Source organism: Streptomyces sp. NPDC051913, from assembly GCF_044593635.1.
Classification (GTDB): Bacteria; Actinomycetota; Actinomycetes; order Streptomycetales; family Streptomycetaceae; genus Streptomyces.
On the sequence record NZ_JBIUCI010000004.1, the window covers coordinates 482,205 to 593,969 of the forward strand.

The 111,765-nt window shown below is 71.6% G+C and carries 105 protein-coding genes and 1 pseudogene (2 of these 106 running past the window's edge); 52 read left to right on the plus strand and 54 right to left on the minus strand.

Features of this window, described 5'->3' with window-relative positions:
• On the plus strand, positions 1 to 663 hold the 3' portion of the coding sequence (locus tag ACIHIX_RS14735; RefSeq protein WP_399954869.1) for a phosphotransferase. The gene continues 75 nt to the left of window position 1, outside the view; 663 of the gene's 738 nt are visible here — the last part of the coding sequence; the start codon falls outside the window, past its left edge; its stop codon occupies positions 661 to 663.
• A 186-nt stretch (positions 664 to 849) separates the two neighbouring features.
• Here ACIHIX_RS14735 and ACIHIX_RS14740 read toward each other — a convergent pair whose 3' ends face one another.
• Together ACIHIX_RS14740 and ACIHIX_RS14745 are read right to left on the minus strand one after the other, a co-directional pair.
• Positions 850 to 1,290, minus strand: a complete 441-nt coding sequence (locus ACIHIX_RS14740; RefSeq protein ID WP_399954872.1) for an SPW repeat protein — start codon at positions 1,288 to 1,290, stop codon at positions 850 to 852.
• A 190-nt stretch (positions 1,291 to 1,480) separates the two neighbouring features.
• Positions 1,481 to 1,585 (minus strand): annotated as a pseudogene (locus ACIHIX_RS14745) (RNA polymerase subunit sigma-24); the annotation flags it as partial.
• A gap of 115 nt (positions 1,586 to 1,700) precedes the next feature.
• On the opposite strand from ACIHIX_RS14745, the gene ACIHIX_RS14750 reads away from it, so the two are divergent.
• The gene (locus ACIHIX_RS14750; RefSeq protein WP_399954874.1) at positions 1,701 to 2,726 is read left to right on the plus strand and encodes a MerR family transcriptional regulator; all 1,026 of its coding nucleotides are present in this window, start codon (positions 1,701 to 1,703) and stop codon (positions 2,724 to 2,726) included.
• 25 nt (positions 2,727 to 2,751) lie between these two features.
• Here ACIHIX_RS14750 and ACIHIX_RS14755 read toward each other — a convergent pair whose 3' ends face one another.
• A complete protein-coding gene (locus tag ACIHIX_RS14755) occupies positions 2,752 to 4,125 on the minus strand; it encodes a cryptochrome/photolyase family protein (RefSeq protein ID WP_399954877.1) in 1,374 nt (457 codons plus the stop codon).
• A gap of 75 nt (positions 4,126 to 4,200) precedes the next feature.
• The gene (locus ACIHIX_RS14760) at positions 4,201 to 5,730 is read right to left on the minus strand and encodes an SDR family oxidoreductase (protein WP_399954879.1); all 1,530 of its coding nucleotides are present in this window, start codon (positions 5,728 to 5,730) and stop codon (positions 4,201 to 4,203) included.
• 106 nt (positions 5,731 to 5,836) lie between these two features.
• Here ACIHIX_RS14760 and ACIHIX_RS14765 point away from each other — a divergent pair, with 106 nt between their 5' ends.
• From ACIHIX_RS14765 to ACIHIX_RS14775, 3 genes are all read left to right on the plus strand, one after another.
• Positions 5,837 to 6,346 carry a MarR family winged helix-turn-helix transcriptional regulator gene (locus ACIHIX_RS14765; protein ID WP_399954882.1) on the plus strand — a complete coding sequence of 170 codons (510 nt, stop codon included), beginning with the start codon at positions 5,837 to 5,839 and terminating at the stop codon, positions 6,344 to 6,346.
• Positions 6,347 to 6,512: 166 nt separating this feature from the next.
• Positions 6,513 to 8,606 (plus strand): MMPL family transporter, encoded by a 2,094-nt coding sequence (locus ACIHIX_RS14770; RefSeq protein ID WP_399954885.1) that lies wholly within the window; start codon positions 6,513 to 6,515, stop codon positions 8,604 to 8,606.
• Between the two features lie 96 nt (positions 8,607 to 8,702).
• Positions 8,703 to 8,903 carry a hypothetical protein gene (locus tag ACIHIX_RS14775; RefSeq protein ID WP_399954888.1) on the plus strand — a complete coding sequence of 67 codons (201 nt, stop codon included), beginning with the start codon at positions 8,703 to 8,705 and terminating at the stop codon, positions 8,901 to 8,903.
• 6 nt (positions 8,904 to 8,909) lie between these two features.
• On the opposite strand, the gene ACIHIX_RS14780 is transcribed toward ACIHIX_RS14775, so the two are convergent.
• Positions 8,910 to 9,830 (minus strand): LysR family transcriptional regulator, encoded by a 921-nt coding sequence (locus tag ACIHIX_RS14780; protein WP_399954891.1) that lies wholly within the window; start codon positions 9,828 to 9,830, stop codon positions 8,910 to 8,912.
• Positions 9,831 to 9,974: 144 nt separating this feature from the next.
• On the opposite strand from ACIHIX_RS14780, the gene ACIHIX_RS14785 reads away from it, so the two are divergent.
• The 7 genes from ACIHIX_RS14785 to ACIHIX_RS14815 all read left to right on the plus strand — a co-directional run bounded on the left by ACIHIX_RS14785 (position 9,975) and on the right by ACIHIX_RS14815 (position 16,345).
• Positions 9,975 to 10,052 (plus strand): putative leader peptide, encoded by a 78-nt coding sequence (locus tag ACIHIX_RS14785; protein WP_353962852.1) that lies wholly within the window; start codon positions 9,975 to 9,977, stop codon positions 10,050 to 10,052.
• Between the two features lie 109 nt (positions 10,053 to 10,161).
• On the plus strand, positions 10,162 to 11,271 hold the full coding sequence (sfnG, locus tag ACIHIX_RS14790) for a dimethylsulfone monooxygenase SfnG (protein ID WP_399954894.1): 1,110 nt from the start codon (positions 10,162 to 10,164) through the stop codon (positions 11,269 to 11,271).
• A 13-nt stretch (positions 11,272 to 11,284) separates the two neighbouring features.
• Positions 11,285 to 12,502 carry an acyl-CoA dehydrogenase family protein gene (locus ACIHIX_RS14795; RefSeq protein WP_399954896.1) on the plus strand — a complete coding sequence of 406 codons (1,218 nt, stop codon included), beginning with the start codon at positions 11,285 to 11,287 and terminating at the stop codon, positions 12,500 to 12,502.
• Between the two features lie 62 nt (positions 12,503 to 12,564).
• A complete protein-coding gene (gene ssuE, locus ACIHIX_RS14800; RefSeq protein WP_399954899.1) occupies positions 12,565 to 13,119 on the plus strand; it encodes an NADPH-dependent FMN reductase in 555 nt (184 codons plus the stop codon).
• A gap of 6 nt (positions 13,120 to 13,125) precedes the next feature.
• Positions 13,126 to 14,310, plus strand: a complete 1,185-nt coding sequence (locus tag ACIHIX_RS14805) for an SfnB family sulfur acquisition oxidoreductase (protein ID WP_399954902.1) — start codon at positions 13,126 to 13,128, stop codon at positions 14,308 to 14,310.
• Positions 14,311 to 14,332: 22 nt separating this feature from the next.
• Positions 14,333 to 15,478 (plus strand): LLM class flavin-dependent oxidoreductase, encoded by a 1,146-nt coding sequence (locus ACIHIX_RS14810; RefSeq protein WP_399954905.1) that lies wholly within the window; start codon positions 14,333 to 14,335, stop codon positions 15,476 to 15,478.
• Between the two features lie 42 nt (positions 15,479 to 15,520).
• Entirely contained in the window at positions 15,521 to 16,345 is an 825-nt protein-coding gene (locus ACIHIX_RS14815; protein WP_399954907.1) for an alpha/beta fold hydrolase, read from the plus strand.
• On the opposite strand, the gene ACIHIX_RS14820 is transcribed toward ACIHIX_RS14815, so the two are convergent.
• Complete coding sequence (locus tag ACIHIX_RS14820) at positions 16,342 to 17,388, minus strand: acyl-CoA dehydrogenase family protein (protein ID WP_399954909.1); 1,047 nt, start codon at positions 17,386 to 17,388, stop codon at positions 16,342 to 16,344. The genes ACIHIX_RS14815 and ACIHIX_RS14820 overlap by 4 nt on opposite strands.
• A 98-nt stretch (positions 17,389 to 17,486) precedes the next feature.
• Here ACIHIX_RS14820 and ACIHIX_RS14825 point away from each other — a divergent pair, with 98 nt between their 5' ends.
• Positions 17,487 to 17,843, plus strand: a complete 357-nt coding sequence (locus ACIHIX_RS14825) for a YciI family protein (protein WP_399955614.1) — start codon at positions 17,487 to 17,489, stop codon at positions 17,841 to 17,843.
• Entirely contained in the window at positions 17,840 to 19,009 is a 1,170-nt protein-coding gene (locus ACIHIX_RS14830) for an RNA polymerase sigma factor (RefSeq protein ID WP_399954912.1), read from the plus strand. The genes ACIHIX_RS14825 and ACIHIX_RS14830 overlap by 4 nt, the downstream gene beginning before the upstream one ends.
• Positions 19,010 to 19,025: 16 nt before the next feature.
• Here ACIHIX_RS14830 and urtE read toward each other — a convergent pair whose 3' ends face one another.
• The 6 genes from urtE to ACIHIX_RS14860 all read right to left on the minus strand — a co-directional run bounded on the left by urtE (position 19,026) and on the right by ACIHIX_RS14860 (position 25,101).
• Positions 19,026 to 19,718 (minus strand): urea ABC transporter ATP-binding subunit UrtE, encoded by a 693-nt coding sequence (gene urtE, locus ACIHIX_RS14835; protein WP_399955617.1) that lies wholly within the window; start codon positions 19,716 to 19,718, stop codon positions 19,026 to 19,028.
• Positions 19,718 to 20,473, minus strand: coding sequence for an urea ABC transporter ATP-binding protein UrtD (gene urtD / locus ACIHIX_RS14840; RefSeq protein ID WP_399954915.1), 756 nt, complete (start codon positions 20,471 to 20,473; stop codon positions 19,718 to 19,720). The genes urtE and urtD overlap by 1 nt, the downstream gene beginning before the upstream one ends.
• On the minus strand, positions 20,470 to 21,558 hold the full coding sequence (gene urtC / locus ACIHIX_RS14845; protein WP_399954917.1) for an urea ABC transporter permease subunit UrtC: 1,089 nt from the start codon (positions 21,556 to 21,558) through the stop codon (positions 20,470 to 20,472). The genes urtD and urtC overlap by 4 nt, the downstream gene beginning before the upstream one ends.
• Complete coding sequence (gene urtB / locus ACIHIX_RS14850; protein WP_399954920.1) at positions 21,555 to 22,451, minus strand: urea ABC transporter permease subunit UrtB; 897 nt, start codon at positions 22,449 to 22,451, stop codon at positions 21,555 to 21,557. Before urtB ends, urtC begins: the two co-directional genes overlap by 4 nt.
• Before the next feature lie 62 nt (positions 22,452 to 22,513).
• Complete coding sequence (urtA, locus tag ACIHIX_RS14855) at positions 22,514 to 23,782, minus strand: urea ABC transporter substrate-binding protein (RefSeq protein WP_399954923.1); 1,269 nt, start codon at positions 23,780 to 23,782, stop codon at positions 22,514 to 22,516.
• A gap of 206 nt (positions 23,783 to 23,988) precedes the next feature.
• The gene (locus tag ACIHIX_RS14860; RefSeq protein ID WP_399954925.1) at positions 23,989 to 25,101 is read right to left on the minus strand and encodes a substrate-binding domain-containing protein; all 1,113 of its coding nucleotides are present in this window, start codon (positions 25,099 to 25,101) and stop codon (positions 23,989 to 23,991) included.
• 78 nt (positions 25,102 to 25,179) lie between these two features.
• On the opposite strand from ACIHIX_RS14860, the gene ACIHIX_RS14865 reads away from it, so the two are divergent.
• The 5 genes from ACIHIX_RS14865 to ACIHIX_RS14885 all read left to right on the plus strand — a co-directional run bounded on the left by ACIHIX_RS14865 (position 25,180) and on the right by ACIHIX_RS14885 (position 31,079).
• A complete protein-coding gene (locus ACIHIX_RS14865; protein ID WP_399954927.1) occupies positions 25,180 to 25,617 on the plus strand; it encodes a MarR family winged helix-turn-helix transcriptional regulator in 438 nt (145 codons plus the stop codon).
• 55 nt (positions 25,618 to 25,672) lie between these two features.
• Positions 25,673 to 27,082 carry an aldehyde dehydrogenase family protein gene (locus ACIHIX_RS14870; RefSeq protein WP_399954929.1) on the plus strand — a complete coding sequence of 470 codons (1,410 nt, stop codon included), beginning with the start codon at positions 25,673 to 25,675 and terminating at the stop codon, positions 27,080 to 27,082.
• A gap of 165 nt (positions 27,083 to 27,247) precedes the next feature.
• On the plus strand, positions 27,248 to 27,502 hold the full coding sequence (locus ACIHIX_RS14875) for a hypothetical protein (protein WP_399954931.1): 255 nt from the start codon (positions 27,248 to 27,250) through the stop codon (positions 27,500 to 27,502).
• Between the two features lie 243 nt (positions 27,503 to 27,745).
• On the plus strand, positions 27,746 to 30,130 hold the full coding sequence (locus ACIHIX_RS14880; protein ID WP_399954933.1) for a phosphoketolase: 2,385 nt from the start codon (positions 27,746 to 27,748) through the stop codon (positions 30,128 to 30,130).
• A 55-nt stretch (positions 30,131 to 30,185) separates the two neighbouring features.
• Complete coding sequence (locus tag ACIHIX_RS14885; protein ID WP_399954935.1) at positions 30,186 to 31,079, plus strand: aldo/keto reductase; 894 nt, start codon at positions 30,186 to 30,188, stop codon at positions 31,077 to 31,079.
• A gap of 20 nt (positions 31,080 to 31,099) precedes the next feature.
• On the opposite strand, the gene ACIHIX_RS14890 is transcribed toward ACIHIX_RS14885, so the two are convergent.
• Positions 31,100 to 31,558, minus strand: a complete 459-nt coding sequence (locus ACIHIX_RS14890; protein ID WP_399954938.1) for a pyridoxamine 5'-phosphate oxidase family protein — start codon at positions 31,556 to 31,558, stop codon at positions 31,100 to 31,102.
• Between the two features lie 330 nt (positions 31,559 to 31,888).
• Between ACIHIX_RS14890 and ACIHIX_RS14895 the strand changes: the two genes are divergently transcribed.
• The gene (locus ACIHIX_RS14895; protein WP_329332088.1) at positions 31,889 to 32,281 is read left to right on the plus strand and encodes a VOC family protein; all 393 of its coding nucleotides are present in this window, start codon (positions 31,889 to 31,891) and stop codon (positions 32,279 to 32,281) included.
• A 46-nt stretch (positions 32,282 to 32,327) separates the two neighbouring features.
• A complete protein-coding gene (locus ACIHIX_RS14900) occupies positions 32,328 to 33,392 on the plus strand; it encodes an adenosine deaminase (RefSeq protein WP_399954941.1) in 1,065 nt (354 codons plus the stop codon).
• Here the strand turns inward: ACIHIX_RS14900 and ACIHIX_RS14905 are convergent.
• From ACIHIX_RS14905 to ACIHIX_RS14915, 3 genes are all read right to left on the minus strand, one after another.
• Complete coding sequence (locus tag ACIHIX_RS14905) at positions 33,380 to 33,889, minus strand: DUF664 domain-containing protein (protein ID WP_399954944.1); 510 nt, start codon at positions 33,887 to 33,889, stop codon at positions 33,380 to 33,382. The two genes, ACIHIX_RS14900 and ACIHIX_RS14905, sit on opposite strands and share 13 nt — an antisense overlap.
• 26 nt (positions 33,890 to 33,915) lie before the next feature.
• The gene (locus ACIHIX_RS14910) at positions 33,916 to 35,403 is read right to left on the minus strand and encodes a carotenoid oxygenase family protein (RefSeq protein ID WP_399954947.1); all 1,488 of its coding nucleotides are present in this window, start codon (positions 35,401 to 35,403) and stop codon (positions 33,916 to 33,918) included.
• A gap of 68 nt (positions 35,404 to 35,471) precedes the next feature.
• Complete coding sequence (locus ACIHIX_RS14915) at positions 35,472 to 36,389, minus strand: LysR family transcriptional regulator (protein ID WP_399954950.1); 918 nt, start codon at positions 36,387 to 36,389, stop codon at positions 35,472 to 35,474.
• A 151-nt stretch (positions 36,390 to 36,540) separates the two neighbouring features.
• On the opposite strand from ACIHIX_RS14915, the gene mgrA reads away from it, so the two are divergent.
• Entirely contained in the window at positions 36,541 to 37,536 is a 996-nt protein-coding gene (gene mgrA / locus ACIHIX_RS14920) for an L-glyceraldehyde 3-phosphate reductase (protein WP_399954954.1), read from the plus strand.
• A gap of 10 nt (positions 37,537 to 37,546) precedes the next feature.
• Here the strand turns inward: mgrA and ACIHIX_RS14925 are convergent, their stop codons facing one another.
• Both ACIHIX_RS14925 and ACIHIX_RS14930 read right to left on the minus strand, forming a co-directional pair.
• Positions 37,547 to 37,822 carry a DUF1905 domain-containing protein gene (locus ACIHIX_RS14925; RefSeq protein WP_399954956.1) on the minus strand — a complete coding sequence of 92 codons (276 nt, stop codon included), beginning with the start codon at positions 37,820 to 37,822 and terminating at the stop codon, positions 37,547 to 37,549.
• A 78-nt stretch (positions 37,823 to 37,900) separates the two neighbouring features.
• On the minus strand, positions 37,901 to 38,284 hold the full coding sequence (locus tag ACIHIX_RS14930) for a nuclear transport factor 2 family protein (RefSeq protein WP_399954959.1): 384 nt from the start codon (positions 38,282 to 38,284) through the stop codon (positions 37,901 to 37,903).
• Positions 38,285 to 38,628: 344 nt separating this feature from the next.
• Between ACIHIX_RS14930 and ACIHIX_RS14935 the strand changes: the two genes are divergently transcribed.
• From ACIHIX_RS14935 to ACIHIX_RS14950, 4 genes are all read left to right on the plus strand, one after another.
• A complete protein-coding gene (locus ACIHIX_RS14935) occupies positions 38,629 to 39,039 on the plus strand; it encodes a hypothetical protein (RefSeq protein ID WP_399954961.1) in 411 nt (136 codons plus the stop codon).
• 71 nt (positions 39,040 to 39,110) lie between these two features.
• Positions 39,111 to 41,447 (plus strand): FHA domain-containing protein, encoded by a 2,337-nt coding sequence (locus tag ACIHIX_RS14940; RefSeq protein ID WP_399954964.1) that lies wholly within the window; start codon positions 39,111 to 39,113, stop codon positions 41,445 to 41,447.
• Positions 41,447 to 42,028, plus strand: a complete 582-nt coding sequence (locus ACIHIX_RS14945) for a hypothetical protein (protein WP_399954967.1) — start codon at positions 41,447 to 41,449, stop codon at positions 42,026 to 42,028. Before ACIHIX_RS14940 ends, ACIHIX_RS14945 begins: the two co-directional genes overlap by 1 nt.
• On the plus strand, positions 42,018 to 43,004 hold the full coding sequence (locus ACIHIX_RS14950; RefSeq protein WP_399954970.1) for a serine/threonine-protein kinase: 987 nt from the start codon (positions 42,018 to 42,020) through the stop codon (positions 43,002 to 43,004). The genes ACIHIX_RS14945 and ACIHIX_RS14950 overlap by 11 nt, the downstream gene beginning before the upstream one ends.
• A 13-nt stretch (positions 43,005 to 43,017) precedes the next feature.
• Here ACIHIX_RS14950 and ACIHIX_RS14955 read toward each other — a convergent pair whose 3' ends face one another.
• Complete coding sequence (locus tag ACIHIX_RS14955) at positions 43,018 to 44,289, minus strand: streptophobe family protein (RefSeq protein ID WP_399954973.1); 1,272 nt, start codon at positions 44,287 to 44,289, stop codon at positions 43,018 to 43,020.
• Between the two features lie 162 nt (positions 44,290 to 44,451).
• On the opposite strand from ACIHIX_RS14955, the gene ACIHIX_RS14960 reads away from it, so the two are divergent.
• Positions 44,452 to 45,675: a DUF6777 domain-containing protein gene (locus tag ACIHIX_RS14960; protein WP_399954976.1), complete on the plus strand. Its 1,224-nt coding sequence runs from the start codon at positions 44,452 to 44,454 to the stop codon at positions 45,673 to 45,675.
• Between the two features lie 96 nt (positions 45,676 to 45,771).
• Positions 45,772 to 46,239, plus strand: coding sequence for an ATP-binding protein (locus tag ACIHIX_RS14965; RefSeq protein WP_399954980.1), 468 nt, complete (start codon positions 45,772 to 45,774; stop codon positions 46,237 to 46,239).
• A 54-nt stretch (positions 46,240 to 46,293) separates the two neighbouring features.
• Here the strand turns inward: ACIHIX_RS14965 and ACIHIX_RS14970 are convergent, their stop codons facing one another.
• Together ACIHIX_RS14970 and ACIHIX_RS14975 are read right to left on the minus strand one after the other, a co-directional pair.
• A complete protein-coding gene (locus ACIHIX_RS14970; protein WP_399954982.1) occupies positions 46,294 to 47,181 on the minus strand; it encodes an RNA polymerase sigma factor SigF in 888 nt (295 codons plus the stop codon).
• A gap of 185 nt (positions 47,182 to 47,366) precedes the next feature.
• Positions 47,367 to 48,164, minus strand: coding sequence for a class I SAM-dependent methyltransferase (locus ACIHIX_RS14975; protein WP_399954984.1), 798 nt, complete (start codon positions 48,162 to 48,164; stop codon positions 47,367 to 47,369).
• 83 nt (positions 48,165 to 48,247) lie between these two features.
• Between ACIHIX_RS14975 and ACIHIX_RS14980 the strand changes: the two genes are divergently transcribed.
• Positions 48,248 to 48,619, plus strand: a complete 372-nt coding sequence (locus ACIHIX_RS14980) for a helix-turn-helix domain-containing protein (protein WP_399954987.1) — start codon at positions 48,248 to 48,250, stop codon at positions 48,617 to 48,619.
• 15 nt (positions 48,620 to 48,634) lie between these two features.
• On the opposite strand, the gene ACIHIX_RS14985 is transcribed toward ACIHIX_RS14980, so the two are convergent.
• Genes ACIHIX_RS14985 through ACIHIX_RS14995 form a run of 3 tightly spaced genes read right to left on the minus strand, consistent with a single transcriptional unit; the run spans position 48,635 to position 51,127 of the window.
• Entirely contained in the window at positions 48,635 to 49,237 is a 603-nt protein-coding gene (locus tag ACIHIX_RS14985) for a ClpP family protease (RefSeq protein ID WP_399954990.1), read from the minus strand.
• Position 49,238: 1 nt separating this feature from the next.
• Entirely contained in the window at positions 49,239 to 49,877 is a 639-nt protein-coding gene (locus ACIHIX_RS14990; RefSeq protein ID WP_399954993.1) for a ClpP family protease, read from the minus strand.
• Positions 49,878 to 49,918: 41 nt separating this feature from the next.
• Positions 49,919 to 51,127, minus strand: coding sequence for an epoxide hydrolase family protein (locus ACIHIX_RS14995; protein WP_399954996.1), 1,209 nt, complete (start codon positions 51,125 to 51,127; stop codon positions 49,919 to 49,921).
• Positions 51,128 to 51,233: 106 nt separating this feature from the next.
• On the opposite strand from ACIHIX_RS14995, the gene ACIHIX_RS15000 reads away from it, so the two are divergent.
• Entirely contained in the window at positions 51,234 to 51,716 is a 483-nt protein-coding gene (locus ACIHIX_RS15000) for a VOC family protein (protein WP_399954999.1), read from the plus strand.
• A 3-nt stretch (positions 51,717 to 51,719) separates the two neighbouring features.
• On the opposite strand, the gene ACIHIX_RS15005 is transcribed toward ACIHIX_RS15000, so the two are convergent.
• The 3 genes from ACIHIX_RS15005 to ACIHIX_RS15015 all read right to left on the minus strand — a co-directional run bounded on the left by ACIHIX_RS15005 (position 51,720) and on the right by ACIHIX_RS15015 (position 55,065).
• Positions 51,720 to 52,613, minus strand: a complete 894-nt coding sequence (locus ACIHIX_RS15005; RefSeq protein WP_399955001.1) for an SGNH/GDSL hydrolase family protein — start codon at positions 52,611 to 52,613, stop codon at positions 51,720 to 51,722.
• A gap of 107 nt (positions 52,614 to 52,720) precedes the next feature.
• Positions 52,721 to 54,370 (minus strand): ATP-binding protein, encoded by a 1,650-nt coding sequence (locus ACIHIX_RS15010; RefSeq protein WP_399955003.1) that lies wholly within the window; start codon positions 54,368 to 54,370, stop codon positions 52,721 to 52,723.
• A gap of 20 nt (positions 54,371 to 54,390) precedes the next feature.
• Positions 54,391 to 55,065, minus strand: a complete 675-nt coding sequence (locus ACIHIX_RS15015; protein ID WP_399955007.1) for a response regulator transcription factor — start codon at positions 55,063 to 55,065, stop codon at positions 54,391 to 54,393.
• 234 nt (positions 55,066 to 55,299) lie between these two features.
• Here ACIHIX_RS15015 and ACIHIX_RS15020 point away from each other — a divergent pair, with 234 nt between their 5' ends.
• On the plus strand, positions 55,300 to 55,743 hold the full coding sequence (locus tag ACIHIX_RS15020; protein WP_399955009.1) for an STAS domain-containing protein: 444 nt from the start codon (positions 55,300 to 55,302) through the stop codon (positions 55,741 to 55,743).
• Here the strand turns inward: ACIHIX_RS15020 and ACIHIX_RS15025 are convergent.
• Together ACIHIX_RS15025 and ACIHIX_RS15030 are read right to left on the minus strand one after the other, a co-directional pair.
• Positions 55,695 to 56,711: a LacI family DNA-binding transcriptional regulator gene (locus ACIHIX_RS15025; RefSeq protein ID WP_399955012.1), complete on the minus strand. Its 1,017-nt coding sequence runs from the start codon at positions 56,709 to 56,711 to the stop codon at positions 55,695 to 55,697. The genes ACIHIX_RS15020 and ACIHIX_RS15025 overlap by 49 nt on opposite strands.
• Before the next feature lie 64 nt (positions 56,712 to 56,775).
• Positions 56,776 to 58,266, minus strand: coding sequence for an alpha-N-arabinofuranosidase (locus ACIHIX_RS15030; protein ID WP_399955014.1), 1,491 nt, complete (start codon positions 58,264 to 58,266; stop codon positions 56,776 to 56,778).
• Between the two features lie 216 nt (positions 58,267 to 58,482).
• Here ACIHIX_RS15030 and ACIHIX_RS15035 point away from each other — a divergent pair, with 216 nt between their 5' ends.
• Together ACIHIX_RS15035 and ACIHIX_RS15040 are read left to right on the plus strand one after the other, a co-directional pair.
• Positions 58,483 to 59,277 (plus strand): VOC family protein, encoded by a 795-nt coding sequence (locus ACIHIX_RS15035; RefSeq protein ID WP_399955017.1) that lies wholly within the window; start codon positions 58,483 to 58,485, stop codon positions 59,275 to 59,277.
• 79 nt (positions 59,278 to 59,356) lie between these two features.
• Entirely contained in the window at positions 59,357 to 60,058 is a 702-nt protein-coding gene (locus ACIHIX_RS15040; RefSeq protein ID WP_399955020.1) for a ribonuclease H, read from the plus strand.
• On the opposite strand, the gene ACIHIX_RS15045 is transcribed toward ACIHIX_RS15040, so the two are convergent.
• Positions 60,059 to 60,883, minus strand: coding sequence for a tyrosinase family protein (locus ACIHIX_RS15045; protein WP_399955023.1), 825 nt, complete (start codon positions 60,881 to 60,883; stop codon positions 60,059 to 60,061).
• A gap of 31 nt (positions 60,884 to 60,914) precedes the next feature.
• Positions 60,915 to 61,274 (minus strand): tyrosinase cofactor, encoded by a 360-nt coding sequence (locus ACIHIX_RS15050; RefSeq protein WP_399955026.1) that lies wholly within the window; start codon positions 61,272 to 61,274, stop codon positions 60,915 to 60,917.
• A gap of 307 nt (positions 61,275 to 61,581) precedes the next feature.
• Here ACIHIX_RS15050 and ACIHIX_RS15055 point away from each other — a divergent pair, with 307 nt between their 5' ends.
• The 3 genes from ACIHIX_RS15055 to ACIHIX_RS15065 all read left to right on the plus strand — a co-directional run bounded on the left by ACIHIX_RS15055 (position 61,582) and on the right by ACIHIX_RS15065 (position 64,933).
• On the plus strand, positions 61,582 to 62,802 hold the full coding sequence (locus tag ACIHIX_RS15055; protein ID WP_399955029.1) for an FAD-dependent monooxygenase: 1,221 nt from the start codon (positions 61,582 to 61,584) through the stop codon (positions 62,800 to 62,802).
• Positions 62,803 to 62,888: 86 nt separating this feature from the next.
• Entirely contained in the window at positions 62,889 to 64,343 is a 1,455-nt protein-coding gene (locus ACIHIX_RS15060) for an MFS transporter (protein WP_399955032.1), read from the plus strand.
• A complete protein-coding gene (locus ACIHIX_RS15065) occupies positions 64,340 to 64,933 on the plus strand; it encodes a TetR family transcriptional regulator (protein ID WP_399955034.1) in 594 nt (197 codons plus the stop codon). Before ACIHIX_RS15060 ends, ACIHIX_RS15065 begins: the two co-directional genes overlap by 4 nt.
• Here ACIHIX_RS15065 and ACIHIX_RS15070 read toward each other — a convergent pair.
• Complete coding sequence (locus ACIHIX_RS15070; protein WP_399955037.1) at positions 64,930 to 66,609, minus strand: cholesterol oxidase substrate-binding domain-containing protein; 1,680 nt, start codon at positions 66,607 to 66,609, stop codon at positions 64,930 to 64,932. The two genes, ACIHIX_RS15065 and ACIHIX_RS15070, sit on opposite strands and share 4 nt — an antisense overlap.
• Before the next feature lie 137 nt (positions 66,610 to 66,746).
• Here ACIHIX_RS15070 and ACIHIX_RS15075 point away from each other — a divergent pair, with 137 nt between their 5' ends.
• Together ACIHIX_RS15075 and ACIHIX_RS15080 are read left to right on the plus strand one after the other, a co-directional pair.
• Positions 66,747 to 67,730, plus strand: a complete 984-nt coding sequence (locus ACIHIX_RS15075; RefSeq protein WP_399955039.1) for an aldo/keto reductase — start codon at positions 66,747 to 66,749, stop codon at positions 67,728 to 67,730.
• A 59-nt stretch (positions 67,731 to 67,789) separates the two neighbouring features.
• The gene (locus tag ACIHIX_RS15080) at positions 67,790 to 68,278 is read left to right on the plus strand and encodes a DUF6328 family protein (protein ID WP_399955041.1); all 489 of its coding nucleotides are present in this window, start codon (positions 67,790 to 67,792) and stop codon (positions 68,276 to 68,278) included.
• Between the two features lie 29 nt (positions 68,279 to 68,307).
• Here ACIHIX_RS15080 and ACIHIX_RS15085 read toward each other — a convergent pair whose 3' ends face one another.
• The 3 genes from ACIHIX_RS15085 to ACIHIX_RS15095 all read right to left on the minus strand — a co-directional run bounded on the left by ACIHIX_RS15085 (position 68,308) and on the right by ACIHIX_RS15095 (position 70,931).
• The gene (locus ACIHIX_RS15085) at positions 68,308 to 68,742 is read right to left on the minus strand and encodes an SsgA family sporulation/cell division regulator (protein ID WP_399955044.1); all 435 of its coding nucleotides are present in this window, start codon (positions 68,740 to 68,742) and stop codon (positions 68,308 to 68,310) included.
• Between the two features lie 62 nt (positions 68,743 to 68,804).
• Positions 68,805 to 69,860 carry a hypothetical protein gene (locus ACIHIX_RS15090; protein ID WP_399955046.1) on the minus strand — a complete coding sequence of 352 codons (1,056 nt, stop codon included), beginning with the start codon at positions 69,858 to 69,860 and terminating at the stop codon, positions 68,805 to 68,807.
• Between the two features lie 96 nt (positions 69,861 to 69,956).
• Entirely contained in the window at positions 69,957 to 70,931 is a 975-nt protein-coding gene (locus tag ACIHIX_RS15095; RefSeq protein WP_399955048.1) for an LLM class F420-dependent oxidoreductase, read from the minus strand.
• An 84-nt stretch (positions 70,932 to 71,015) separates the two neighbouring features.
• On the opposite strand from ACIHIX_RS15095, the gene ACIHIX_RS15100 reads away from it, so the two are divergent.
• On the plus strand, positions 71,016 to 72,419 hold the full coding sequence (locus ACIHIX_RS15100) for a serine hydrolase domain-containing protein (RefSeq protein WP_399955051.1): 1,404 nt from the start codon (positions 71,016 to 71,018) through the stop codon (positions 72,417 to 72,419).
• Here ACIHIX_RS15100 and ACIHIX_RS15105 read toward each other — a convergent pair.
• From ACIHIX_RS15105 to ACIHIX_RS15135, 7 genes are all read right to left on the minus strand, one after another.
• Complete coding sequence (locus ACIHIX_RS15105; protein ID WP_399955054.1) at positions 72,411 to 74,012, minus strand: protein kinase; 1,602 nt, start codon at positions 74,010 to 74,012, stop codon at positions 72,411 to 72,413. The two genes, ACIHIX_RS15100 and ACIHIX_RS15105, sit on opposite strands and share 9 nt — an antisense overlap.
• Before the next feature lie 120 nt (positions 74,013 to 74,132).
• Positions 74,133 to 75,092, minus strand: coding sequence for a threonine/serine dehydratase (locus tag ACIHIX_RS15110; RefSeq protein WP_399955056.1), 960 nt, complete (start codon positions 75,090 to 75,092; stop codon positions 74,133 to 74,135).
• A 69-nt stretch (positions 75,093 to 75,161) separates the two neighbouring features.
• Positions 75,162 to 76,175 (minus strand): polyprenyl synthetase family protein, encoded by a 1,014-nt coding sequence (locus ACIHIX_RS15115; protein WP_399955059.1) that lies wholly within the window; start codon positions 76,173 to 76,175, stop codon positions 75,162 to 75,164.
• A complete protein-coding gene (locus tag ACIHIX_RS15120; RefSeq protein ID WP_399955062.1) occupies positions 76,172 to 77,212 on the minus strand; it encodes a tetratricopeptide repeat protein in 1,041 nt (346 codons plus the stop codon). The genes ACIHIX_RS15115 and ACIHIX_RS15120 overlap by 4 nt, the downstream gene beginning before the upstream one ends.
• Positions 77,213 to 77,404: 192 nt before the next feature.
• Positions 77,405 to 78,082, minus strand: a complete 678-nt coding sequence (locus tag ACIHIX_RS15125; protein ID WP_399955065.1) for an AIM24 family protein — start codon at positions 78,080 to 78,082, stop codon at positions 77,405 to 77,407.
• 40 nt (positions 78,083 to 78,122) lie between these two features.
• Positions 78,123 to 79,451, minus strand: a complete 1,329-nt coding sequence (locus ACIHIX_RS15130; RefSeq protein ID WP_399955068.1) for a CAP domain-containing protein — start codon at positions 79,449 to 79,451, stop codon at positions 78,123 to 78,125.
• 87 nt (positions 79,452 to 79,538) lie between these two features.
• Positions 79,539 to 80,765 (minus strand): serine hydrolase domain-containing protein, encoded by a 1,227-nt coding sequence (locus ACIHIX_RS15135; RefSeq protein WP_399955071.1) that lies wholly within the window; start codon positions 80,763 to 80,765, stop codon positions 79,539 to 79,541.
• Positions 80,766 to 81,079: 314 nt separating this feature from the next.
• Here ACIHIX_RS15135 and ACIHIX_RS15140 point away from each other — a divergent pair, with 314 nt between their 5' ends.
• From ACIHIX_RS15140 to ACIHIX_RS15160, 5 genes are all read left to right on the plus strand, one after another.
• Positions 81,080 to 82,837, plus strand: coding sequence for a M4 family metallopeptidase (locus tag ACIHIX_RS15140; protein ID WP_399955074.1), 1,758 nt, complete (start codon positions 81,080 to 81,082; stop codon positions 82,835 to 82,837).
• Positions 82,838 to 82,969: 132 nt separating this feature from the next.
• Positions 82,970 to 84,142: an ROK family protein gene (locus ACIHIX_RS15145; protein ID WP_399955076.1), complete on the plus strand. Its 1,173-nt coding sequence runs from the start codon at positions 82,970 to 82,972 to the stop codon at positions 84,140 to 84,142.
• A 28-nt stretch (positions 84,143 to 84,170) separates the two neighbouring features.
• Positions 84,171 to 85,976 (plus strand): alpha-galactosidase D, encoded by a 1,806-nt coding sequence (locus ACIHIX_RS15150; RefSeq protein ID WP_399955079.1) that lies wholly within the window; start codon positions 84,171 to 84,173, stop codon positions 85,974 to 85,976.
• Positions 85,977 to 85,995: 19 nt separating this feature from the next.
• On the plus strand, positions 85,996 to 88,347 hold the full coding sequence (locus tag ACIHIX_RS15155) for a glycosyl hydrolase family 95 catalytic domain-containing protein (RefSeq protein WP_399955082.1): 2,352 nt from the start codon (positions 85,996 to 85,998) through the stop codon (positions 88,345 to 88,347).
• Positions 88,344 to 89,534, plus strand: coding sequence for an SGNH/GDSL hydrolase family protein (locus tag ACIHIX_RS15160; RefSeq protein ID WP_399955085.1), 1,191 nt, complete (start codon positions 88,344 to 88,346; stop codon positions 89,532 to 89,534). Before ACIHIX_RS15155 ends, ACIHIX_RS15160 begins: the two co-directional genes overlap by 4 nt.
• Before the next feature lie 7 nt (positions 89,535 to 89,541).
• Here ACIHIX_RS15160 and ACIHIX_RS15165 read toward each other — a convergent pair whose 3' ends face one another.
• From ACIHIX_RS15165 to ACIHIX_RS15185, 5 genes are all read right to left on the minus strand, one after another.
• Positions 89,542 to 92,460 (minus strand): ATP-binding protein, encoded by a 2,919-nt coding sequence (locus tag ACIHIX_RS15165; RefSeq protein WP_399955088.1) that lies wholly within the window; start codon positions 92,458 to 92,460, stop codon positions 89,542 to 89,544.
• A 55-nt stretch (positions 92,461 to 92,515) separates the two neighbouring features.
• Entirely contained in the window at positions 92,516 to 92,869 is a 354-nt protein-coding gene (locus ACIHIX_RS15170) for a UBP-type zinc finger domain-containing protein (RefSeq protein ID WP_399955090.1), read from the minus strand.
• Positions 92,866 to 94,323, minus strand: a complete 1,458-nt coding sequence (locus ACIHIX_RS15175) for an ATP-binding protein (protein WP_399955093.1) — start codon at positions 94,321 to 94,323, stop codon at positions 92,866 to 92,868. The genes ACIHIX_RS15170 and ACIHIX_RS15175 overlap by 4 nt, the downstream gene beginning before the upstream one ends.
• Positions 94,320 to 95,996: an FAD-dependent oxidoreductase gene (locus tag ACIHIX_RS15180; protein ID WP_399955096.1), complete on the minus strand. Its 1,677-nt coding sequence runs from the start codon at positions 95,994 to 95,996 to the stop codon at positions 94,320 to 94,322. Before ACIHIX_RS15180 ends, ACIHIX_RS15175 begins: the two co-directional genes overlap by 4 nt.
• 66 nt (positions 95,997 to 96,062) lie before the next feature.
• Positions 96,063 to 96,422, minus strand: coding sequence for a VOC family protein (locus tag ACIHIX_RS15185; protein WP_399955099.1), 360 nt, complete (start codon positions 96,420 to 96,422; stop codon positions 96,063 to 96,065).
• A gap of 65 nt (positions 96,423 to 96,487) precedes the next feature.
• On the opposite strand from ACIHIX_RS15185, the gene ACIHIX_RS15190 reads away from it, so the two are divergent.
• Positions 96,488 to 97,366: a universal stress protein gene (locus ACIHIX_RS15190; RefSeq protein ID WP_399955102.1), complete on the plus strand. Its 879-nt coding sequence runs from the start codon at positions 96,488 to 96,490 to the stop codon at positions 97,364 to 97,366.
• A gap of 1 nt (position 97,367) precedes the next feature.
• On the opposite strand, the gene ACIHIX_RS15195 is transcribed toward ACIHIX_RS15190, so the two are convergent.
• The 3 genes from ACIHIX_RS15195 to ACIHIX_RS15205 all read right to left on the minus strand — a co-directional run bounded on the left by ACIHIX_RS15195 (position 97,368) and on the right by ACIHIX_RS15205 (position 100,394).
• Entirely contained in the window at positions 97,368 to 98,612 is a 1,245-nt protein-coding gene (locus tag ACIHIX_RS15195; protein WP_399955105.1) for a DUF4032 domain-containing protein, read from the minus strand.
• A gap of 41 nt (positions 98,613 to 98,653) precedes the next feature.
• Positions 98,654 to 99,400 carry an MBL fold metallo-hydrolase gene (locus tag ACIHIX_RS15200; RefSeq protein ID WP_399955107.1) on the minus strand — a complete coding sequence of 249 codons (747 nt, stop codon included), beginning with the start codon at positions 99,398 to 99,400 and terminating at the stop codon, positions 98,654 to 98,656.
• 361 nt (positions 99,401 to 99,761) lie between these two features.
• On the minus strand, positions 99,762 to 100,394 hold the full coding sequence (locus tag ACIHIX_RS15205; protein ID WP_399955110.1) for an alpha-ketoglutarate-dependent dioxygenase AlkB: 633 nt from the start codon (positions 100,392 to 100,394) through the stop codon (positions 99,762 to 99,764).
• 116 nt (positions 100,395 to 100,510) lie between these two features.
• Between ACIHIX_RS15205 and ACIHIX_RS15210 the strand changes: the two genes are divergently transcribed.
• Both ACIHIX_RS15210 and ACIHIX_RS15215 read left to right on the plus strand, forming a co-directional pair.
• Positions 100,511 to 101,128: a TetR/AcrR family transcriptional regulator gene (locus ACIHIX_RS15210; protein WP_399955113.1), complete on the plus strand. Its 618-nt coding sequence runs from the start codon at positions 100,511 to 100,513 to the stop codon at positions 101,126 to 101,128.
• 16 nt (positions 101,129 to 101,144) lie between these two features.
• The gene (locus ACIHIX_RS15215) at positions 101,145 to 102,818 is read left to right on the plus strand and encodes an FAD-binding dehydrogenase (RefSeq protein ID WP_399955114.1); all 1,674 of its coding nucleotides are present in this window, start codon (positions 101,145 to 101,147) and stop codon (positions 102,816 to 102,818) included.
• Between the two features lie 1,207 nt (positions 102,819 to 104,025).
• Here the strand turns inward: ACIHIX_RS15215 and ACIHIX_RS15220 are convergent.
• Positions 104,026 to 104,373: a DUF488 domain-containing protein gene (locus ACIHIX_RS15220; protein ID WP_399955117.1), complete on the minus strand. Its 348-nt coding sequence runs from the start codon at positions 104,371 to 104,373 to the stop codon at positions 104,026 to 104,028.
• Positions 104,374 to 104,527: 154 nt separating this feature from the next.
• On the opposite strand from ACIHIX_RS15220, the gene ACIHIX_RS15225 reads away from it, so the two are divergent.
• From ACIHIX_RS15225 to ACIHIX_RS15240, 4 genes are all read left to right on the plus strand, one after another.
• Positions 104,528 to 105,913, plus strand: coding sequence for a M1 family metallopeptidase (locus ACIHIX_RS15225; protein WP_399955120.1), 1,386 nt, complete (start codon positions 104,528 to 104,530; stop codon positions 105,911 to 105,913).
• A 61-nt stretch (positions 105,914 to 105,974) separates the two neighbouring features.
• Positions 105,975 to 106,727, plus strand: a complete 753-nt coding sequence (locus ACIHIX_RS15230; RefSeq protein ID WP_399955123.1) for a hypothetical protein — start codon at positions 105,975 to 105,977, stop codon at positions 106,725 to 106,727.
• 19 nt (positions 106,728 to 106,746) lie between these two features.
• On the plus strand, positions 106,747 to 107,427 hold the full coding sequence (locus tag ACIHIX_RS15235; RefSeq protein ID WP_399955126.1) for a response regulator: 681 nt from the start codon (positions 106,747 to 106,749) through the stop codon (positions 107,425 to 107,427).
• Positions 107,424 to 109,256, plus strand: coding sequence for a sensor histidine kinase (locus ACIHIX_RS15240; RefSeq protein ID WP_399955129.1), 1,833 nt, complete (start codon positions 107,424 to 107,426; stop codon positions 109,254 to 109,256). The genes ACIHIX_RS15235 and ACIHIX_RS15240 overlap by 4 nt, the downstream gene beginning before the upstream one ends.
• Here the strand turns inward: ACIHIX_RS15240 and ACIHIX_RS15245 are convergent.
• Both ACIHIX_RS15245 and ACIHIX_RS15250 read right to left on the minus strand, forming a co-directional pair.
• Positions 109,212 to 109,466, minus strand: coding sequence for a WhiB family transcriptional regulator (locus ACIHIX_RS15245; RefSeq protein ID WP_399955132.1), 255 nt, complete (start codon positions 109,464 to 109,466; stop codon positions 109,212 to 109,214). The genes ACIHIX_RS15240 and ACIHIX_RS15245 overlap by 45 nt on opposite strands.
• 108 nt (positions 109,467 to 109,574) lie before the next feature.
• Entirely contained in the window at positions 109,575 to 110,783 is a 1,209-nt protein-coding gene (locus ACIHIX_RS15250; protein WP_399955135.1) for a saccharopine dehydrogenase family protein, read from the minus strand.
• A gap of 113 nt (positions 110,784 to 110,896) precedes the next feature.
• Between ACIHIX_RS15250 and ACIHIX_RS15255 the strand changes: the two genes are divergently transcribed.
• Positions 110,897 to 111,622: a TetR/AcrR family transcriptional regulator gene (locus ACIHIX_RS15255; protein ID WP_399955138.1), complete on the plus strand. Its 726-nt coding sequence runs from the start codon at positions 110,897 to 110,899 to the stop codon at positions 111,620 to 111,622.
• On the opposite strand, the gene ACIHIX_RS15260 is transcribed toward ACIHIX_RS15255, so the two are convergent.
• On the minus strand, positions 111,611 to 111,765 hold the 3' end of the coding sequence (locus ACIHIX_RS15260; RefSeq protein ID WP_399955140.1) for a LysR family transcriptional regulator ArgP. Its footprint extends 745 nt past the window's final position; the window shows 155 of its 900 coding nt (coding positions 746–900); its start codon lies off the right edge, out of view; it ends in the stop codon at positions 111,611 to 111,613. The genes ACIHIX_RS15255 and ACIHIX_RS15260 overlap by 12 nt on opposite strands.

A 111,765-nucleotide genomic window follows, 5' to 3' on the forward strand; every position in this document is an offset into this window, starting at 1 on the left:
TCGGCCCGGTCGGCGTACGTGCGCGAGCTGCTGACGCTCTTCGAGGAGCGGGGCTGGCGGGGTGCGCCGCGGTTCCTCGGCCTGGACGAGCAGGGCCGGGAGACGCTCGGCCATGTGGCGGGGCGGGCGGCCGTGACCCCGGACCAGCGGGCCGCCGCTCGCGACGACGAGGCGCTCGTCCGGGTCGCCCGGCTGGTCCGGGAGTTCCACGACCTCACCCACGGCACGCCGTTGGCCGGCGACCAGGACGTCGTCTGCCACAACGACCTCGCGCCCAAGAACACCGTCTACGCCGTCGAGGGCGCCCGATGGCGACCGCTCGCCTTCGTCGACTGGGACCTCGCGGCGCCCGGCGAACGCGTGCACGACGTGGCACATGTCTGCTGGCAGTACCTGGACCTCGGACCGAACGAGACGGACGTGGCCGAGACCGGACGCCGGATACGACTCGTCCGCGACGCCTACGGGCTGACCGACAGGGCCGGGCTTCTGGACACGGTCCTGTGGTGGCAGGACCGCTGCTGGAAGGGCATCGAGGCCGCGGCGGAACGCGGGGAGCCGGCCATGGTGGCACTGCGGGAGAGCGGGGCGGTGGACGAGGTACGGGCCGCGCACGAGTGGGTCACCCTGCACCGGCGGGAACTGGACGCACTGCTGAGCTGAGGGCGGTGCGCTGCGGCTGTCGTGCCTACGCGCGCTCACCGACGTGGACCTCACCGCGGCCTTCCGACGTCATCGGTACCGTCGTGGAGAGCGACCGCCCCCACCGCCTCGTCACCAGCGCGGCGCACGAAGCGGCCGGCCCGCTGGAGGCGGGCCGGCCGTCATGTCGTCCTTCCGTCCGTGCTGTCACGTCCTCGGGGTGCTCTTCGCCGCCGCGCTGGTGCACAACAGCCCCAGGATCACGGCGAGGCCGCCGATGATGATGTTGTTGAGTGCGACACCGGTGTCCGGGCTGTCACCGACCACCCACGGGGCGATGATCATCCAGACGCCGACCGCGCAGAACGCCCAGCTCAGGCCGTACATGCGCTCGGGGGTCTGAGTGAAGCCCAGGGCGAGCAGGCCGATCGCGATGCCGACGATGAGGTTGTGCGTCACGAGGGCGGGCTGGCTCGTCGTGTAGTGGAGGATCCAGGGGGACACGGCGCAGTACAGACCGAGCAGGAACACCGGTCCGTCCACGAGCGCCACATCGCGACCGCCGAGCATACGGGCGTACCGCGCCCGCATTTCCGGAACATCAGGGTGGCTGGTCATGTCACCTCTGGTGGGCGAGACGTTGGCCATGACTCGTCTCCTTCTGACTCGCAGGCTGACCGCGTCTGGTGCGGTGTGCGGTGAGCGCCGCCTGCGTACATTCTGCTCTTATTTTTCCTTTATGTGTAGAGGTGTGCCGGCAGGTGACGGCCCCCGGGAAGCGCCGACTCTCCCCGGAGGCCGCCACGGACCATGGCGTACCGCCACGGTGGACGGGGTCTCATACGCAGACTTCCGCCTCCAGGCGGCCCCGCAGCTGACGCAGTCCGTGCCGGGCATGGCTCTTCACCGTGCCCAGCGGCCAGCCGGTGTGCTCGGCGATCCTGCGTCCGGCCATGCCGACGATCCAGCCGCCCGGGAACCGGGCCCGGTGGATCCATCGTGGAAGTCGGCGACCAAGGTCATCAACTTGCGTCGATTCTGCGTCGTATAGTCGCGTCATGAGTGAGTCGTCCGCGCGCCGAGCCCCCGCGGAACAGCCCGAGCAGACCTCCCGGACCGTCGAAGCACCGCTCACGACCGGTGCGGTCGCCCGGCGGCTGGGCGTGTCGCCCACCACGCTGCGTTCCTGGGACCGCCGCTACGGCATCGGGCCCGCCGTGCGGGACGAGGGACGGCATCGGCGCTGGAGCGCTCAGGACATCCGGCTCCTGGAGACGATGTGCCGGCTGACCTCGTCCGGGGTACCGCCCGCCGAAGCCGCCCGCGCCGCCCGCTCCGATACGGGCACATCGCGGCTGGCGCCCCAGGTCTCCGTGCCCCAGGTCTCCGCGCCCCAGCCGCCGCGTTCACGAGCGGCCGGCACGCTGCCGCTCGGGGACGTGCGCCAGGAGTGCCGGGGGCTGGCCCGCGCCGCCGTCCGGCTCGACGCCCCCGCGATCGACCACCTGCTCGACGCCGCCGTGGAGCAGTACGGCGTCGTCACCGCCTGGCACGAGGTGATGATGCCCACCCTGCACGCGGTGGGGCGCAAGTGGGCGTCCTCCGACGACCGTTACGTCGAGGTCGAGCACCTGCTGTCCTGGCATGTCTCCACCGCGCTGCGCCGCAGCACCCCCGCCGCCGCGCCACGGGCGGAGGCGCCCGTGGCTGGGCCCGTCGTCCTGGCCTGCGTGCCCGGGGAACAGCACACCCTGCCGCTCGAAGCCCTCAACGCCGCGCTGGGTGAACTGGGCCTGCCCACGCGGATGTTGGGCGCGGCGGTGCCGGGGGAGGCGCTCACCGCCGCGGTGCAGCGCCTCGGCCCCGCGGCCGTGTTCCTGTGGGCGCAGGCGCGCTCCACCGCGAACCTGCCGCTCGCCCGCCATGTCGCCGCCACCCGCTGGGGTGTGAAGGGTGCCCGTCGGCAGCCCTTGGTGATGCTAGGCGGACCCGGATGGTCGGGCTCGGCGGCCCGCGAGATGCCGCGGCCGAGGGCTCTGAAGGACGCGGTCGAGCTGCTGGCCGCCGCCGGAAGCGGATCTTGAGGGGGCGTCTGCGGGGCCTCGCCGGTCAGTCGAGCCCGCGGGCCCGCTTGAAGCGGGCGAGGCCGTCGGAGAGGTCGACGATCGGGTCCGGGTAGGTGTCGATGGCCGCCCGGTCCAGGCCGCGCAGCTTCCACGGCTCGTGCACCGACGAGGCGTCCAGATCAGCCAGTTCAGGCACCCAGCGCCGTACGTAGGCGCCGTCCGGGTCGTACCGCTTGGCCTGGGTGACCGGGTTGAGCACCCGGTTGGGGCGGGAGTCGGTGCCGGTGCCCGCCATCCACTGCCAGTTGAGCTGGTTGTTGGCGATGTCGCCGTCGACCAGCAGCTCCAGGAAGTGCCGGGCGCCCTCACGCCAGTCCACGTACAGCGTCTTGGTGAGGAAACTCGCGGTCAGGAGGCGGCCGCGGTTGTGCATCCAGCCCTCGTGGCGCAGTTGGCGCATCGCCGCGTCGACCACCGGGTAGCCGGTGCGGCCCTCCTTCCATGCCTCGACGTCCTCGCGGACGGCCCGCCCGGACCGCCAACGGTCGTGCTTCGTGCGGTAGTCGGCGCTCGCGGCGGCCGGACGCGCCGCGAGGACCTGGCGGTGGAAGTCCCGCCAGGCGAGCTGTCGTACGAAGGCCGCGGCGCCCGGGCCGTCGGTCTTGCGCGCCCGGTGGACCAGTTCGACCGGGGAGAGGGTGCCGAAGTGCAGATGCGGGGAGAGGCGGGAGGTGGCGTCGCCGGCCAGATCGTCGTGGCGGACCTCGTACGCGCCGACACCGCGCAGCCAGGACGTCATCCGGCTCCGACCCGCGGCCTCCCCACCGGCGGCCAGCCCCTCCGACACCCCCGACAGCCCGTCGCGCGTGGGCAGTTGCTCCGAGCCGACCCCGTCCGGGACGCGGATCGCGCGCGGCGCGGCCATCGGCTCCCGCAGCCGTACGCCGCTCCAGTGCCGGAAGTACGGGGTGAAGACGGCGAAGTGGTCGGAGGAGCCCGGCGTCAGCGCGCCGGGTGCGACGGCCGAGGTCACGGTGTCGTGGACGTGCAGGCGGCGGCCCTCCGTCTCCAGGGCGCGCCGGAGCCGCTGCTCGCGCCGGTGGGCGTAGGCGCTGAAGTCGGCCGCCATGTGCACCTCGTCGGCGTCCGTCTCGGTGGCGACCTTGCAGACCTCCTCGACGACGTCGCCGTCGCGGACCACCAGGCGACCGCCTCGCTCGCGCAGGCCCGCGTCGAGGTCCCGCAGACAGTCGGCGAGGAACGCCAGCCGGTTCGGCGCGGCGAACCCGGCGTCCGTCACACCCCGGTCGCGCACGAACAGGGGCACCAGCTGACGGGCCTCGTTCGCGGCCCGCAGCGGCGGGTGGTCGTGCAGGCGGAGGTCGGAGGTGAACAGGACGATCGAGACGTCGGGCATGACGTGAGCTCCGGGAGAGATGGGGGCCGGTTCGGCCTCGGTGGACGCCGAACGAGGTGGATCGGGACGGGGACGTCAGCGTGTGGGGACGGGCTCGCTCGGCGGCTCGGCCGGTGTCCGGGCCGCCGCCCGTGCGATGTTGCGGGCCATGCCGCCGAACACGAGTGCGTGGAAGGGGGAGACGCTCCACCAGTACGCGTGCCCGAGCAGACCGCGGGGGTGGAACAGGGCGCGCTGGTGGTACCGGGTGCGGCCGGCGGCGTCGGTCCGCACGCGCATCTCCAGCCAGGCCAGACCCGGCAGCCGCATCTCGGCGCGCAGCCGCAGCAGCCGTCCCGGCTCGATCTCCTCCACCCGCCAGAAGTCCAGCGAGTCCCCGACCCGCAGCCGGGCCGCGTCCCGGCGGCCCCGGCGCAGACCGACCCCGCCGACCATCCGGTCCAGCCAACCGCGCAGCGCCCAGGCCAGGGGGAAGGAGTACCAGCCGTTCTCGCCGCCGATCCCCTCGATGACCCGCCACAGCGCGGCCCGTGGGGCGTCGACGTCGATCTCCCGGACATCGGTGTAGAGGCTGCCGCCGGCCCAGTCCGGGTCGGTGGGCAGGGGATCGCTGGGGGCACCAGGGACGGCCGCCGAGGACCAGCGGGTCGCCACCTGCGCGTCGCGGACCCGGCGCAGGGCCAGCCGGACGGCTTCGTCGAAGGCGATCGGGTGGCCCGGCGGATCCGGCACGTACCGTGCGATGTCGTGCTCGCGGCAGACGACCTCGTGCCGCAGGGACTCGGTCAGCGGACGGGCGAGGGACGCCGGTACGGGGGTCACCAGTCCGACCCAGTGGCTGGACAGACCGGGGCTGAGCATGGGCACGGTCAGGATGAGCCGGTGCGGCAGTTCGGCGACGGCCGCGTACCTGAGCATCATCTCCCGGTACGTCAGCACGTCCGGGCCGCCGATGTCGAAGGCGCGGCTGACCTCGGCCGGCATCCGGGCGCTGCCCACCAGGGCGCGCAGCACGTCGCGCACCGCCACCGGCTGGATGCGGGTGCGCACCCAGCTCGGGGTCACCATCACCGGGAGGCGTTCGGTGAGGTAGCGCAGCATCTCGAAGGAGGCCGAGCCCGAGCCGATGACGACCGCCGCCCGCAGGACGGTGGTGGGGACGCCGGAGTCCAGCAGGATGCGGCCCACCTCGGCGCGGGACCGCAGATGCGGTGACAGCTCCCGTTCGGGCACGTCCGCGGGGGTGAGCCCGCCCAGATAGACGATGCGGCGCACGCCCGCGGCACGGGCCCCCTCGCCGAAGATCCGGGCGGCCCGCCGGTCGGTCTCCTCGAAGGCGTCGCCGGTGCCCAGCGCGTGCACCAGGTAGTAGGCGACCTCGGTGCCGCGCAGGGCCTCGGCGACCGCGTCGGCGTCCAGGACGTCACCTCGTACCACCTCCACCTCGGCCGACCACGGCTGGTCGCGGAGTTTGCCGGGGGACCGGGCCAGACAGCGCACCCGGTACCCGGCGGCCAGCAGCTCGGGCACGAGCCGGCCGCCGAGGTAACCCGTCGCACCGGTCACCAGACAGCGCGGCGCCGGCCCGGTGTCCACGTCGTTCATATCTGCGGCAGACCTTTCGTGTCGTGTCCCCTGTGATCACTTCCACGGGCGGGGCGGTGCCGGATGCAGTCCTCTCCTGGTGCGCCCGCTTCTATAGGCTTCTCGCGTGGGCACCGCAGACGAACCGAATCCGCAGGCGACAGCACCGGGACGGCCCCGTCCTTCCGCGGGGACGGATCTCCAGTCGCTGGCGGTCCAGCTGCGCCGGATGAACGGTGAGATCAACCGCCTGGTCCACGGGTTCGCGGGTGATCAGGGGCTGCACGCGACCGACGTCCAGGCGCTGGCGGCGATCCTGGACGCCGACGAGCCGATGACGCCGGGGCGGCTGCGTGAGCACCTCGGGCTGACCTCGGGGGCGGTCACGGCCTGCGTCGACCGGCTGGAGCGGGCGGGCCACATCCGGCGGGTCCGGGAGAGCAGCGACCGCCGGGTGGTGCACCTGTACTACGCCGCCGACGCCAGGGTGGCGGCCCGCACCTATTTCCGCCCGCTGGCCCGGGCGGCCGAGGGGGCTCGGGAGCGCTTCAGCGAGGACGAGCTGACGGTCGTCACCCGCTTCCTCACGGCGATGAACGAGGAGCTGTCCCTGCTCCGCCCGCCGCACGGCACCTAGAGCGGGCTCCGCCGCCGGAAACAGGGGGATCCGCCGCCGTAGAAACATGGCGTCCGCCGCATCCGGGGACCCGGTGTGAGCAGAAGGTTCAATGATTGAGATTCTTTGCCATTGAGATACCTGTCCCTTGAGGTACCTGAGGCATCTGCTCACAGCTTGGAGAACCATGTCCCTCACCCCGCGCCGAGGCCGCTTCCTCGTGCCGCTCCTGCTGCTCGCCGTCTGGCTCGGCATCGGCGGGATCCTCGGCCCCTTCGCCGGCCGGCTCGGCGAGGTCGCGACCAACGACCAGGCGGCCTTCCTGCCCCGCAGCGCCGAGTCCACCGAGGTCGTCGCCGCCCAGCGCGCCTTCCGCCAGGACGAGACCCTGCCCGTGATCGTCCTGTGGACCGACGAGGACGAGGGCCAGGTCGCCGACCGGCGGTCCACGGCCGGACGCGCGCTCGCCTCCCTCGCCGGCACCGCGGGCGTGGTCGGGGACGTGTCGCCCGCGCTGCTCTCGAAGGACGGCCAGGCCCTCGAAGGCGTCGTCCAGCTCCGCCCCGACCTCGGGGAGCGGCTGCCCGAGACCCTCGACCGGATCCGCGCGGCCGCCGAGCGGGTACCCGGCAGCACGGTCCGGCTGGCCGGCCCCGCCGCCACCCAGGCCGACCTGTCCGACGCCTTCGCCGGCATCGACGGACTGCTCCTCGCCGTGGCGCTGGTCACCGTCCTGGTGATCCTGCTGCTCGTCTATCGCAGCCTGCTCCTGCCGTTCGTCATCATCGTCGGCGCCGTCCTCGCCCTCGGCCTGGCCTGCGCGATCGTCTACGCGCTCGCCGACCACGGAGTGGTCCGCGTCGACGGACAGGTCCAGGGCATCCTGTCGATCCTCGTCATCGGCGCCGCCACCGACTACGCCCTGCTGCTCACCGCCCGCTTCCGGGAGGAACTCGCCGTCCACCCGGACCGGTTCACGGCCGTACGGGCCGCGCTGCGGCAGTCGTGGGGCGCGATCGTGGCCAGCGGCGCGACGGTCGCCCTGGGGCTGCTCGCGCTGCTGATCAGCGACCTGACCAACAACCGGGCGCTCGGACCGGTCGGTGCGATCGGTGTCTGCTGCGCCGTACTCAGCACGCTCACCTTCCTACCCGCCGTGCTCGTCCTGCTGGGCCGCGCCGCCTACTGGCCCGCCGCCCCCCGCCCCGACACCGGCCACGGCGTCTGGCGTCGTGTCGCCGCCCTGGTGGACCGGGCACCCCGCAAGGTCTGGGCGGGCTCCCTCCTCGCGCTGCTGGTCTGCGCCGCGTTCGCGCCCACCCTCGCCTCCCGGGGCGTCCCCCTCGACGAGACCTTCGTCGACGACGCCCCTTCGGTGACCGCCCAGCAGACCCTCGTACGCCACTTCCCGGGCGGCTCCGGCAACCCCACCGTCGTCATCGCCGACGCCGACCGCCTGGACCGCGTCATCGACACCGCCCTCGCCACGAAGGGTGTCGCCGCCGCGGCCGGCGTCACCAGGAGCGGGCAGCCGGGCGGCACCCCGCTGGTCGTCGACGGACGGGTCCGCGTCGACGTCACCCTGGCCTCCGCCGCCGACAGCGACGACGCCAAGGACACCGTCGCCCGGCTGCGCACCGCCCTGCACGCCGTGCCGGGCGCAGGCGCCCTGGTCGGCGGCTACACGGCCCAGCAGTACGACACCCTGCGCACCGCCGAACACGACCGCACCCTGATCGTCCCCGTGGTCCTCGCGATCATCCTGGTCATCCTCACCGTGCTGCTGCGCTCCCTGCTGCTGCCGGTCCTGCTGGTGGCGACCGTCGCGCTCAACTTCCTCGCCACGCTGGGCGTTTCGGCCCTGGTCTTCGAGCACGTCCTCGGCTTCGGCGGCACGGACCCGTCCGTACCGCTGTACGGCTTCGTGTTCCTCGTGGCCCTCGGCGTGGACTACAACATCTTCCTCATGTCACGGGTACGGGAGGAGGCCCTGCGGCACGGGACGCGCCAGGGTGTGCTGCGCGGACTGGTCGGCACCGGCGGTGTCATCACCTCGGCGGGTGTGGTGCTCGCCGCGACCTTCGCCGCCCTCGGGGTCATCCCGCTGGCCTTCCTGGTGCAGATCGCCTTCATCGTCGCCTTCGGCGTACTCCTCGACACACTGGTGGTCCGCTCGCTGCTGGTGCCCGCCCTGGCCCGGGACCTCGGGCCCGTCGCCTGGTGGCCCGGGGCGAAGGCGTTCCCGACGGACGAGAGGCGAGAGGGAGTTGAGGCCGGCTGACATCGGGCGGACTGTCCGCGCGGTTCCCGGGCAACCGGAGAGTACGACGGTGGTGAGGACCGCCGTCGTACCGAACCGAAGACGAACCGAAGATCGATGCCGGAGGTGATCGCCGCTATGGGCGCGAAGGTGTTGGAGCGATTCCCGGCAGGTGCTCCGCGCGGATCGTGGCCGGCGGAGGAGTACGCGGCACGGCGGCGCGCGGAGGGCGAGCCGGCGACGGTCGTGATGGACCTGAAGTCGGACGCGTTCCTCGTGGTGGTGCCGGGCCTGGACGACGACCGGGCAGGCAGCTGAGAGGGCTCAGGCGCGGGCCGACAGGGTGCCGCCCAGCGCCCGGGCCCGCGCCACGAACACCTCGTGCAGATCCAGCACCGCACGCGGCACCGGGTCCGCCCGGCGCCGTTGCAGCATCAGCAGCACCCGCGTCGCGTCCCCGGCGATCGGACGGTGGGTGAGGACACCACCGCGGACGAGGGGATCGTCGATCACGCTGAAGTCCGGCAGGACCGTCACCCCCAGCCCTTCCGCGACCATCAGCTTGCCCATCTCGGCGCCGTCGGTGGAGTAGGAGAACGACGGCGACCGCCCGTCCAGCAGCCGGTGCACATAGCGGTGCATCACATAGCCGGAGCGCATCGCGATGAGCGGCACCTCCAGCAGATCGGCCACCGACAGCGCGGCGCGTGCCGCGAGGGGACTGTCCGGACGCAGGCACACCACCGGGCGGCCCCGCAGCAACTCCGTGCCCTCCAGACCGGCCGGGACGTCGTCGCCCTCCAGATGGTTGACGAGCCCGAGATCGAACCCGCCCTCGTCCAGCGCCCGGTGGATGTCGGTCTGTTGGGCGCCGACCACCTCGACCTGGGTGACCGGATGCGTGGCGCGGAACTCCCGCACCGCCGGAATGAGCAGCGGCACGGTCGCCGCGTTCACCGTGCCGACCCGCACCATCCGGCTGATGCGGTGCTGTTCGCCCGCCGCCGCCCTGAGCCGGTCCACCGCGTCCAGCACATTGATGATGTGCGGCAGCAGTTCCCGGCCCTCCGAGCTCATCGTCGCGCCCGAGCGTTTGCGCTCCAGGAGGTCCACCCCCAGCTCGCGTTCCAGATTGCGCACGGTCTCGCTCAACGCGGGCTGCGAAAGGCGCAGTTCCTCGGCCGCCCGGCGCAGCGAACCGAGCCGTGTCACGGCCGCGATGTATTCCAGTTGTTCGGTACGCACGCCCTGCAGAATGCGGGTGGTTTCCCGGCGCGTTCAAGGGTTTCCCTGTCACACGTTCGTGAAATTCAATGGTCCGGGATACGAGACCGGTCGGGTTCTCCTTGACGCTTCTCGCCGAGGACTGCGACGATCGACGGCATGAAGATGCGACTGGACCTCACGCGGCGACGCCATGTCGACCTCGCCCGGGTTTCCAGCGCCTCCTGTTGCCCCGCGGCCTGATCACTCCACGGATTCGCCGCGCACCCTCCGTTTTCCCGCCTGAATTCACCGCGCCCGCGCATTTCCTGAATTCGGCGTGCCCGAAAACATTCCGCAACAGGAGTTCCGCATGCCCGCAGAGCCCGTCAAATTCGCCTACTGGGTCCCCAACGTCAGCGGGGGACTCGTCACCAGCAGGATCGAGCAGCGCACCGACTGGGGCTACGACTACAACCGTGAACTCGCCGTCCTCGCCGAGAACAACGGCTTCGACTACGCGCTCAGCCAGGTCCGCTACATGGCCAGCTACGGCGCCGAGTTCCAGCACGAGTCGACCAGCTTCAGCCTCGCCCTGCTCCTCGCCACCGAGCGCCTGAAGGTCATCGCCGCCGTCCACCCCGGCCTGTGGCACCCCGGCGTCCTCGCCAAACTCGGCGCCACCGCCGACCACTTGTCGAACGGCCGCTTCGCCGTCAACGTCGTCTCCGGCTGGTTCAAGGGCGAGTTCACCGCCCTCGGCGAACCCTGGCTGGAGCACGACGAGCGTTACCGCCGCTCCGAGGAGTTCATCCGCGCCCTGCGCCAGATCTGGACCGAGGACCACACCGAACTCGCCGGAGACTTCTACCGGTTGCGTGACTTCTCCCTCAAGCCCAAGCCGCTCAACACCCCCGAACGCCCGCACCCGGAGATCTTCCAGGGCGGCAACTCCACCGCCGCCCGCGCCATGGCCGGCCGGGTCTCCGACTGGTACTTCTCCAACGGCAAGGACTTCGACGGGGTCGTCGAGCAGATCGACGACGTCCGCAAGTCCGCCGCCGAAGTCGGCCGCACCGCACCGAAGTTCGGCCTCAACGGCTTCCTCATCGCCCGTGACACCGAGGCCGAGGCCCGTGACACCCTGCGCGAGATCGTCGCCCAGGCCGACACCGAGGCCGTCGAGGGCTTCGGCGCGGCCGTGAAGCAGGCGGGCCAGTCCACCGCCGACAAGAAGGGCATGTGGCAGGACTCGTCGTTCGAGGACCTCGTGCAGTACAACGACGGCTTCCGAACCGGTCTCATCGGCACCCCGGAGCAGATCGCCGAGCGGATCGTCGCCTACAAGAAGCTCGGCGTCGACCTCTTCCTCCTCGGCTTCCTGCACTACCACGAGGAGGTCGAGTACTTCGGCAGGCGCGTGCTGCCCCTGGTCCGCGAGCTGGAGGCCCAGCTCCCCGAGTCCGTCCCCGCCCAGGTCTGAGGAGGCAACCGACATGAGCATCGCCACGAACACCGACTGGCAGCACCGCCCCGCCCCCGAGACCGCTCAGGACTGGATCGCCCGCGCCGCCGAGGTCGCCGCCGTCCTCGCCACCGACGCCGCCGCCCGCGACCGGGCCGGCGCCACCCCGTACGCCGAGGTCCAACTGCTCAAGGACTCCGGCCTCGTCACCCTGCTCGGCCCCACGGAGCACGGCGGCGGGGGCCAGGACTGGCCCACCGCCTACCGGGTCGTCCGCGAGGTCGCCAAGGCCGACGGCTCCATCGGCCAGCTCCTCGGCTACCACTACCTCTGGAACTGGGCCGCCCGTCTGGTCGGCACCCGCGAACAGTGGGAGCACGTGGAGGCCGAGGCCGCGCGGGGCCGCTGGTTCTTCGGCGGGGCCGTCAACCCGCGCGACAAGGACGTGACCGTCACCGAGGACGGCGACGACCTCGTCTTCACCGGCCGCAAGACCTTCTCCACCGGCAGCAAGGTCTCCGACGTCACCGTCCTCGAAGGCGTCCTCGAAGGCACCGACGACCACGTCTTCGCGATCGTGCCCTCCGACAGCGAGGGCCTCACCTTCCACGACGACTGGGACAACATCGGCCAGCGGCTCACCGAGAGCGGCGGCGTCACCCTCGACGGAGTCCGCACACCGTGGTCGTCGGCGGCCGGCTACGTCGACAAGCAGTTCCGGCCGCGCACCTACAACACCCTCAACGTCCCCACCATCCAACTGGTCTTCGTCAACTTCTACCTCGGGATCGCGGGCGGCGCCCTGGAGACGGCCGCCGCCTACACCCGCACCAAGTCCCGCTCCTGGCTGCACGGCGGACACGAGCGCGCGGTCGACGAGCCGTACGTCATCGACGTCTACGGAGACCTCACCGCCAAGCTCTGGGCCGCGGAAGCGCTCGCCGACGCCGTCGCCGCCGAGGGGCAGAAGCTGCACGACGACCCCGACGCGGTCACCGAGCGGACGCGCGGCGACTTCGAGGTACGGGTGGCGGCCGTGAAGGCCCGCGCCACCGATGTCGCCCTGGAGATATCCAACAGGATCTTCGAGGTCACGGGCGCCCGGGCCACGGCCACCGCCGAGGGCCTGGACCGGTTCTGGCGCAACGTCCGCACGCACACCCTGCACGACCCGGTCGCCTACAAGCGACGCGAGGTCGGCCGCTGGGTCCTGGAAGGCGAACTGCCCGAACCCACCTGGTACTCCTGACCGCTTCCCCAGGGGCGCCCCCGCCCGAACCGGGGGCGCCCCGCCTCCCCGAAAGAGGACCCATGGCCACCGTCCTGTCCGTCTCCGGCAGCCCCTCCGCCTCCTCCCGCACCAACCGTCTGCTGCGCCACCTCGACCAGCGGCTCGCCGCCCAGGGCCACCAGGTGATCCCCCTCGACGTCCGCACCATCCCGGCCGAGGCCCTGCTCGGCGCCGACTTCACGCACCCGGCGATCGTCGAGGCCACGGAGCTGTTCGCCCGCGCCGACGGCGTCGTCGTCGGCACCCCGGTCTACAAGGCGTCCTACTCCGGCGTCCTGAAGGCCCTCCTCGATCTGCTGCCGCAGTACGCCCTGACCGGAAAGACCGTGCTGCCGCTGGCCACCGGCGGCAGCACCGCTCATGTCCTGGCCATCGACTACGCCCTGCGGCCGGTCCTCAACTCCATGGGCGCCGCCCACATCGTCCAGGGCTGGTTCACCCTCGACAAGGACATCACCGTGCACGAGGACGGGACCGTCAGCGTCGCCACGACCACCCGCGACGCCCTCGCCCAGATCGTCGACCAGTTCTCGTCCGCCCTCGGCCGCACCCCGGTCCTGGCCGCGGCGGGCTGAGCCCCCATGACCGCCCATGTGATCGCCGACGACGCGGAGGCGCTCGCCGTCGCGGCTGCCCTGGCCGACGAGTTCCGCGCGGGAGCCTGCGCACGCGACGTCGAACGCAGGCTGCCGCGCGCCGAGTTGGACCGGCTCTCCGCGTCCGGCCTGCTCGCCGTCACCGTCCCCGCCGACCACGGCGGGGCGGACGTCGGCGCGACCACACTCGCCGAGATCTTCCGGCTGCTCGGCACCGCCGACGGCAGCCTCGCCCAGATCCCGCAGAGCCACTTCGCCTACGTCAATGTGATACGCCGTCAGGGCACCGAGGAGCAACGGAAGTTCTTCTTCGCCGAGCTGCTCGCGGGCCGTCGCCTCGGCAACGCCCAGTCGGAGGCGGGCACCCGGCACGTCCAGGACATCCGCACCCGCCTGACACCGCGGCCGGACGGCTCGTACGTCCTCGACGGCGTCAAGCACTACTCCACGGGTGCCCTGTTCGCCGACTGGATCCCCGTGCTCGCCCGCGCCGAGGACGACGCACTCCATGTCGCGTACGTGCCGCGGGACGCCACGGGAGTGACGGTGGTCGACGACTGGGACGGTCTCGGCCAGCGCACGACCGCCAGCGGCAGCGTCCGTCTCGACGGCGTGGCGGTCCCGGCCGACCGGATCCTTCCTCATCACCTCACCTTCGAGGGCCCGCAACTGCACGGCGCCGTGGCCCAGTTGCTGCACGCCGCCATCGACGCGGGGATCGCCCGGGGAGCGCTGGCCGAGGCGGCGCGGTTCGTGCGGACCAAGAGCCGGCCGTGGTTCGAGAGCGGCCAGGAGACGGCGGCCGAGGATCCGCTGCTGATCCAGCGGTTCGGCGAGTTGGCCGTGCAAGTGCGGGCGGCGGAAGCGCTGCTGCGCGAGGCCGCCCGAACGGTGGAGGCCGCCCAGGTCGAACTCACCGACGACTCCGCCGCCGAGGCGTCCATCGCGGTGGCCGCCGCCAAGGTGCAGGCCGCGAACACCGCCGTGGAGGTCGCGAGCGCGCTCTTCGAGGTGTCGGGCACCCGCTCCGCCCTCAACTCCCTCAACCTGCACCGGCATTGGCGCGACGCCCGCACCCACACCCTGCACGACCCGACCCGCTGGAAGATCCAGCACATCGGCCGGTACGTACTCAACGGCACCCGGCCGCCCCGCCACGGTCTGCTGTAGCCCATCGATCGGAGACCCCCACGTGTCCCTCACCTTCCACTGGTTCCTGCCCACCAACGGCGACAGCCGGCACGTCGTCGGCGGCGGCCACGGCACCCCGGCCACCGTCTCCGGACGCGACCGGCCGCCGACGGTGGCCTATCTGAGCCAGATCGCCCGCGCCGCCGAGGACCTCGGTTTCGTCGGCGCGCTCACGCCCACCGGCGCCTGGTGCGAGGACGCGTGGCTGACGACCGCCATGGTCAGCCAACACACCGAGCGGCTGAAGTTCCTGGTCGCCTTCCGCCCCGGCTTCGTCTCGCCCACGCTCGCCGCGCAGATGGCGTCCACCTTCCAGCGGCAGTCCGGCGGACGGCTCCTGCTGAACGTGGTCACCGGTGGTGAGAGCCACGAGCAGCGGGCCTACGGCGACTTCCTCGACAAGGACGGCCGTTACCGCCGTACCGACGAGTTCCTGGAGGTCGTACGGGGGCTGTGGGACGGCAAGACCGTCGACCTGAAGGGCGAGCACCTCCGGGTCGAGGACGCACGGCTGGCCCGGGTGCCCGACCCGGTGCCCGAGGTGTACTTCGGGGGCTCCTCGCCCATCGCCGGGGAGGTCGCGGCCAAGCACGTGGACGTCTACCTCACCTGGGGCGAGCCACCCGCGCAGGTGGCGGAGAAGATCGCGTGGGTCCGAGGGCTGGCGGCGCGGCACGGCCGCACCCTCCGCTTCGGCATCCGGCTGCACGTCATCACCCGCGACACCGCCGAGGAGGCGTGGGCCGAGGCGAACCGGCTCCTCGACGGCTTCGACCCCGAGACCGTGAAGTCCGTCCAGGCCGGGCTCGCCCGCAGCGAGTCCGAGGGCCAGCAGCGGATGCTCGCCCTGCACGGCGGCGGCAACCGCGACGGCCTGGAGATCCACCCCAACCTCTGGGCCGGCATCGGCCTGGTCCGCGGCGGCGCGGGCACCGCGCTGGTGGGCAGCCACGACGAGGTCGCCGAGCGGATCAAGGAGTACCACGCCCTCGGGATCGACGAGTTCGTCCTCTCCGGCTACCCGCACCTTGAGGAGGCGTACTGGTTCGGCGAGGGGGTGCTGCCGCGCCTGGCCGCGCAGGGTTTGTGGCGCCACCCGGCCGGGAAGGAGGCCACACCTTCGGCACAGGTGCCGTTCGCGAGCTGAGGTCGGCATCTGCCGGGCGCGCGCGTGGAGAGGAGCGAATCCGTGGCTGAGTGGCAGCTGACCAGGACCTACCGCAGCACGTCCGGGGAGGTCCGCTGGGACAGCCTCGGGGAGCCCGGTCGCGCGGCCGTCGTCCTCAACCACGGCACGCCCTTCTCCTCCTACGTGTGGCGTGCCGTGGCCCGCTCGCTCGCCCGCCGGTACCAGGTGTTCGTGTGGGACATGCCCGGGTACGGGAGCTCGGGGATGTCCGCCGGGCAGGATGCCTCCCTGGCGGCCCAGGGGAAGGTCTTCACCGAGCTTCTGGAGCACTGGGGCCTGGCCGAACCCCGGGTCGTGGCACACGACTTCGGCGGTGCGGTGTCCCTGCGCGCACATCTGCTGCACGGCGCCCGCTACCGCTCGCTCACGCTGATCGACCCGGTCGCCCTCGCCCCCTGGGGTTCGCCGTTCTTCCGGCTCGTCGGCAAGTCCTCGGACGTCTTCGAGCAACTCCCGCCCGCGCTGCACCGGGCCCTCGTGCGCGACTACGTGACCTCCGCCAGCAGTCCTGGGCTGCACCCCGCCGTCCTCGACCGGCTCGTCCAGCCCTGGCTCGGCGACCCCGGACAGGCCGCCTTCTACCGGCAGATCGCCCAGGCGGACCAGCGCTACACCGACGAAGTCGAGGACCGGTACGACGAGATCGCCGTACCGACCCTCATCTGCTGGGGCGAGGACGACACCTGGATCCCCGTCGCCAAGGGCCACGAACTCGCCGCCCGCATCCCGCACGCGCGGCTCGAACTCATCCCGGGCGCCGGTCACCTCGTACAGGAGGACACGCCGGCGGAACTGACGGCCGCTCTGCTCGACTTCCTGGACTAGCCTTGCGCCAGCGCGTCCAGATGTGCCTTCCGCACGACCGACGTCTGCCCCTGAATCAGCAGGAACATCCCCTCGCGGGCCAGGCGCTGGGCAGGGCTGCGCAGGTCCATGGTGCGGCCGCCGCCGGCCACGACCGCTGCCGTCGTGGCCGCCCGCATCAGGTCGTACGCGCGTGTCCTGAGAGCGAGCCGCTCCTCGACGTGCTCGTGCGCGACGGGGTGGTCGGCCAGCTCGTACGCCGCCCGGCGCACCTCCTCGACCCGGGCGCGCAACGCACCGGCCGTCTCCGCCTCGCCGCTGGTCTCCAGCACGCGCAGCGCCGCGTACGTCACCCCGAAGACGGCCGGGGAGGTGTTGGTGCTGCGGGGGATGTCGAGGAGGGCGAACTTCTCCTGCGGGGTGCGCAGCACCACCGACGTCTCGGGCAGCCACAGGCCGTCCAGCTCCAGGGAGACCGTACGGGCGGCCGTGAACGCGGCGAGCCGCATCGGCTCCGACGCGCGCACGCCGGGCTGCTCGCGCGCGTCGGCGAACGCGAACACGATCTCCGAGGAGTCCGTCACGCCCGCGAGCAGCATCACGTCGTTGAGACCCCAGCCCGTGTACCAGGGCACGGTCCCGTCGAACCGCCAGCCGTCGCTGTCCGCGGTCGCCCGCACGGGGATGCGGGGGAAGGCGCGGACATGGGCGTACGCGATCCCGGCGAGCAACTCGCCCGACGCCAAGGGGCGCAACAGCTCCTCCCGCACCGGGAGCCGGGACTTCGCCAGCATGCGCACCGGTGTGTGGTGCTGGGTCTGCACGAACCAGGTCGAGCCGCATGCCCCGGCGAGGATCTCCTGGATCTCCCGCGCCACCGCGTCGGGGGCGTCCGCCCCGCCGTACGCCTCGGGCGCGCTCACCCCGAGCACGCCCGCCCGCCGGATCGCGTCGAGGTGACGCGCGGGCACCTCTCCCTGGTCGACCCGCGCCGCGTCGGGCGCGAGGAGGGTGTCGGCGAGTTCCTGAGTGCGGGCGAGCAGAGCGTCAGGCAAGATGGTCATGGAAAAGATTCTCCTGATCCGGTCGTGCGCGGTGTCGATCCGGGGGTGTGCCGTTCGTGTAGGAGGTGAGAGCACCCCACGACGCCAAGGAGGACGTCATGCAGTACTACCTGCTCAGCGTGATCACACCGGCCGACGGCACGCCGCCCGGACCCGAGGCCATGGCGGACATCGTCCGCAACCTCGACACCTTCCACGACGAACTGCGCGAGGCGGGCGCCTGGGTCTTCGCCGGCGGACTGCACGGCCCCGAGACGGCCACCGTGCTGCGCCCGCACGACGGCGACGTCCTGATCACCGACGGGCCGTACGCCGAGGGCAAGGAGTACCTGGGCGGCATCTGTCTGATCAAGGCCCCCGACCTGGACGCGGCCCTGGAGTGGGGCAGGAAGGCGACCTGGGCCACCACCCTGCCCATCGAGGTGCGCCCGTTCCTGCACCAGGCGCAGGAGTGACACGGGAAACCGTCGACGTCGAGGCCGTCTTCCGCGCGGAGTACGGCCGCGCCGTCGCCGTCCTGGTCCGCGTCCTCGGTGACATCGACCTCGCGGAGGAGGCCGTCCAGGACGCCTTCACCACGGCCGTCCAGCGCTGGCCCGAGACCGGTGTGCCGCCGAGCCCGGCGGGCTGGATCATCACGACCGCCCGCAACCGGGCGATCGACCGGCTGCGTCGTGAGGCCGGCCGGGACGACAGACATGCCGAGGCCGTCCTGCTGCACACTCCCGACGCACCGCCCGAGGAGGGCCCCGTGCGCGATGAACGGCTCCGCCTGATCTTCACCTGCTGCCACCCGGCCCTGGCGCGCCAGGCGCAGGTCGCCCTGACCCTGCGCCTCCTCGGCGGACTCACCACACCCCGGATCGCCCGTGCCTTCCTGGTGCCCGAGCCGACCATGGCCCAGCGTCTGGTCCGGGCCAAGGCGAAGATCCGCGACGCCCGCATCCCGTACCGCGTGCCCCGCGACGCCGACCTGCCGGACCGGCTCAAGGGCGTGCTCGCCGTCATCTACCTGATCTTCAACGAGGGCCCGGCCGACCTGTGCGCGGAGGCGATCCGCCTCGGCCGGCTGCTGACCGAGCTGATGCCGGACGAGCCCGAGGCGACCGGCCTGCTCGCCCTGATGCTGCTCGTCGAGTCCCGCAGGGAGGCGCGGGAGGACGTCGACGGTGTCCTCGTGCCGCTGCCCGAGCAGGACCGGGACCGCTGGGACCGCGCGCTCGTGGCCGAGGGGCACGATCTCGTACGACGGTGTCTGCGCCGCAACCAGCCGGGGCCGTACCAGATCCAGGCCGCCATCCAGGCCGTGCACAGCGACGCACCGCCGACCGACTGGGGGCAGATCCTCCAGCTGTACGACCAGCTGACGGCGCTGGCCCCCGGCCCGGTCGTGGCGTTGAACCGGGCGGTCGCCGTGGCCGAGATCGAGGGCCCCCAGCCCGCCCTCGACCTCGTGGACGGTCTCGCCCTCGACGGCTACCACGTCCTCCACGCGGTCCGCGCCGACCTGCTGCGCCGGCTGGGCCGGGACGCGGAGGCCCGACAGGAGTACGAGGCCGCGCTGTCGCTGGCCGAGAACCCCGCGGAGCGGGCCTGGCTCGAACAACGCCTCACACGCTGAGCGCTTCCCGAGCCGCCTACACGCTGAGCGCCTCCCGGACAGCGAGCTCGGACTCCTTGCCGCCCTCGCCGGACGAGGTCACCCGGCCCGCCTCCAGGACGTAGTACTTCTGCGCGGCCCGCATCGCGAAGCCGACATGCTGTTCGACCAGCAGCACCGAGAGCCCGCCACGAGCCGCGAGGGCGAGGATCGTCTCCTCGATCTCGGCGACCACCGACGGCTGGATGCCCTCGGTCGGCTCGTCGAGCAGCAGGATCCGAGGCTCCGTCACCAGAGCGCGCGCAAGGGCGAGTTGCTGCCGCTGACCACCGGAGAGCAGCCCGGCGCGACGGTTCGACAGCGCCCTGAGCGCGGGGAAGAGATCCAGCGCCGCCGCCACCGCCTCCTTGCCGCGTCTGCGGCCGTCGGCGACGAGTTGGAGGTTCTCGGCGGTGGTGAGGTGCGGGAAGGACTGCTGGCCCTGGGGGACGTACGCCATCCCGCGCGCGACCCGCTCGTGCGGCCTGCGGCGGGTGATGTCCTCGCCGTCCAGGCGGATCGTCCCGCCGACCGGGGTGAGCAGACCCACGGCGGCGCGCAGGAGCGTGCTCTTGCCCGCGCCGTTGTGCCCGAGCACGGCGACGACACCGTCCTGGGGGAGGTCCACCGACACCCCGTGCAGGACCGTGCTGCGGTGGTAGCCGACGCGGACGTCCTCGATCTGGAGCATCATGCTTCCTGCACCTCCAGGGTGTCGTCCTCGACGTGCCCGAGGTACACCTTCTGCACCTCGGGATCCGCCTGCACCTGCGCCACCGTGCCCTCGCTGAGCACCTTGCCGGCGTGCAGCACGCTGACGCTGCGCGCGAAGGAGCGCATGAAGTCCATGTCGTGCTCGATGACGACGACGGTGCGCTCCTCGCTGATCCGCCGCAACAGCTCGCCGGTCGCCTGCCGTTCGTCATGGCTCATGCCGGCCACCGGCTCGTCGAGCAGCAGCAGCCTCACGTCCTGCACGAGCAGCATCCCGATCTCCAGCCACTGCTTCTGGCCATGGGCGAGGGTGCCGGCGGGGGAGTCGGCGAGATCGGTGAGGCCGACCGTCTCCATGGCCCGCGCGACGGACTGCGGTACGTCCTTGCGCCGCCGCAGCATGGTCCACATGCCCCGGCCCGCGCCGGCCGCGATGTCCAGGTTCTGCAGCACCGTCAACTCCTCGAAGACGGTGGCGGTCTGGAAGGTCCGCCCGATCCCGGACCGCGCGATCCGGTGCACGGCCCGCCCGAGCAGCTCCTCGCCGCCGAACCTCGCCGAGCCCTCCGCCCTCACCAGCCCGGTGACCGCGTCGACCAGGGTCGTCTTGCCCGCGCCGTTGGGCCCGATCAGGAACCTCAGATCGCCCGGGGCGACGTCCAGGTCGACCCCGTCCACGGCGGTGAACCCGTCGAAGGTCACCCGCAGTCCGCGTATCGCCAGCTCGCTCATGCTGCTTCTCCCACCGGGATCACGGCCGACTTCTTCTCGGGGGCCGCCCTGCGCCTCCGTACGAACACCGCGAGCGAGGCCAGCCCGCCCGGCAGGAAGGCCAGCGCCACGATGAACAACAGCCCCTGGAAGTAGGTCCAGGCGGCCGGGAACTCCTCGGACAGCGCCGTCTTGGCCCAGGCGACCGCGACGGCACCCAGCACCGCGCCGGCCAGGCTGGCCCGGCCGCCCACCGCCGCGCCGATCACGAACTCGATGGACGGGACGATGCCGATCAGCGCGGGCGAGATGATCCCGACCGCCGGTACGAACAGCGCGCCCGCGAGGCCCGCCATGCCGGCGGCGACGACATACGCGACGAGCTTGACGTTTGCCGGGTCATAGCCGAGGAAGCGCACCCGCTCCTCCGAGTCCCGTACCGCGACGAGGAGTTCGCCGTACCGGCTGTTGATCAGCTGCCGGGCGAGCGCGATGAGCAGCAGCAGCGCGGCGGCGATGACGAAGTACACCATCCGCTGGTTGACCGGGTCGTCGAGGTCGTAGCCGAAGAACCCCTGGATGTCCGTGAGCCCGTTGGTGCCGCCGGTGGTGGCCTGCTGCCCGATCAGCCAGATGGCCAGCGCGGCGGCGAGCGCCTGGCTGAGGATCGCGAAGTAGGCGCCCTTGACCCGGCGCCGGAAGATGAACAGGCCGAGCAGCGCGGCGACGGCCATCGGCAGCAGCACGGTCGCCGCCAGCGCGAACAGCGGGTTCTCGAACGGCTTCCACCACCAGGGGAGTTCGGTGGCGGTGCCGTACAGCTGCATGAAGTCGGGCAGGTTGCCGGGACCGGCGTCGGCGATCTTCAGATGCATCGCCATGGCGTAGCCGCCGAGCCCGAAGAACACGCCCTGCCCGAGCGTCAGCAGCCCGCCCCGGCCCCAGGCCAGACAGATGCCGACGGCGACCATCGCGGTGCACAGGTACTTCGCGAGCAGCCCGAGCCGGAAGTCGGACAGCGCGAGCGGCGCGACGGCGAACAGTACGACGGCGGCCCCGGCGAACCCCGCCCAGGCACGCGCCGAACGGCCTTTCAGCAGACTCATACGAGACTCCTCGTGCGCAGCGTGTACAGCCCCTGGGGCCGCCACTGGAGGAACGCGACGATCGCGACGAGCACGAGCACCTTGGCGACGCTGACGGTCGTGGAGTACTCCAGGACCGACTGGAGCACGCCCAGCACGAAGGCCACGATGACCGTGCCCTTGAGCTGTCCGATGCCGCCGACCACGATCACCAGGAAGGCGTCGATGATCACGTTGGTGCCCATCGTCGGACCGATCGGCCCGACCAGCGTCAGCGCGACCCCGGCGACGCCCGCGAGCCCGGACCCGATGAAGAACGCCGTGCGGTCCACGGTCGAGGTCGAGATGCCGGACACCTCGGCGAGATCCCGGTTCTGCACCACGGCCCGGATACTCCGGCCCAGCGGCGTCAGGCGCAGCGTCAGCGACAACGCGACGACCGCGGCGATCGCCAACCCGAGGATGAACAGGCGGCTGTTGGCGAAGGTGAGCGGGTCGTCCCCGCCGATGACCGTGATGTTCCCGGTCAGCCAGTCCGGCGCCCGCGTCTGGACATTGGGCGCGCCGAAAATGTCCCGGGCGAGTTGCTGGAGCATCAGCGAGACGCCCCAGGTGACGAGGAGCGTGTCGAGTGGCCGTAGATACAGGCGGCGTATCAAGAGCCATTCCAGCAAGGCGCCCAGCGCGCCCGAGACGAGAAAAGCGACGGGAAGCGCGACGAGAAGTGAAATTCCCGCGCTCGAAATGGACTTCTGCAGGACGTACGTCGTGTAGGCGCCCGCCATGATGAACTCGCCGTGGGCCATGTTGATGACGTTCATCTGGCCGAAGGTGAGCGAGAGGCCGAGCGCGATGAGCAGCAGGACGGCACCGATGCTGATGCCGGTGAAGGTCTGACCGAGGATCACGGTCACGAGGCGGCTCCGATGGACGGCCGCCGCGGGGCCCTGAGGACCCCGCGGGGGATGACGGTCGGTCAGGAGAGGCCGGAGGCCCAGGAGTAGCCCTTGAGGAACGGGTCCGGCTTGATCGGCTTGCCGGAGTTCCAGACCTCCTTGATCTGGCCGTCGGTCCCGATCTCGCCGATGCGGGCGGTCTTGTAGACGTGCTGCGAGGCGCCGTCGACGGTGACCTTGCCCTCGGGGGCGTCGAAGGTGATGCCGTCGGAGGCGGCCTTCACCTTCTCCGGGTCGAAGGACTTCGCCTTCTCGACCATGGCCTTCCAGAGGTAGACCGAGGTGTACGCGGCCTCCATCGGGTCACTGGTCGGCTTGTCCTGGCCGTACTTGGCCTTGTACGCCTTCACGAACTCGGCGTTCGCCGCGCCCGCGGTGGTCTGGTAGTAGTTCCAGGCCGTCAACTGGCCCGCCAGATACTGCGTTCCGATCGACTTGACCTCCTCCTCGGCGATCGACACCGAGACGACCGGCATGGTCTTGGCGGTCAGGCCGGCCGACTTGTACTCCTTGAAGAAGGCCACGTTGGAGTCGCCGTTGAGGGTGTTGAAGACGGCGTCCGCCTTCGACGCCTTCACCTTGTTGGCGATCGTGGAGAACTCCGTGGAGCCCAGCGGCGCGTAGTCCTCACCGAGGATCGTCATGCCGTTGGCCTTCGCGTACGCCTTGATCTCCTTGTTGGCGGTACGCGGGAAGACGTAGTCGCTGCCGACCAGGTAGATCTTCTTCAGGCCCTTGGACTTGAGGTAGTCGAGGCCCGGGACGATCTGCTGGTTGGTGGTCGCGCCGGTGTAGAAGATGTACGGGGACTCCTCCAGGCCCTCGTACTGCACCGGGTAGAACAGCAGCGACTTGTTCTTCTCGAAGACCGGCTTGACGGCCTTGCGGCTGGCCGAGGTCCAGCAGCCGAAGGTGGCCGCGACCCCGTCCTCCTTGATGAGCTTCTGCGCCTTCTCGGCGAACGTCGGCCAGTCGGAGGCGCCGTCCTCGCTGATCGGCTTGATCTTCTTGCCGAGGACGCCACCGGAGGCGTTGATCTCGTCGATCGCGAGCTTCAGCGAGTCGCGGACGGTCACCTCGCTGATCGCCATCGTGCCGGAGAGCGAGTTGAGCAGGCCGACCTTGACCGTGTCGCCGCTGACGTCGATCTTCGCCGCCTTGTCGGACGACGAGCCGGCCGCGTCGGTCTTCGCGCCGCACGCGGAGAGCGTCACGACCGCGGTGAGAGCGGCGCCTGCGACGAGGAAGCCACGGCGAGGAACACGGGAACTGCGGGAACCGCTGGACAAACCAACCCCCTAGGGTGAACGGCCTGCTGAAGTGCGGTCCACAGACTCAAGTCCCGCTGTTTCCGGGGTGTTTCGCGGGACTTTCCCGGAGGCAACAAAAAACGCCTCGCACGGCATGTGAGATGCATTCAGAAACTGAATTCACAATTCGCCCGAGGCATTCTAATTACTTTCTGTGGGAAGTATCTTGGCGTGCTGGGGGCATGTCAAGAGCGGGAACCGTGGAGATCGAGCTCGGTGAGGACGTCGAAGTCCAGCCCGTCGGCGCGCGCCAGGTAGATCCGCTGGCGCACATGCCGGCCCCGCAGGTGGAGCAGTCCGCGCGGTCCCTCGTACGACACGCCTGCGGCCGCCGCCCCGATCGCGGTCACGTCCAGGGTCCCGGCCCGCCTCAGCAGCGCGGCGAGCAACAGGACGCCCTCGTAACAGGATTCGCCGAGACTGCCCAGTGCGGGCGCCTCGATGCCGTACCGGCCGGCGTACCGGCCGTGGAGATCGAGGGTGTCCTGGTTGGCGAGCGAGGCGAAGAACCCGGCCGTGCTGTACAGGTCCTCGGTGGCCGAAGGGCCGCTCGCCATCAGCATGTTCTCGTCCATGAGCGTGCTCAGTCTGAGGCAGCGGTCGTGCAGACCGTAGGCCGCGAACGCCCGGTTGAAGCGCACCGCGTCGCTGCCGACCAGCAGCATCAGCACGCCGTCGGCGTCGGAGCGTTCGATGCGGCGCAGGACGGGCTCGAAGTCGTGGGTGCCGAGCGGGAGGTAGACCTCGCCGCCCACGACGCCGCCGGACTCATGGGCGTATCCGTGCGCCGCCCGTGCCGTACGGCGTGGCCACACGTAGTCGTTGCCGACGACGAACCAACGGCGCACCCCGCGCTCGTGCGCCAACAGACCCATCGCGGGGCGCAGTTGGTCACGCGGCGTCTCGCTCGTCAGGAACACCCCGGCCGTGTGCTCGCCGCCCTCGTACAGGGCGGTGTAGACGTACGGCACCCGATGGGCGATCCTCGGCGCCAGTGCCTGCCGCACCGAGGAGATGTGCCAGCCCGTGACGCCCTGCACCGCCCCGAGGTCCACCAGCGCCTCGACATGGTCGGCGATCTCACGCGGCGACCCGCCCCCGTCGACGGGCAGCAGCCTCAGCTCCCGCCCGAGGACCCCGCCCGCCCGGTTGACCTCCTCGGCGGCCAGTTGCGCACACAACTCGCAGGTGGGCCCGAAGATCCCGGCCGGCCCCTGCATCGGGAACACGAGGGCCACACCGAGGACGGAGTCGTCGGCCGTGAACCACTCGGGCGCGGGGGGATCGTGCCGGAACATGGCGTCATGATTTCCGGTCCGCCCGGTGAACTCCAGCCTGTCTCATACGATGTACACACCCCGTGACCTAGGAGCGCGATGCCCACCTCATCCCCGCGTCAGCCCCGCGACCTGGTGCGGCTTCTGACCCGGGCCGAGCGGCTGGTGGCCCGCCGCCTCCAGGCGGCCCTCGACGAGGAGGGCTGCTCGCTCGACGCCTGGCGGGTGCTCGGGCTGCTCTCCGACGGGCAGGGTCACCACATGACGGCGATAGCCGAGGCCGCGTTCCTGCCGCCGCCGACCCTGACCAAGCTCGTCGACCACCTGGTCGACCAGAACCTCGTCCACCGCCGGGTGGACCCGCAGGACCGGCGGCGCATCCTCGCCCACCTCACCCCCCGCGGCCAGGAGTACTGGCGCCGGATCGACCGCGCGGTCCGCGCCGACTGGCCCGCGCTGAGCGAGGGGGACGAGGAACTGCTGCGGGGACTGCTGGAACGGTTGTCGGGGACGCTGGACGCGTCCAGCCGAGTGTGAACGCCGGATAGCGGAAAGTTACCTACGTGGTCAGGGAATGCGTTCCGGTGCAGTAATGGTTGGCGTTTACATCCAACCGTCGAACGCATCCACCCGTCGAGGCCGCGCCCAGCGGCCCGCGCAGCACCAGCGAGGCACCGTGAACCAGCAGCCCACCTCCGAGCAGCCCGCCGACGTCGTGGCCCGTCTGCGCGCCACGTTCCGCACCGGCCGCACCAAGCCCCTCGCCTGGCGTACCGGCCAGCTGCGCCGGCTGCGCGAACTGCTCACGGAACGCGGCGCCGAACTGGCCGCGGCCCTCCACGCCGACCTGGGCAAGAGTTCCACCGAGGCCTACCGCACCGAGATCGACTTCACGATCCGCGAGATCGACCACACCCTCGACCACCTGGAGGAGTGGCTGCGCCCCGAGTCCGCCCCGGTCCCGGCGCACCTCGGCGCCGACGCGAGCGCCTGGACGCAGTACGACCCGCTCGGCGTCGTCCTCGTCATCGCCCCCTGGAACTACCCGGCCCAGCTGCTGCTCGCCCCGGTCGTGGGCGCCCTGGCCGCGGGCAACGCCGTGGTCGTCAAGCCGAGCGAGCTGGCCCCCGCGACCTCGGCCGCGCTGGCCCGGCTGCTGCCGGAGTTCCTCGACACCGAGGCCTTCGCGGTCGTCGAGGGCGGCATCCCGGAGACCACGGCCCTGCTGGCCGAGCGCTTCGACCACATCTTCTACACCGGCAACGGCGTCGTCGGCCGGATCGTCATGCGGGCCGCCGCCGAGCACCTCACGCCGGTCACCCTCGAACTCGGCGGCAAGTCCCCGGCGTTCGTCGACCCCGACGCGGACCTGGCCGTCGTCGCCGACCGGCTCGCCCGCGGCAAGTTCCTCAACGCCGGTCAGACCTGCGTGGCCCCCGACTACGTCCTGACCGACCCCGAGACCGCGGCGGCGCTGGAGCCCCTGCTCACCAAGGCGGTCCAGGCGGTGTACGGCACCGACGCGTCCGTCTCCGGCGAGTACGGCAGGATCGTCAACGAACGCCACTTCGACCGGCTGACCGGCCTGCTCGACTCGGGCCGCGTGGTCGTGGGCGGCGACACCGACCGCTCGCAGAAGTACATCGCCCCGACCGTCCTGGCCGACGTCGACCCGGCGTCGCCCGTCATGCAGGAGGAGATCTTCGGTCCGATCCTGCCGATCGTCACCGTGCCGGACCTCGACCAGGCGATCGACTTCATCAACGACCGCGACAAGCCCCTCGCCCTGTACGTCTTCGCCGAGTCCGAGGCCACGCGCGCCCGCCTCGCCGCCGAGACCTCCTCCGGCGGCCTCGGCTACGGCCTCCCGCTCGCCCACCTCACCGTCTCCGACCTGCCCTTCGGCGGCGTCGGCGAGAGCGGCATGGGCAACTACCACGGCCGCTACTCGATCGAGACGTTCAGCCACCGCAAGGCGATCCTCGACAAGCCGCTGGGCTGAGACGCCGGCGCGAGCCGACGGGCCGGACCCGCATCACCCCGTACCGGACGAGATCCGGTCGTCGGTGTGACGGTGCCGGTCCAGCCCGACGGCCGAGAACTCGTCCTCCCCGAGGCTCCTGCGCGCACCGAGCCGCCGAAGTGCCTGTGAGACAGGGCTGACGGCGTGCGATCCGCGCCGCGCGGGTGTCTCCAGGGCCCCCAGGGCCAAAGAGCCGCCGACCCGGACCGCGGCGCGCTGCTCGCCGACGCCTCCGAAATACTCCGCCTCGACGTGGCGACGGGGCCGGCGGCGGACCACTGGGCGAGCAGCCCCTCGAAGCCGCCGGGCAGCTTCCAGAACCCGAGGGCGCCCGTGGCTCCGCCGTCCGTGACGGCGTCGAAGGCCGCATCGGTCATCGGCAGCAGCGACAGCCCCTGAAGAAACGGCACCACGTGCGTGCCGGGGACGTCCCGCGACGCCGCACGCAGCAACTCGTCTCCCGCGATCGCAGCCTGCAAGGTGTACGCCACCCGAAACCTCCGCCCCCTATCCACCCGTCTCCCCGCATGTGGCCCGGTCGGCCCTGTCGGGTACCCGGCGCGGCGGCGAAGCTGGACGGCAGGCGCCGCCCACCCGTACTCGCCCGAGATCCAGTTGCCTCGACCCGGAAGGGGACCCCCGATGTCCGCCACCACCCGGCACTCGCCCGGCGTACTCACGGACGAGGAGCTGACCTCCCTGGACGCCCACTGGCGCGCCGCGAACTACCTCGCCGTCGGCCAGATCTACCTCATGGCCAACCCCCTGCTGACCGAGCCCCTGCGCCCCGAGCACGTCAAGCCGCGGCTGCTCGGCCACTGGGGCACCTCGCCCGGTCTGAACCTCGTCCACACCCACCTCAACCGGGTGATCAAGGCCCGCGACCTGGACGCCCTGTGCGTGTGGGGACCCGGCCACGGCGGCCCCGCGGTGCTCGCCAACTCCTGGCTGGAGGGCTCGTACAGCGAGACCTACCCGGACATCACCCGGGACGGGCCCGGCATGGCCCGGCTGTTCAAGCAGTTCTCCTTCCCCGGCGGCGTCCCCAGCCACGTCGCCCCCGAGACCCCCGGCTCCCTCCACGAGGGCGGCGAACTCGGCTACTCCCTCGCGCACGCCTACGGCGCCGCCCTCGACAACCCCGGCCTCCTGGTCGCCTGCGTCATCGGCGACGGCGAGGCCGAGACGGGCCCGCTGGCCGCGTCCTGGCACTCGAACAAGTTCCTCGACCCCGTCCACGACGGCGCCGTCCTGCCCATCCTCCACCTCAACGGCTACAAGATCGCCAACCCGACCGTCCTCGCCCGCATCCCCGAGGCCGAACTCGACTCCCTGCTCAGGGGATACGGCCACGAACCGCTCCACGTCACCGGCGACGACCCGGCCACCGTCCACCGCGCCATGGCCGAGGCCCTGGACACCGCGCTCGACCGCATCGCCGCCCTCCAGCACGCCGCCCGCGCGCAGGGCGCCGCCGAACGTCCTCGCTGGCCGATGATCGTGCTGCGCACCCCGAAGGGCTGGACCGGCCCCGCCGAGGTCGACGGCCTCCCCGTGGCCGGCACCTGGCGCTCCCACCAGGTCCCCCTGTCCGCCGTACGCGACAACCCGGACCACCTGCGGCAGTTGGAGACATGGTTGCGCTCCTACCGCCCCGAGGAACTCTTCGACGAACAGGGCCGTCCGCGCCCCCACCTCCTGACGCATGTCCCGCAGGGACCGCACCGCCTCGGCGCCACCCCGCACGCCAACGGAGGGCTCCTCCTGCGGTCGTTGCCCCTGCCGCCCCTGGAACGGTTCGCCGTCCCCGTCGACAAACCCGGCGCCACCCTCCACGAACCCACCCGGGTCCTGGGCGAGTTGCTCGAACACCTCATGCAGGCCACCGCCGAACGCCGCGACTTCCGCCTCGTAGGCCCCGACGAGACCGCGTCCAACCGCCTCCAGGCCGTCTACTCGGCCAGTGGCAAGGCATGGCAGGCCGACACCTACGAGGTCGACGAACATCTCGACCGGCACGGCCGGGTGATGGAGATCCTCTCCGAACACACCTGCCAGGGCTGGCTGGAGGGCTACCTCCTCACCGGCCGCCACGGACTCTTCTCCTGTTACGAGGCCTTCGTCCACATCGTCGACTCGATGGTCAACCAGCACATCAAATGGCTGCGGGTCACCCGCCGGCTGCCCTGGCGAGCCCCCATCGCCTCTCTCAACTACCTGCTCACCTCGCATGTCTGGCGCCAGGACCACAACGGGTTCTCCCACCAGGATCCCGGCTTCGTCGACCACATCCTCAACAAGAGCCCGGAAGCGGTACGGGTCTACCTTCCGCCGGACGCCAACACCCTCCTCTCCGTCGCCGACCACGTGCTGCGCAGCCGCGACTACGTCAACGTCGTCGTCGCCGGCAAGCAGCCCTGCTACGACTGGCTCTCGATGGACCAGGCCCGCATCCACTGCGCCCGCGGACTCGGCGTCTGGGACTGGGCGGGCACCGAGGACGGCAGCCGCGAACCCGACGTGGTGCTCGCCTGCGCGGGCGACGTCCCCACCCAGGAGACGCTGGCCGCGGCCCAGTTGCTCCGCCGCCACCTGCCCGACCTCGCCGTCCGCGTGGTGAACGTGGTCGACATCGCGCGACTGATGCCGAGCGACGAACACCCGCACGGGATGAGCGACTTCGAGTACGACGGGCTCTTCGCCCCCGGCAAACCGGTGATCTTCGCCTATCACGGCTACCCCTGGCTGATCCACCGCCTCGCCTACCGCCGCACCGGCCACCCCCATCTGCACGTGCGCGGCTACAAGGAGATCGGCACCACGACCACCCCCTTCGACATGGTCGTGCGCAACGACCTCGACCGCTACCGCCTCGTCATGGACGTCATCGACCGCGTCCCCGGCCTCGCCGTCCGCGCCACCGCCGTACGCCAGGAGATGGCGGACACCCGGCTGCGCCACCACGAGTGGATCCGCGAGCACGGCACCGACCTGCCGGAGGTGGCGGACTGGACCTGGGACGGCTGATCCATGAGTCCGTAAAGGGGTCGTCCGCCGTGGAACCCTGTGTGACACTCCACCGATGACCTCCGAAACGATCACCGCGGACGCCGCGGGCACCTGGAAACTCGGCGACCTGTCCGTCAACCGCCTCGGCCTCGGCGCGATGCGGCTGACGGGCAGCGCCGCCTTCCACCACGGGACACCGAGCGACCGGCGCCAGGCGATCGCCGTGCTGCACAGGGCGATCGAACTCGGTGTCAACCACATCGACACCGCGGCCTTCTACTTCTCCGCCCTGCGCTCGGCCAACGAACTGATCAACACCGCGCTGGCCCCGTACGCCGACGATCTCGTCATCGCCACCAAGGTCGGCCCCTTCCGCGACTGGACGGGGGAGTGGGGCACCTCCGCCCGCCCCGAGGACCTGCGCGGCCATGTCGAGGAGAACCTGCGCCAGTTGGGCCGCGACCACCTCGACGTCGTCTACCTGCGCCGCATGCGCCAGGACTCCATCGCCGACCACTTCGGCGCCCTCGCCGAACTGCGCGAGGCCGGCCTGATCCGCCACCTCGGCCTCTCCGCCGTCAGGCCGCGCCATCTTGCCGAGGCGCAGACCATCGCCCCCGTGGTCAGCGTGCAGAACCGATACGCCCTGGACCACCCCGACGAACTGCTGCGCATCTGCGGTGAACAGGGCATCGCCTACGTCCCGTTCTACGCGGTGGCCGGTGACGCGGGCGAACACGGCGCCACGGCGAACCACGACACCGAGGTGCTCGCCATCGCACGGGCACACGGCGCGAGCCCTGCCCAGATCCGTATCGCCTGGACCCTGCACCAGGGCCCGCACCTGCTCGCCATCCCCGGCACCGGCAACCCCGACCATCTGGCCGAGAACGTGGCGGCGGGCGTGATCCCGCTGACCGACGACGAGCTGGCCCGCCTCAACTCCCTGCACACACGGGCCGGTTGATCAGCCCCGTAACCGGCGCCTCACACGACCCACACCCCGTCCCGCATCAGATACCGGCCCCGCATCTCGTGCTCACCGTGGCGCGCCTGCACCGTGCGCGGACGCACCCGGAACCAGACGTACGGCAGGCTGTCCGCCCGTGGATCCCAGCCGGTCTTCGCGCGGAACGCCTCCGCCGCGGCCGACGGCACCGTGTCCGCCGCGTACATCTGCGCGTCTCCGTCGAGCAGCACCACGTCCTGCGTGTCCCCGAGCGCCAGCCGGGCCGGTCCGGCGTCCGACAGATTGCGGCCGGTCGGCGTGCTCAGGCGCGTCGCCAGCCAGACGGCCTCCCCGTCCCACAGGAACCAGAGGGGGACCAGACACGGGAGCCCGTCGGCGTCCGCCGTGGCCACCCAGACGTCCATCTCCTGATCAAGCCGGGCGAGAAGCTCGCGCTTGCGCCGTTCGGGTTCGCGGGGCTGCTTGCTGATCTCCATCACCGGGACGCTATCCGGCCCCGCCCTTAGCCGCATCGGACCGCGGTCCTAGGTCGTGTCCGCATAGTCCCGCCTGCTGGGAGCCGCCATGCACGCACTCTCGCCGCACCGGGCACGAACCCACGTACAACCAGTACGCGGGTTCGTGCCCGGCACGCCGAGAGCACGCACCTGACGCCGCCCGGCCCGCCCTCCGGGCGGACGACGGGACTTTGCGGACACGACCTCGGGCTGAGGCCCCGGTCGTGGGCCCCGCCGCGGAATGCGACTGGCGTCCGGCGAGTTTTACGTATAACCTCTCCGGCTAATCCCACGCCCCGAAAGGCCCCGATGAGACGCATCGCCCTGGTCACCCTCGTCGTCGACGACTACGACGAGGCGATCCGCTTCTACACCGAGGCCCTCGGCTTCCGGCTCGTCGAGGACGCCCCGCGGCCCGGCGGCGCCCGCTGGGTCGTCGTGGAACCCGGCACGGAGGGAAGCGGCACCGGCCTGCTGCTCGCCCGCGCCAAGGACGACGCCCAGCGCGGTCGGGTCGGCGACCAGACCGGCGGGCGCGTCGGGTTCTTCCTGCACACCGACGACTTCGCCCGCGACCACGCCCGGATGGTGGCCGCCGGCGTGACCTTCCTGGAGGAGCCGCGCCACGAGGCGTACGGCTCGGTGGCCGTCTTCCAGGACCTGTACGGCAACCGCTGGGACCTGCTCCAGCCCGCCGACTGACCCCCCGCTCCGCCGTTCCGCCCCAGCTCCTCAGAAAGACCTCGCCATGACTGCTACGCGCGTAGACCTCGATGTGATCCGCCGCCTCCCCAAGGCCGTCCTGCACGACCACCTCGACGGCGGCCTGCGCCCCGCCACCGTGGTGGAGCTGGCCGCCGAGGTCGGACACACCCTGCCCACCACCGACCCGGACGAGCTCGCCTCCTGGTACTACGACGCCGCGAACTCCGGTGACCTGGTCCGCTACATCGCCACCTTCGAGCACACCCTCGCCGTGATGCAGACCCGCGAGGGCCTGCTGCGCACCGCCGAGGAGTACGTGCTCGACCTGGCCGCCGACGGCGTGGTCTACGGCGAGGTGCGCTACGCCCCCGAGCTGAACACGCGGGGCGGGCTCGCGATGAGCGAGGTCGTCGAGACCGTCCAGGAGGGCCTCGCCGCGGGTATGGCCAAGGCCGCCGCGGCCGGGACGCCCGTCCGGGTGGGCACGCTGCTGTGCGGCATGCGGATGTTCGACCGCGTCGCCGAGGCGGCCGACCTCGCCGTCGCCTTCCGTGACGCCGGCGTCGTCGGCTTCGACATCGCCGGCGCCGAGGACGGCTTCCCGCCCGCCGACCACCTCGCCGCCTTCGAGCTGCTGCGCCGCGAGAGCGTGCCGTTCACCATCCACGCCGGCGAGGCCCACGGCCTGCCCAGCATCCACCAGGCCCTCCAGGTCTGCGGCGCCCAGCGCATCGGCCACGGCGTCCGCCTCACCGAGGACATCGTGGACGGCAAGCTCGGCCGCCTCGCTGGCTGGGTCCGCGACCGCCGGATCGCCCTGGAGATGTGCCCCACCTCCAACCTCCAGACCGGCGCCGCCACCTCGATCGCCGAGCACCCGATCACCGCGCTCAAGGAGCTGGGCTTCCGCGTCACGCTCAACACCGACAACCGGCTGGTCTCGGGCACGACCATGACCCGTGAGATGTCCCTGCTGGTCGAGGAGGCGGGCTGGACCGTCGAGGACCTGCGCACGGTCACGGTGAACGCCGTCAAGAGCGCGTTCATCCCGTTCGACGAGCGCAAGGCCCTCCTTGAGGACGTCGTCCTGCCGGGCTACGCGATCTGAAGCAGTCCGCGCAGGTAGGCGGCCTGTCCGACGTGCTGGAGATCGTCGGACAGGACGCTGACCAGCCGTACGCCCAGGGTGACCGGCGGATCCCAGCGGGTGTCCACGACCCGTTCCAGGTCCGCCGCGGTCACCCCGCGCAGCGCCTCAAGGCTCTGGGCGTGGACGGCGTCGTAATAGCCGGTCAGCAGCTCGGCGGAGTCGACCCGCACCTTCGCCACCTGCGCGGAGGTGTGGCCGTACCCGTGGTCGCGGGGCGGCAGGTCGAGGCCGAAGCGCTTCTCCCAGTCCTGGGTCAGCCACACCTGGTCGAGCCCGAAGGCGTCGGCCATGTGGTCGTCCTGGACGCGGGTGAGGTGCCAGACCAGCCAGGTGACGGAGTTGGCGTCGGGGCCGGGACGGTGGTTGAGGTCGTCGGGGGTCAGGCCCTCGACGGCGGCATGGACTTCTTCCTGGATGCGGCTGAAACCGTCGATGAGGATGTCCTTGGCATGCATGCCCTCCACCATCGCATCCGCGGGCCTCACGCGTCCGGGATCCAGCTCCCGTGGAAGCCGAGCGGCACTCGCCCCGGCAGCTGGATCCGGGCGACCGGCTCGCCGGTGAAGTCCTGGGCGGCGAGGATCACCAGGTCCGACGCCCCGCGGTCGGGATCGTGGACGTACGCGATCGCGTACCCGTCGTCCTCGGCCGTGGCGTGCTCACGCGGCACGAACACGGCCTCGCTCGCCGCCGCCCCGCGCGGCAGCCGGTGGACCTCGGTCGTGCCGCGCAGCAGGTCGTGCTTGATGAGCCCGTTGCGGAACGCCCGGTCGGGCGGATTGCCGTCGACCGCCATGTAGGCCGGCGCCATCTCGCCGAACGCAGCCGAGTAGCCGTAGCGGTGCCGCCGGGACACCAACCCCTCGTTCACGCGGGGGAACTCCTGCGGGCGGTCATCCAGGGTCCGGGTCCGCACGCGCCCGTGGCGCAGGTCGATCGTCCAGCGGTCGAGCCGGGGCGTGCCGGCCCCGTAGGGGCCGCCCGAGCCCTTGCCCGCGACGAAGAAGGGGGCGTCGAAGTTCGTCATGTCGACGACGATGTCCGCGCCCTCCTCGTAGGCGTTGAGGGTGTGCGAGTAGTAGACCGGGTCGACCTCGAACCAGCGCACGGCACCGCCCTTGCGGGGCAGCACGCCGACTCGCGCCGGATGCCGGTCGTTCCAGACGTACGGGACGATGTCGCCGCGCTCGGCGCCCGCCGGGTCGAAGGTGACCGGCATGTCGAGGATGACCACGTGGTGCTCGGTGAGGGCGAAGTCGTGGATCATCGGCGCGTCCGCCACCGGGATCCTGGTGGTACGGGACACCCGGCCCGTCGGGTCCACGACCAGGTGCCGTACGTGGTCCCAGGTCGGGTAGTAGGCGATGGCGTGCAGTTCACCGGCGTGGACGTCGAACTTGGTGTGCGCGGTGAGCGGACCCTTCAGGGTGCCCCGGAAGTCGTACGTCCCGACGGTGTTGAGCTCGTCGTCGAGTTCGTACGGCAGCGGGCCGCTCTCCTGGAGCGTGAGGATCCGCCCCCGGTACGGGATCACATGGGTGTTGCAGGGGAAGTCGTCCGGCGGAACCGGACCGGGGTAGGGCTCGCCGAGCTTCCCGGCCACCTGGGAGGAGCGCACCCAGCGGTTGCGGTACCACTCGGCCCGGCCGTCGCGCAGCCGGACGCCGTGGACCATGCCGTCGCCGAGCATCCAGTGGTGGGCGCGCGGGTCCTCCAGGCCCAGGACGTTGGGGCCGTTGCGCAGATAGCGGCCGTTGAGCTCGCGCGGGATGCGCCCGGTCACCGGCAGGTCGAAGGCCGTCAGTTCCTCCGTGACGGGCTCGAACGCGCCCTCCAGGAAGGGGAAGCGGCGTGCCGTGGGCGCCTGGGGAGCGGCGACCGCCGCCCCCGTTCCCGCGCCGGCCAGTCCGCCCGCCGCCGCGAGCGCCGCCGCGCCGCGCAGCACGTTCCGTCGTGTGGGGTCCGTCATCTCCGTACTCCTGACCGCAGTTGTCGTGAGGGGGACGCTCATGAGTCTGCGGTGGGAGACGGGCCCGGTCAGGAGGGGTGAGCCCCGTCCTGGGGTGTACCTACGCCCCCTGTTTCCAGCAGCGCCATCAGGGCCCGCGCCGCCGGGCTGGTGGCCTGCTCCGGCGGCAGCAGCGCGACCGTCTCGTACACGATCTCCCCGGTGCCCTTCACCGGCAGCGCCGTGAGGGACGGGCGCTTGTGCCGGAAGTGGCGCGGTACGACGGCCACGCCGAGGTTCTCGTCCACCAGGTCCAGAAGGCTGTGCACGTCGTTCACCTCCAGCGCGACCGCCCGGCGTACGCCCGCCGCGGCGAACGCCGCGTCGGTGGTGCGGCGCGGGCCCCAGTCCGGGTGGAAGTCGACGAAGACCTCGCCCCCGAGATCCTCCGGGGTCACGGCGGCACCGGTGCGCGCCAGCCGGTGGTCCGGATGGCACAGGACGGTCATCGGCTCCCCGGCCAGTGGTACGACCCGTAGCTGGTCGGTGTCCTCCTGGGCCGTCCGCACCGCGAAGGCCAGGTCCAGGCGTCCGGCGGCGACCTCCTCGGCGAGCGCGCCCGAGCCGGCCTGCCGCAGACAGATCTCCACGTCGGGGTGCTGTCGGCGGAACGCGGCGAGCAGCCCCGCCACATGCACTCCGGCGATGCACTGCTCGGACCCGAGAGCGAGCATCCCGCGCAGGACGCCCTGGACCGCGGCGACCGCCTCGTGGGCCGCCCGCACCTGCGCCAGGATCCGCTCCGCCTCGCCCAGCAGCGCCCGCCCGGCCGGGGTGAGCGTCACCCGCCGGGTCGTGCGCACGAACAGCGGGGTCTGCAGCTCCCGCTCCAGTGCCCGGATCGAGGCGGACAGCCCCGACTGGGAGACCAGCAGCCGCTCGGCGGCCCGGGTGAAGTGCTGATCCTCGGCGACCGCGACGAAGTGCTGGAGATGGCGGAGTTCCATGACGTGGAAGCCTACTCAGAAACGCGTCCGCTGAATTCCATCGGATTCTTCTGTTGGACCAATGCGCCCAGGTCACGAAAGAGTGGATACCGGCTCTCGGTCATCTGCTCAGAGCCCCTCGGGAAACCGTGCCAACCCCTCTGGAGTCGCGTTGTACACCGCACACCCCGACCGCTACTCGGACATGCCCTACCGGCGCACCGGACGCAGCGGTCTGAAGCTTCCCGCGATCTCGCTCGGCCTGTGGCACAACTTCGGCCCCGCGGACCGCACCGTCGAGACCCAGCGCGCGATCCTGCGCCGCGCCTTCGACCTCGGTGTCACCCACTTCGACCTCGCCAACAACTACGGCCCGCCGCCCGGCGCCGCCGAGTCCGCGTTCGGTGAGGCCCTGAAGTCCGACCTCGCCGCCTACCGCGACGAGCTGATCATCTCCACCAAGGCCGGTTATCTGATGTGGCCCGGCCCGTACGGCGAGTGGGGCTCCCGCAAGTACCTGCTGTCGTCGCTGGACCAGAGCCTGACGCGGATGGGCCTGGACTACGTCGACGTCTTCTACTCGCACCGCCCCGACCCGGAGACTCCGCTGGAGGAGACGATGGGCGCCCTGCACTCCGCCGTGCAGCAGGGCAAGGCGCTCTACGTCGGCATCTCCAACTACTCCGCCGAGCAGACCCGCGAGGCCGCCCGCATCCTGGGCGAGCTGGGCACCCCGCTCCTCATCCACCAGCCGCGCTACTCGATGCTCGACCGGCGCCCCGAGGACGAGGGCCTGCTGGACGCCCTGGACGACCTCCAGGTCGGCTCCATCGTCTTCTCCCCGCTGGAGCAGGGCGTGCTCACCGGCCGTTACCTCGACGGCATCCCGGAGGACTCGCGGGCCGCGAGCGACAGCCCGTTCCTGAACTCCGACGCCCTCACCGAGGACCTGGTCACCCAGCTGCGCGAGCTGAACGACATCGCCAAGTCCCGCGGCCAGACCCTGGCCCAGCTGGCGCTGGCCTGGGTCCTGCGCGGCGGCCGGGTCACCTCCGCCCTCGTCGGCGCGAGCAGCCCGCAGCAGATCGAGGACAGCGTCGGCACGATCCGCAACCTCGACTTCGACGCCGAGGAACTGGCCCGCATCGACGCGGTGATCAAGAAGTAGGGCTCTTCGCTCAGAGGCGTTCCTGGAGGCGGACGGTCACGGTGTCGCCCGCCTCCTTGCCGATGGCCCTGCGCACCTCCGCCTTCACCGGCAGCTTGTGCCGGCCGTCGCCCAGGGCCATGAAGGAACTGCGGAACGGATGCCCGTCGATGGTCCCGCTGACCTTGACCAGCCCGCGGGTCCCGAAGAACGCGACGGACTCCGGCCAGACCAGGAAGGTCCAGCCGCCCTCGCTCGGGCTCTTGACCAGCTCTGCGGTGAACTGCTGGTCGATCTTCACGGTCATGACATCCGCCTCTCGCTCGTGGTGACCTCTCGTTCAGGAGACCGCCACGAGCGGGAGAACTCATCGCGGGCCGCCGTCTCACATCCCGTCGGGCACCCGGTCCAGGAAGCCGTACACCTGCCGGATGCGCCCCTCGCCGTCGAGGGCGATCACGTCGGAGCCCGCGACGGGCGCGCTGCCGTCGGACTCGTTCACCAGCTCCCAGGAGAAGCGCGCGGTGTCGTGATGGCCGTCCACGGCCCCGGTGGGGCGGAAGACGAACCCCGGGAACTGCTCGTGGACCGCCGCGATGAGCCCGGCGATCCCCTCATGGCCGCTGACGTCGGCCAGGGGGTCGGTGTAGCCGCCGTCCGCGGCCCAGGCCGCCGCCACCGCTTTGGTCAGCGTCTCCTGGTCGTCGGCGTTCCACGCCTCGAAGTAACGGGCTACGGCGCTCTCGTGGCGGTCGGTGGTCGCGGACATGGGGCATCAGCCTCCGTCGAGGTCGAATCTGCTGGTCAGGTCCCGGATCTCGGTCACGCCGACCCGGTACCGCAACCATGCCCGCACCACCTCGGACCGTCGATTACCCCTCGGGTAATCGACGGGGGCCGCATTTCGGCCAACTCCCGCGGTGAATATGCCAGGAGAGTGGCCAAAAAGTCGTGGTGACAGTGTTTCAGTAGTGAACATACTCAACTGACAGGGCATTCACATCCAGCGAGGATGCCATCACACACCGCACATGAACCGCGGTACCCGCCGCACCAGAGCCGCACCGAAAGCGAGGCCAGCCGAGAGGCACACTACGCACCGGGGGAGTGAACGTGCACGACGAATTCCTGTGCCATGTCACCGCGTACGGAACCTGCGGAGGGCAGCGCATCGGCGTACCGCTCGGCAGCTACCGGGCCCCCACCCTCGCCCTCGCCCTGTGGTGGTTACGGGACCGGGCGTCCTGGATCGCCGAGCGCCTCGACCCGCAGCCCGAGATCAGCCGCATTCCGCAGAGCGCGCTCGTCCCCGTCGCCCCCTCCGCCCCCGACGTCCCGGCCGTACTCCGTGCCTGGTGCGGGGACGCCGCCCAACAGGAGCTCGTCGCCGAGGAGTTGGCCGCCGGACGGTTGATCCGGATCGCCACCAGCGACGACACCACCGAGTACGAGCTGCTCGCCGAGTCGGTGGACGCCCTGCGGATGCAGCGCACGATCCCGGCCCTGGTCGTCTCCGTCGGCTGAGGCGCCCCGCGAGTTCATCGGGCCACCTCGCCCAATAGGCGCACATCTGGACGAATCGATAGAATCTCGGCATGGCAGAGCGGTCGAGCGCCCCGGCTGCGCCCGAACTCGTCCTGGAGACCGAGACCGGCTCCACCGTGATGAGTCCGGGCCACGACTACCACGTCGGACGCGACCCCCTGAGCGACATCGTGATCGACGACGCCCGCGTCTCCTGGCACCACGCGGTGCTGCGGCCCGAGGCCGATCACTGGACGCTGGCCGACGAGCACAGCACCAACGGCACCTACGCCGACGGCTTCCGGATCGACGAACGCGACGTCGGCCCCGGCTGTGTGATCCGCTTCGGCAGCCCCTCCGACGGGCCGCGCGTGGTCCTGGTCGCCCCGGAGCGCCCCTCGGCCGTGGCCGCCGTGTCGATGCCCGCCCTCACAGGCACCTTCCGGCAGCCCACCACCGTCCGCCCGCTGCCCACCCGCACCGTCCGCATCGGCCGCGCCGACGACAACGACCTGGTCATCGACGACCTCGTCGTCTCCCGCCGGCACGCCGAGCTGCGCGCCCTCCCCGACGGCGGCTACGAGATCGTCGACCTCGGCAGCCACAACGGCACCTACCTGAACGGCGCCCCCGTCACCCGCGCCCCGCTCGGCCCCGGTGACGTCGTCGGCATCGGTCACTCGGCGTTCTGCCTGGTCGGCGACGAGTTGCAGGAGTACGTCGACACCGGCGAGGTCTCCCTCGACGTACAGGATCTGAGCGTCGCCGTCGACCACGGCCGCAAGACGCTCCTGGACCAGGTGTCGTTCCCGGTCGGGGAGAAGTGCCTGCTCGCGGTCGTCGGCCCGAGCGGCGCCGGAAAGTCCACCCTCCTCGGCGCCCTCACCGGCCAGCGCCCCGCCGACCACGGCACGGTGCTGTACGACGGCCGTGACCTCTACCGCGACTACGCCGAGCTGCGCCAGCGCATCGGCCTGGTCCCGCAGGACGACATCCTGCACGCCCAGCTCACCGTCCGCGCCGCCCTCACCTACGCCGCCGAACTGCGCTTCCCCCAGGACACCGCCAAGGCCGAGCGGCAGGCGCGGGTCGAGGAGGTCATCGGCGAGCTGGGCCTGGAACAGCGCGCCGACCAGCCCGTGCACAGCCTCTCCGGCGGCCAGCGCAAGCGCGTCAGCGTCGCCCTGGAACTGCTCACCAAGCCCTCGCTGCTCTTCCTCGACGAGCCGACCTCGGGCCTCGACCCCGGCATGGACCGCTCGGTGATGCACATGCTCCGAGGACTCGCCGACGACGGCCGGACCGTCATCGTCGTCACCCACAGCGTCCTCAGCCTCGACGTCTGCGACCGGTTGCTCGTCCTCGCGCCCGGCGGGCGGATCGCCTACTACGGCCCGCCCGAGGACACCCTCGCCTACTTCGGTTACCGGCAGTGGCCGGAGGCCTTCGAGGCCTTCGAGCGGGACCAGGACCGGGACTGGGCCGGGCAGTTCCGCGCCTCGCCCTTCCACCGGCAGTACGTCGCCGACGCCACCGGACAGCCCCGGGTGCCACGATCCGGCCCCGTCGTGATCACCCCGCCCCCGCGCCCCCGCAGCCGCGGCGCCCAGCTCGGCACCCTGATCCGCCGCTACGCGACCGCCCTCGGCGCCGACCGCACCTTCCTCGCCATCATGATCGCGCTGCCCTTCGTGATGGGGGCCATGGCCCGCGCCCTGGCCGGCAGCAAGCTGACCCAGGAGACGGCGATGAACGCGCTGCTGATCCTGTGCGTCGGCGGCGTGCTCACGGGGGCCGCCAACGCGGTCCGCGAACTGGTCAAGGAACGCTCCATCTACCAGCGCGAGCGGGCCGTGGGCCTGTCCAGATCGGCGTACCTGATGTCGAAGATCGTCGTCCTGGGCACGGTCACCGTCCTCCAGGCCGTGGTCCTGACCCTGGTCGCCCTCCTCGGCGTGGACCTCAACGCACCCGGCGGCGAAGGCGTGTTGATGCCGCCCCTTGTCGAGATCACCGTGGCCGTCGCCCTCCTGGCGTTCACCGCGATGATGCTCGGCCTGCTGATCTCCGCGCTGGTCCGCAAGGAGGAGGTGACGATGCCGCTCCTGGTGCTGCTCGCCATCGTCCAGGTCGTGTTCTGCGGTGCCCTGTTGAAGCTGGACGGAGTGCCGGGCCTTGAGCAGCTGTCCTGGCTGGTGCCCTCGCGGTGGGCGCTCGGCGCGATGGCCGGCACGGTGGGGCTCGCCCGGATCGTGCCCGGCGAACTGACCGCCGATCCGCTGTTCCGGCACTCCGCGAAGATCTGGCTGCTCAACGTGGCGATGCTCGTCGTGCTGTCGGCCGTCTTCGGATACGCGGTCTCCCGGCTGCTGCGCCGCCATGAACCGGCCGTCCTGCGGAAGTCATGATGACCACCCCCGGCTTCCGGCCCACCCATGTCGTCCCCCAGCACGGCATGCCCGCCTGGGAGGCCCCCGACCCCGCCCGTCCCACGGTGCCCTTCGACCCGCTGCTGCCGGTCCAGCTCGTGGAGCGGCGTGGCGACTGGGGGCACGTCCTGTGCGCCAACGGCTGGTCGGCCTGGGTCGACGGCCGCTATCTGGTCGCCGTACCCAAGGACCCACCCCTCGCGGACGCGCCCCTCGCCCACACCGCCGACCCCCGTCCACTGCTCGCCCGCGCCGACGAGACGCTCGCCCGCTACCGCTCCGCGGTCGAGGAACTGGCGGGCGGCGGCCTGGACGGCGAGGCATTCCAGAGCCGCACCCGGGGCCTGCGGATCGGGGTCGTCGTCGACGGGGAGTCGGTCTGGCTGTACGACGCCCAGCACGGCCGCTGGGTCTACGCCGACGGCACCCGGCTGAGCACCTACGCCGCCGAGGACGCGCCGCGCGCCGCCGCCGGGGACCACGGAGACACCGCGCCGCGCGCCAAGGCCGGAAACCCCGGACACGCCCCCACCCAGGTCGTGACGCCCGATGGCCCGTGACACCAGCCTCTTCTCCGGGCGGCCCTCCGAGCTGATCGGGCGGCAGATCGCCGGCTACCGCATCGAGCGGGAGATCGGCCGCGGCGGCATGGCCGTCGTCTACCGCGCCCGCGACCTGCGGCTGGACCGCACGGTCGCGCTCAAGCTCCTCGCCCCCGAACTCGCCCGCAACGACACCTTCCGCCGGCGCTTCACCCATGAGTCGCGGGCCGCCGCCGCGATCGACCACCCGCACATCGTGCCGGTCTTCGAGGCGGGCGAGACGGACGGCGTCCTGTACATCGCCATGCGCTACGTCGAGGGCAGCGACCTGCGGCACCTCCTGGACCGGCAGGGCCCCTTGGCGCCTGCGGTGGCGCTGCGGATCGCCGCCCAGATCGCCTCCGCGCTGGACGAGGCCCACGACCACGGGCTGGTCCACCGGGACGTGAAACCCGGCAACATCCTGATCGCCCGGGGCACCGACAGCGACCACCCCGAGCACGCCTATCTCACCGACTTCGGCCTGACCAAGAAGTCCCTGTCCCTGACCGGCTTCACGACGGTCGGCCAGTTCGTCGGCACCCTCGACTACGTGGCCCCCGAGCAGATCTCCGGCAAGCCCGTCGACGGCCGCTGCGACGTCTACGGCTTCGCCTGCGTCGTCTACGAGACCCTCGCGGGCCGCCCCCCGTTCCGCCGCGACGACGACATGGCCCTGCTCTGGGCCCACCAGTACGACGAGCCGCCCCCGCTGACCGAGTCCCGGCCCGATCTGCCGCCCGACCTCGACACCGTCTTCGCCAAGTCCCTCGCCAAGAGCCCCGACGACCGGCACGCCACCTGCCTCGCCTTCGTCGCCGCCCTGCGCCTGGCCGCGACCGGCGCGAGCGCCGGCCACGCACCGACGGAGGTCGCGATGAAGACCGTGGAGCCCCAGCAGAAGGCGCCGAAGCAGCCACCACCGTGGGCGCAGCCGGTGTTCCGGGGCGGCTAGGCCCTCTCTCGGGTCAGCCCGGCCCCGCCTGCTCCTGCCGCCGTACAGGGCGCGCCAGCAGGCCGCCCAGGAAGCCCGCGGCCAGACCCCACAGTGCCGCGAGGCCGACGGCGGTCCACAGGTGCGGCTTCAGCAGGAGTTCACCGTTCAGATCGCCGCCGAGGTCGCCGATGCCGAGGACCGAGAGGCCGTAGTGGGCGGAGATCCGGCCGACGAGACAGATCATCAGGACCGTGAGGGCGAGGGCCACCGCCATGTGCAGGGCGTGCTGCCAGGCACGCGTTCGCGCCGGGGAACGCGCCGCCATCACGAACCCGGCGGCGAGCACCAGCACCGCGTCGACCGCCACCAGCCACCACACCCTGCCGTCGTACTCGGCGAGGGTGGAGAGGTTCAGCGTGGCGGTGTCCTTGGAGCGCAGGACCTCGTCGAGGACGTGGGGCATCGGCAGTCCGAACGGGCCCTCCACGCGGCCGTCCCAGGTGGCGCCGAGGCCGAGCGTGAACGCCAGCCAGACCAGGTTCGGCAGGCCGAGCAGGATCACCGCCAACGTCTCCACCGGGTAGTCGCCCGTCACCGCCACGACCAGGCCGATGACGACGCCCAGGACCACGAAGGCGAGCAGCAGCACGACCATCGCGTACGCCGCCGGCCGTACCGACGCCTGGAAGCGCAGCAGCCGGCCCGGCAGCGGCGCCCCGCGCGAGACCAGCAGCGCCAGTACCAGCACACCGGCCAGCCAGAGCAGACCGAAGACCAGCGTGAGCGTCATGTCCGTCGTGAAGCCGACCTTCGGTGTGACGCCGAACAGGTCGCCGAGGTCCGACAGCGCGCTGTCGCCGAGGGAGAGCGTGAAGGTCTGGCGGGCCCCGAGGGCGAGAGCGACCAGGGCGGCCAGCCACAGCACGGCGACCCGCGCCGCCCAGCCCGTCAGCTCCGCGGCGCTCGCGACCGCCCGGTGCCGCAGGGGCCGCAGGAAGAGAGCGCCGATGACGAGGGCGCCGGCCAGCGTGACCGACAGCGGGATCACGGTCAGCCCGGCCTGGGTGTCGGCCAGGCCCCCGGCGTTCCCGGAGAGCTCGATCGTGCCGCCCACCGCGGTGACGACCGTGGCCGCGACGACCCGCGGGAACGCTCCGTCGGGCAGGTCCGCCGCCCCGGCCGCCCACAGCCCCAGCGCGGCGGTCACGCCCATCGCGAGCAGTCCGGACAGCACGGTCACGGCTGCCTGTACCCAGCCGTGCGGGGCAACGACGGCCTGGTCGGAGCGGGTTCTCGGGCTCACCCTGCCCACGCTAAGCAGCGCCCGGGAACCCTGCCCGCCGGGAGAGCCGTCCGCGTCGGCTTGCGAGCCGCACCGGACCGGAGCACACAATGGAAAACATCCTGGACAAAAGCGGCGTAGAAGCAGGAAGTCGCTGAAGTGCCACGTCGGGAAGAAGGGCTCGTGAGCTCCGAACCTCCGTCCTCCGGCCGGCCCACCGGACCGCCCTCAGGTCCGCTGTCGGGTCCCTCCCAACCGCCCTCGGGGCCGCCGTCGCAACCACCGGGCAGCACCGGGGGAGCGCCCGCACCGGAACCCCACCGCCCCTGGTGGAGGTCCGTGTCGCGGGTGGCCGTGCTCGTCACCGCGGTCGTGGCCGCCGTGGTGGTGGCGCTCGTTCTCACCCGCTCCGACGGTGGCGGCTCCGGCACGGAGGGCGAGGTCTTCCTCCAGGCCGCGTCCAGGACCGGCCCCGACCCCTTCACCGAGTCGACTGCGACCGACAGCTCCGCCCCGCCCGTCTCCGTCTCCCCGGCCGGCGAGTCCACCGCGGCCAACTCGGTACGGGGCGTCGACGGCGGAGCGCCGGGCCTCTACGGCGGCACCCGCAACGTCTCCAGCTGCGATGTGGAGGCCCAGATCAAGGCCCTCCGGGCGGCCCCCGCGAAGAACAGGGCCTTCGCCTCCGTGGCCGGGGTTCAGCCGTCCGGCGTGCCCGCCTATCTGCGTGCGCTCACCCCCGTGCAACTGCGCATGGACACCCGCGTCACCAATCACGGCTACCGCGACGGCGCCGCCACCAGCTATCAGGCCGTCCTCCAGACCGGCACCGCCGTCCTCGTCGACGGCCATGGAGTGCCTCGCGTCCGCTGCGCCTGCGGCAACCCGCTCGCCCCGCCGGTCGCCCAGCGCAGCACCCCCAAGCGGACCGGCGACTCCTGGCCGGCGTACCGCCCCTCGACCGTCGTCGTGGTCACCCCGTCGGTCACGGTCATCAACATCTTCGTGATCTACGACCCCGACGACGACCAGTGGATCGCCCGCCACCGGGGCGACACGGGCCACAAGGACCAGCACGCCGATCCGCCGGCGCACCCCTCGCCGTCCGTGACCATGACGACGCCGAGTCCTCCGACGTCGCCACCCACCACGCCGTCCTCCCCGGAGCCGTGTCTCTCCACGGACACCGCGACACCCAGTGACACCCCGACCGGAACGCCCACCGACTCGGCGACGCCGTGTCCGCCGACGTCCGCGAGCCCCTCCTCGCCCCCGCCGAGCATCGAGCCGCTGGTCCCGGAACCGCAGACGGAACCAGGGACGACCCAGGGGGACACGCCGCAGGGCGAGTCCTCCTCCGACACCTCCGCCCCGAATGCCGCGGACGTGACGCCGCCGCCGGTGTGACCGACACGACCCGTTATGGGGACTGCGCCGCTCGGCACGGGGTACGAGCACTGATGCAGCAGCGTCCGGCGAGGCCGGCTTCCGAGAGAGAAACGCATGATCGAACACCTGGACGGGGCAGTGGTATCGACTGGTTTCGACGTGCCCGTGGATCCCTTGCGCCGGGCGGCCCACTACACCGGCGAACCGGGATGCATCGCCGAGGCCCGCCACTTCGCCGCCCACTTCCTCGACCAGCTCAGGACCGAGTGGTGCGCCGAGATCGGTGCCCGGGCCGACAACGAGGTGCTCCTGGTGGTGAGCGAGCTGGTGACCAACGCGGACCGGCACAGCAACGGCCCGTACATCCTGGACCTGGAGGGCACGGACGACGTCGTGACCGTCTCCGTCTACGACAGCAGTGCCGCGCTGCCGCTGCGCTTCCCCAAGGACCCGGAACGGGTCGGCCGGCACGGTCTGGAGATCGTGCACGCGCTGGCGACGGAGGTCACCGCGGAGCGCGTGCCGGTCGGCAAGCGGGTCAGCGCGGTGCTGCGACTCGGCGATCGGCCCGGAGAAGGCTGATCGCCGGAACGTTCGTCCCGGCGATCAGCCCCCGCCTGCCTGTGTTTCAGAACCTCACGCGCAGCCCAGCTCGCCCAGCATGCCCTCACGCAGTCGCCCGATGATCCGCTTGATCAGCCGGGACACATGCATCTGGGAGCAGCCCAGCTGTTCACCGATCTCCGCCTGCGTCGCCTCCTCCACGAACCGCAGATGGATGATCTGCCGGTCCCGGTCGCTGAGCTCCGCCATCAGCGGCGCGAGCGACTGGAAGTCCTCGACCAGGCGCAGCCCGTACTCCTCGACACCGATGAAGTCGGCCAGCACCGACTCGCCGTGCTCGGGACCGTCGCCGGTCAGGGCGGCGTCCAGCGAGGAGGAGTTGTAGCCGTTGGAGGCGATCTGGCCCTCGACGACCTCGCTCTCGGAGATGTTCATCAAGGTGGCGAGTTCGGCCACCGTCGGTTCCCGGTCCAGCCTGCTCGCCAGCTCCTCGCGCGCCTTGGCCAGCTCCACCCGCAGCTCCTGCAACCGCCGCGGCACGTGCACCGCCCAGGTGGTGTCCCGGAAGAAACGCTTGATCTCACCCACGATGTACGGCAGCGCGAAGGACGTGAACTCGACCTCCCGCGCCAGCTCGAACCGGTCGATGGCCTTGATCAGGCCGATCATGCCGGTCTGGACGATGTCCTCCATGTCGTCCCCGCGGCCGCGGAAACGCCCGGCGGCGAACCGCACCAGGGACATGTTCATCTCGATCAGCGTGTTGCGCGCGTACTGGTATTCGTGTGTGCCTTCCTCGACCTCCGTCAGGCGCTGGAAGAACTGGCGGGACAGCTCCCGCGCGTCGCGCGGAGCGACGCTCCGCGGGTCCACGACCCCCGGTAGCGGTCCGTCACCCGTGCTGGTCCCAGCGGTCCCCTCGATGAGCTGTGCCTGCGACCCGGTCACGGCGGTGTCCATGTCCTCTCCCACGTCATGATGTGACCGGCGGGCGACCCGCCGGTTCTCCTCTGGCGCGTACCCCTGGTGGGCGAACGCATGCATGTGAAGGTCGCCGGGACTCGGAAAAAAGGTCGCCGGGACGCGGAAAAGTGGAGAGGAGAGGGCGTGTGGCGTGCGAAACGGGCCGGAATCTGTGATGCAGGTCACAGATCGACGGGTCGTGCCCCGGTGCGCGTGGCCGTGATCAGGTCGTGGAGATAGCGCTTGGTGACACGGCCCTCGTACCGGGTCTCGATCAACCCGCGGATGCAGTCCAGCAGCCCCCGCCGGAGGTCCTCGCGCAGCGCACGGTGGCCCGAGTAGGTGAGCAGGACGTCGATGTACTCGTCGGCGGTGTACGTGATGTCCTGCCGGAAGCGGGTCACGGTGACGTCCTCGAAGTCCGGGGAGTCCTCCCATTCGCGGGTCTCGGAGGGGATCTCCTCCTCCGGCAGGAGCCGCAGGCCCGGCGGGGTGGCCGGGTCCCAGCGTTCGTAGCAGCGCTGCGCCTCCGCGAAGAAGTCGACGGTGCCGCCCGCGACATGCTCCGACCCGAAGACCGCCACCCGGCCTCCGGGGCGCAGCGCCCGGGCCGCCTTGGACACCCGCACCGCCGGGTCGATCCAGTGCCAGGCGGTCGCGCTGACCACGAGGTCGAAGGGCTCCTCGGGCAGCGGCCAGCTCTCGAAGTCCGCGACCTGCACGTCGACGTGCGGGAACCCCCGCAACCCGCGCCGGGCCACGGCGGCCAGGTCGGGCCCCAGCTCCACACCCGTGAGCCGGCAGCCCGACTCTGCCAGGGGACGGGTGAGCCGGCCCGTCCCCGGACCCACCTCCAGGACCCGGCGACCGGGACCGAGATCGGCCAGTACCGTCAACTCGGCGATCAGATCAGGGGGATAGTGCGGACGCACCCGGTCGTACAGTTCCGCCGCCCCGTTGAACGTCTCCCGCAACTCCACGCCCCTGCCCTCCACAGCCGGAATTCACCCAGGGCAGAATGCTGATCCCTTCCCATGGCGTCCAACGCTTTTAGGCTGAGAAGGTGACCGAACCAGCGCCGAACCGAGCCCGCGTCATCCCTCTGCGCCCGGCCGCCGCGCCGCCGCCCAAGGAACCCCTGTGGCGGGACCTGGTCGGCGACGTGCTGCGGCGTGAACGGCTCGCCCAGGAGCGGACGTTGAAGGACGTCGCCGACGCGGCCCGGATCTCCATGCCCTACCTCTCCGAGGTGGAGCGGGGCCGCAAGGAAGCCTCGTCGGAGGTCCTCGCGGCCGCCGCCCAGGCACTCGGCCTCGGCCTCGGCGACCTGCTCGGCCGCGCCCAGGGCGAGCTGCTCCGGATCACCAGCCGGACCTCCGCGGGCAGTCGCCGGGCGACGACCTCGTCGTACGACGGACTCTGCCTGGCCGCCTGAGCCGCATCCGGCGCCTCACACCGTCACGAGGCGCCGGCTCAACACCTCGTCGGCCAGTCCGTACGCGACGGCCTCCCGCGCGGTGAAGAACTTGTCGCGGTCCATGTCGGCGCGCAGGGTCGCGATGTCGTGGTGGGTGTGCCGGGCCAGCACCTCCTCCACCTGGGCGCGGATCCGGATCATCTCCTTGGCCTGGAGCGCGAGGTCGGAGATCATGCCCCGGCTGCCGCCGCTGGCCGGCTGGCCGAGCAGCACACGCGCGTGCTCCAGCACGATCCGGCGTCCGGGATCCCCGCCAGCGAGGAGCACGGCCGCGGTGGAGGCCGCCTGCCCGACGCAGACCGTCGAGATCGGGGCCTGCACATAGGTCATCGCGTCGTAGATCGCCATGAGCGAGGTGAACGAGCCGCCGGGGGAGTTGATGTAGATCGAGATCTCGTGGTCCGGTGCCGAGGACTCCAGGTGGAGGAGTTGCGCGATCACGACGTTGGCGACACCGTCGTCGATCTCGGTGCCGAGGAAGATGATCCGCTCCGACAGCAGCCGGCTGAACACATCGGAGGAGCGCTCGCCGTGCGCGGTGCGCTCGACGACGTACGGAATCGTGTAGTTCCCCATGTCACAGCCCCATCCGTCGCTTCGAGGCGGCCGGGCGGACGTCCGCGAGGGACTCCAGGACCCGGTCCACCATGCCGTACTCCCTGGCCTCCTCGGCCGTGAACCAGCGGTCCCGGTCGCCGTCGTGGGCGATCGTCTCCGGGGTCTGGCCGGTGTTCTCGGCCAGCAGCCGCTCCATGGTCCGCTTGCTGTGGTCCAGGTTCTCCGCCTGGATCGCGATGTCGGCCGCGGTGCCGCCGATGCCGGCCGACCCCTGGTGCATCATGATCCGCGCGTTGGGCAGGGCGTACCGCTTGCCGGGCGCGCCGGCGCAGAGCAGGAACTGCCCCATGCTCGCCGCGAATCCCATGGCGAGGGTCGACACGTCGTTCGGGATCAGCCGCATCGTGTCGTAGATGGCGAGACCCGCGTACACCGAGCCGCCGGGGCTGTTGATGTAGAGACTGATGTCGGTGCGCGGGTCCTCGGCCGACAGGATCAGCAGCTGCGAGCAGACGCGGTTGGCGGAGACCTCGTCGACCTGGCTGCCGAGCAGGACGATCCGCTGCCCGAGCAACTGGGCGGCCAGATCGTCGTCGAACCGGGAGGGCGGGGTGTCGCCCTCCTCGGCCCGCGGCAGGAGCGGGGTGAGTGGAGTCATCGGTTCGCCTCCGTGCGGAGTGGTCGGGGATGCCGTCGACTTCACTCTCGCCCCGACCTGCCACCGGTAGGCGGTTTCTCTGCCCGTGGCAGATTCGCCACGGGCAGAGAAACCGATGGAGGGACTCTGATCAGGCCTTTTCGCGCGACGTTGTCGGTGCGGTCCGCGTGGTGCCGCAGCGGGATCGAGATCTCGGCCGGGAAGACGGCCACCGCGGTGGGCGCCGTGGACGGCTCGGTGGGCCGGGTCGCCCGCTCGCCCTGGGAGTGGGCGTTCTCGTAGTAGATACGGGCGGCCGAACCGGCCGTCCCGGTCAGCCAGTACAGCATCACGTCGGTCAGCAGCCGGTCCCGGTCGACGGCGTCCTCGGGACACCGCTCCGAGTCCGTCCACTCCTGGAACTTCTCGGCGATCCAGGCGAGTTGGCCGACCGGCGAGTCGGTCAGGGCGTAGGCCAGGGTCTGCGGCCGGGTGGAGTGCAGGATCGCGTACCCCATCCCGTCCCGCGACCAGGCGCTCCAGCGCCGCCACGACTCCAGCGTGCGCTCCCGTTCCCCGGGGGTGAGCGCGGCGAGTTCCGCCTCGGTCGGTTCCTGGGTGGCCTGCGCGCCCATCAGCAGGTTGAGGTGGACGCCGACGACCCGGTCGGGACAGATCCGGCCCAGCGCCCGGGAGATCGCCGAGCCCCAGTCGCCGCCCTGCGCGCCGAACCGCTCGTATCCCAGCCGCCGCATCAGCTCGGCCCAGGCCCGGGCGATCCGCCCGACGTCCCAGCCGGTGTCCGCGGGCGGCCCGGACAGCCCGAAGCCGGGAATGCTCGGTACGACGACATGGAAGGCGTCCGCCGGATCGCCGCCGTGGGCCGCCGGATCGGTCAACGGGCCCACCACATCGAGGAATTCGGCGATCGAACCCGGCCAGCCGTGCGTGACGACGAGCGGGGTGGCGTCCGGCTCGGGGGAGCGGACATGGGCGAAGTGCACGGTCGTGCCGTCGATGACGGTCGTGAACTGGGGCCACTCGTTGAGCTGCGCCTCGGCGGCCCGCCAGTCGTAGGAGTGCCGCCAGTGGTGGACGAGATCGCGCAGATGATCCGCCGGTACGCCGTAGGCCCAGCCGGTCGCCGACAGGTCGTCGGGCCAGCGGGTGCGGTCGAGGCGGGCGTGGAGGTCGTCGAGGTCGCTCTGCGGGATGTCGATGCGGTAGGGCCGGATGCCGTCGGTGCTGCGGTCCGTGGGAGCTGACGTCATGGTGCGGAGGGTAGGCCGGACGGGGCAGCCAGGCGTACGGCCGATGAGTTTCGCGGCATGGATCAGTCCACACCCACGACAGCGATCCACGCCCCAGGAGGTAGTCATGGCAACCGAAGGCTTCACCACGTGTCTCTGGTTCGACGGCCAGGCCGAGGAGGCCGCCCACCACTACGTCTCGATCTTCAAGAACTCCAGCATCGGCTCGGTCGCCCGGGTCAACGAGGCCGGCATGGGCGAGCCCGGTTCCGTGATGGCCGTGGACTTCACGGCCAACGGCCACAAGTTCGTCGCGCTGAACGGCGGACCGCAGTTCAAGTTCACCGAGGCGGTCTCCTTCCAGCTGTTCTGCGAGAACCAGGAGGAGATCGACTACTACTGGGCCAAGCTCACCGAGAACGGCGGCGAGCCCGGCCCCTGCGGCTGGCTCAAGGACAAGTACGGCGTGTCCTGGCAGATCGTCCCGGACAACCTGATCGCCATGGTCAGCGACCCCGACCCGGTGAAGGCGACCCGGGTGACCAAGGCGTTCATGGCGATGGGCAAGTTCGACAAGGCCGAGCTGGAGCGGGTCTACGCGGGCGAGTGAGCGTCAGCCTGCCGGGGTCCGGGAGATCACCCGGGTGATCTCCCGGGCGATGCGCAGGATGCCGGGCGAGCGGACCGGGCAGGGCTTCGGCGTGGACGTCGTCGGCGCCAGACAGAAGTGCAGATAGTCCTTGTCGAGGTGCAGGGCGGTCCGGTCCCGGCCCGGCTCGGTGCAGTAGCCGGGGTGCTCGTGCTCGTAGGCGTCGCACGGCAGGTACTGGACCCAGGCGTAGCGGGCCCCGGCCGCGCTCACCCGGGCCCCCGCGTCCGCGACGACGTCTCCGGATGCGGCGGCCTGCCTCGCGTACAGCTCGTTGACGCGGCGGACCCGGTCGGGGGTGATCGGGTCCGGCCCCTGCGCCACCCACACGATCCGCGGCCGTGCGGCGCCGCCCGCGGCGGCGATCTGCCCGGTCAGCCGGGCCATGTCGGCCCGGTACCGCTTGAAGTAGGTGGCCGGGTCGTCGGCGTGGGTGATGCCGTCCATGCACCAGGTGTAACCCCACGCGTTGCCCCAGAACTGGAGCACCACGTAGTCAGGACGCAGCGAACGCACCAGCGCCGCCGCCTTGTCGCCGTCCGGTACGAGGGACTTCGCGCCGGTGCCCTCCAGGTAGTCGCAGACCGTCGTCCCCGAGTACGGCCGACTCGTGTAGTCGGCCCGCAGCTCCCGGCGCAGCTGCTCACCGAGCACCCGCTGCGCCTCCATCGCGAGGGAGTCCCCGAGATAGAGGACCTTCGGCGCCCTGGCCGGAGTGCCGGCACTGGCCGCGGCGCGTTGGTGGGTGGTGCCCGCGGTGACCGGGGGCGGCGGCGCCTCCGGTCCCGACTCCGGGTCCCCGCACGCGCCGAGCAGCGCTCCGGCCAGCAGTAACCCCACGATCCACGGCTTGCGCATGCGGCAACTCCCGCCCCGGACACCGTAAACGGCTCACCAGGCAAGCACAGCCCGGTGCAAGGGGGAAGACGTACACCGGTCGGGACAGGGCTACTCGCGGACAAGACCTAGCTCTCCAGCAGGTCGAGAAGGTCGTTCAGCGGCAGCGGCTTGGCCAGATGCGCGTCGAAGCCCGCCGTACGGGACTGGGCGCGGTCGGTGCCCTGGCTGAATCCGGACACCGCGATCAGCCGCAGCCCGTCGCCGTGCGGCCGGGCCCGGATCGTGCGGGCGACCGTGTAGCCGTCGACGTCGGGCAGAGCGAGGTCGCACAGGACGACGTCGAAGAGGCTGTCCTCGGTGGCGGTGAGCGCGTCGGTGCCCGTGTGCACGGCGGTGACGTGATGGCCCTGACGCTGGAGCAGGGCGCGGTAGGTCTGGGCCAGATCGGTGTTGTCCTCGACGATCAGGATCGACAGCTGCCGCCGGGCCGGGCGGACGATCACCGGCCGGGCGGGTTCCGGTGCCGTGGGGTCCGCGACGGGCAGCAGCACCGTGAACGCCGCACCCCGGCCCGGCCCTTCGCTGTGCGCGCCGATCGTGCCCCCGTGCAGCTCCACCACCGTCCGGGCCACCGCAAGACCGAGGCCGAGGCCCTCGGGGGTGTCCGGACCGGCCGGCGCCGCCCGCATGAAGACACCGAACAGATCCTCGGCCTGGGCGGGGGCGAAGCCGATGCCGTCGTCCCGCACGGTGAGCCGGGCCTGTCCGTCCGCCTCGCGCAGGGCCACCTCGGTGCGACCGCCCGGCGGCGTGTACTTGAGCGCGTTCGACAGCAGGTTCGTCAGCACCTGCGCCAGCCGCAGCCGGTCGCCGTCCACGACCACCGGCTCCCGTGGCACACCCACGTCGAGCTTGCGGCCCTCGTGCCCGAACAGACCCCGGATGTCGGCGCACGCGCTCTCGACGACGGACCGCAGGTCGACCCGCTCACGCACCAGCTCAAGCCGCCCGGTGAGCGCGCGCGTGCCGTCGAGGAGGTCGTTGCTCATCCGCACCAGCGTGCCCAGCTGCCGCTCCAGCACGGACAGCGCCGGATGGCCGTCGGGCAGGTCGAGGGTCAGCAGTTCCGTGGCCGCCGTGGCCGCGGCGAGCGGGTTGCGCAACTCGTGCGAGAGCGTGGCGATGAACCGGTCCTTGGCCTGCTGCTCGTCCCGCAGCCGCCGTCCCGCCGCGTCGAGTTCGGCGTTGGCGCGCAGCAGCTGGTCGTTGACCTCGCGGATCTCCCGGGCCCGTACGAACAGGTCGATCTCCATGCCCTCGGCCCGCATCTGCGCCTCGGCGGCCACCCGCCGCTGCTCCCGCCCCACCCGGCGCACATGCACGAACTCCGTGACGTCCTCGACCCGGTGGATGACATGGGTGACCCGCCCGTCCCCGTCGAGGACGGGCGTGTTCACCGGGCTCCAGTACTTCTCGTCGAAGCCGCCCTCCTCGCCGGTGGGGATGTCGTACCGCTGGAGCGCCATGGTGTCGGTACGGCCCGTCGCCACCACCGTCTCCAGCGAGCGCCGCAGATTGGCCACGCCGTCGGCCGAGGGGTCGTCCGGGTTGTCGGGGAACACCTCGAAGATCCGCTGCCCGACGATGGAACGCTCGGTGCGGGTGGCCGTGAGGTAGGCGCGATTGACCTCGACGATCGTGAAGTCCGGCGCGAGGATCAGCAGCGGGGACAGGGCGGCGTCGAACAGGCGCCGGAAGTCCGGGGTCTCGGTCATGGCGCGCTCCCGGGGGTCGCTCAGGGGTCCAGGCGATAGCCGTAGCCGCGGACCGTCGTGATCCGCGGGGCGGGCACCGGCAGCCGGGCGAGCTTGCCGCGCAGCCGGTAGACGTGCTCGACGACGGTGGCGGGCTGCTGCCAGGCCGCGCCCCAGACGCGCTCCAGGAGCTGCTCCGCCGAGAACACCCTGCCGGGCGTGGCGGCCAGCATCTCCAGCAGCGCGTACTCCTTCGGCCGCAGGGTCAGCACGAAGCCGTCGCAGGAGGCCTGGCGGGCGGCCGTGTCGATGAGCAGCGGGCCGATCCTGAGCACGGTCGGCGCCTCCGGCGGCTGCGAGCGGCGCAGCACGGCCCGGATACGGGCCACCAGCTCCCGTTGCGAGAACGGCTTGACCAGATAGTCGTCGGCACCGATCTCCAGGCCCGCCACCCGGTCCGCCTCGGCACCCCGGCCGGTGATCACGATGACGGGAAGCCGACTGGTGGAGCGCAGCGCCCGCAGCAGCTCCAGACCGCTGCCGTCGGGAAGGCCCAGGTCGAGCACGGCGAGGTCGATGCCGCCCTCGTACAGGGCCGCCTTGCCGACCCGGGCGTCCATGGCCCAGGTGACGGTGAAACCGGCCCGCTCCAGATAGGAACGGCACATCAGTGCGAAGTCGGAGTCGTCCTCGATCAAGGCGAGGTGCGGACGCATGCCGCATCACCTGGCCCAACTGCCGTCCGCTCGTTGTGACACCGGTGAGCGGGCGTTGATGCCCCGACCATGTGGCGAAGGTAGAACAGTAAAGGCCCACGGTTCAAGGGGGAGCCACCCAGGGGGGTTCCGGCGCGGGCGCTCGCGGTGCGGGGATGACGAAGTCACCGCGGGCGCCCGCGCCGGAACATGTCGCCCGGCGGGCGCCACGGGTAGGGAACGAGGACGAACGGCTTGCACCACCACACACCGGAGCCGGTCAGCCCGGCGTACTGGGCCCCGGCCGGGGGGCACACGCTCCTGAAGGACACGAACGGCCTGCTCATCGCCGAACTCCGCGGCGACATAGACCTCGCCACCGCAGGCGGACTACGCCTGTGGCTGGACTCCGTGGCGCGGCTGGACGCCCCCGGCCACGTCGTCGACCTGCGCCCGGTCTCCTTCATCGACTCCACGGGCCTGAGCGTGCTGCTCCGCTTCCGCCGCCGGGTCCTCGCCGCGGAACACGGGTTCGCCCTGCTGTGTGACGCCGGTCAACGCAGGTTGTTGCGGGCGCACGGCACGCTGGACGTGCTGGATCCGGCGGCCACGCTCAGCGATGCCCTGACGAGGGCAGGGGCCTGCGGACGTCAGGCAGTGCCGCCGCCCGTGGACTCCCGTGCCACCACCGAGAAGTGACTGACGAACTCCTCCGGCTCCGGCCGGGACGCGGTCCGCTCGATCCGCCGGACCAGAAGGCCGACGGCCCGCTCCGCCATCGCGTCGTGGTCCGGATCGACGGTGGACAGGGACGGCACCAGAAACGCGCTCCCGGTGACGTTGTCGAAGCCCATCACCCTGACCTGCTCGGGCACCCGGACCCCGGCGTCCGCCAGCCCGCGCAGCACCCCCATGGCGACGGTGTCGGTCACACAGAACACCCCGTCGAAGGCGAGCCCGCCCTCCACCATCTCCCGGGCACAGCGCGCCCCTTCGGCCAGGGAGAAGGCCGCCAGGCGGCGCTGCAGAGCCGGGTCCCGGACCAGACCCGCCTCCTCAAGGGCCTGCCGGTACCCGCTGTGGCGCAGGCTCGACACGTCGACCTCCGCACCGACCGCGCCCCCCAGGAACGCGATGCGCCGGCAGCCCCGCTCCACGAGGTGCAGGGTGGCGGCCCGGGAGGCGTCGACATTGGGCATGGCGACGTGGTCCACCGGACCGCCGAAGATCCGCTCGCCCAGGATGACCACCGGATGGTCCATGGTCAGCCACTCGGTGTCCTGCGGCCCCATGCCCACGGTGCTGAGGATGAGCCCGTCGTAGAGACGGTTGCGGGACAGGGCCAGCGCCTCGAGTTCGCTCTCCCGCAGGGCGTACGTCTGCTCGATGGCGACCCGCAGACCGAGCGGCGCGGCCGCGGCGATGATGGCCGCCGCCAGCCGGCCGTAATAGGGGCTGTCCACCTCCGGGACGGCCAGGCCGATGGTGCCCGTACGGCCCTTGCGGAGGTTGCGGGCGGAGACGTTGACGCGGTAGTCGAGGCGGACCATGGCCTTCAGGACCTTCTCCCGCGTCGCCTCACTCACCTTGGAGTGACCGTTGATGACATTGGACACGGTCATCGCCGAGACGCCGGCCGCCCGCGCCACGTCCTGCATGGTCGCCATGGTCACCCCCTGTTCCGCGCCGCCCGGTTCCTCGGAACCATTACACCCCGGCCGGGGGAGCGGTTCAGGCCAGCCGGCCCCGGACGGTGACGAACGAGTGCGGCGGCAGGGTGAGCACGAGCCCCCGGTCGGTCGCCTTGAGGTCGTCGAAGGGGCGCGGGGTGACCGTCTCCGCCGTCCCGGGGGCGTTGTGGTCCTGGAGCCGGTCGGCGGTGAGCACCCGGGCGACCGGATCGCCGAGACCGCCCCCGCGCAGGTCGAGCGTCACCCGCGCCGACTCCTCCGCGTCGAGGTTGGACAGCGAGATGAGCACCGTGCCGTCCTTGACGCTGGCGGAGGCGGAGAACAGGTCCAGCCGCTCGCCCTTCAGGTGGACGGCGAGCGAAGTGGCGTCCTGGTGGCCCTTGTTCATCTCGAACACGTGGTAGGTCGGGGTGAGGACCAGGGCGTCGCCGTCCGTGAGGATCATCGCCTGGAGGACGTTGACGGTCTGCGCGATGTTGGCCATGTGCAGACGGGCCGCGTGCTTGTGGAAGATGTCGAAGTGGGTGGAGGCGACGAGGGCGTCGCGCAGGGTGTTCTGCTGGAACAGGAACCCGGGGTTGGTGCCCGGCTCCACGTCCCACCAGGTGCCCCACTCGTCCAGCACCAGACCGACCGTGCGCCCGGGGTCGTAGACGTCCATGACGGTGGAGTGGCCGGTGAGGATCCGGTCGATGTTCCGGGCCGCCGCGATCGTCCGGTAGTAGTCGTCGGTGTCGAAGTCCGTGGCGCTGCCCTTGGCCTCCCAGGGACCGGCCAGTGTGTAGTAGTGCACGGACAGGCCCTGGAAGTAGTTCTTCGGGGTGGCCTCACAGCCGAAGCAGCTGATCTGCTGCATCAGCGTCTCGGTCCACTTGTAGTCGGCGTCGGAGGCGCCCGAGGCGATCCGGTACAGCTTGTTGTCGCCGTGGTCACGGCAGTAGGTCGCGTACTGGCGGGCCAGGTCGGCGGAGTACTCGGCGCGCATGTTGCCGCCGCAGCCCCAGGTCTCGTTGCCGATGCCCCAGAACTTCACGCGCCAGGGCTCCTGACGCCCGTTGGCCTTGCGCAACCGGACCATCGGGCTGTCGCCGGCGCGGGTGAGGTACTCCACCCACTCGCTCATCTCCTGCACGGTGCCGGAGCCGACGTTGCCGTTGATGTAGGGCTCCGCGCCCAGCAGTTCGCACAGGGCCATGAACTCGTGCGTGCCGAAGTGGTTGTTCTCCTCGACGTCACCCCAGTGCGTGTTGACCATGGTCGGCCGCTGCTCGCGCGGGCCGATGCCGTCCTTCCAGTGGTACTCGTCGGCGAAACACCCGCCCGGCCAGCGCAGGTTGGGAATGTCCAGGGCACGCAGCGCCTCGACCACATCGAGCCGGATGCCGCCCTCGTTCGGGACCGGTGAGTCCTCCCCGACCCAGAACCCGCCGTAGACGCAGCGGCCGAGATGCTCGGCGAAGTGACCGTAGAGATGGCGGCTGATCGTCGGACCCTCGATGTCGAGGTTGATGACCGCGGTGCTGTCTGACACTGGGCGCGCTCCAGGACGAGGTTCGGTGGGTCGGGTTTATCGTTAAACCTGCCACGAGTTTAACGATAAACCCGCTGCTAAAACTCGCCCACACGGACGGCCTGAGTCAAGAGGGCGGGTCTCGGAGCGGGAACCACCGTTCGGCGCGCGTTCGGGCGGACAGGTGGCTAGCGTGAGAAACCGGACCACCCACCCGAGTCGGAGAGGGCCGCCACCATGGCCGTGCAACCTGAGGGAACCCCCTGTTGGGCCGACGCGATGTTCAGCGACGTGGAGGGCGCCAAGACCTTCTACGGCGACGTCCTCGGCTGGACCTTCGGCGAGTCGTCGTCGGAGTACGGCAACTACACGCAGGCCTACGCGGACGGCAAGGCGGTCGCGGCCGTCGTCCCGCCGATGTCCGGACAGGAGGGGCACTCGCAGTGGTGCCTGTACTTCGCCAGCCCGGACGCGGCGGCCACCGCGGCCAAGATCCGTGACAACGGCGGCGAGGTCCTGATGGAGCCCATGGCGGTCGGTGACTTCGGCACCATGTGCCTGGCCCGGGACCCGGGCGGCGCCGTCTTCGGCGTGTGGCAGGCCGGTGTCCACGAGGGCTTCGAGGCCGTCGGCACCCCCGGTGCGTACGCCTGGGCGGAGATCTTCACACGGGACCCCGAGAAGGTGGACGCGTTCTTCCCGGCCGTCTTCCCGTACTCCAGGAAGCGGATGGAGGACGACTCGATGGACTTCGGCATGTTCGACGTGGGCGAGAACACGGTCGTCGGCCGGATGAGGATGACGGAGGAGTTCCCGCCGGAGATCCCCTCGTACATCAACGTCTACTTCGCGGTCGCCGACTGCGACGACGCCGTCGCCAAGGCCACCAAGCTGGGAGGCATCCTGCGCTTCGGCCCGGTGAACAGCCCCTTCGGCCGGTTCGCCGCCCTCAGCGACCCGCAGGGCGCGAGCTTCTCGGTCATCGACATGTCGACGACCGAGGGCGAGATGCCGAAGATCAGCGAGGTGTGACGGCCGTGGGCACCCGGCCCTGAGAACCCGGTGCCGTGTGCCTGAAACCCGGTGACCGTGTGCCCGGGCCGACCGTGGCATGATCGGTCCCATGCGTGAACGTGTGGTGGCCGCGTGCGACGGTGCATCGAAGGGAAACCCCGGACCGGCCGGCTGGGCCTGGGTCGTCGCCGACGAGACGGAGACCCCGGCCCGCTGGGAGGCGGGGCCGCTCGGCCGGGCCACCAACAACGTCGCGGAACTCACCGCGCTGGAACGCCTGTTGACCGCGGTCGCCCCGGACGTGCCGCTGGAGATCCGGATGGACTCCCAGTACGCCATGAAGGCCGTCACCACCTGGCTCCCCGGCTGGAAGCGCAACGGCTGGAAGACGTCCGCGGGCAAGCCGGTCGCCAACCAGGAACTGGTCGTGCGCATCGACGAGCTCCTCGACGGCCGCACGGTCGACTTCCGTTACGTCCCCGCCCACCAGGTCGACGGCGACCGGCTCAACGACTTCGCCGACCGCGCCGCCAGCCAGGCGGCCACGATCCAGGAGCCCGCGGGCAGCGACCACGGCTCGCCCGAGCCGCCGCCCTCGCCCGACACCCCGAAGGCCTCCCGCCCCGCCAAGGCCAAGTCGCCCCGGCGAAGCGGCGGTTCGGCCTCGTCCTCGTCCCGCACGATCAAGGCGAAGTTCCCCGGCCGCTGTATGTGCGGCCGTCCCTACGCGGCGGGCGCGGACATCGCCAAGAACGACCAGGGCTGGGGCCACCCGGAGTGCCGCACGGCAGGGGCCTGATCAGTCGGTGTCGAAGGTGTAGTGCGCCCGGTGGTCCAGCAGGTCCGCCGGGCGTACGTCGTTCCAGGGCTTCATCGTCTCGCCGAGATCGACCACGTCCGGGGTACCGGCCGTCGGCAGGTACCCCGAGTCGGGGTGCCGACGCTGCCACTCGGCCCACAGCTTGTCGACGTAGGCGTGGTGCAGCCAGAACACCGGGTCGTTGGGGGAGACGCCGGTCGCCATCTGGCCGCCGACCCAGACATGGACCCGGTTGTGCAGATTGACCCCGCGCCAGCCCTCCAGGTGGTTGCGGAAGCCGTCCGACGCACTGTTCCAGGGCGCCATGTCGTACGTCGCCATCGCCAGCACGGAGTCGACCTCGGCCCGGGTCGGCAGCTCGCGCACGGCGGTGCCGAGCGAGCGGCGCAGGAACGTACGGCCGTCCACCCGCACGGATATCGGCCAGTTGCCCGCCGAGGCGGCGAACGGGCCGTCCGTCACCTGGCCGTCGCGGCTGCGTCCGGTGCCGCCGAGGAAGTCCGGCGCCCACAGCGCGGCACGCGGGGAGCGGTCGACGGACCAGTCCCAGTACGGCAGCGCGACCGAGGCGTCCACCGACTGAAGGGCCCGCTCGAACTCGATCAGGTATCTGCGGTGCCAGGGCAGGAACGAGGGCGAACGGTGGCCCGTACGTTCGCTGTTGTCGGTGTCGGACATGATGAACGCGTTGTGCGTGGTGACGAAGGCGTCGTAACGGCCGTTGCGCTTCAGTTCCAGGACGGCGGCGACGAACCGCCGCCTCTCCTCGGCGGACAGGCTCGCCTGGTTCTTGCGGACGGTCATGTGCGGTACTCCAAAGCGGTGACGGGAAAGGTCAGTTGGCCGGGGACGCCGGGAACGGGAGTAGCGCCGCGCCCTGCAGCTCGTCGACCGCGGCGCGTGCGGCGGCCTTCGGTGTGGGGACCGGGTCGTAGTGACTGACGACGCTGATCCAGCTGCCGTCGGCGTTCCGCATCAGGTGCAGCTCGACTCCGTCGATGAACACCGCGTAGCCGGCGCCGTGGTGATGACCGCCCCCCGCGGCCGGCCGGCCCTGGATCCGGCGGCCCTTGTAGACCTCGTCGAAGGTGTCGGGGGAGTGGTGGTCGTGGGCTGCGGCCTGCGGGGCGACGGCGACCGTGGCGGCGACGGCGGCCGCGGCGGCGAGGGCATGACGCCGGGTCGGTTCGGGCACAGGGGTCGTCCTTCCGGAGAGGGGTGGTGGGTGACCCCGTATGCCTATCGGTGCCGAAGGGGCGACTGCGACCGGTTGGCTACGATCCGGACAATTGCCGATATCTGGTGCAAGGTTGAACGAAGATGATCTTGCTGTGAAGGGGTGACCCCGAGCCCTGGAGGGGGAAATTCCACCGCGCGCCCCCGGTCTCGCGGTGATCTTTTGCGGAGCGGCGCCTCGCCGGTGACCTGCCTCACCCGCGGAAGCTGACGCAAACCCCTGCTACCCTGCGTCGTCAAATGACCGCTCTGAGTGATTCCCAGGGGTGCGCGTGAAGGTCGCCTGTGTCGGAGGCGGGCCCGCCGGCCTGTATCTGTCGATCCTGCTCAAGCTGCAGGACCCGTCCCACGACATCACCGTCTACGAGCGCAATCCCGAGGGCTCGACCTACGGCTGGGGCGTCACCTACTGGCGCGGACTGCTCGACAAACTGCACGCCCTCGACCCCGAGTCGGCCCGCACCGTCGAGGAGCACTCCGTGCGCTGGAACCACGGCGTCGCCCACGTCCGTGACCTGGCCACCCGTCAGGACGGCGACGAGGGCCACGGCATCGGCCGGCACCGTCTCCTCGAACTCCTCGCCGCCCGCGCCCGCTCGCTCGGCGTCCGCCTGGAGTTCGAGCACGGCATCACCCCGGAGAACGTGCCCGACGCCGACCTGGTCGTGGCGGGCGACGGTGTCCACAGCGCGCTGCGCACCGCACACGCCGACCGCTTCGGCACGGAGGCGAGCGCGGGTCGCAACCACTACATCTGGCTCGGCACCACCAAGGTCTTCGACGCCTTCACCTTCGCCTTCGTCGAGACCGACCACGGCTGGATCTGGTGCTACGGCTACGGATTCGGCCCCGATCGCAGCACCTGCGTCATCGAATGCGCCCCCGAGACCTGGACCGGCCTCGGCCTCGACCGGGCCGACGAGGGTGACGGGCTGGCCCTGCTGGAGAAGCTCTTCGCCGACATCCTGGACGGCCACGCCCTCATCGGCCGCTCCTCGGCCGACGGCAGCGCCCAGTGGCTGAACTTCCGCACCCTGACCAATCGCACCTGGTCCCACGGCAACCTCGTGCTCATGGGCGACGCCGCCCACACCACGCACTACTCCATCGGCGCGGGCACCACCCTCGCACTGGAGGACGCCATGGCCCTGGCGGACGCCCTGCGCGAGCACTCCACGCTTCCCGAAGCCCTTGCCCGGTACGAGCAGCGGCGCAAGGCCGAGCTGCTCTCGGTCCAGAGCGCCGCCCGCTACAGCGCCCAGTGGTACGAGAACCTGACGCGCTACATCGACCTGCCCCCGCAGCAGATGTTCGCCCTGCTCGGCCAGCGTCACTCGCCCCTGCTGCCCTACGTCCCGCCGCAGCTCTACTACCGGCTCGACCGGGCGGCCGGGCGCCTCGACGCCCTGCGCCGCATCAAGCGCTGGCTGGGGCCGAAGATCGCACGGAACGTCCACGCCCGAGCCCTGGACTCCCGCAAGCACTGACCGACCCCCGGGAAATCCATTAGGTGAATGGCTATTCACCCATTATGGTGAATAGCCATTCACCTTTTTTCATGCCGGGAGTACCGATGGACGCACCCGCCCCGATACCCCGCCCGCTCCGGGACCGGCTGACCGTCCCGGTGCTGGCCTTCGGCGGGATCCTCATGGCCGTCATGCAGACCGTGGTCGTCCCCCTGCTGCCTGACCTGCCACGACTGACCGGTGCCTCGCCCGGCGCCGTCTCCTGGATGGTCACCGCCACCCTGCTCTCCGGAGCCGTGCTCACCCCGGTCCTGGGCCGGGCCGGGGACATGTACGGCAAACGCCGTGTCCTCATGGCCGCGCTCGCGCTGATGGCCCTCGGCTCGGTGCTGTGCGCCCTGTCCTCCGACATCCGGGTGCTCATCGCCGCCCGCGCCCTGTCCGGTGCCGCCTCCGCCGTCGTACCGCTGTCCATCAGCATCCTGCGCGACGAGCTGCCGCCGGAGCGCCGGGGGAGCGCGGTGGCGCTGATGAGCTCGACCGTGGGCATCGGTGCCGCGCTGGGGTTGCCGCTCGCGGCCGTGATCGTGCAGTACGCGAACTGGCACACCATGTTCTGGGTGACCGCGGTCCTGGGTGCCGCCGGAGTCGGCTCCGTGTGGTGGGCGGTGCGGGAGTCGCCGGTGCGTGAGCCGGGGCGGTTCGACGTGCCGGGCACGCTGGGGCTGGCCGCCGGGCTGGTGTGTCTGCTGCTCGGGGTATCGCAGGGCGGGCAGTGGGGGTGGGGCAGCGCACGGATCGTCGGACTGTTCACGGCGGCCGTTCTCGTGCTGGCCGTGTGGTGGTGGCAGCAGCTGCGGGCCGAACGGCCCTTGGTCGACCTGCGGTTGGTGTCCCGTCCCCGGGTCGGTCTCTCGCATGTGGCCGCGCTGCTGACCGGCTTCGCGTTCTACGCCAACTCGCTCGTCACGGCCCAGCTGGTGCAGGCGCCCGAGGCCACCGGCTACGGGCTCGGTCTCTCGATCGTGCAGACCGGCCTCGTGCTGCTGCCGGGCGGCTTCATCATGCTGCTGTTCTCGCCCCTCTCCGCCCGCATCTCGGCGTCCCGCGGCCCGCGCATCACCCTGGCGCTGGGCGCCGCGGTCATCGCGGTGGGGTACGCGGTGCGGATCGCCGACAGCCACGACCTGTGGATGATCATGGTGGGCGCGGCGGTCGTGGGCACCGGCACCACCCTGGCGTACTCGGCGCTGCCGACCCTCATCCTGCACGCCGTCCCGGCCGGGCAGACCGCGTCCGCCAACGGCGTCAACGTCCTGATGCGCACGATCGGGCAGGCCGTGTCGAGCGCCGTCGTCGCCGCGGTCCTGCTCCGGCACACCAGCCCTGTCGGCGGCCTCCCCGTGCCCACCCTGCACGGATATCTGCTCGCCTTCGGCATCGCGGGCGCCATCGCCCTGGCGGCCGGCGCCACCGCGCTCTGCATCCCGGGCGACCCGGACCAGGGCGGGACCCGGCGGGCCCGGCGGGCGAAGACGGAGGTGTTGGAGGGAGCATGAGAGCCGTGAGCACCCCACCCCCCTTTTCCGACCCCACGCCCGCACGCCGGGACGCCGAGGCCACCAGGGCGGCGATCCTGAAATCGGCCCGCTACCTCCTGGCCCGGCACGCCCACACCGACATCACCCTCAAGGACGTCGCCGAACGCGCCGGGGTCAGCCCGCCGTTGATCCTCAAGTACTTCGGCAACAAGGACGCCCTCTTCGCCCGCGTCATGTCCTTCGAGGCCGACGCGGAGGCGTTGCTGGACGCTCCGCTGGAAGAGCTCGGACGCCACATGGTCCGGCATGTGCTGGTGAGCCAGACCGAACGCGGCACCGACCCCCTGCTGCGCATCACCTTCGCGCGCCTGCACGACGATCAGGGCGACATCCTGCGCGCCAACTTCCGCACCCAGGTGACCGAGCGCCTCGCGGAGCGCCTCACCGGCCCCGACGCGGGACTGCGCGCCGAACTGGCCGTCGGTACGCTGCTGGGTCTCGGGGTGATGTTCGGCATCGCCCGCGGCCCGCACCTCAGGGCGAGCCCGGTCGACGACCTCGTCGACCGCTACGCACCCGTGGTGCAGGCCCAGTTGGCCGGTCCTTAGCCGAACAGCCGGTCCAGGAAGGCGTTCCCGAACACCCGGTGCGGATCCAGCCGGTCCAGGATCCCCGCCGCCTGTTCCCACGCCCCGTCCCCGAGCGACGCCGGCACCGCCGTGCCCAGCACCTCGCCGTCGTCCCACACCGCGTCCTCGGTATAGGCCCAGCCCTTGGACCACTCCACCCGGGTCAGGGCGTCCGTGCCGTCGTAGCGGTCCAGCAGGAACCGCTCCAGCTCACGCAGGAACTTCTCCGCGTACGGCGTCCCCGGCAGCGTCAGCACGTCCAGCCAGACGGCGGTGTCCCACTCGGGGTGCTCGGCGTCGGGGCGCAGCGCGGACAGCAACGGGGCCCGGGCGCCGTCGAGTTCGGCGTCGGCCGGGTGGTCGAGGCCCGTCACGCGGATCTCCATCGAGCCGTTGACCGGGAAGCGGCCGAGCGCGGCGTACGCCGCGACCCGCTCCCGGTAGAAGTCGGTGAACTCGGAGACGACCCGCTGCACCTGGGCCCTCCTGGTGAGGACCGCGTAGCCGTTGGCGTTGATCCGCAGGGTCGTGGGCCTGATGTAGAGCAGGGTGTTCTTCGACGGCCCCCAGATGTCCGCGGACAGCGTGGTCACCAGTCCCAGCGCCGCCGCGTCGGCCTGCGCGTTGCCGAGCACCGGCGCCAGATACCAGGCCGCGTCCGCGACCATCCGCCCGGCGAGATCCGCCACCAGCGTCGGGACGTTGTCGGAGAACGGATAGTTGTACGGCGCTGTCACGCGCCGCGAGGTGAGCGGTTTCGTCGGCTCGACGCTCCAGACCTTGAACCAGGGGAACTCCGTGAAGGCGAACCAGATCGCCTCCACTCTCCCCGCCTCGTCCAGGTAGCTCGCGAGGGTGCGTCCGCCGCCGCCCGGCGCGGCGAAGAGCTCCGCGGCCGGGATGTCCGTACGGCTCACGCACCGCAGATTGCTGTTCGCGCCGACCCGCAGCACCACCTCGGTGACCAGGGCACGTCCGAGGTGGGTCAGCAGCGCGGCGGCGTCGGCCTCGTCGCGCTCGTGGCGCCGCAGGACGTAGGCGCCACTGGCCTCGTCCCACACCACCGCCGTCACCGACAGCACCCGGTTGCTGAGCGAGCCGTACGTCTGCCCCGGCAGCCGCTCCTCGCCCCGCGCCGGCACGGCACTGCCGTGCGCGTCGATCGCCAGGGCGCCGCCGAGGGTGAGGTCGCCGGGGGCGGGAGCCGCGGTGAGCCCGAGGCCGTGCCCCTCCAGGAAGGTCAGGAGGGACTCCATCGAGACGCCCGCACCGGCGCGCACTGCGCTCGCCCCGTCGAGGGACGTGTCGGTCAGATGGGCGGTCGTGTCGACCAGGAGCACCGGCGCGTCCGAGGAGGTGCCCTCGGTGATCGTCAGCGGTGACCAGCCGTGCGAGAACCCGCGGGCACGGACCCGCCAGCCGTTGCGCCAGGCCCAGTTGACGGCGGCGACCGCCTGCTCGCCGTCGATCGGTGCGCAGGCCCACAGGCCGACGGCGGTGATCTCGCCCACCCAGTTCCGGTAGGCCGAACGGTAGAGGGCGACGTCGTCCGGAAAGCCCGGCAACTCCTGGGCGGCGACGGCCGGGTCGGCCGGCACCAGGGTCAGGGCGGCGGCGCTGAGGAGGAAGCTTCTGCGGGTCCAGTGGTGAGTCACGGGGTCAAGCTAGGGACCTGCTTGACAGAGAGCGCTTGTCCGTCGAGCCCTTTCACTCTTGTGAGTGAATCATTCACAGGTGCCGCGTCGGAGGGGCCCGTTCCGCGCACAAGCGGGACGGATGACAGACTGACGCCATGGACGAGCGCACTTTCGGCAGGTTGGGTCAGCGGGCATCCGTCATCGGTCTCGGCACATGGCAGCTGGGCGCCGACTGGGGAGACGTCGACGACAAGGAAGCCCTTTCGGTACTGGAGGCCGCGGCCGAGTCCGGGGTCACCTTCTTCGACACCGCCGATGTCTACGGCGACGGCCGCAGCGAGCAGACCATCGCCACGTTCCTGCGCAGCCGCCCCGATCTGCATGTGTTCGTCGCGACGAAGATGGGCCGCCGCGTCGACCAGATCCCGGAGAACTACGTCCTCGACAACTTCCGCGCCTGGAACGACCGTTCCCGCCGCAACCTCGGTGTCGACCGCCTCGACCTGGTGCAGCTGCACTGCCCGCCCACGCCCGTCTACTCGAGCGACGAGGTCTACGACGCCCTCGACACCCTGGTCGCCGAGGAGCGCATCGCCGCGTACGGCGTCAGCGTGGAGACCTGCGAGGAGGCCCTCACCGCGATCGCCCGGCCCGGTGTGGCGAGCGTGCAGATCATCTTCAACGCCTTCCGCATGAAGCCGCTGCAGAAGGTGCTCCCCGCGGCCCAGGAGGCGGGTGTCGGCATCATCGCCCGGGTGCCGCTGGCCTCCGGGCTGCTGTCGGGCAAGTACACCAAGGACACCGTCTTCCCCGAGAACGACCACCGCACCTACAACCGGCACGGCGAGTCCTTCGACGTCGGCGAGACCTTCTCCGGCGTGGACTACACGACCGGTGTGGAGGCCGCCGCCGAGTTCTCCGCCCTCGCCCCCGAGGGGTACACCCCGGCCCAGCTGGCGCTGCGCTGGATCGTTCAGCAGCCCGGCGTCACCACCGTCATCCCGGGCGCCCGCAACCCGGAGCAGGCCCGCGCCAACGCGGCCGCCGCCACGCTGCCGGAGCTGTCCGACGAGACGCTCTCGGCCGTCCGGGACATCTACGAGCGGCGGATCAAGGACCAGGTCGAGAGCCGCTGGTAGTCCGTGCGGACGGCGAGCCCGGTTGTTTGAACGATCAGACACCGGGTTACCCGTCCCGCATGGTGCAGGCACCGGAGAGGCGTACCGGCCGTGACGAGACCGCCGACGAGCGAGCCGACCGTATGTGGGGCGAGCTCATGCAGGAGATCCGCGTCGCCCAGATGGGCGTACAGATCCTGTTCGGGTTTCTGCTGACCGTCGTCTTCACACCGAAGTACGCGAACCTCGGCGACACCGAGAAGACCATCTACATCGTCACGGTCGTCCTCGGCGCCACCGCCACCGGCGCCCTCATCGGCCCGGTGTCCCTGCACCGGCTGGTCTCCGGCCGGCGCATCAAGCCGCAGGCGGTGGAGTGGGCGTCCCGGCTCACCTTCATCGGGCTGCTGCTGCTCCTCGTCACGACCGCCTCCTCGCTCCTGCTGATCCTCCGGGTGGCCACCCACGACGCCTTCGTCCCGTGGCTGGTCACCGCGGTCGTGATGTGGTACCTGGTGTGCTGGTTCGTCGTGCCGCTGTGGATCCGGCGCCGCTACACGACGAAGTGACGTCCGCCCGGCACGAGTTCGCTCGCCCGCTACTCGGCCCGGTCCTGCGCGAAGAGCTCGGCGAGGAAGTCGTCGACACCCGTCTTCTCGCTGCCCGGCGGCACCAGTTCACGCGTTCTGCGCAGGAACGCGGTCACCGCCGGGGCCCACACGAAGACCACCGCGTGATGCCGACCGCCGTCGGGGAGGGCGTCGCCGAGGAACTCGACCCGCAACTCGTGTCCCATGCCCGTGGACACCGGACACATGCGTACGTCCCCCACCCCGACCGGGCCGAGCAGCCCCTCGCTGAGCATCTCCCGGTCGAGCCGCCAGCGGGCGAGCACCCGGCCGTCATGGCTGAACACCGCTGTCACGGCGAACGGGTCGGAGGCGTCGTAGGACAGGTGGGCGAGCACGGGGAATCGGTGCGTGACGCCCGCCTGGAGCTGCACGACCAGGGACTTGTGCACGAGGGGGTTCACCTGAGGGCCTCCGGGGAGAACGGACTTGGCTCCCTCTAGTACCCCCGTCACGCACAAGATGCTCACTCAGGCGAGTGATTCCCATGGGCCCCGCGCAATGCCGTGATGCACGCGCCGATGGCCTGCTGCAACTCCTCCAGCTGCTGGACCATGTCGTCCTCGTAGAAGTCCTGCGCGTCGTCGAAGGTCAGCTCCTCGAACACCTTCGTCGCCCTCTGCAGGCTGCTGTAGAACTTCGTCCGCCGTTCCTGGACCCGGAGTTCGGGGTCGGCCTCCACGGCCTCGACGACGAGGGTCTTCATGGTGTCGTAGGCCTCGGTGGCCCACTCGCCGGTGTCCTCGTCCTCCTCCAGTTCGTCGAGGAGCGACAGATGGCGTTCGGCCTCCTGACGGAGGTCGGCGGGAGCGTCGACGGTCTGGCCCGCGGGGGTCTTGATCTGGCCGGACTCGGCGATCTGGCGGACGTAGCCGATCCGGTCCGCGGCGCGGCTCTCGGTGGCGACGGCCTTCTTCAGGTCGTCGGTGCGCACGACGTCACGGGCCAGCTCGGACTGGAGCTCCGGGTCCTCGCGCACCCGGTCGAGGAGCGCCTGGCGGGCCGCCCGCGCGGTGGAGGGGTCGGCGAGGATCGCGGCGCGCAGCGCGGTCGGGTTCTCGGCGACCTCCAGCGCCTTCGTCGGCCGGATGCCCTCCGCCTCGGCGGCCTCGGCGATGGCGGTACCGCGCTCGGACGTGGCGCTGTTGCGGGAGACGTAGTAGCTGAGCCACACGTCGGCGTCCGGCAGCTCCACCTCCTGGCCCGGTGCGAGCGCCTCGAACTGCGGGACGATGCCGTCGTCGGCGGCCCGGTCCCACGCCTTGTAGTAGCGCATGACGCGATCGGCGGAGCAGTCGGCGAGTTCGGCGAACTCCTTCGCCGACACCTTCGGCGTCTCGTCCGCGCCCTGGCCGCCGGGCCGTACGCTGCGCGCCACCATCAGGCCGAAGGCCCATCCGCCGGTCCGCGCGTAGGCGCCGAACTCACGCGCGTCCCGCGCCACGAGGTCGGACAGGGGCGCGGGGGACGACTCGGGCGTCGGCTCGGGCGTCGTCTCGGACGGAGCGATCGCTAGGGTCACAGGTGTCTCTCCTGGGGAGGGGCTGGCAGGGCTGCACGCGTGCAGACCGGCAGCCTATATCGACCCATTGGCGATGCTTTGACAGGCCCTCTGTGTCTAGTGGTCGAGGGCGTCGTGGAGCGCCGGGAGCAGGGTCTTCTCCGCCCAGTCCAGATACGCCGGCTGCGACTCGCCGCCGATCTGCACCAGGGCGATCTCCGTGAACCCGGCGTCCGCGTAGGGGCGTACGGCCTCGACGAAGTCGTCCGGGTCGTCACCGCACGGGATGGACGCGGTGATGTCGTCCGGCGTCACGAACCGGGTCGCCGCCTCGAACGCGTCGGGGTGCGGCAGCTCGGAGTTGACCTTCCAGCCGCCGCCGAACCAGCGGAACTGGTCGTGCGCACGATGGACGGCGGCGTCCCGGTCGGGGTCGTGGCAGACCGGCAGCTGGCCCACGCGCGGCTTGCCCGCGCCACCGTGCCGGTCGAAGGAGTCGAGCAGGTCCGCCTTCGGCTCCGTCGCGATGACCAGGTCGGCGAGCCGGCCCGCGAGGGCGCACGACTGCTCGCCGGACACGGCGAGCCCGATCGGGACCGGTTGGTCCGGCAGATCCCACAACCGGGCCGACTCCACGTCGAAGTGGCCGCCGCGCCGGTTGACATGACCGCCCGCGAAGAGCGCCCGGATGATCTCCACCGCCTCCTCGAGCATCTCGTGCCGCACGTCCACGGACGGCCAACCGCCGCCCACCACATGCTCGTTGAGATTCTCCCCCGAGCCGAGCCCCAGCCGGAACCGGCCCTGCGACAGCAGCTGCATCGTCGCCGCCTTCTGGGCCACGACCGCCGGGTGGTAGCGGAACGTCGGACAGGTCACATAGGTCATCAGCGGAATGCGCGAGGTCGCCTGCGCGGCGGCGCCGAGCACACTCCACGCGTACGGCGAGTGCCCCTGCGAGCGCAGCCACGGAAAGTAATGGTCCGAGGTCACCGAGAAGTCGAAACCCGCCTCCTCGGCCCGCACCACATGGTCGACGAGCTCTCGCGGCCCGGCCTGCTCGGTCATCATCGTGTATCCGATTTGCACCATAAGCGGCGAGTCCCCTGGCTGGGCCGCGGAAAACAGCCGACGGGCATCTGGATCATGGAGGGGCGACCGGGGGAGGATGCCCGCATGAGCGCGCGCCCTCTGCCCACGAGCACCCCGTCCGCCGAGGGCGTCGACGCGTCCGGCGTCCACGCCTTCCTCGACGCCCTCGAAACCTCGCCGGACATCGAGCCGCACAGCCTGATGATCCTGCGGCACGGCAAGGTCGTGGCCTCCGGCTGGTGGGCGCCGTACACCGCCGACCGCCGCCATCTCCTCTACTCGCTCAGCAAGAGCTTCACCGCGACGGCCGCCGCCTTCGCCGTGGCCGAGGGACTGCTGCGGCTCGACGACCCGGTGATCTCGTACTTCCCGGAGTTCGACGCCGACATCACCGACCCGCGCAGCCGCGCGATGCTGGTCCGCCACATCACGACCATGGCCAGCGGCCACGCGGCCGAGACCCATGAGCGGGCGCTGGAGACGGACCGCGAGGAGCCGGTGCGCGGCTTCCTCCTGCTGCCGCCGGACGGCGACCCGGGCACGGTCTTCGCCTACAACCAGCCCACCACCTACACCCTCGCCGCGATCCTCCAGCGGGTGACCGGCCAGTCCCTGACCGACTATCTGCGCCCCCGCCTCCTCGACCCGATCGGCATCGGCGACGTGGCCTGGCTGACGGGCCGGACCGGGCGCCAGCTCGGCTACAGCGGGCTGCACGCCACCACCGACGCGATCGCCCGCCTCGGCCGGCTCTATCTCCAGGGCGGCATCTGGGAGGGCGAGCGGGTGCTGCCCGAGGGGTGGGTCGAGGAGGCGACCCGGTCCCACATGGCGAGCGGCGACGAGACCTGGTCGGCGGACTGGCGGCTCGGGTACGGCTACCAGTTCTGGATGTCCCGGTACGGCTACCGCGGGGACGGCGCCTACGGACAGTACTGCCTCGTGCTGCCCGAGCAGGACGCCGTGGTCGCGATCACCGGCGCCACCGATCAGATGCAGGCGGTGCTGGACCTCGTCTGGCGGCACCTGATCCCCGCGTTCGGCCGCACCACGCCACAGGCTGACGCCTCGCTGGCCGAGCGGACGGCCGGGCTCACCCTGCCGCCCGCCGCGGGCGAACCCGCCGCGCTGGAGACCGCGGTCGCGTTCACGCCGTACGACGGTGGCGGCGCCGAGCTTCCGAAGCTGACGGCGGTGGAGGTCGACGCGGCCGGGCGACGGGTCACTTTCGTCGAGGACGGGCACCGCCTGGAGCTGGGGTTCGGCGAGCCGGGGTGGACCGTCACCGAGGCGCCGGTACCGGCCGCGGTGAGCGGCGGCTGGACCGACGAGGACACCCTGGTGCTCGACGTGGCGCTGCTGGAGACACCGCACCACGTCGAGGTGACCTGCTCGCTCACGGACCGGACGTTCACCGCGAAGTGGCGCACGCGGCCCCTGCACAGCTCCCGGATCCTGGCGATGCGCGCACCCCGCGACTCAGGCTGACGGCACCTCGAAGGTTCGCAGGACCGTCTCCAGGGCCTCCTGGTCGGCGGCTTCGTCCCAGTCGGCCGCCGGGGTCGTCCAGCGCAGCGAGTAGCCACGCCCGTCACCGATCAGGAAGCCCCGGCCCAGGGTCCGCACACGGCTGCCGTCGACCGTGGAGAGCCACTCCATGTCGGCGGCCTCGCGCCCCTGGTACGTCGTCGCGCGGATGTCCCCGAGGCGCCGGTAGTCCCCGGACTGCTTCAGCCCCGGCTCGACGTCGTCCCGCCAGACCGCGACCGGATCGTCGCCCACCCGCGTGCTGTAGGTGACGGCGAGCGTGCGCGGGTCGCCCTCGGCGCCGAGCACGACCCGGTACGCCAGGTCGTCCTGCGTCCTCGTGCTCAGCACCTTCCAGCCCCGGGGCAGGGAGACGGAGAACCCCTGGGGCGCGGTGTAGTGCTGGAATGCCGGGGCCGAGGGGGACGGCGACGGGGCCGCGGTGGTCGGTGGAGGAGTGGGGGTGGGGGTCGGGGTCGGCGTGGGGGTCGGCTTCGGTGTGGGCTGTGCCGTCCGTCCGCCGGTGGCCGAGGCGGTCGGTCTGAGCGGCGGTGCGTCGGCCGCGGAGTCGTCGGAGTCCGTGGGCAGTTGGCCAGTCGCCGCGAGGACCGCGGCGGTGACGGTGACCACGGCCAGCGCGGTGCCCGCGGCCATCGTGCGCCGGCTGCGGCCCGGCCCTGCCGCGTACAGCCGGCGCAGCCGGGGCGCGGGGACCGCCGTCGGCGACGCTTCGGGATCCTCGGTCACGACCCGGGTCAGGGCCTCGCGGACCGTCTGCCGACCGAGCCGTTCCCGGGAGTTCTTGCGGAGCAGCCCCTGCACGGTCGGGGTGAGCGGCCCGGCCCGCACCGGGCTGCGCAGCGGCAACCGGTCCACGCCCTTCAGCGTCGTCTCCGGGCTGTCCCGGTCCCGGAACGGCGGCCGGCCCTCGACCATCGAGTAGAGCATCGCGCCCAGCGCCCACAGGTCCGCCGCCGGTCCGATCCGCTCGTCGCGGGCCTGCTCCGGGGAGGCGTACGACGGGGCGCTCACCCGGGGGGCCAGGGTCGCGCCGGCCAGCCCGAAGCCGGTCAGCACCACGGGGCCCCTGTCCCGCACGAACACCTGGCCCGGACTGAGCTCCCCGTGCGTGATGCCCTCGGCGTGCCCGGCCTCCAGCACGTCGAGCAGCTCCAGACCGATGCGGGCCGCCCGTACGTAGGTGAACGAGCCCTGCTGCTTGAGGAGTTCGCCCAGCGGGACGCCGTCGATCCACTCGGTGACGGTCCACAGGGTGCCGTACTCCTCGACGGCGTCGACGACGACGGCGACCCGGCCGGGGGCCAGCCGGCCCATGGTCTCGGACATCCGGACGACCCGGGCGACAGCCCGTCGCGCACTCTCGCCGTCCGGATCCGGCGGCAGACCGATCTGGGTGAGAAGGCAGGGGCCGCCGGCCTCGGTGTCCTCGCCGTGCCAGCAGACACGGTTGGTCTCGCGGTGGAGGACGTCGAGGAGCCGGTACCGTCCGGCGATCAGCTCTTGTGTGGAGACGTGCGCCTTGACCATGGTCATCCCTCGCTGAACCCCTGGCTCTCACCTTTCCCACAGGTACGGGGGGCGTGACCGGGTGTGTTCAGCCGAACGGCAACTGCTTTCCTGACACGTGGTCACCGGCCGGGAATTGACGAAAAGTCAGAGAACACCGAATCGTTCCGCCCACCTCATGACGTCTCCCGTCGTCGCGTTGCCACCGCACACCACCAGCCCCAACCGGGCACCCTCACCGACCCGTTCCAGCACCCGCCGGGCCGCGGGCAGCAGACAGCCGGCGGCGGGCTCGGCCCACACCTTGGCGTGGTCGGCGAGTTGCAGCGAGCCCCGCACGGCCTCCCGGTCGGTGACCACGAGCACCTCGTCGACCAGCGCCGCCACATGGTCATAGGTCAGCTGCGAGACCGCCGGCGCGCTGAGCGTGGAGACGATCGACGACAGGGCGACCGGCACCGGCCCGCCCGCCGCCAGCGCCTCGGACATGGCCGTCGCGCCCTCCGTCTCCACACCCCAGATCCGCACCCCCGGACGACGGACCCGCAGCGCCGCCGCGACCCCCGCGATCAGCCCGCCGCCCCCGATGCTGACGAGGACGTCCGTGAGCTCACCGGCGTCCTGCGCGAACTCCAGCCCCACGGTGCCCTGTCCGGCGATGACCAGCGGATCGTCGAAGGGGTGGACGAGCGTCAGTCCTTCGTCCCGCAGTCGCGTGACGAGGGAGAACGCGCCGTCCATGTCCTCGGTCAGCCGTACCACCGCCCCGGCCGCCTCGGCGATCTCCACGGCACGGGCCGGTGCCGAGCGCGGCATGACCACGGTGGCCTTCACCTGCAGGGCCGCGGCCGTCATCGCCAGCGCGATGCCGTGATTTCCGCCGCTGACCGCGACCACGCCGGCGGCCCGCTCGGCCTCGCTCAGCGAGAGGAGCTTCGAGGTCGCCCCGCGCGCCTTGAACGAGCCGGTGCGCTGAAGCAGTTCCAGCTTGGCGGTGACCGGAGCCCCGAGCAGCGCGGACAGTCCGGGACTCGGCACGGTGGGGGTACGGACGACATGTCCGGCGATCCGCTCGGCCGCGGCTTCGATGTCGGAGATCCCGATCAAGGCACTCACCCTTCCGGCACGGACGACCCACGCCGCTTCAGAATCACACAGGGCTCGGAGGGGGGCGCCTCAGAGGTCGCGTCGGACGAGGAAGTCCAGCAGGGCCCGTAGGTCGGTGACGGCGCTCGCTTCCAGGGGGACCTCGGCGAGCGCGGCCTCCGCGGCGGCCAGCTGCCGGCGGGCCTCGGTGAGCGCCGCGGACCGGCCGCCCGCCGCCTCGATCAGGGCGGCCGTCTCCTCGGGCCGGTCCCCGGATTCCAGGAGCCCCGCGAGGCCGGGGGTGTCGAGGGCCGCCAGCACCGGGAACGTCTTCTTGCGCTCCCGGAGATCGGCGTGGACGGGTTTCCCGGTGACGGCGGGATCGCCCCAGACGCCCAGCACGTCGTCCACGACCTGGAAGGCGACCCCGATGTGCCGACCGGCCCGGTCCAGCGCGTCGACCACAGCCGCCGGGGCACCGCCCAGCAGGGCACCCAGCGCGAGCGCACAGCCCAGCAGCGACCCCGTCTTGTGCTCGGCCATCGCCCGGTACTCGGCCGGGCCCACCCGCCCCGGCCCGGTCCAGGGGCGGGCGGCGAAGAGCAGGTCGTCGGCCTGTCCGCGCACCAGATCGCCGAGCGCCCGGCTCACCAGCCGCAGCGCGGCGGGCCCCTGGCCGGCGACCGCGAGGGTCTGGACGGCGAGCGCGAACAGCGCGTCCCCCGCGAGGACCGCGGGGCCCGTGCCGTAGGCCTGCCAGACGGTGGCGCGGCCCCGCCGGGCCGGGTCGCCGTCCATGATGTCGTCGTGCGTCAGCGAGAAGGTGTGCAGCAACTCCACCGCCACCGCGCCCGGCACCCCGGCCCGCGCGGACGCCCCCGCGGCCTGCGCACCGAGCACCGCCAGCGCCTGCCGCACGCCCTTGCCCCCGGACGCGACCGTCGGCGCACCGCCGACCTCGCACCAGCCGAAGGAATACGCGGCCATCTCACCGACCCACGGATGCAGCCGATCGACGGCGGCCCGCAGCGCGGGACGCACCAACACCCGGCAGCGGTCGAGGACGTGAGCGGCCTGGACGGGCTGCTTGAGGGCCGTCGTCACCGTGCGGCCCCCGGCTCCACGCCGAACTCCGCCTGGGCCCGCGCCACCATCTCCTGCGCGTGCCGGAGCCCGATGCGCCCCAACACCTCGTACAGATCGGCGAGTTCGACGGCCGTCTCGTCCCGGTCGCGGCCCAGCCGGGCCAGCGACTTGGCCAGGCCCAGCCGCGCCAGCGCCTCCCCGCGCGGCTCGCTCATCGCCCGGAACTCCGCGAGCGCCTCCTCGTACAGCTCCCGGGCCTCGGCCCAACGCCCGGCCCGGTAAAAGACGTTGCCACGCATCTTGTGGTTGTAGGCGAGGGCGCCGGACAGGCTCATGGCACGGCAGCCCGCCTCCGCCTCCGACAGCAGCGCCAGAGCGCGCTCCACGTCACCGTCACGCACCGAGACGATGTCGGCCAGTCCGCGCAGCGCCCAGGCGTGACCGCGCCGGTCATCGGCCCGCGCGGCTACCTCCGCGGCCTCCTCGAAGAGGGCGTACGCCGTGTCGTAGGCACCGGTGTTGCGGTGCATCTGGGCGATGCCCTCCAGCGCCCACACCGTGTGCCGCGCCTCCCCGCGCCGCCGGGCCTCGGCCAGCAACTGCTCGTGCAGCCGTCCGACGGCCTCGTAGTCGCCCTGGATCCGGCCGGTCTCCGCGAGCCCCGCCAGCGAGTAGCCCCGTACGACGACGTCCCCGCCGCGCTCGCCCAGTTCGGCCGCCAGGCCCAGCAGCCGCCGGGCGAGAGCGAGCGCCCCGCGCTGCCGGGCCAGGGTGCCGCCGCTCCACAGGGCCCAGGCCATCGCGCCCAGGTCGCCGGCCTCCCGGGCCGACCGGTAGCTCGCCTTCCACGCCCGGTCGGCCTCGCCGACGCGGCCGAGCCGGCGGTGCGCCTCGGCGACCGCAAGGCCGGAACGGGCCGCCTCCGCGTTCTTTCCCGCCTGCTCGGCGGCCCTCAACTGCTCGGTGCCGACGGCCAGTACCTCGGTCAGCGAGGAGTTCACGGACAGGGTGGTGAGCGCGCCCTGATACTCAGGGGCGAATGCCTTGCCGAACATGGATGCCTTTCGAAGGGCATATACGCACTGTGTATACATGTTGCGTATACACAGTGCGTATAGTGCGCCGAAAACCCGCCCTGACCCGTTGCGGGCCAGGGCGTGTCACCTGTTGCCGATCAAGACGTGGAGGGGCGGGTCGGGGTTGCTCGTGAGGCGCAGATCACCTTCCTCGGGGATCCTTCCCCGCGGTCAGTGCTGCTGCGGCTTGTGCGGGGTCGCCTCGCTCGGTCGTACGACGACGTATCCCTCGCCCTCCAGCATCAGTTGGACCGCCTCACCCGAACCGCCGCGCAGCATCGAACCGATGGACTGCGAGCGGTGCAGCGAGGTCCGCAGGCCGGCGGTCCAGCCGACGATCGCGTCCGTGTCGACGTACACCGGGAACTGCGCCGAGACCGGGATGACGAGCGGATTGCCCTCACAGACCAGGCCGAGGCGTCCCTGCCCGGAGAAGACACTGTTGAACAGGCCCCCGCCACTGATGCCCGAACCCTTCACGGTCGCGATGCGGTACGCCAACGAGGCGTCGAAACACAGGACGTTGCGGCCGTTGACCGTGAACTCGTCGCCCGGGTCGACATCGACGACGAAGCAGTTCTGCGCCTCCTGCGCGAACCACGCCTCGCCCTGTCCGCGGACCGCCATCAGGGGCAGGCCCTCGCCGGTGACCGCGCGTTTCAGCATGCCGCCCACGCCCTGGCCCTTGCGCTCGAACTGGAGGTTGCCGCGGTAGGCGATCATCGATCCCTGGCGGGCGAGCATCTCGCCGTTCACCGCGTACCTGATGCACTTGGCGTTCTCGACGGTCATGCCCGGCGCCGTGGCCGGCTGGACCATGTGCTCACTGGAAAACAGGTCACCCTTCATGAGGGCATGGTGTCCCGGAGGGTTTCGTTCCGTCACGGGGTCAGGCGCCGAGGAGCTGGGTCCAGTACGTCCCCGCCGCACCACCGCCCGCGAAGCCGATCCCTATGTGGGTGAAGTCGGGGGTGAGGATGTTGGCGCGGTGGCCCGGGCTGTTCATCCAGCCCTCGACGACCTCGGCGGGGGAGCGCTGACCGCAGGCTATGTTCTCGCCGATCGAGCGCCGCGTGGCTCCCGCTGCGGCGGCCCGGTCCCAGGGCCGGCTCCCGTCGGGCGCGGTGTGGGCGTAGAAGGCGCGGGCGATCATGTCGGCGCTGTGTGCCTGCGCGGCGGTGGTGAGACGGGGGTCGACGGCCAGGGGCGGCAGCCCCTGCCGGGTGCGCTCGCGGTTGGTGAGGTCGACGACCTCGGACGCGGTGCGGGCGAGCTCGGCGGGGGTGAGGGGGCGGGCCCACAGGGCGGTCCAGTAGGTGTCGCCGGAGCGGCTGTCGGCGACGTACGCGAGGCCCGCGTGCGTGAACGCCGGGTCGTGCAGGGTCTGTCGGGACTGTGCGGTGCGCAGGCAGTGGTCGATGAACTCGGCCGGGGTGCGGGGGCCGGAGACGAGGTGTTCGCCGACGGTGACGTAGCTGTATCCGGTGGCGGTCAGGCGCTGGTAGACGGAGACGCCGTCGGGGCCCTCGACGCCGAGGCGGCCCGACGCGGCCATGGCGGCGGCATGGGCGCGGGCCGCGGAGGAGAGTCGGGCGTCCGGGGCGACGAGCGGTGAACCGGCTGCGGCGCGGGCGGAGTTGACCAGACGGAGGAAGCCGTCGGGGTCGGGAGGCGAGGAGGGGGTGAGCGGTGGTGCGGGTGCTCTGGAGCTCAGGGGCCGCGGTGGGGGCGCCGGTGCGTCGTCGGTGACCTCCACGCCGAAGTCCCGAGCCAGTCCCGCCAGTCCGTCGGCGTACCCCTGGCCGAGGGCGCGGAGCTTCCAGCCGGTGCCGCGTCGGTAGACCTCGGCGAGGAGCAGGACGGTCTCCTGCCGTGGGCGTGGTGGGGCGAACCGGGCCAGGAGACGCCCACCGGGGCCCGTGACGTCCAGCACGGGTGCGGGCAGCAGGCCCAGGGGAGTGCCGGGGTCGGCCGGACTGGCGACGACCGTGACCCTGGAGGCACCGGCGCGCAGTCGGGCCGGGTCGAGGGTCAGGGTGTCGCCGGTCAGCCGGGCACCGGGGGCGGCGGGTTGGTTGTAGAAGACGAAGTCGGTGTCGCCGCGGACCCTTCCGTCGTCGTCCGTGATCAGCGCGGACACGTCGAACGGGCCGGGGACCCGGACGGTCACGATGCCGCTCGGCAGGGGCAGATTGCCCCCGGGAACCAACTCGGTCATCGGGCCGTCCTGCTGGTGTCGTGGCGCGGAACCCCGGGAGGGGGTGTCCGGACAACGTCCGCCCCCCGGCCCCGGGTTCCCGCCGCCTCAGTCCCTCGGCACGCCGGGCGCGATGTCCTCGTACCGCTCCACCCCGGCCGCCGAGCCGCGCGACGTCTTCGCCCGCTTCCCGCAGAACGCCGACTCCAGCGTGCCGAACATGGTGTTGAGGACCGTCCCGTTGTTGGAGGTGTTGACGGCCGCGCTCAGGCTGCGCCTGCCGTCCTTCGAGGTGAACGCGTACGTGTAGTAGCCCTGGACGGCGCCCGTGTGGCCGTACACCGAGACCCCGCAGGACAGGGTCCGGCGGCGCAGTCCGAGGCCGTACGACGTGTTGCTGTTGACCGTCCACCAGCGCCGCATCTGGTCCAGGCTCGCGGCGGAGGTGAGCTTGCCCCGCAGCAGTGCCGACAGGAACGTGTTGAGGTCCCCGGCGGTGGAGATGACCGAGCCCGCGCTCTGTGCCCAGGACGTGGTCTGCCGGGTGGCGTCGACGAGGGCCGCGCCCGGCGTGTCCGGGGTCAGGTAGCCGCGGGCGTGGCGGCCGGGGAGCTTCGTGTTCGGGTGGACGTAGAAGGTGTCGCGCAGTTTCAGGGGCTCGAAGACGCGGCTCCGGTACTCGGTCTGCACGGGGTGGCCGGTCAGCTTCTCGATGAGCATCCCGGCGACGACGAAGTTGGTGTTGGAGTACGAGTAGGCGGCGCCGGGGCCGTTGGTGCGGGCGTGCCGCAGGGAGCGCTCGACCAGCTCGCGGTAGGTGAAGACCTTGGTGCGGACGGCCTCGAAGCCCGGGACCGTGCGCGCGAACATGTCGTTCGTGTAGTCGTACAGGCCGCTGCGATGGCTCAGGACGTGCCGCACGGTGATGCGGTCGTCGGGCAGCAGTCCCGGCAGATAGTGGTTGACGGACGTGTCCAGCCGGAGCTTCTTCTCGTCGACCAGTTGCAGCAGCACCACGGCGGAGAAGGTCTTGGTGACGGAGCCGATGCGGAACCGGTCGAGCGTGCTGATGGTGCGTCCGGTTCCGCGGTCGGCGACTCCGGTGACGGCCCGGTGGACCGCGCCGCGGTCGTCGATGCGGGCCAGCGCGCCGGGCGCGCCCTGCCGCACGGCCGTGCGCAGCACCGCGCGGACACCTTCGAGGTCCGGCTGCGCCAGGGCCGTGGCACCGGCCCGGGCGGGGGCACTGTCCGCCGTGGCGTGCGCCGGGACCGCCAGCAGGGACAGCAGGACCGTCCCCGACACCGTTGCCGTGCGCAGTGTTTGTGATGACATCCGACTGTTTCTCCCGTTTCTGGCGGTGAGTCCTCGATGCGAGATCGGTCACACGGACGCCGGGCAACCTTCTCGCAGCCCGTCACATCTCCACAGCCGACGCACAGTTGGTCAGCCGCTGATCACTGGGCGGTGCGGATTTGCAAAGTATTGCCCTGAAAAGCCAGAAAACCGATGATTTAGGCTTTACGTGGACATGACTCATCCGTAAGGGTTGCGAACCGGGGCCCGACCAGCCCCCATGGCGCCCAACCGCGCCATGTCCCAGGGCGGTTGGTGATCCCGGCCGCCTTCGCACGAAGGAACCCTCAACAGTGCGTAGACCCCACATACGCAGCCTGGCTGTCGCCGTCACCGTGGCGACGGCCGCCACGGGGCTCGCGGGCACGGCCATCGCCGACCCGTCCACGGGGAAGCCCGACCAGGCTGCGGCCGTCACCGCCACGACCGTCGTCGACGCGGCCCGCGCCGCCGCGTTCGCCCACGCCACCGCCACCGGTGTGGCCCAGGGCGACGAACTCCACGCCCAGGACGTGCTGATCGACCCGGAGGGGGCCCGGCACGTCCGGTTCGTCCGGACGCACCAGGGCATGCCCGTCCTCGGCGGCGATCTCGTCGTCCACCTCACCGAGCGGCTGACCTACACGGGTGTCACCCGGGCGGCCGACCACCAGGTCGAGCCCAAGGCCGCGCGCGCCCGGCTCACCGCCGGCCAGGCCGAGGAGAAGGCCGCCGCCGTCGCGAAGGGCGCCGCGGAACCGGCCGAACTCGTCGTCGACGCCCGAGACGGCGCCTCGGCCCTCGCCTACCAGGTGCGGGTGACCGCCAGCGCCACCACCGAGGCCGGCGGCTCCCGCACGGTCGTCGTCGACGCCCTCACCGGCAAGGTGCGCAGCAACACGCCCGACAGCGACGAGTTCCTGTCGCCCAAGCTCGTCGAGGCCCTGCGGGAGCGCGGCGAGACGCTCGACCCGGCCACCGGCACCGCCCCGCAGGCCTCCGCGCTCGCGGCGACGGCGTCCGGTACCGGGAACTCGCTGTTCGCCGGCAAGGTCACGCTCACCACCACCAAGACGGGCACGCGCAGCTACCTCCTGAAGGACCCCAGCCGCTGGGGCACCGAGACCCGCGACGCCAAGGGCCAGGAGCTGGAGATCTTCACCCGCGGCAAGAAGTTCACCTCCACCACCAACAAGTGGGGCAACGGCACCGTTTCCAGCCGGGCCAGCGCCGCCGTCGACGCCCAGTACGGCATCACCAAGACCCTGGATTTCTACAAGAAGACCTTCGGTCGCAAGGGCATCGCCAACAACTCCAAGGGTGCCAAGGCGATGGTCCACTTCGGCAACAGGGTGGCCAACGCGTTCTGGGACCCGACCTGCGGCTGCATGCTGTACGGCGACGGCGACGGCGACATGTTCAAGAAGCCGCTCGTCGTCCTCGACGTCACCGGCCACGAGCTCACCCACGGCGTCGTGGACGCCACCGCCCGCCTGGAGCCCACCCGGGTGGACGCGGACGGCAACCAGTACGGCGAGGCAGGGTCTCTCAACGAGTCCCTGGCGGACGTCTTCGGCTCGAACGTCGAGTTCAGCGCCAACAACCCGAAGAACCCGCCGAACTACCTCCTCGGTGAGAAGCTCGGCCTGGACCAGAAGTTCCTGCGCCGCCTCGACAAGCCGTCCCTCGACGAGCTCGAAGGCGCCATCGACTACTGGTCACCGGCCGTCTACGACGCCGAGGTGCACGCCGGCTCCGGCGTCTCCTCGCACGCGTACTACCTCCTCGCCGAGGGCAGCGGCCGCAAGACGATCGGCAGTGTCACCTATGACTCGCCGACCATCGACGGCCTGCCGGTGAAGGGCATCGGCCGCACCAAGGCCACGGCGATCTACTACCGCGCCCTGACCCGCTACATGGTCTCCACCACCGACTTCCACGACGCCCGCGTGGCGACGCTGAAGGCGGCGAAGGACCTCTACGGCGCGGGCAGCACGGAGTACAAGGCGGTGGACCGCTCCTGGGCCGCCGTGAACGTGACCGCGGCCAACACGCCCGCGGCCCGGCACTGATCCACCGGCCCGACCGCCGGAAGCCTCGCATCCGGCGGCCGGGCCGCCCGGCACAGCGTCGACAGAGCCGACGCACAGTCAATTCTGTTTCTTTTATTGACGACGGAAAAGAACCCTCATAGGTTTCCGGCCATGCGCCCGACCCCTGGAGCCGAGACGTTCCCCGTCAACACCCCCGCCACCTCCCAGGTGTTCACCGCCGTCCTGACCCAAGGCCCCCTGGCCCGGCTGGAGGTGGCCCGGCGGGTCGGGCTCTCACCGGCCGCCGTCACCAAGGCGGTCCGACCGCTGATCGAGGCCGGGTACCTGGTGGAGGACGCGGACGCGGAGGCCCGGCCCGCGCTCGGGCGCCCCGCCAACCTGGTCCGGGTCGACGGCGGCCGGGCGCTGTTCATCGGCGTCAAGGTCACCGGCGACGAGATCATCGGCGTTCTCAGCGACCTGTGCTGCCGCATCCGCCACGCCCGGCACATATCCCTGCCCGACCGCGCCCCCAAGGCGGTCCTGGCGTCCATCGCCGAGCTGACGCAGGACCTCCTCGCCGAGGCGGAGGGCCTCCGGGCGCCCGTCCTGGGCCTCGGCGTCGCCGTCTCCGGAGACGTCGACCGCGGCGAAGGGACCGTCCGCTACTCGCCGTTCCTCGACTGGCGTGACGTACCGCTCGCCGAACTCGCCGCCATGACCACCGGGTTGCCGGTCACCGTCGACAACGACGTGCGGGCCCTGACCGTCGCCGAGCAGTGGTTCGGCGCCGGCGCCGGACTGTCCGACTTCGCCGTGGTGACCGTCGGCGCCGGCATCGGCTGCGGTCTCGTCGTGCACGGCCGGGTGGTCGCCGGGGCGCACGGTGTCGCCGGGGAGATCGGCCATGTCACCGTCGACCCGGCCGGTCCGCCCTGCCACTGCGGCAACCGCGGCTGCGTGGAGGCGATCGCGGGAGAAGCCGCCATCGTCCGGCAGATCCGGGAGGCCACCGGCGTCGAACTCGCCGACGCCGCCGAGGCCCTGGCCATGGCCCACCGGGGGGTCCCCGGGGCGCGGGAGGTGTACGCACGCGCCGGCGAGGCGATCGGCCGGGGCATCGCCACCGTCGCCAACCTCCTCGGCCCCGAGCGCGTGATCATCTCCGGTGAGGGCCTGACCGCCTACGACCTGTTCGCCGAGCAGATCCGTGACGCCTTCGTCGCGGCCGCCTTCGGCTCCGCCGCCCAATGCGACGTCCGTACCCGCCCGTTGCCCTTCGAGGAGTGGGCGCGCGGGGCCGCCGCCACCGCCATCCAGTCCTTCATCCGAGCCGACAGCTGAATCGAGCCGACCCCAGGAGGTACGACCCATGCGGTCATCCTCGTACTTCGCCCTGCCCGCGCGAGCCCTGCTGGTGCTCGCCCTGACCGCGGTCGCCGTCCCCACGGCCCACGCCGCCGACACCACCCCGCCCGCTCCCGCAGCGGACGCCTCCGCGCCCACCCTCGCCGCCAAGCCGTACATGGGCTGGTCCAGTTGGAGCATGCAGTCCTCCAAGTACCCCGGCCTCAACCCGGACGGCGACTACAGCTATCTCACCGAGGCCAACGTCCTGAAGCAGGCCGGCGCCCTGGCCACCAGGCTGAAGAAGTACGGCTACGACCACGTCAACATCGACGCCGGCTGGTGGATGGACAAGAACTGGAAGTCCGGGTTCGACGAGTACGGCCGCCAGAAGCCCGACCCCGGCCGCTTCCCGCGCGGCATGAAGGCCGTCGCCGACGACCTCCACGCCAAGGGCCTCAAGGCCGGCATCTATCTCCCGGCGGGCCTGGAGAAGGGCGCGTACGGCGGTGGCGGGACGCCGATCCACAACGCGGACGGCTGCACCACCGCCGACATCGTCTACGACGACCTGCGCACCACCAACGGCTGGGACAGCTCCTACAAACTCGACTTCGCCAAGCCCTGCACCGCGAAGTACATAGATTCCCAGGCGCAGTTGATCGCCGACTGGGGTTACGACTTCCTGAAGCTCGACGGCGTCGGCCCCGGGTCCGGCAAGAGCGGCGACCAGTACGACAACGTTGCCGACGTCGCCGCCTGGAACAGGGCGATCGCCGCCACCGGCCGCCCGATCCACCTCGAACTGTCCTGGTCCCTGGACATCGGCCACGCCGGCGACTGGAAGAAGTACTCACAGGGCTGGCGCGTCGACACCGACGTCGAGTGCTACTGCAACACCCTCGTCAGCTGGGAGAACTCCGTCGACGACCGCTGGGACGACACCCCGGCCTGGACCCGGCACGCCGGGCCCGGCGGCTGGAACGACCTCGACTCCCTCGACGTCGGCAACGGCGAGATGGACGGCCTGACCAAGGCCGAGCGCCAGAGCTACGCCACCCTGTGGGCCATCGCCAAGTCCCCGCTCTACACCGGCGACGACCTCACCCGCCTAGACTCCTACGGCCTCTCCCTGCTGACCAACCGCGAGGTCATCGCCGTCGACCAGGGCACCGACCCGCCCGCCCACCCGGTCACCCCGTCCGACCCGCAGCAGGTGTGGGCCGCGAAGAACACCGACGGCACCTACACCGTCGCCCTGTTCAACCTCGCCGACAAACCGGCCTCCGTGAGCGCCGACTGGTCCACCCTGGGCTTCCAGGGCAAGGCGGCCGTCCGTGACCTGTGGAACCACGAGAACCTCGGCACCCACAAGAACGGGATCACCGAGGCCCTGCCCGCCCACGGCTCCCGCCTGTTCACCGTCACCCCGCGCGGCACGACGCTGCGGTGGACCGGCATCGAGGCCGAGTCCCCGTCCAACACCCTCGCCGGCAACGCCTCCGTCGCCGACTGCTCCGCCTGCTCCGACGGCAAGAAGGTCGGCAACCTCTACCTCGGAGGCAAGCTGACCGTCGACAACGTCGTGGTCGCCGAGCCCGGCACCTACCAGATCAAGGTCGCCTACGTCAGCGGTGACGCCCGCTCCGTGAACGTCTCCGCCAACGGCGGCGCGGGCACCGGCCACAAGTTCCCCTCCACCGGCGACTGGGGCACGGTCTCCAGCGTCCACGTGCCCGTGACCCTCAAGGCCGGCACCAACACCATCACCTTCGACAGCGGCACCGGCTACGCGCCGGACATCGACCGGATCGACGTCCCCCAGTCCTGACCCCCCACCAGGAGCCGCCATGACCACCGAACCCTCCAGACGCGGCCTGCTCGCCCTCGCCGCGACGACCGGCGCCCTCGCCGCGCTGCCGACCTACACCGCCACCGCCGCCCCGGACCGGCCCACCGCCGACTCACCGTCGTACGAGGGCGATTCCCGCACCACGCTCTGGTGGCGGGCCCCCGCCGACGAACACTCGATGATCGAACAGGGCCTGCCCGTCGGCAACGGCCGGCTCGGCGCCCTCGCGAGCAACGACCCCGGCCGTGAACTCCTTCTCGTCACCGACGCCACGATGTGGACCGGTGGCCTCAACGACACCCTCGACACCGACGGCCAATTCCCCTACGGGCGCGCCGACTTCGGTTCGTTCACCCTGCTCGCCCGACTGGCCGTGAACATCCCCGACCACGACCTGTCCGCCGTCAACGGCTACCGCCGCACCCTCGACCTCGCCCGAGGCGTGGTCACCACGTCGTACGTCCGCTCCGGTGTCACCTACCGCCGGGAGATCTTCGCCAGCCACCCCGACGACGTCATCGTCCTGCACTTCACCCAGAGCGGCGGCGGCCGCTACACCGGCTCGGTGACCCTGGAGGGCACGCACGGCGAGGGCGCGACGGGCGTCTCCTTCGGGGCGGCCCTGCCCAACGGGCTGCGCTACGGCGCCGCGGTCGAGGCGTACGGCAGCGGCGGCCGGGTCGCCGTCCACGGCACCCGCGTCGAATTCTCCGGCTGCCGCGAGCTCACCGTGGTAGTCAGCGGCGGCACCGACTACGCGCCGGACCCGAACGCGCACTACCGCGACCCCTCCCTCGACCCCGAGAAGCTGGCCCGCACCAAGGTCCACGACGCCGCCGCGCACCCCGCCGACACCCTGCTGCGCACCCATGTCGCCGACCACCGCGCCCTGTTCGGACAACTCGACCTCGCCCTCGGCACGTCCACGCCCGCACAGCGAGCGCTGGACACCTGGGAGCGGCTGAAGGCCCGCGCCCGCGACGGAGTACCCGACCCCGAACTGGAGGCCCAGTACCTTCAGTTCGGCCGGTATCTGATGATCGCCGGATCACGGGACAGCCTCCCGCTGAACCTCCAGGGCCTGTGGCTGGACGGCAACGACCCGGACTGGATGGGCGACTACCACACCGACATCAACCTCCAGATGAACTACTGGACGGCCGACCGGGCGGGCCTCGCGCAGTCCTTCGACGCGTTCACCGACTACTGCCTCGCCCAGCTCCCGTCCTGGACGGACCTGACCCACCGCCTCTTCAACGACCCGCGCAACCGCTACCGCAACTCCACCGGAAAGAACGCCGGCTGGACCGTCGCCATCTCCACCAACCCGTACGGCGGAGGCGGCTGGTGGTGGCACCCGGCGGGCAACGCCTGGCTGTGCAACTCCCTCTGGGAGCACTACGAGTTCACCGGCTCCCGCACTCATCTGGAGAAGATCTACCCCCTGCTCAAAGGCGCCTGCGAGTTCTGGGAGGCCCGGCTGCTCACCCTCACCCTGCCGGGCACCTCACGGGAAGTGCTCGTCGCCGACAGCGACTGGTCGCCCGAACACGGGCCGCTCGACGCCAAGGGCATCACCTACGCCCAGGAGCTGGTGTGGGCCCTCTTCGGCAACTACTGCACGGCGGCGGCCGAGCTCAAGCGGGACAGCGGCTTCGCCGACACCGTCGCAGGTCTGCGCAAGCGCCTCCATCTGCCGCAGGTCAGCCCGAAGACGGGGTGGCTGGAGGAATGGATGTCCCCCGACAACCTCGGGGAGACCACCCACCGGCACCTGTCCCCACTCGTCGGCCTCTTCCCCGGCGACCGCATCCGCCCCGACTCCCCGCCCGACCTCGTGGCGGGCGCGACCGCCCTGCTCACCGCCCGGGGCATGGAGAGCTTCGGCTGGGCGAACGCCTGGCGCGCCCTGTGCTGGGCCCGCCTCAAGAACGCGGAGAACGCCTACCAGCTGGTCGTCAACAACCTCCGCCCCTCCACCGACGGCAGCAACGGCACCGCGTTCAACCTCTTCGACATCTACGAGGTGGAACGCGGCCGGGGCATCTTCCAGATCGACGCCAACTTCGGTACTCCGGCCGCGGTGATCGAGATGCTCGTCTACTCCCGCCCGGGTCACATCGAACTGCTCCCGGCACTTCCGGCGGCCTGGGCCGCATCGGGAGCCATCAGCGGGGTAGGGGCGCGGGGTGGTTTCGTCGTCGATCTGCGGTGGAGGGACGGGATACCGATCGAGGCACGCATACGGAGCGTCCACGGCCGTACCACGACCGTCGAGTACGGGGGATCGAGGCGCACGGTGACGCTGCGACCAGGCGCGTCGGTCACGCTGAAGGACTTCGACCGATGATCCGGGCCCGCCGCCTGCTGGCCGCAGGCCTGACCGTCGCGGCCCTGCAGATCGCCCCCGCCTCGGCCGCCGACGGTCCGCCCTACGGCGTCGTCACCTGGGGTGCGAGCGCCGACCGCATGGGTGACGGAGTCGCCGACCGGGGCTACCGCATGGTCGTGCACACCAGCGTCGCCGGTCGGGACCTGCGCATCCGGCTCTCCAACGCCTTCGGCGACCGACCGGTGACCTTCGACAGCGTCTACGCCGGGATCCAGCAGGAGGGACCCGAGCTGGTCCGTGGCAGCAACCGGCGGCTCGCCTTCGGCGGTGCGGACTCCGTCACCGTCCCGGCCGGGGCCACCGTCTACAGCGATCCGCTGCCCGGGAAGCTGCCCGCCGGAACCGACCTGGTCGTCAGCGTCCACAGCCCGGACGCGGCAGGCCCGGTCACCGGGCACTGGATGGCCATGCAGACGTCGTACCTCACCGAGGGCGACCACACCGCCGAGGAGAGCGGCGCCCGGTGGGCCTCGCCGATCGGCTCCTGGTTCTACCTCGACTCGGTCTCCGTGCGGGCCGCCCCGGACACCGGTGCGGTCGTCGCGCTCGGCGACTCCATCACCGACGGCTGGCAGTCGACGACCGATCTGAACCGCCGCTGGCCCGACTATCTGGCCCGGCGGCTCCAGAAGACACGGACCACTGTCAAGGGCGTGGCCAACGAGGGCATCTCCGGGAACAGGGTGCTCACGGACGGCCCCGGCCAGAGCGCCCTGAACCGACTGGACCGGGACGTCCTCTCCCAGCCGGGTGTGCGCACGGTGTTCCTCCTGGAGGGCGTCAACGACATCAAATCCCATACAGGTGTCACCGCCCAGGACATGATCGACGGCTACCGGGAGATCGCCGACCGGGTGCACGCGGCCGGCAAGTGCCTCGTCGTCTCCACCGTCGGCCCCTTCAAGGGCTGGTCGGAGTGGGACCCCGCCGCCGAGACCGTACGGCAGGAGGTGAACCGGTTCATCAGGGACAGCGGGGAGTTCGACGCGGTCACCGACTTCGACCGCATCCTGCGCAGCCCCTACGACCCCGAACGGATGCTGCCCTTCTTCGACGGCGGCGACCACATCCACCCGAACGACAAGGGCATGCAGGCGATGGCGGACGCCGTCGACCTCGACAGCCTGAAGTGCGCGGGGGACTGACGGGCCGTCACCGCGGCGCGATCAGGCCCTCGCGGTAGGCGACGGCCACCGCCTCGGTACGGCTCGCGGCCCCCAGCTTCGCCAGGATGTTGGAGACATGGACGCTGGCCGTCTTGCCGCTGATGAACAGCTCCTCGCCGATCTGCCGGTTGCTGCGGCCGAGGGCGAGGAGCCGCAGCACGTCCTGCTCACGGGCGGTCAGCGGCGAGAGCCCGGACGCGGCCTTCGGCGCCGCGGACAACCGCCCCCGGCGCATCAGCGCGTCCGTCTGCTCCAGCAGCAGCGTGGCCCCCAGTCGTACGGCGGCCTCCCGCGCCGCAGCGGCCTCCGCCGCCGCCTCCTCGCGCCGATCCGCCGCCAACAGGGCCTCGGCGTACCGCAGTCGACAGCGGGCGTGCTCATAGGCGTCACCGAAGTCGAACGCGGCGACGGCCTTCTCCCAGGCCGCCACGTCCGGACCGGACACCGCCCGCACCCACTCCGCCTCGGCGCGTGCCAGCCACGCCTGCCCCTCCGGCCCCTGGGGATTGCCGTCGTCACCGCGCGCGGCCGTGTGCCGGGCCAGCTCCAGCAGTTCGTCCGCCGGGGCCGCCCAGCGTCCCGCACCCGCCTGGTCTCCGGACAACCGCAACCCGGCGGTCGTGTCGGCGACCGCGGACAGCGCGAGCGCGGCCAGCCGGACCGCGACATCGGGACGGGTGCCCGCGTCGTCGGTGAGGGCCTTCACGGACGAACGCACCTGCTCCACCGCCGCCTCGGCGTCCCCGCGCAGGGACGCCGCCTCGGTCAGCGCGATGGCCGCGACGAGGCTGGCCATCCAGTCGAAGTGGCCCCGGAGCAGGGCACGAGCCCGGTCGGCGGCCGTGAAGTCGCCGCGGGCCAGGGCGACATAGAGCGCGGGCCCGGCCGCGTACCCGTCTATCGCGGGCAGCATCCCGGCCCCGCCGGCCGCCTTCAGCGCCTCGTCCCAGCGGCCCAGCGTGTACAGCACCAGAAGCTGGAGATGGCGCATCGCCTGCGGGTACAGCGAGGACAGGAGTCCGGCACGCCGCGCCCGGTCGATGCCCTCGGTCAGATGGGGCAGCGCCTCCTCGAGATCGCCGGACTCGTAACTGCCGATGGCGAGGTTGAACAACGCCCGCAGTTCCACCGGTGCGTTGCCCGAGCGGTGCGCCAACTCCCGGGCCTGCCCCAGTCGTTCCCGCCCCTCCGGGGTGCGTCGGCCGGCGCCTTCGAGGCCGGCGAGGGAGATGAGCAGGTCGGCCCGCGCGTCCGTGGCCCCGAGCTGCTCGGCGACCCGCAGCGCCTCGTGCGCGATCCGCAACGCCGTCTCGTTCTCGCCGACATGGCGGGCCGCCATCACATGGGTGGCCGCCGCCCACACCCACGTCCGCGACGGCGGATCGGCCGGGATCAGGGCGAGCGCCTCGCTGCTGTACGCGAACGCCGCGGTCAGACTGTCGACGCTGATCAGGTTCCCGGCCAGGGTGTAGCGGACCCGGGCTGCGAGTTCGGAGTCGGCGTCCTGGTCGATGCCGGCGAGCGCGGAGCGGGTGAGGGAGACCGCGCGATGCGACTCCCCGGCGTGCGCCGCAGCGGCCGACGCGCGCAGGGTGAGCGTGACCCGGTCCTCGGAGGGGCGCGCCGACGCGTCCACCGCCGACCACAGGTCCAGGGCCGCCTCCAGATGCCGTAGCTCCTCGGCCGGCGCCCCGACCCGCTGGGCGTGATCGGCGGCCTCCAGCGACGCGGCCAGGGCCTCGGCGAGATCATGGCTCTCGCGGTAGTGGTGGGCGCGCTCCGCGGCGGACTCCGCGCGACGGCCGCGCGCGGAGAGCAGTCGGGCGAACGCGCCGTGCAGCCGGGCCCGTTCGCCCGGCAGCAGATCGGCGTAGACGGCCTCACGGGCGAGCGCGTGCCGGAAGGAGTAGGTGTCCCCGTCGCCCGGCACGAGGAGCTGCCGTCCGGCGGCCTCGCGCAGCGCCGACTCCAGCTCGTCCTCCGGAAGTCCTACGGCCTCCCGCAGCAGGTCGTGCTCGACCCGCCGCCCGGCCACGGCGGCCGTGCGCAGCACCAGCTGGGCGGTGTCCGACAACTGCTCGAAGCGGATGAGGAGTACGTCGGCCAGCCCGCTCGGCACCCCGCCGACCTCGGTGTCGGTCGCGGCGACCAGCTCCTCGGCGTAGAAGGCGTTGCCCTCGGCCCGTTCCACGATCCGCCGGACCGTGGCGTCCGGCAACGGCCGCTCCCGCAGCGCCTGCACGAGCCGCGTCACCTCCGCGTCGCCCAGCGGCCGCAGTTCGAGGCGCTCCACGGCGGGCAGCCGCACCAACTCGGCCAGCAGCGGCCGCAGCGGATGACGCCGGTGCAGATCGTCGGCGCGGTACGACGCGAACACCGCGAGTCGATGCGTGGGCGCCCCGCCGGCCGGGCGCTGCAGAATGCCCCGGCTGAGCAGGAAGCGCAGCAGGTCCCGCGAGGACTGGTCGGCCCAGTGCAGATCCTCCAGCACGATCAACACGGGGGCCACGTCCGCGAGATCGGCCAGGAGCCCCGCGATGCCCTCGAACAGCTGGAGCCGGCCGCCGCTGCCCTCGCCGCCCAGCAGCCGTTCGGCGACCGGATGACCGGCGAGCACGGGGGCGAAGCGCTCGTCGGAGGCGAGCACACCGAGGATCTCGGTGAACGGCAGATAGGGCAGACCGACGTCCCCGAGGTCGACACAGTGCCCGGTGAGCACGGTCATCCCGTCCCGGGCGGCGCTCTGGGTGACCTCGTCCAGCAGCCGGGTCTTGCCGACCCCGGCGTCCCCACCGATGAGAACGGCCCGAGCGGCCCCGCCGCGCGCACCCTCAAGGACCGTGGCGAGGCGGGCCAGTTCGTCGTCACGCCCGACGAGTGGCGAGGAGAAGGAGGTCAGAGGCACGCGTCCATCCTGTCACTGTGCCGACCCGTTCGGGCGCGGGGGGAGCTTGTGGCGCTCAGCCGCGCAGCGTCCTCGCCCAGTCGGCGGGAACCCGTCCCTCGGGCCCCGGCGCCGGCTGGTCCGCCGGATGACTGTCCGGCGCCGCGAGCGCGGGGCCCGACTCGAACATCTCCTTGGTGCGGAAGTTCCAGTACCAGTCCTCGCCGGGTTCGTAGCTCTGCACCAACGGATGCCCGGTCTCCTGGAAATGGGCCGTCGCGTGCTTGGCGGGGGAGGAGTCGCAGCACCCCACGTGCCCGCACTGCGCACACCGCCGCAGATGGAACCACCATCCGCCGACGGCGTCACAGTCCACGCACCCGCTCCCGCTCGGCGGCACGCTGGGGTCCAGGCCCTGGATGTCGGTCATGCCGGCTCCTCGATGGTGTCGTTCTCCTCGGCGGTGAGCGGCAGCAGCACCTGGAAGCGGGTGTCGCCCGGCTCGGACTCGACCTGGAGGGTCCCGTGGTGCTTGTTCACGACGATCCGCCACGAGATGTCGAGGCCGAGGCCGGTGCCCTCGCCGACCGGCTTGGTGGTGAAGAACGGGTCGAAGATCCGGCCGCGGATCTCCGCCGGCACCCCGGGCCCGGTGTCCTTGAACTCCACCAGCAGCCGCTCGTGCTCCAGCGCGGTCCGCACGGTCAACGTGCCTTCGCCGCCCGCCCCGTTGATCGCCGCGACCGCGTTGTCGATGAGGTTCGTCCACACCTGGTTGAGCTCCGCAGGGTACGCGGGGATCTTCGGGAGCGTGCGGTCGTACTCCTTGACGACCTTGATCTGCTGCCCGATCTTGCCGGAGAGCATCAGCAGGGTGCTGTCGAGGAGTTCGTGGACGTCGGCGTTCTGGAAGGGCGCGCGGTCGAGCTGCGAGTACTGCTTGGCGGCGTCGACGAGATGCGAGATGCGGTTGGTGGAGTCGTTGATCTCGTCCATCAACAGCTCGGTCTCGACGGTGTAGTTGAGCCAGCCGATCGCGTTCGGCAGGAGCTCCTCGTCCACGGCCGCCGCGACCTGGTTCAGCCAGTCCACGTCGAGCCCGGCCTGCACGAAGGTGGGGGCCAGCCGCCAGCCGTTCTGGATGTCGTGGTCGTCCAGCCAGTCGGTGACCGTGTCCTCCCGGTCCGAGGCCTCCAGCGGGCTCAACGTCGGTGCCTTGGCGACCCGTTCGGCCGTGCGGTCCTGGATGTCGATGAGGTTCGCCATGACTTCGGGGGCGTAGTTCCCCTGGGCGATGACGGCGAGCTTGTGCCGCATCTTGCCCACGCGCTCGCGCAGGGTCGCGGTGGCCCGTACGGCGGCGGCCGCCGGGTTGTTGAGCTCATGGGTGAGCCCCGCGGACAACGAGCCGAGCGCCAGCAGCCGTTCGCGCTGGCCGATGGCCCGCTGGGTGCTCTTCGAACCGAAGAACAGCCCCTCCAGCAGATGCACCGCCATCGGGAACCACTCCTGCATGAAGTCCGAGAACTTCTCCCCCGGCAGCACGAAGAACCGCGTGGGCTCGGTGACCCGCATGGAGTTGTTGTAGACCTGCGGCACCCGGTCGCCCAGATACGCCTGCATCGAGCCCGCGTACACCCCGCTCTGGGAGGTACGGGTGACCTCCACGTCGTCGCCGGCGACCCGGCGGGACAGCACGACCGTGCCCTCGATCATCACGTAGAAGCAGGTGGCGGGCTCGCCCTCGGTGTAGACGGGACCGGGTTCGAACCTCTCCACCCGGCCCGCGCTGCACAACTGCCCCAACTGCTCGGGGGACAGCTTCTCGAACAGGAACAGCGACCCGATCTCCACGGGGCTGCACGGCATCAACTGCCCGCTCATGACTGCTCCAGATAACGGTGGACGAGCATCACGGCCATGGCTCCCTCTCCGACGGCGGACGCGACCCGCTTGGCGGACTCGGCGCGCGCGTCGCCCGCCACGAACACGCCGGGAATGTTGGTCTCCAGGTGGTACGGCGGCCGGTCCAGCTCCCAGCCCGCCGGCGGCCGTCCGTCGGCGGTGAGGTCGGGCCCCGCGAGGATGAACCCGTGGTCGTCCCGCAGCACCGTGCCGTCCAGCCAGTCGGTGAGCGGGGCCGCGCCGATGAACACGAACATCCACTGGGCGTCGACGAGTTCGGTCTGCCCGGTGTCGACGTCGCGCAGCGTGAGCTGCTCCAGATGGCCGGAGCCGTGAGCGGCCTCGACGACCGTCCGCGCACGCACCGAGATGTTGGGTGCCTCGCCGATCTGCTGGATCAGGTAGTGCGACATCGACGCGGCCAGGTCCGGGCCACGCACCAGCAGGGTCACCGACTTGGCACCCTTCGACAGGTACATCGCCGCCTGTCCGGCCGAGTTGGCGCCGCCGACGATGTAGATGTCCTGCCCCTGGCAGGAGGCCGCCTCGGTCAGCGCCGAGCCGTAGTACACCCCGCATCCGGTCAGGTCGGTGCAGCCCGGCGCCTGCAACTGCCGGTACGACACACCGGTCGCCAGGATCACGCTGTGCGCGGCGATCGCGGAGCCGTCGGAGAACCGTACGACCTTGGCGGCGCCGTTGATCTCCAGTGCCGTCACATCGCGTGCGGTGAGGATCTCGGCGCCGAACTTCGCGGCCTGCCGCCGGGCCCGGTCGGTGAGCTGCGCCCCGGACACGCCGTCGGGGAAGCCCAGGTAGTTCTCGATGCGTGAGCTCTGCCCGGCCTGTCCGCCGGTCGCCGACCGCTCCACGAGCACGGTCCGCAGCCCTTCCGACGCCCCGTACACGGCCGAGCCGAGTCCGGCAGGACCGCCGCCGATGACGACCAGGTCGTAGAACTCGGACGTGGGCGTGGTCGCCAGGCCCACCCGCGCGGCCAGCTCCGGCGCCTCGGGGGCGACCAGCGGGGTCCCGTCCGGCGTGATCACCAGCGGCAGCCGCTGCCCGTCCTGCCCGGCCGCGGCGAGCAGCCGCTGCCCCTCGGGCTCGTCGGCCGAGTACCAGCGGTACGGCACCTGGTTGCGGGCCAGGAACTCGCGCACGTCCGAGGAACGCGCCGACCAGCGGTGCCCGACCACCTTGGTGCTGGGCACGGGCCGGTAGTCACTGCACTTCCAGGCCTCCAGCAGATCGTCGAGGACCGGGTAGAGCTTCTCCTCCGGCGGGTCCCAGGGCTTGAGCAGGTAGTGGTCGAGATCGACGACGTTGATCGCGTCGATCGCCGCGCTCGTGTCCGCGTACGCCGTCAGCAGCACCCGCCGGGCGCCCGGGTACACGTCGAGGGCCTGCTCCAGGAACTCGATGCCGTTCATCTGCGGCATCCGGTAGTCGGCGAGGATCACCGCCACCAGATCACCGCGCAGCTTCAGTTCACGCAGCGCCTCCAGCGCGGACTCACCGGACTCCGCGCGGACGATCCGGTACGACTCGCCGTAGCGCCGCCGCAGGTCACGGGCGACGGCACGGGAGACCCCCGGGTCGTCGTCCACGGTCAGGATGACGGTCCGCGCTGTTTCGGCGGCCTGTGTCATGCGTTTCCCACCCCGGGTTGTCGGCTGTGGCTGTCGCCCATCGTATGTTCGAACGTCCTGCTTCGCTCAGGTATGCGGCGTCCCACCGCTGAGCACACAGAACTCGTTGCCCTCGGGATCGAGGAGCGTCACCCAGGACTGCTCGCCCTGCCCGATGTCGACGTGCCGGGCGCCGAGCGAGAGGAGCCGGGTGACCTCCGCCGCCTGGTCGGTGGGGCGGAAGTCGAGATGGAGGCGGTTCTTGATCGTCTTGCGCTCGGGGACCGGGACGAAGAGCAGTCCGGGCACGCGGTCCTGCTCCGGGCGGATCTCGTACTCGTCGGGCGCGTCGGCGACCACGACCCAGCCCAGCGCCTCGGCCCACCAGCGGCCCAGGGCGGCGGGGTCGGCCGAGTCCACGATCACTTGCTCCCATTCGAGGCTCATGGCGGCAGCGTAGTGAAGACTGGTGCCGAGGTGCCTGATCATTTCGTGGAGAGGGAGACAGCCGTATGACGCGCCCGATCACCGTGGGTTTCGACGGAACCGAGGAGAGCCTCGCCGCCCTGGACTGGGCGGCGCGGGAGGCGGTCCGGCGGGGCCTTGCGCTGCGGGTGGTGCAGGCCTGGCGGTTCCAGGGGGACCTGGCGCTCGACGTGCTGTCCGACCCGGAGACGCAGGCCGGATGGGTACGGGACGCGGTGGCCGAGGCCGCCCGTGCCGTCACCGCACGGCACCCGGGGCTCGACGTGAGCACCGACGTCCTGGAGGGCGGCAGCGTCGACGCGCTGGTGGAGGCCGCGTCGACCGCCGAGCTGCTGGTGCTGGGCTCGCGCGGGCACGGCCCGGTCGTCGGGTTCCTGCTCGGCTCGGTCGGCCAGCAGGTGATCGCGGAGGCGGTACGGCCCGTCGTGCTGGTCCGCGCCGGGGACGACCCCACCGCCGAGGCCGCCGGGCGGGAGATCGTCGTCGGCCAGCAGGGCGAGGACCCCGAGGACAGCGCCGCCGCGCTCGGGTTCGCGTTCGAGACGGCCGCCGCGCGCGGGGCGACGGTACGGGCGGTACGGGCCTGGACGCTGCCGCCGGTGTTCGCCTACAGCCCTGGCTCGCTGAAGCTCCTCGACGAGGCGGGCGGGCTCGAACCGCGCGAGAAGCAGGCGCTGGAGACGGCCCTGGAGCCCTGGCGGGAGCGCTTCCCGGACGTCCCCGTCGTCGAGCACGTCGAGATGGGCAGTGCCGGGCAGGTGCTGCTGTCGGTGGCGGGCCGGGCCCAGCTGATGGTCGTCGGACGCCGGGCCCGTCGTACGGCGGTGGGCGCCCGCATCGGATCCGTGGCGCACGGCGTCCTGCACCACGCGGGCTGCCCGGTGGCCGTGGTCCCGCCGGCCTGAGTCAGTCCTCCGGCACCGGCTCGGTGGGCTGAAGGGTCTCGCGGGCCTTGGGGAGGATGTTGTCGATGTAGTCGGTGACCGCCGTGTCCAGGCCGATGTCGTGCTGGGCCCGCTCGGACATGTACCAGCGGTGTTCCAGCAGCTCGTGGTAGATCTCGGCCGGATCCATCGAGCCGCGCAGCTCCAGCGGTACGGCGCGCACGGTGGGCCGGAACACGTCCCGCACCCAGCGGTGCGCGAGGACCTCGGGGCGGGCGCCGAGGGGGTCGCCCGGGGCGTAGTCGTCCTGGGTGGCCATCCAGCTCTCCAGGTCGTTCAGCAGCCGCCGGGCCTGGTTCTCCTCGGTGTCCAGGCCCGTCAAACGCAGCAGCTGGCGCTGGTGGTGGCCGGCGTCGACGACCTTGGGCACGAAGGTGACCGTGTCGCCGTTGTTCGCGTGCTCGATCTGCATCTCGGCCACGTCGAAGCCGAGGTCGTTGAGGCGGCGGATGCGGCGCTCGATGTAGTGGTACTTGCCCGCCGGGTAGACCGAGGTGCGGGTCAGCTCCTCCCACAGGCTGCGGTAGCGGTTGCAGATCTCCATGCCGAACTCGATCGGGTCGACGGAGGGGTGCAGCGCACCGGAGGCCTCCAGGTCGAGGAGTTCGCCGCTGATGTTCACGCGGGCCAGGTCGAGGTCGTACTCGCGCTGGCCGTTGCTCAGCCGGGGCTGGAGTTCGCCGGTCTCGGCGTCGACGAGATAGGCGGCGTAGGCGCCCGCGTCGCGGCGGAAGAGGGTGTTGGACAGGGAGCAGTCGCCCCACGCGAACCCGGCCAGGTGCAGCCGGACCAGCAGGACGGCGAGCGCGTCCATGAGGCGGTGCATGGTCGCGGGCCGCATCGTCGTCTCGAACATCGACCGGTACGGCATCGAGCCGCCCAGGTGCCGGGTGACCAGGACGGACTCCAGCGGGTTGCCGTCCTGGTCGGTACGTCCGGTGACCACGGCCAACGGGTCCACGGAGGGGATGGCGAGGCGGTCGAGGTCGCGGAGCATGTCGTACTCGTTGAGGGCGGGCCGCTCGGCGAGCTCCTTGACCGCGATCACCTCGTCACCGGCCCGGGCGTAGCGCACGACGTGCCGGGATATGCCGCGCGGCAGCGGGACCAGGACCTCCTCCGGCCACTCCTCCAGGGGGACGTCCCACGGCAGTTCCAGCAGGAGCGCGGGGTGCTCCGGGTTCGTCGCGCTGATCTGCAGTGCCATGGGCCGTTCGTCCTCGTCTCGCGGGTGATCGTCACCTCACCTTAGAGCGCGCGCTCCTTGGCCTGAAGTGCCGCTTCACGGAGTGGACCGCGGTGGGCCGGGCCGTGGCCGGGGAGCATGAGGTCGCCGTCCAGGTCGGCGAGGGCGTCGAGGGAGGCCACGGCACGGGCGCGCTCGTGGTGGAACATGTCCGGCAGCAGCTGCGGGCCCTCGATCCGCGAGGTGGGGTGGCCGCTCACCAGGGCGTCCCCGGAGATCAGCACGCCGGCCTCCGGAAGGTGGAAGGCGACATGGCCGTCGGTGTGGCCCGGCGTGTGCACGGGGACGGGGCGGCCGGGCAGGTCGAGCGGGCCCGGCTTCGGGAACGCCTCGGGCGCGGTCACCGGGACGTGCACCTTGCCGCCGGAGCGGATCGCGTGCAGCGCCCACGGCACGACGCCCGGCCGCCAGCCGTTCCTCAGCACGTCGCCGACGGTGACCTGGTGCAGGAACTCCCGCCGGGCGTGCGGCACTTCGGCCTCGTGCAGCAGGACCGGGGTGCCGTACGTGGCGCGCAGATGCTCGGCGGAGCCCAGGTGGTCGTTGTGGGCGTGGGTGATCAGGACCGCCGTCACCGCCTCCGGTGAACCGGCCACCTGGGTGAGGGAGTCGAGGAGCTGCTCGCGGTCCCCGGGGTAACCGGTGTCGACGAGGGTGACGCCGTCGCCCTCGGTGAGGATCACCCAGTTGGTGTTGGAGCCGTGCACCAGATAGGTGCCGTCGGCGACTTGCTGCACTTCAGCCCGCATGATCATCCCGCGTGTGAGGAGGTTCCCTGCCCGACGGGGGCATCACATCAGACGCGGGGGGCGGGGGGCTCGGCGGGGCCGCCCGCATACCCAGCAGAAAGCGCGTCGGGCGCGTCCGGCGCGCCCCGTACTGGTACGTCACGAAGATCACCGCCAGCGAACCGGCCACCCCGTGGGCGATCCGACGCAGGGCCGCGCGGTGCGCCACCGACTCGCTCACGCGCTCGCCCCGGCTCGCCAACGGCCCTGCCACCGGGGCGAGGAGCAGGCTGAAGGTGACCAGCAGCACCACGAACCACAGATGGCCCGTCTCGAAGTGCCAGTAGGACTCGTGGTAGCTGGAGGCGGCCGCCTCTCCGCCTCAGTGCACGCCGTGCGGGCGGAACTGGACGCTGATGCGCGGTCCCGCGGCGCGTGCGGTCTTCGGTACGCAGTGCTCCCAGGTCCGCTGACAGGTGCCGCCCATCACGACGAGGTCGCCGTGGCCCAGCGGCCGGCGCACCGTCCTCTCCGCGCCGCCACGCACCGGGCGCAGCAGCAGGTCGCGGGGCGCGCCCACCGAGAGGATCGCGACCATGGTGTTCTCGCGGGCACCCCGGCCGATCCGGTCCCCGTGCCAGGCGACGCTGTCCCGGCCGTCGCGGTAGTAGCAGAGGCCGGCCGTGGTGAAGGGTTCACCGAGTTCTTCGGCGTAGTGCGCGCTGAGCGATTCCCGCGCCTCGGCCAGCACCGGGTGCGGGAGCACGTCGTCCCGGCCGTAGTACGCGAGCAGTCGCGGCACGTCGACGACGTTGTCGTACATCTTCCGTCGTTCGGCCCGCCACGGGACCTCGGCGGCGAGCTGTTCGAAGAGGGTGTCGGAGCCTGCCAGCCAGCCGGGCAGCACGTCGATCCAGGCGCCGGAGCCGAGCTCGGTACGGGCGACTCCGTCGAGGGGGCCGAGGCTCAGGCGGTCGGTCTGGTCGAAGAGCGAGGACTGGAGGTGCGTGCTCATGCATCCAGCGTACTCCCTATTCGAATATCTGTTCCCATCGCGGAGGGAGCCCCTTCGGACCCCTTTTGATACACCGGTGTATCGGATACATTCCCGTATCGAATGGAGGCCGGCCCGTGGACGCAGTGCGACGAGTGACGAAACGCCGGGTGCGCACCCGTGCCAACCTGCTCGACGCCGCCTTCGCCGTGTTCGCCGCCAAGGGCTTCGGGCGGGTCTCCATCGAGGAGGTCTGTGAGGCCGCCGGGTACAGCAGGGGCGCTTTCTACTCGAACTTCGACAGCCTCGACGAGCTGTTCTTCGCGCTCTACCGGGAACGCGCCGACCTGATCGCCGACCAGGTCTCCGGCGCGCTGGCCCTCGACGGGCCCGACCTCGACGTGCCGGCCGCCGTGGACCGGGTCACCGAGGTGCTGCTCCTCGACCGGGACTGGCTGCTGGTGAAGACGGACTTCCTGGTGCACGCCGCCCGGGAACCGGCCGTCGCCGAGAGCCTCCTCGAACACCGGGCGCGGCTGCGCGAGGCGATCAAGGAACGCCTCGCCCGCGCGCGGGGCCACACCGAACTGCCCGCCGTGCTCGCCGGCCTCGACGGTGCCGCCCACGCCGTCGTCGCCGCGTACGACGGGGTCACCACCCAACTGCTCCTGGACCGGGACGTGGAACGTGCCCGGACCTGGCTGAAGCAACTGCTCACCGCGCTGCTGACCGACGGCAGCGACACCACCGTATGAGGAAGGGACGGTCGCCATGGATGCCGACGTCATCGTCGTCGGAGCCGGACTCGCCGGCCTGGTCGCCGCGCACGAACTGACCAGCCGGGGCCGCCGGGTCGCGCTGGTGGACCAGGAGAACGCCGCCAACCTCGGCGGGCAGGCCTTCTGGTCCTTCGGCGGGCTCTTCATCGTGGACTCCCCGGAGCAGCGGCGGCTCGGCATCAAGGACTCCTTCGACCTGGCCTGGAGCGACTGGCAGGGCAGCGCCGGCTTCGACCGGGTCGAGGACGAGGACTCCTGGGCGGTGCGCTGGGCGCGTGCCTACGTCGAGTTCGCGGCCGGCGAGAAGCGGTCCTGGCTGGAGGGGCACGGCATCAAGTTCCTGCCCACGGTCGGCTGGGCCGAGCGCGGTGATCTGCGCGCCCACGGACACGGCAACTCCGTGCCGCGCTTCCACATCGCCTGGGGCACCGGCACCGGCGTGGTCGAGCCCTTCGTGAACCATGCCAAGCAGGCCGCCCGCGACGGACTGCTGACCTTCTACCACCGTCACCAGGTCGACGCCCTGGTCATTGAGGAGGGCCAGGCCCGCGGCGTACGCGGCACCGTCCTCGCCGAGGACAACTCCGCGCGCGGCGTGAAGTCCAACCGTGACCGCGTCGGCGACTTCGAACTCACCGCCCAGGCCGTCGTCGTCACCACCGGCGGCATCGGCGCCAACCACGACATCGTGCGCCGCTACTGGCCCGAGCGGCTCGGCACCCCGCCCGGTGAGATGGTCACCGGCGTCCCCGCCTATGTCGACGGACGGATGCTCGACATCAGCGCCGAGGCGGGCGTACGGCTCGTCAACCGCGACCGTATGTGGCACTACACGGAGGGCATCCAGAACTGGGACCCGATCTGGCCGGGCCACGGCATCCGCATCCTCCCGGGCCCGTCGTCCCTCTGGTTCGACGCCCTCGGCCGCCGCCTGCCCGACCCGTGCCTGCCCGGTTACGACACCCTCGGCACCCTCAAGCACCTGCGCACCACCGAGGACATCGCCGGGTACGACCACTCCTGGTTCATCCTCACCCAGAAGATCATCGAGAAGGAGTTCGCGCTGTCGGGCTCCGAGCAGAACCCCGACATCACCGCCAAGGACAGGGTCGGCTTCCTCAAGACGCGCGTGCTGGGCAAGGGGGCGCCGGGGCCGGTCGACGCGTTCCTGCGCAAGGGCGCCGACTTCGTCACCGCGCCCGGTCTTGAGGAACTCGTGGAGAAGATGAACGCCCTGACGGACAAGCCGCTCCTGGACGCCGCCGAGGTGCGCCGCCAGATCGAGGCCCGAGACCTCCAGATCGCCAACCCGTACAGCAAGGACGCCCAGGTCCAGGGCATCCGCAACGCCCGCCGCTACATCGGCGACAAGCTCGGCCGCGTCGCCACCCCTCACCGCGTCCTCGACCCCGAGGCCGGCCCGCTCATCGGCGTCAAGCTGCACGTCCTGACCCGAAAGACCCTCGGCGGCATCCAGACCGACCTGGACTCCCGCGCCCTGTCCGCCGACGGCACCCCGATCGAGGGCCTGTACGCGGCCGGCGAGGTGGCCGGCTTCGGCGGCGGTGGCGTCCACGGCTACAACGCCCTGGAGGGCACGTTCCTCGGCGGCTGCCTGTTCTCGGGCCGCGCGGCGGGCCGGGCGGCGGCGAAGCAGACGGGCTGAGGCGTGACGTGAGGGGCGTCGCATGAGGGCCCTCTTTGCATGAGGACGCTATGTGAGGGGCGGCGCGATCGGCGAGGGCGTGAGTCCTGCGGCGGTGTGTCTGACGGGGACGTCAGCGCGGCGGCGGGTGCCCGGCGGGCTTGTCAGCGCGGTGGTGGACTGTCCGGTGAGATCGGAGCCCGGCGGCGGGTGTCTGGCGGGCAGCTCAGTCCGGCTGTGCCGCGGCTGCCGGGTTGTCAGTACGGCTGCGGATGTCTGGTGGGGTGGGCGTCTGGCGGGTGTGTGACCCGGGTGGGCTTGGCGTCCGGCGGCTTGTGCGACGCTGGTGCGCTTGTTGACCGGCCGGCGGGTGGGTGACCGCGTGGGCTTGTTGACCGGCGGGTGGGTGACCGCGTGGGCTTGTTGACCGGCGGGTGTGCGACCGCGTGGGCTTGTTGACCGGCGGGTGTGCGACCGCGTGGGCTTGTTGACCGGCGGGTGTGCGACCGCGTGGGCTTGTTGCCCGGCAGGTGGGGGACCGCGTGGGCTTGGCGTCCGGCGGGCGTGCGAACCGGGGTGGGCTCGTTGCCCGGTAGACGGGCGACCGGGTGGGCTTCTTACCCAGTAGGCGTGCGACCCGGTGGGCTGGGCGTCCGGCAGCCGTGCGGTCGGCTGGGCTTGCCAATAGGCAGGTGGGTGACCGGCGGCCTCGTCACCCGGCAGCCATGCGCCCGGGTGGGTTTGTGATCCGGGAGGCTCGTGGCCCTGGGGCTTGCCGCCTGGCGGGGGTGTGCCCTGGGGCTCGTCATCCGGCGGGGGTGTGCCCTGGGGCTTGCCGCCTGGCGGGGGTGTGCCCTGGGGCTTGCCGCCCGGCGGGGGTGTGCCCTGGGGCTTGCCGCCCGGCGGGGATGTGCCCTGGAGCTCGTCGCCCGGCAGGGATGCGCCCTGGAGCTTGCCGCCCCGCAGGCGTGTGACCTGCGGGCTCCCTGCCCCGCGCGCGTGTGTGACCTGCGGGCTCGCCCCCGCGCGTGTGACCTGTGGGCTCCCTGCCCCGCAGGCGTGTGACCTGCGGGCTCGCCCCCGCGCGTGTGACCTGTGGGCTCCCTGCCCCGCAGACGCGCGACCTGCGGGCTCGCCGTCCCGCGGCCTTGCGATCGCCCAGCTGCCACGTCGGTTGGACGCGGTCGGTCCTGGGCCTCTCGCTGACAGTCGCGTGACCGGGGCGTCCTCACCTCAACAGCCGCACGAGCACGGCCGCGTGGCTCTCCTCCGGGGTTTTCGCGGACGTCAGCAGGGTCACCGGGCCCTTGTTCGTCAACTCGCGGACGTGGGCGAGGAGTTCGGCGGCCTCGGGTGCGGCCAGCTCTGCCTCGTAGCGGCGCGCGAACTCCTCGTACGAGCCCTCGCCCGCGTGGTACCAGCGGCGCAGCTCGGTCGACGGGGTCATGGCCTTGGGCCACTCGTCCACCCGGGCCGCGTCCTTCGACAGGCCGCGCGGCCACAGCCGGTCGACCAGGACACGGACGCCGTCCTCCGGCTCGGGCGACTCGTAGACGCGGCGGATGCGAACGCTCATGGCAGGGCCTTTCCGGGGCGACGGCGGGTGTGCCGGAGCGTAACTCCGTGCACGGCGTGACTTGACCCGACGCAGGGAGAGTTCCACGGAGATCACCCTTAGTGTGAGGCCGTTACAGCAGCCCCGCCCCCACCCCCCAACCGCAGGAGCGCCCGTGCCACGAGCCGTCAGACGCACCCTCGTCCTCGGAACCGTCCCCGTCGCCCTCGTCGCCCTGCTCGGCGCCGCGGCACCCCCGACGGCTGGCTCGCCCGGCGACGGCGACCCGTACTTCCCGCTCGCGGGCAACGGCGGCTACCACGTCCACCACTACGACCTGACCCTCCGTTACGACCCGGCGAGCCGCCGTCTCGACGGCACGGCCGTCCTGACCGCCCGCGCCACCCAGGGCCTGAGCCGCTTCAACCTGGACCTGAACGGCCTCAAGGTCACCGGGCTGAAGGTCGGCCGCGACAAGGCGGACTTCAGCCGCCACGGACAGGAACTCACCGTCACCCCGCGCAAGGCCCTGCACAAGGGACAGTGGTTCCGCGTCACCGTCACCTACGCCGGCAAGCCCGCCCCCGTCACCGACCCGGACGGCTCCCTCGACGGCTGGATCCCCACCGACGACGGCGCCTTCGTCGCGGGCGAGCCGCAGGGCGCGATGACCTGGTTCCCGGCGAACAACCACCCCAAGGACAAGGCGTCGTACGACTTCACCATCACCGTTCCCGACGGCCGCACCGCCGTCGCCAACGGCGTGCTGCTCGGCCGGCACAGCGCGCACGGGAAGACCACGTTCCGCTGGCGGCAGAGCGAGCCCATGGCCGCCTACCTGGCCACGGCCACGGTCGGGAAGTTCAAGGTGACGCAGTACACCACCCGCGACGGCATCCAGGTCTACAACGCCGTCGACCCGCGCGAGGCGGCCGCGGCGGACCCCGTGCTGAAGAAGCTGCCGTCCGTCCTGGAGTGGGAGAGCGGGCTCTTCGGGCCGTACCCCTTCAAGGCCGCCGGCTCGATCGTGGACCGGGCCCCGAACGTCGGCTACGCACTGGAGACCCAGACCCGGCCGGTGTACGACCAGGCGCCCGACCTGAGCACCCTCGTGCACGAGAGCGCGCACCAGTGGTTCGGTGACTCGGTCAGCCTCACCTCCTGGAAGGACATCTGGCTCAACGAGGGCTTCGCGACGTACGCCGAGTGGCTCTACGAGGAGCAGCACGGCGGCGACAGCGCGCAGAAGACCTTCGACGCGCTGTACGCCCGACCGGCGGCCGACGACCTGTGGGAGTTCCCGCCCGGCGACCCGGGCAGCGGCGCGAACATCTTCGGCACACCGGTGTACGCGCGCGGCGCCATGGCCCTGCACAAGCTCCGCACGGCAGTCGGGGACCGGACGTTCTTCCGGATCCTGCGGGCCTGGGCCGCCGAACACCGGGACGGGCACGGGACGACCGCGCAGTTCGTGGCGCTCGCGGAGCGTGCGTCGGGCAAGGACCTGGACGGTCTGTTCCGGACGTGGGTGTACGGACAGGGCAAGCCGAGCACACCGTAGCGAAGCCGAACCCGCCCCCCGACCTGACGAGTTCCAAACAAGTGTCGGCGAAGGTCGACGCATGATCATTCGCAGACCCCATGTCGCGCTGCTGACCGCCTCCCTCGTGCTCACGGGGTGCGGGGGAGGGGCCGTGGCGACCACCGGGCACGCGCCGGGCACCCCCGAGCGTCCGCCGGTCACCACGACGATCCGGCCCGCGCCCCCGATCTCCCTGGACGTCGCCCCGCAGCAACTGCCCGGACTGGGGCCGAAGACCTGGGCGCAGGTGCCGGACGACGCCCGGCAGGCCGTCGTCGTCACCGGACGCGGCAAGAAGTCCCCGCGATCCACGGTCGTCCTGTACGAGCGCACCGAGGCGGGATGGGAGGCCGGGGAGACCTGGGCCGCGCACAACGCGCTGCGCGGCTGGACCGACGACCACCACGCCGGCGATCTGCGCTCGCCGATCGGTGTCTTCGGCCTCACCGACGCCGGCGGACTGCTCCGCGACCCCGGCACCCGCCTGCCCTACGACCAGGGCGGCGGCTTCACCGTGTCCGGCACCGGCTTCGCGGGCGAGCCCCTGGCGGGCTCCTTCGACTATGTCGTCGCGATCGACTACAACCGCAGGCCCGGTACTTCCCCCCTCGACTGGACCCGCCCCCTCGGCGCCGGCCGCGGCGGCGGCATATGGCTGCACGTCGACCACGGCGGCCCCACCCACGGCTGCGTCAGCATCGCCGAGAAGCACATGAAGAGACTCCTCCTCGCCCTGGACCCGGACCGGCATCCGGTCGTCGTCATGGGCGACGCCGACTCCCTCGCCCGCTGAGCCGCTTAGGATCCGCCACGTGTGCGCACATGTGCTGGTCGCCGAGGACGACGAGATGCAGGCCGAACTCATACGCCGCTCCCTGCTGGCGGAGGGCCACACCGCCACCGTCGTGCACGACGGCGGCGCCGCCCTCGACGCGGTGCGGCGGCTGCGGCCCGACCTGGTCGTACTCGACCTGATGCTGCCCGTGTTCGACGGGCTCGGCGTGTGCCGGGCGCTGCGGCGGGAGGGGGACGTCCCGGTGCTCATGCTCACCGCGCGCGCCTCCGAGGACGACATCCTGCTCGGCCTGGACGTCGGCGCCGACGACTACATGACCAAGCCGTACAGCCCGCGCGAGCTGATGGCGCGGATCCGGACGGTGCTGCGACGCAGTGGACACGGGGCGGGCCCCGTACGGGCCGCCGGGCTCCAGGTCGACCCCGTACGGCACGAAGTGCGCTGCGACGGCGAGGCGGTGGAGTGCACACCCGCCGAGTTCGCCATCCTGCTCGCCATGACCGCGGAACCCGAACGGGTCTTCTCCCGGCGGCAGTTGCTGGAGTGCACCCGAGGCATCGACCGCGCGTCCACCGAGCGGGCCGTCGACGTCCACATCATGAACCTGCGCCGGAAGATCGAGGCCGACCCGCGCAGGCCGGTCCGGCTGCTGACCGTGTTCGGCGTCGGCTACAAGCTCAGCGGCGGCCGTGGATGAGCCGCCGCATACCCCTGCGCAAACGCCTGTCGGTCCGGCTGCTCGTCGCCTCGGTGCTGATCGCCGTGTGCTCGGTGGCGGCGACCGCGTGGCTGGCGGTGGAGACGACCACCCGGGCACTACGGGCCGAACAGGGCCAGGTGCTCGCCGAGGACATGGACGTCCTCGCCCGGCTGAGCGGATACGCGGCGACCCACCCGACGTGGCAGGGAGTCGACGCGCTCGTCCGGTCCCTGTCCGAGAAGACCGGCCGCCGGATCGCCCTGACCACGGCCGACCGCACCCCCCTCGCCGACTCCGCGCCGGCCGGCACCTCCCTGCCGCCGCGCGCCGCAGCCACCGTCGACCCCCTGCGCACCGACACCTACACCGAGCGCGGGGCGCAGCGCAGCGGCGTCGATCCCCGGGTGGTCGGGCCGTACCTGCTGACCGAGCAGGAGAGCGTCAAGCTGGGGAAACTGGCCCTGGTGCGGCAGAAGTGCTTCGCCCGGTTCGGCATCGAGACCAGCATCGTCGAGACACCCAGCGGGCGGCCGGTCCTCAGCAACGACGACGAGGTGCCGACCGACTGCGCCGACGGACGGCTCAACACCCCCACCCCCAGCGAGGAGAAGGCCCTCACGGACCTGACGGAACGGGCCCGCGACTGTCTGGGCCGGCACGACGTGAAGTCCGCGAAGGCGCTGTTCGTCCGCCTCGACTTCGTCGAGCGGAGCCTGGGAGGCCGCTACCAGCTCGGAAAGATCGACGTACCGCCCGGCTCGGACACCGCCCGCGTCCTGCAGAACTGCGTCGACAGCGCACGCCGCGCCCAGCTCGACCCGTATGTCGCGCCGACCGCCGAGCTGTTCCTGGGGGGCGGGGACCGTACCGCCGTACGGTTCGACATGTCACCCGCCAACAAGGCCAAGGTCGTCGGTGTCGCCGGGCTGGTGCTCGCCGTCACCGTCGCCGTGACCGCCGTCGTCGCCACGCGGCTCGTCCGGCCGCTCCGCGCGTTGACCGCGGCTGCCCAACAGCCACCTCAGCTGCATGTGCGGGTGCCCGTGACCACGCGCGACGAGACCGGCATCCTCGCCGCGGCCTTCAACGACCTCACCGAACGCCGGGAACGCCTTGAGGACCAGCGCAAGGCGATGGTCAGCGACATCGCCCACGAACTGCGCAGCCCGCTCACCAACATCCGCGGCTGGCTGGAAGTGACCAAGGACGGCGTCGTGGCCCCCGCCCCCGAACTGCTGGCCTCCCTGCACGAGGAGGCGCTCGTCCTCCAGCGGATCATCGACGACCTCCAGGACCTCGCCGCCGCCGACGCCGGCACACTGCGGCTGCAACGGGAACCCGTCCGTGCCGACGAACTGCTCGGGCAGGTCGCCGCGGCCCACCGGGTGGCTGCCGACACCGCGGGCGTCACCCTGCGCACCGGGACGGACGGGGAGCCCTGGCTCGACGCCGACCCGGTCCGCATGCGGCAGGCCCTCGGCAACCTCGTCTCCAACGCGCTGCGGCACACACCCGTGGGCGGAGTCGTCACCCTCGCGGCACGGTGCGAGGGTGACGACGTGGTCCTCGAAGTCACCGACACCGGAAGCGGTATCGCACCGGAGGACCTCCCGCAGGTCTTCGACCGCTTCTGGCGCGCCGAGAAGTCCCGCAGCCGCCGTACCGGAGGCAGTGGTCTCGGTCTGCCGATCGTCCGCCATCTGATGGCCGCGCACGGCGGCACCGTGGAGGTGGCGAGCGAACCGGGAGCCGGGAGCGTGTTCACCCTGCGCGTGCCGGGTCTAGTGGGAGGAGCGCCCGGCCCTGGCCCGGCGCCGTTGCAGTGAACGTCGTTCGGCCTCGCTCGTACCGCCCCAGACCCCGATGGCCTGCCCGGACTCCATGGCCCACTCCAGACACTGCTCCCGTACGGGGCAGCGGTGGCAGACGGCCTTGGCCTGTTCCGTCTGGACCAGGGCCGGGCCGGTGTTGCCGATCGGGAAGAAGAGGTCGGGGTCCTCGTGGCGGCATGCGGCATGGTTTCGCCAGTTGTCCATCGATGTCACCTGCGCTCGAAGTCGTCCGTGCCCTCGCGGATGGCTTACTCGCTTTCGGGTCACCTGTCGATGCGCATGTGAAACAACGGAATTGAGGAAATCCGGATCTCACTGCTCGCGCAGACCCCACGGGGAGCCGTAATCGGTGAGCAGATCCAGGAACGGGCCGGCCGGGAAGGCCTCCGGACCGAGGACGCCCGCGCCCTTCCACGCGCCCGTGGCGAGGAGTTCGAGGGCGACGACCGGGTTGACCGCCGTCTGCCACACCACGGCCTGGCTGCCGTACTCCGCCATGGACCACTGGTTGTCGACCACGTGGTACAGGTACACCTCACGCGGCGCCCCGTCCTTGACGCCCTTCACCCAGGTGCCGGCACAGGTCTTGCCGTGCATCCGCTCGCCCAGCGTCGCCGGGTCGGGCAGACAGGCCGCCACGACGTCCCGCGGGGAGACCCGCGCGTCGCGGACCGCGACCGGCTCGGTGCGGTCGAGGCCCAGCTTGTGCAGGGTCTTGAGGACCTCGATGAACTCGTTGCCCAGGCCGTACTTGAACGTGACGCGGCGCGCTCCGATCCACCGCGGGATCAGCAGCACCTCCTCGTGCTCGACGTTCACGCACTCCACCGGGCCGATGCCCTCGGGGAAGTCGAAGACCTCGGGCTCGCTGAACGGCGCGGTGGTGAACCAGCCGCGGTCGGCCTCGTAGACCACCGGTGGGTTGAGGCACTCCTCGATCGTGGTCCAGATGCTGAAGGAGGGCGCGAAGTCGTAGCCGTCGACGGTGAGGTTCGCGCCGTCGCGGACGCCGATCTCCTCGATCTCGTCGAAGAGTTCATCGGCCGCGTACCGCGCGAAGACGTCCGAGAGACCCGGCTCGACACCCATGCCGACGAGGGCCAGCCGCCCCGCCTGCTCCCACTCCACGGCTTCCTCGAACTGCGCGTCGCCCAGCTTGACCCCGCACTCGTCGTAAGGACGGTCGGGGTGCGGACGCGACAGGGACATCGCCATGTCGACATAGGTGGCGGAGGCGCTGCGGGCCGCGCGGAACAGCGGCATCACGAAGCGGGGGTCGGTGGCGTTGAGGAGGACGTCGCAGCCGTGCCGCTCCAGCAGCGCCACCACCGCGGGCTCGTCGTTCGCGTCGACCCGCTCGGCCCGGAACCGGGCCCCGGCCCCGCCGAGCGCCGCGACGGCGGCCTCGGCCCGCGCCAGGTCGTAGTCGGCCACCACCATCGCCTCGAAGAACGGCCTCCGGGCGGCGATCCGGGTGATGGCGCCACCCACTCCACCGGCACCCACGAGCAGTACACGCATGACAAGACTCCTACGGCTGAAGGTCTACGACGTGAAGGGGCCCTGTGCTCGATACAACGCCGTCGGCTCCATTAAGGTCAATGGCGTTGGCATAAGCGTGGGAGGTCCTGGCCGTGCCGAAGCCCGTGGTGCCCGAGGAGAAGCGGCGCCGTCGCCGGCCCACCAAGAGCGGCACCGTCCTGTCCGAGGAACTGATCGTCAAGACCGCGCTGCGGATGCTGCGTGAACACGGCACCGAGGGCCTGACCGCCCGCCGCCTCGGCCTCGCCCTCGACGCCGACCCGAGCACCCTGTACCGCTACTTCCGCGGCATGGACGACCTGACCCTCGCCATCGGCGACGCGCTCATCGGACAGGCCCTGCGCGGCTGGAAGCCGACGGGGGAGTGGCGGGCGGACCTGCGGGCCGTCGGGCGCCGCGTCCACGCCGCGTACGTCGCCCATCCGCAGGCCGCCCTGCTGACCACGAACCGGGTCACCGGCCGCCCCAATGAACTGGCGGCCGACGAGGCGGTCCTCGACGTGCTGCGCACGGCGGGGTTCCCGCTGTCCGACACCGTGCGGATCTACCACGCCTTCATCGACCAGACCCTCGCCTTCGCCGCGCTCGACGCCGCCTCCCTCGCCCTGCCGAGCGCCGCGCTCCACGCCGACGAGGACATGTGGCGCTCGACCTACGCCCATCTGCCCCGCACCACCCACCCGCGTATCGCCGAGGCCGCGCCGCTGCTGGCGCAGCGCATGGTCGACAGCGCATATCCGACGGCGCTGGAGATGCTGCTGGACAGTGCGGAGGCCCAGTTGGCCGCGCTGGCCGGCGGTTCCGGCTCAGCTCCGTAGCGCCTGCGCCGCCGCGGCCGTCACCGCCTCGGCGACCGCGGCCAGGGCGGGGGAGTCCAGCTTCCACTGCTGCCAGTACAGAGGGACGTCGAACGGCCGCTCCGGTACCAGCGAGAGCAGACGCCCGGTGCGCAGCAGGTCGC

What these genes read in the sequence shown, in the direction of transcription:
- ACIHIX_RS15060 (WP_399955032.1), top strand. Translation starts at nt 62,889, where the DNA reads ATGGACGCACCCGCCCCGATACCCCGCCCGCTCCGGGACCGGCTGACC.
- ACIHIX_RS15145 (WP_399955076.1), top strand. Translation starts at nt 82,970, where the DNA reads ATGCGCCCGACCCCTGGAGCCGAGACGTTCCCCGTCAACACCCCCGCC.
- ACIHIX_RS15170 (WP_399955090.1), bottom strand. Translation starts at nt 92,869, where the DNA reads ATGACCGACATCCAGGGCCTGGACCCCAGCGTGCCGCCGAGCGGGAGC.
- ACIHIX_RS14870 (WP_399954929.1), top strand. Translation starts at nt 25,673, where the DNA reads ATGGTTGGCGTTTACATCCAACCGTCGAACGCATCCACCCGTCGAGGC.
- ACIHIX_RS14985 (WP_399954990.1), bottom strand. Translation starts at nt 49,237, where the DNA reads ATGGGGAACTACACGATTCCGTACGTCGTCGAGCGCACCGCGCACGGC.
- ACIHIX_RS15130 (WP_399955068.1), bottom strand. Translation starts at nt 79,451, where the DNA reads ATGACCGAGTTGGTTCCCGGGGGCAATCTGCCCCTGCCGAGCGGCATC.
- ACIHIX_RS14865 (WP_399954927.1), top strand. Translation starts at nt 25,180, where the DNA reads ATGCCCACCTCATCCCCGCGTCAGCCCCGCGACCTGGTGCGGCTTCTG.
- ACIHIX_RS15215 (WP_399955114.1), top strand. Translation starts at nt 101,145, where the DNA reads ATGGATGCCGACGTCATCGTCGTCGGAGCCGGACTCGCCGGCCTGGTC.
- ssuE (WP_399954899.1), top strand. Translation starts at nt 12,565, where the DNA reads ATGGCCACCGTCCTGTCCGTCTCCGGCAGCCCCTCCGCCTCCTCCCGC.
- ACIHIX_RS15035 (WP_399955017.1), top strand. Translation starts at nt 58,483, where the DNA reads ATGGCCGTGCAACCTGAGGGAACCCCCTGTTGGGCCGACGCGATGTTC.
- urtE (WP_399955617.1), bottom strand. Translation starts at nt 19,718, where the DNA reads ATGCTCCAGATCGAGGACGTCCGCGTCGGCTACCACCGCAGCACGGTC.
- ACIHIX_RS15105 (WP_399955054.1), bottom strand. Translation starts at nt 74,012, where the DNA reads ATGACCATGGTCAAGGCGCACGTCTCCACACAAGAGCTGATCGCCGGA.
- ACIHIX_RS15005 (WP_399955001.1), bottom strand. Translation starts at nt 52,613, where the DNA reads ATGCGCAAGCCGTGGATCGTGGGGTTACTGCTGGCCGGAGCGCTGCTC.
- ACIHIX_RS15220 (WP_399955117.1), bottom strand. Translation starts at nt 104,373, where the DNA reads ATGAGCGTTCGCATCCGCCGCGTCTACGAGTCGCCCGAGCCGGAGGAC.
- ACIHIX_RS15010 (WP_399955003.1), bottom strand. Translation starts at nt 54,370, where the DNA reads ATGACCGAGACCCCGGACTTCCGGCGCCTGTTCGACGCCGCCCTGTCC.
- ACIHIX_RS15135 (WP_399955071.1), bottom strand. Translation starts at nt 80,765, where the DNA reads ATGTCATCACAAACACTGCGCACGGCAACGGTGTCGGGGACGGTCCTG.
- ACIHIX_RS15065 (WP_399955034.1), top strand. Translation starts at nt 64,340, where the DNA reads ATGAGAGCCGTGAGCACCCCACCCCCCTTTTCCGACCCCACGCCCGCA.
- ACIHIX_RS14990 (WP_399954993.1), bottom strand. Translation starts at nt 49,877, where the DNA reads ATGACTCCACTCACCCCGCTCCTGCCGCGGGCCGAGGAGGGCGACACC.
- ACIHIX_RS15180 (WP_399955096.1), bottom strand. Translation starts at nt 95,996, where the DNA reads ATGACACAGGCCGCCGAAACAGCGCGGACCGTCATCCTGACCGTGGAC.
- ACIHIX_RS14900 (WP_399954941.1), top strand. Translation starts at nt 32,328, where the DNA reads ATGACTGCTACGCGCGTAGACCTCGATGTGATCCGCCGCCTCCCCAAG.
- ACIHIX_RS14895 (WP_329332088.1), top strand. Translation starts at nt 31,889, where the DNA reads ATGAGACGCATCGCCCTGGTCACCCTCGTCGTCGACGACTACGACGAG.
- ACIHIX_RS14890 (WP_399954938.1), bottom strand. Translation starts at nt 31,558, where the DNA reads ATGGAGATCAGCAAGCAGCCCCGCGAACCCGAACGGCGCAAGCGCGAG.
- ACIHIX_RS15095 (WP_399955048.1), bottom strand. Translation starts at nt 70,931, where the DNA reads ATGGTGCAAATCGGATACACGATGATGACCGAGCAGGCCGGGCCGCGA.
- ACIHIX_RS15125 (WP_399955065.1), bottom strand. Translation starts at nt 78,082, where the DNA reads ATGAAGGGTGACCTGTTTTCCAGTGAGCACATGGTCCAGCCGGCCACG.
- ACIHIX_RS15185 (WP_399955099.1), bottom strand. Translation starts at nt 96,422, where the DNA reads ATGAGCCTCGAATGGGAGCAAGTGATCGTGGACTCGGCCGACCCCGCC.
- ACIHIX_RS14905 (WP_399954944.1), bottom strand. Translation starts at nt 33,889, where the DNA reads ATGCATGCCAAGGACATCCTCATCGACGGTTTCAGCCGCATCCAGGAA.
- ACIHIX_RS15015 (WP_399955007.1), bottom strand. Translation starts at nt 55,065, where the DNA reads ATGCGTCCGCACCTCGCCTTGATCGAGGACGACTCCGACTTCGCACTG.
- ACIHIX_RS14760 (WP_399954879.1), bottom strand. Translation starts at nt 5,730, where the DNA reads ATGAACGACGTGGACACCGGGCCGGCGCCGCGCTGTCTGGTGACCGGT.
- ACIHIX_RS14770 (WP_399954885.1), top strand. Translation starts at nt 6,513, where the DNA reads ATGTCCCTCACCCCGCGCCGAGGCCGCTTCCTCGTGCCGCTCCTGCTG.
- ACIHIX_RS15240 (WP_399955129.1), top strand. Translation starts at nt 107,424, where the DNA reads ATGAGCCGCCGCATACCCCTGCGCAAACGCCTGTCGGTCCGGCTGCTC.
- ACIHIX_RS14880 (WP_399954933.1), top strand. Translation starts at nt 27,746, where the DNA reads ATGTCCGCCACCACCCGGCACTCGCCCGGCGTACTCACGGACGAGGAG.
- ACIHIX_RS14965 (WP_399954980.1), top strand. Translation starts at nt 45,772, where the DNA reads ATGATCGAACACCTGGACGGGGCAGTGGTATCGACTGGTTTCGACGTG.
- ACIHIX_RS14750 (WP_399954874.1), top strand. Translation starts at nt 1,701, where the DNA reads ATGAGTGAGTCGTCCGCGCGCCGAGCCCCCGCGGAACAGCCCGAGCAG.
- ACIHIX_RS14860 (WP_399954925.1), bottom strand. Translation starts at nt 25,101, where the DNA reads ATGTTCCGGCACGATCCCCCCGCGCCCGAGTGGTTCACGGCCGACGAC.
- ACIHIX_RS15155 (WP_399955082.1), top strand. Translation starts at nt 85,996, where the DNA reads ATGACCACCGAACCCTCCAGACGCGGCCTGCTCGCCCTCGCCGCGACG.
- ACIHIX_RS14915 (WP_399954950.1), bottom strand. Translation starts at nt 36,389, where the DNA reads ATGGAACTCCGCCATCTCCAGCACTTCGTCGCGGTCGCCGAGGATCAG.
- ACIHIX_RS14785 (WP_353962852.1), top strand. Translation starts at nt 9,975, where the DNA reads ATGCGACTGGACCTCACGCGGCGACGCCATGTCGACCTCGCCCGGGTT.
- ACIHIX_RS14995 (WP_399954996.1), bottom strand. Translation starts at nt 51,127, where the DNA reads ATGACGTCAGCTCCCACGGACCGCAGCACCGACGGCATCCGGCCCTAC.
- ACIHIX_RS15150 (WP_399955079.1), top strand. Translation starts at nt 84,171, where the DNA reads ATGCGGTCATCCTCGTACTTCGCCCTGCCCGCGCGAGCCCTGCTGGTG.
- ACIHIX_RS14805 (WP_399954902.1), top strand. Translation starts at nt 13,126, where the DNA reads ATGACCGCCCATGTGATCGCCGACGACGCGGAGGCGCTCGCCGTCGCG.
- ACIHIX_RS15205 (WP_399955110.1), bottom strand. Translation starts at nt 100,394, where the DNA reads ATGAGCACGCACCTCCAGTCCTCGCTCTTCGACCAGACCGACCGCCTG.
- ACIHIX_RS14925 (WP_399954956.1), bottom strand. Translation starts at nt 37,822, where the DNA reads ATGACCGTGAAGATCGACCAGCAGTTCACCGCAGAGCTGGTCAAGAGC.
- ACIHIX_RS15195 (WP_399955105.1), bottom strand. Translation starts at nt 98,612, where the DNA reads ATGGCACTGCAGATCAGCGCGACGAACCCGGAGCACCCCGCGCTCCTG.
- ACIHIX_RS15000 (WP_399954999.1), top strand. Translation starts at nt 51,234, where the DNA reads ATGGCAACCGAAGGCTTCACCACGTGTCTCTGGTTCGACGGCCAGGCC.
- ACIHIX_RS14930 (WP_399954959.1), bottom strand. Translation starts at nt 38,284, where the DNA reads ATGTCCGCGACCACCGACCGCCACGAGAGCGCCGTAGCCCGTTACTTC.
- ACIHIX_RS14775 (WP_399954888.1), top strand. Translation starts at nt 8,703, where the DNA reads ATGCCGGAGGTGATCGCCGCTATGGGCGCGAAGGTGTTGGAGCGATTC.
- ACIHIX_RS15120 (WP_399955062.1), bottom strand. Translation starts at nt 77,212, where the DNA reads ATGTTCGGCAAGGCATTCGCCCCTGAGTATCAGGGCGCGCTCACCACC.
- ACIHIX_RS15230 (WP_399955123.1), top strand. Translation starts at nt 105,975, where the DNA reads ATGATCATTCGCAGACCCCATGTCGCGCTGCTGACCGCCTCCCTCGTG.
- ACIHIX_RS14795 (WP_399954896.1), top strand. Translation starts at nt 11,285, where the DNA reads ATGAGCATCGCCACGAACACCGACTGGCAGCACCGCCCCGCCCCCGAG.
- ACIHIX_RS14740 (WP_399954872.1), bottom strand. Translation starts at nt 1,290, where the DNA reads ATGGCCAACGTCTCGCCCACCAGAGGTGACATGACCAGCCACCCTGAT.
- ACIHIX_RS14945 (WP_399954967.1), top strand. Translation starts at nt 41,447, where the DNA reads ATGACCACCCCCGGCTTCCGGCCCACCCATGTCGTCCCCCAGCACGGC.
- ACIHIX_RS15080 (WP_399955041.1), top strand. Translation starts at nt 67,790, where the DNA reads ATGGTGCAGGCACCGGAGAGGCGTACCGGCCGTGACGAGACCGCCGAC.
- ACIHIX_RS15025 (WP_399955012.1), bottom strand. Translation starts at nt 56,711, where the DNA reads ATGGCGACCATGCAGGACGTGGCGCGGGCGGCCGGCGTCTCGGCGATG.
- ACIHIX_RS15160 (WP_399955085.1), top strand. Translation starts at nt 88,344, where the DNA reads ATGATCCGGGCCCGCCGCCTGCTGGCCGCAGGCCTGACCGTCGCGGCC.
- ACIHIX_RS15075 (WP_399955039.1), top strand. Translation starts at nt 66,747, where the DNA reads ATGGACGAGCGCACTTTCGGCAGGTTGGGTCAGCGGGCATCCGTCATC.
- ACIHIX_RS15045 (WP_399955023.1), bottom strand. Translation starts at nt 60,883, where the DNA reads ATGACCGTCCGCAAGAACCAGGCGAGCCTGTCCGCCGAGGAGAGGCGG.
- ACIHIX_RS15200 (WP_399955107.1), bottom strand. Translation starts at nt 99,400, where the DNA reads ATGCGGGCTGAAGTGCAGCAAGTCGCCGACGGCACCTATCTGGTGCAC.
- ACIHIX_RS15100 (WP_399955051.1), top strand. Translation starts at nt 71,016, where the DNA reads ATGAGCGCGCGCCCTCTGCCCACGAGCACCCCGTCCGCCGAGGGCGTC.
- ACIHIX_RS14755 (WP_399954877.1), bottom strand. Translation starts at nt 4,125, where the DNA reads ATGCCCGACGTCTCGATCGTCCTGTTCACCTCCGACCTCCGCCTGCAC.
- ACIHIX_RS14970 (WP_399954982.1), bottom strand. Translation starts at nt 47,181, where the DNA reads ATGGACACCGCCGTGACCGGGTCGCAGGCACAGCTCATCGAGGGGACC.
- urtD (WP_399954915.1), bottom strand. Translation starts at nt 20,473, where the DNA reads ATGAGCGAGCTGGCGATACGCGGACTGCGGGTGACCTTCGACGGGTTC.
- ACIHIX_RS15245 (WP_399955132.1), bottom strand. Translation starts at nt 109,466, where the DNA reads ATGGACAACTGGCGAAACCATGCCGCATGCCGCCACGAGGACCCCGAC.
- ACIHIX_RS15040 (WP_399955020.1), top strand. Translation starts at nt 59,357, where the DNA reads ATGATCGGTCCCATGCGTGAACGTGTGGTGGCCGCGTGCGACGGTGCA.
- ACIHIX_RS14950 (WP_399954970.1), top strand. Translation starts at nt 42,018, where the DNA reads ATGGCCCGTGACACCAGCCTCTTCTCCGGGCGGCCCTCCGAGCTGATC.
- ACIHIX_RS14825 (WP_399955614.1), top strand. Translation starts at nt 17,487, where the DNA reads ATGCAGTACTACCTGCTCAGCGTGATCACACCGGCCGACGGCACGCCG.
- sfnG (WP_399954894.1), top strand. Translation starts at nt 10,162, where the DNA reads ATGCCCGCAGAGCCCGTCAAATTCGCCTACTGGGTCCCCAACGTCAGC.
- ACIHIX_RS14885 (WP_399954935.1), top strand. Translation starts at nt 30,186, where the DNA reads ATGACCTCCGAAACGATCACCGCGGACGCCGCGGGCACCTGGAAACTC.
- ACIHIX_RS14910 (WP_399954947.1), bottom strand. Translation starts at nt 35,403, where the DNA reads ATGACGGACCCCACACGACGGAACGTGCTGCGCGGCGCGGCGGCGCTC.
- ACIHIX_RS14940 (WP_399954964.1), top strand. Translation starts at nt 39,111, where the DNA reads ATGGCAGAGCGGTCGAGCGCCCCGGCTGCGCCCGAACTCGTCCTGGAG.
- urtC (WP_399954917.1), bottom strand. Translation starts at nt 21,558, where the DNA reads ATGAGTCTGCTGAAAGGCCGTTCGGCGCGTGCCTGGGCGGGGTTCGCC.
- ACIHIX_RS15250 (WP_399955135.1), bottom strand. Translation starts at nt 110,783, where the DNA reads ATGCGTGTACTGCTCGTGGGTGCCGGTGGAGTGGGTGGCGCCATCACC.
- ACIHIX_RS15190 (WP_399955102.1), top strand. Translation starts at nt 96,488, where the DNA reads ATGACGCGCCCGATCACCGTGGGTTTCGACGGAACCGAGGAGAGCCTC.
- ACIHIX_RS14820 (WP_399954909.1), bottom strand. Translation starts at nt 17,388, where the DNA reads ATGACCATCTTGCCTGACGCTCTGCTCGCCCGCACTCAGGAACTCGCC.
- ACIHIX_RS15175 (WP_399955093.1), bottom strand. Translation starts at nt 94,323, where the DNA reads ATGAGCGGGCAGTTGATGCCGTGCAGCCCCGTGGAGATCGGGTCGCTG.